Source organism: Alkanindiges illinoisensis (assembly GCF_004377485.1).
Lineage (GTDB): Bacteria > Pseudomonadota > Gammaproteobacteria > Pseudomonadales > Moraxellaceae > Alkanindiges > Alkanindiges illinoisensis_A.
Map to the genome: position 1 here is coordinate 1 of NZ_SNTY01000085.1, position 113265 is coordinate 113265.

General features: G+C 45.9%; 106 protein-coding genes, 6 tRNA genes and 4 pseudogenes. 81 read left to right on the top strand and 35 right to left on the bottom strand.

Translation table 11 applies throughout. The annotated features are described in order from the left end of the window. The 12 genes and pseudogenes from E2B99_RS14775 to E2B99_RS13480 form a co-directional block, all read left to right on the top strand. Positions 1-269, top strand: a pseudogene (locus E2B99_RS14775) (hypothetical protein); the annotation flags it as partial. Positions 270-301: 32 nt separating this feature from the next. Beyond that, the gene (locus E2B99_RS13430; RefSeq protein WP_134245704.1) at positions 302-1711 is read left to right on the top strand and encodes a phage tail protein; all 1410 of its coding nucleotides are present in this window, start codon (positions 302-304) and stop codon (positions 1709-1711) included. A 15-nt stretch (positions 1712-1726) separates the two neighbouring features. Further along, positions 1727-2011 carry a phage tail protein gene (locus E2B99_RS13435; RefSeq protein ID WP_134245706.1) on the top strand — a complete coding sequence of 95 codons (285 nt, stop codon included), beginning with the start codon at positions 1727-1729 and terminating at the stop codon, positions 2009-2011. Positions 2012-2115: 104 nt separating this feature from the next. After that, positions 2116-3288 (top strand): phage tail sheath protein, encoded by a 1173-nt coding sequence (locus E2B99_RS13440; RefSeq protein WP_134245708.1) that lies wholly within the window; start codon positions 2116-2118, stop codon positions 3286-3288. Between the two features lie 13 nt (positions 3289-3301). After that, positions 3302-3817, top strand: coding sequence for a phage major tail tube protein (locus E2B99_RS13445; RefSeq protein WP_134245710.1), 516 nt, complete (start codon positions 3302-3304; stop codon positions 3815-3817). 79 nt (positions 3818-3896) lie between these two features. Beyond that, entirely contained in the window at positions 3897-4196 is a 300-nt protein-coding gene (locus E2B99_RS13450) for a phage tail assembly protein (RefSeq protein WP_134245712.1), read from the top strand. A gap of 8 nt (positions 4197-4204) precedes the next feature. Beyond that, positions 4205-4309, top strand: coding sequence for a GpE family phage tail protein (locus E2B99_RS13455; RefSeq protein ID WP_276320946.1), 105 nt, complete (start codon positions 4205-4207; stop codon positions 4307-4309). 4 nt (positions 4310-4313) lie between these two features. Then, positions 4314-7181 carry a phage tail tape measure protein gene (locus E2B99_RS13460; RefSeq protein ID WP_166739054.1) on the top strand — a complete coding sequence of 956 codons (2868 nt, stop codon included), beginning with the start codon at positions 4314-4316 and terminating at the stop codon, positions 7179-7181. A 12-nt stretch (positions 7182-7193) separates the two neighbouring features. Beyond that, a complete protein-coding gene (locus tag E2B99_RS13465) occupies positions 7194-7661 on the top strand; it encodes a phage tail protein (protein ID WP_134245716.1) in 468 nt (155 codons plus the stop codon). Next, positions 7658-8917 (top strand): annotated as a pseudogene (locus E2B99_RS13470) (contractile injection system protein, VgrG/Pvc8 family); the annotation flags it as partial. The gene E2B99_RS13465 and the pseudogene E2B99_RS13470, both read left to right, overlap by 4 nt. 474 nt (positions 8918-9391) lie before the next feature. Beyond that, positions 9392-9655 carry an ogr/Delta-like zinc finger family protein gene (locus tag E2B99_RS13475; protein ID WP_134245720.1) on the top strand — a complete coding sequence of 88 codons (264 nt, stop codon included), beginning with the start codon at positions 9392-9394 and terminating at the stop codon, positions 9653-9655. 86 nt (positions 9656-9741) lie between these two features. Continuing rightward, a complete protein-coding gene (locus E2B99_RS13480) occupies positions 9742-10527 on the top strand; it encodes a hypothetical protein (RefSeq protein ID WP_134245722.1) in 786 nt (261 codons plus the stop codon). 17 nt (positions 10528-10544) lie between these two features. On the opposite strand, the gene E2B99_RS13485 is transcribed toward E2B99_RS13480, so the two are convergent. The 4 genes from E2B99_RS13485 to E2B99_RS14780 all read right to left on the bottom strand — a co-directional run bounded on the left by E2B99_RS13485 (position 10545) and on the right by E2B99_RS14780 (position 13625). Beyond that, entirely contained in the window at positions 10545-11282 is a 738-nt protein-coding gene (locus E2B99_RS13485; RefSeq protein ID WP_134245724.1) for a hypothetical protein, read from the bottom strand. Beyond that, entirely contained in the window at positions 11275-11712 is a 438-nt protein-coding gene (locus tag E2B99_RS13490) for a hypothetical protein (protein ID WP_134245726.1), read from the bottom strand. The genes E2B99_RS13485 and E2B99_RS13490 overlap by 8 nt, the downstream gene beginning before the upstream one ends. A 12-nt stretch (positions 11713-11724) precedes the next feature. After that, the gene (locus tag E2B99_RS13495) at positions 11725-12840 is read right to left on the bottom strand and encodes a hypothetical protein (protein ID WP_134245728.1); all 1116 of its coding nucleotides are present in this window, start codon (positions 12838-12840) and stop codon (positions 11725-11727) included. Between the two features lie 71 nt (positions 12841-12911). Beyond that, on the bottom strand, positions 12912-13625 hold the full coding sequence (locus E2B99_RS14780; protein WP_205669691.1) for an excalibur calcium-binding domain-containing protein: 714 nt from the start codon (positions 13623-13625) through the stop codon (positions 12912-12914). Between the two features lie 366 nt (positions 13626-13991). Here E2B99_RS14780 and E2B99_RS15015 point away from each other — a divergent pair, with 366 nt between their 5' ends. Genes E2B99_RS15015 through E2B99_RS13510 form a run of 3 tightly spaced genes read left to right on the top strand, consistent with a single transcriptional unit; the run spans position 13992 to position 15543 of the window. Then, a complete protein-coding gene (locus tag E2B99_RS15015) occupies positions 13992-14126 on the top strand; it encodes a hypothetical protein (protein ID WP_276320944.1) in 135 nt (44 codons plus the stop codon). Then, positions 14123-14950, top strand: coding sequence for a Rha family transcriptional regulator (locus E2B99_RS13505; RefSeq protein ID WP_134245730.1), 828 nt, complete (start codon positions 14123-14125; stop codon positions 14948-14950). The genes E2B99_RS15015 and E2B99_RS13505 overlap by 4 nt, the downstream gene beginning before the upstream one ends. Beyond that, positions 14947-15543 carry a hypothetical protein gene (locus tag E2B99_RS13510; protein WP_134245732.1) on the top strand — a complete coding sequence of 199 codons (597 nt, stop codon included), beginning with the start codon at positions 14947-14949 and terminating at the stop codon, positions 15541-15543. The genes E2B99_RS13505 and E2B99_RS13510 overlap by 4 nt, the downstream gene beginning before the upstream one ends. Positions 15544-15591: 48 nt before the next feature. On the opposite strand, the gene E2B99_RS14680 is transcribed toward E2B99_RS13510, so the two are convergent. Beyond that, positions 15592-15750 (bottom strand): hypothetical protein, encoded by a 159-nt coding sequence (locus tag E2B99_RS14680; RefSeq protein ID WP_166739055.1) that lies wholly within the window; start codon positions 15748-15750, stop codon positions 15592-15594. 240 nt (positions 15751-15990) lie between these two features. After that, positions 15991-16326: pseudogene (locus E2B99_RS13515) on the bottom strand (hypothetical protein); the annotation flags it as partial. Between the two features lie 93 nt (positions 16327-16419). Here E2B99_RS13515 and E2B99_RS13520 point away from each other — a divergent pair. The 8 genes from E2B99_RS13520 to E2B99_RS13555 all read left to right on the top strand — a co-directional run bounded on the left by E2B99_RS13520 (position 16420) and on the right by E2B99_RS13555 (position 23374). Next, positions 16420-16623 (top strand): hypothetical protein, encoded by a 204-nt coding sequence (locus tag E2B99_RS13520; protein WP_134245734.1) that lies wholly within the window; start codon positions 16420-16422, stop codon positions 16621-16623. Positions 16624-16632: 9 nt separating this feature from the next. Then, positions 16633-16896, top strand: coding sequence for a hypothetical protein (locus E2B99_RS13525; protein WP_134245736.1), 264 nt, complete (start codon positions 16633-16635; stop codon positions 16894-16896). Beyond that, entirely contained in the window at positions 16878-17060 is a 183-nt protein-coding gene (locus tag E2B99_RS13530; protein WP_134245738.1) for a hypothetical protein, read from the top strand. Before E2B99_RS13525 ends, E2B99_RS13530 begins: the two co-directional genes overlap by 19 nt. 20 nt (positions 17061-17080) lie before the next feature. After that, positions 17081-19774 carry a toprim domain-containing protein gene (locus E2B99_RS13535; protein WP_134245740.1) on the top strand — a complete coding sequence of 898 codons (2694 nt, stop codon included), beginning with the start codon at positions 17081-17083 and terminating at the stop codon, positions 19772-19774. 22 nt (positions 19775-19796) lie between these two features. Continuing rightward, positions 19797-20108 carry a hypothetical protein gene (locus E2B99_RS13540; protein WP_134245741.1) on the top strand — a complete coding sequence of 104 codons (312 nt, stop codon included), beginning with the start codon at positions 19797-19799 and terminating at the stop codon, positions 20106-20108. Between the two features lie 87 nt (positions 20109-20195). Then, a complete protein-coding gene (locus E2B99_RS13545) occupies positions 20196-20453 on the top strand; it encodes a hypothetical protein (RefSeq protein WP_134245742.1) in 258 nt (85 codons plus the stop codon). 87 nt (positions 20454-20540) lie between these two features. After that, positions 20541-21698 carry a tyrosine-type recombinase/integrase gene (locus E2B99_RS13550; protein WP_134245744.1) on the top strand — a complete coding sequence of 386 codons (1158 nt, stop codon included), beginning with the start codon at positions 20541-20543 and terminating at the stop codon, positions 21696-21698. A 461-nt stretch (positions 21699-22159) separates the two neighbouring features. Next, entirely contained in the window at positions 22160-23374 is a 1215-nt protein-coding gene (locus E2B99_RS13555) for a tyrosine-type recombinase/integrase (RefSeq protein WP_134245746.1), read from the top strand. Here the strand turns inward: E2B99_RS13555 and E2B99_RS13560 are convergent. The 8 genes from E2B99_RS13560 to E2B99_RS13595 form a co-directional block, all read right to left on the bottom strand. Then, positions 23366-23593: a helix-turn-helix transcriptional regulator gene (locus E2B99_RS13560; protein ID WP_134245748.1), complete on the bottom strand. Its 228-nt coding sequence runs from the start codon at positions 23591-23593 to the stop codon at positions 23366-23368. The two genes, E2B99_RS13555 and E2B99_RS13560, sit on opposite strands and share 9 nt — an antisense overlap. 64 nt (positions 23594-23657) lie before the next feature. Further along, the gene (locus E2B99_RS14785; protein WP_205669692.1) at positions 23658-24815 is read right to left on the bottom strand and encodes a hypothetical protein; all 1158 of its coding nucleotides are present in this window, start codon (positions 24813-24815) and stop codon (positions 23658-23660) included. Positions 24816-24828: 13 nt separating this feature from the next. Further along, positions 24829-25629 (bottom strand): RecB family exonuclease, encoded by an 801-nt coding sequence (locus E2B99_RS13570; protein WP_134245750.1) that lies wholly within the window; start codon positions 25627-25629, stop codon positions 24829-24831. Further along, the gene (locus E2B99_RS13575) at positions 25629-25946 is read right to left on the bottom strand and encodes a hypothetical protein (protein WP_134245752.1); all 318 of its coding nucleotides are present in this window, start codon (positions 25944-25946) and stop codon (positions 25629-25631) included. Before E2B99_RS13575 ends, E2B99_RS13570 begins: the two co-directional genes overlap by 1 nt. Further along, on the bottom strand, positions 25946-26167 hold the full coding sequence (locus E2B99_RS13580; protein ID WP_134245754.1) for a hypothetical protein: 222 nt from the start codon (positions 26165-26167) through the stop codon (positions 25946-25948). Before E2B99_RS13580 ends, E2B99_RS13575 begins: the two co-directional genes overlap by 1 nt. 239 nt (positions 26168-26406) lie before the next feature. Further along, a complete protein-coding gene (locus E2B99_RS13585) occupies positions 26407-27336 on the bottom strand; it encodes a hypothetical protein (protein ID WP_134245756.1) in 930 nt (309 codons plus the stop codon). Then, the gene (locus E2B99_RS13590) at positions 27326-27910 is read right to left on the bottom strand and encodes a DUF6932 family protein (RefSeq protein WP_166739056.1); all 585 of its coding nucleotides are present in this window, start codon (positions 27908-27910) and stop codon (positions 27326-27328) included. Before E2B99_RS13590 ends, E2B99_RS13585 begins: the two co-directional genes overlap by 11 nt. A 16-nt stretch (positions 27911-27926) precedes the next feature. Continuing rightward, positions 27927-28634: a LexA family protein gene (locus tag E2B99_RS13595; RefSeq protein ID WP_134245758.1), complete on the bottom strand. Its 708-nt coding sequence runs from the start codon at positions 28632-28634 to the stop codon at positions 27927-27929. Between the two features lie 77 nt (positions 28635-28711). Here E2B99_RS13595 and E2B99_RS13600 point away from each other — a divergent pair, with 77 nt between their 5' ends. The 9 genes from E2B99_RS13600 (at position 28712) to E2B99_RS13635 (ending at position 32792) form a co-directional block, all read left to right on the top strand. Continuing rightward, a complete protein-coding gene (locus E2B99_RS13600) occupies positions 28712-28894 on the top strand; it encodes a Cro/CI family transcriptional regulator (protein WP_134245760.1) in 183 nt (60 codons plus the stop codon). Between the two features lie 42 nt (positions 28895-28936). Further along, entirely contained in the window at positions 28937-29191 is a 255-nt protein-coding gene (locus tag E2B99_RS13605) for a hypothetical protein (protein ID WP_134245762.1), read from the top strand. A gap of 83 nt (positions 29192-29274) precedes the next feature. After that, the gene (locus tag E2B99_RS14685; protein WP_166739057.1) at positions 29275-29436 is read left to right on the top strand and encodes a hypothetical protein; all 162 of its coding nucleotides are present in this window, start codon (positions 29275-29277) and stop codon (positions 29434-29436) included. Beyond that, complete coding sequence (locus E2B99_RS13610) at positions 29433-29612, top strand: hypothetical protein (RefSeq protein ID WP_134245764.1); 180 nt, start codon at positions 29433-29435, stop codon at positions 29610-29612. Before E2B99_RS14685 ends, E2B99_RS13610 begins: the two co-directional genes overlap by 4 nt. Next, positions 29609-30118, top strand: coding sequence for a hypothetical protein (locus E2B99_RS13615; protein ID WP_134245766.1), 510 nt, complete (start codon positions 29609-29611; stop codon positions 30116-30118). The genes E2B99_RS13610 and E2B99_RS13615 overlap by 4 nt, the downstream gene beginning before the upstream one ends. 43 nt (positions 30119-30161) lie before the next feature. Beyond that, positions 30162-31058 (top strand): DUF1376 domain-containing protein, encoded by an 897-nt coding sequence (locus E2B99_RS13620; RefSeq protein WP_134245768.1) that lies wholly within the window; start codon positions 30162-30164, stop codon positions 31056-31058. Beyond that, a complete protein-coding gene (locus E2B99_RS13625) occupies positions 31055-31810 on the top strand; it encodes an ATP-binding protein (RefSeq protein WP_134245770.1) in 756 nt (251 codons plus the stop codon). Before E2B99_RS13620 ends, E2B99_RS13625 begins: the two co-directional genes overlap by 4 nt. Positions 31811-31821: 11 nt before the next feature. Beyond that, a complete protein-coding gene (locus tag E2B99_RS13630; protein WP_240687848.1) occupies positions 31822-32235 on the top strand; it encodes a DUF1064 domain-containing protein in 414 nt (137 codons plus the stop codon). A 65-nt stretch (positions 32236-32300) separates the two neighbouring features. Next, the gene (locus tag E2B99_RS13635) at positions 32301-32792 is read left to right on the top strand and encodes a type IV toxin-antitoxin system AbiEi family antitoxin domain-containing protein (protein ID WP_134245772.1); all 492 of its coding nucleotides are present in this window, start codon (positions 32301-32303) and stop codon (positions 32790-32792) included. Positions 32793-32910: 118 nt separating this feature from the next. Here E2B99_RS13635 and E2B99_RS13640 read toward each other — a convergent pair whose 3' ends face one another. Genes E2B99_RS13640 through E2B99_RS13650 form a run of 3 tightly spaced genes read right to left on the bottom strand, consistent with a single transcriptional unit; the run spans position 32911 to position 34380 of the window. After that, a complete protein-coding gene (locus E2B99_RS13640) occupies positions 32911-33555 on the bottom strand; it encodes a hypothetical protein (protein ID WP_205669693.1) in 645 nt (214 codons plus the stop codon). Positions 33556-33568: 13 nt separating this feature from the next. Further along, positions 33569-34069 (bottom strand): helix-turn-helix domain-containing protein, encoded by a 501-nt coding sequence (locus tag E2B99_RS13645; RefSeq protein ID WP_134245774.1) that lies wholly within the window; start codon positions 34067-34069, stop codon positions 33569-33571. 44 nt (positions 34070-34113) lie between these two features. Beyond that, positions 34114-34380, bottom strand: coding sequence for a hypothetical protein (locus tag E2B99_RS13650; RefSeq protein ID WP_134245775.1), 267 nt, complete (start codon positions 34378-34380; stop codon positions 34114-34116). Positions 34381-34630: 250 nt separating this feature from the next. Here E2B99_RS13650 and E2B99_RS13655 point away from each other — a divergent pair, with 250 nt between their 5' ends. The 27 genes from E2B99_RS13655 to E2B99_RS13785 all read left to right on the top strand — a co-directional run bounded on the left by E2B99_RS13655 (position 34631) and on the right by E2B99_RS13785 (position 64797). Continuing rightward, positions 34631-35329, top strand: coding sequence for a hypothetical protein (locus tag E2B99_RS13655; RefSeq protein ID WP_134245777.1), 699 nt, complete (start codon positions 34631-34633; stop codon positions 35327-35329). Continuing rightward, positions 35322-36872, top strand: a complete 1551-nt coding sequence (locus E2B99_RS13660) for a terminase family protein (RefSeq protein ID WP_134245779.1) — start codon at positions 35322-35324, stop codon at positions 36870-36872. The genes E2B99_RS13655 and E2B99_RS13660 overlap by 8 nt, the downstream gene beginning before the upstream one ends. A gap of 11 nt (positions 36873-36883) precedes the next feature. Then, on the top strand, positions 36884-39136 hold the full coding sequence (locus tag E2B99_RS13665) for a hypothetical protein (protein ID WP_134245781.1): 2253 nt from the start codon (positions 36884-36886) through the stop codon (positions 39134-39136). A 90-nt stretch (positions 39137-39226) separates the two neighbouring features. Beyond that, positions 39227-39643 (top strand): Gp49 family protein, encoded by a 417-nt coding sequence (locus tag E2B99_RS13670; protein WP_134245783.1) that lies wholly within the window; start codon positions 39227-39229, stop codon positions 39641-39643. A 10-nt stretch (positions 39644-39653) separates the two neighbouring features. Continuing rightward, the gene (locus E2B99_RS13675) at positions 39654-39836 is read left to right on the top strand and encodes a hypothetical protein (RefSeq protein ID WP_134245785.1); all 183 of its coding nucleotides are present in this window, start codon (positions 39654-39656) and stop codon (positions 39834-39836) included. Between the two features lie 16 nt (positions 39837-39852). After that, entirely contained in the window at positions 39853-40089 is a 237-nt protein-coding gene (locus tag E2B99_RS13680) for a HigA family addiction module antitoxin (RefSeq protein WP_134245787.1), read from the top strand. After that, the gene (locus tag E2B99_RS13685) at positions 40061-40363 is read left to right on the top strand and encodes a DUF968 domain-containing protein (RefSeq protein WP_134245789.1); all 303 of its coding nucleotides are present in this window, start codon (positions 40061-40063) and stop codon (positions 40361-40363) included. The genes E2B99_RS13680 and E2B99_RS13685 overlap by 29 nt, the downstream gene beginning before the upstream one ends. Next, positions 40344-40841 (top strand): recombination protein NinB, encoded by a 498-nt coding sequence (locus E2B99_RS13690; protein ID WP_134245791.1) that lies wholly within the window; start codon positions 40344-40346, stop codon positions 40839-40841. Before E2B99_RS13685 ends, E2B99_RS13690 begins: the two co-directional genes overlap by 20 nt. Positions 40842-40959: 118 nt before the next feature. Then, positions 40960-41370: a hypothetical protein gene (locus E2B99_RS13695; RefSeq protein WP_134245793.1), complete on the top strand. Its 411-nt coding sequence runs from the start codon at positions 40960-40962 to the stop codon at positions 41368-41370. A gap of 98 nt (positions 41371-41468) precedes the next feature. Beyond that, the gene (locus tag E2B99_RS13700) at positions 41469-41993 is read left to right on the top strand and encodes a helix-turn-helix domain-containing protein (RefSeq protein ID WP_134245795.1); all 525 of its coding nucleotides are present in this window, start codon (positions 41469-41471) and stop codon (positions 41991-41993) included. A gap of 90 nt (positions 41994-42083) precedes the next feature. Beyond that, positions 42084-42629 (top strand): hypothetical protein, encoded by a 546-nt coding sequence (locus E2B99_RS13705; protein ID WP_134245797.1) that lies wholly within the window; start codon positions 42084-42086, stop codon positions 42627-42629. 181 nt (positions 42630-42810) lie between these two features. Further along, positions 42811-43791 (top strand): hypothetical protein, encoded by a 981-nt coding sequence (locus tag E2B99_RS13710; RefSeq protein WP_134245799.1) that lies wholly within the window; start codon positions 42811-42813, stop codon positions 43789-43791. A gap of 27 nt (positions 43792-43818) precedes the next feature. Continuing rightward, positions 43819-45105 carry a DUF4043 family protein gene (locus E2B99_RS13715; protein WP_134245801.1) on the top strand — a complete coding sequence of 429 codons (1287 nt, stop codon included), beginning with the start codon at positions 43819-43821 and terminating at the stop codon, positions 45103-45105. A 62-nt stretch (positions 45106-45167) separates the two neighbouring features. Continuing rightward, positions 45168-45641 (top strand): hypothetical protein, encoded by a 474-nt coding sequence (locus E2B99_RS13720; RefSeq protein WP_134245803.1) that lies wholly within the window; start codon positions 45168-45170, stop codon positions 45639-45641. 73 nt (positions 45642-45714) lie between these two features. Beyond that, positions 45715-46590, top strand: coding sequence for a RyR domain-containing protein (locus tag E2B99_RS13725; RefSeq protein WP_134245805.1), 876 nt, complete (start codon positions 45715-45717; stop codon positions 46588-46590). Further along, entirely contained in the window at positions 46587-47255 is a 669-nt protein-coding gene (locus tag E2B99_RS13730; protein WP_134245807.1) for a DUF6682 family protein, read from the top strand. The genes E2B99_RS13725 and E2B99_RS13730 overlap by 4 nt, the downstream gene beginning before the upstream one ends. Before the next feature lie 118 nt (positions 47256-47373). Continuing rightward, complete coding sequence (locus E2B99_RS13735; protein WP_134245809.1) at positions 47374-47568, top strand: carbon storage regulator; 195 nt, start codon at positions 47374-47376, stop codon at positions 47566-47568. Continuing rightward, on the top strand, positions 47561-47968 hold the full coding sequence (locus E2B99_RS13740) for a hypothetical protein (RefSeq protein WP_134245811.1): 408 nt from the start codon (positions 47561-47563) through the stop codon (positions 47966-47968). Before E2B99_RS13735 ends, E2B99_RS13740 begins: the two co-directional genes overlap by 8 nt. A 78-nt stretch (positions 47969-48046) precedes the next feature. Beyond that, the gene (locus E2B99_RS13745) at positions 48047-48370 is read left to right on the top strand and encodes a hypothetical protein (RefSeq protein ID WP_134245813.1); all 324 of its coding nucleotides are present in this window, start codon (positions 48047-48049) and stop codon (positions 48368-48370) included. Positions 48371-48372: 2 nt separating this feature from the next. Further along, positions 48373-49023: a discoidin domain-containing protein gene (locus tag E2B99_RS13750; RefSeq protein ID WP_134245815.1), complete on the top strand. Its 651-nt coding sequence runs from the start codon at positions 48373-48375 to the stop codon at positions 49021-49023. Beyond that, entirely contained in the window at positions 49023-52949 is a 3927-nt protein-coding gene (locus tag E2B99_RS13755; protein WP_134245817.1) for a hypothetical protein, read from the top strand. The genes E2B99_RS13750 and E2B99_RS13755 overlap by 1 nt, the downstream gene beginning before the upstream one ends. Then, positions 52949-54175, top strand: coding sequence for a hypothetical protein (locus E2B99_RS13760; RefSeq protein WP_240687844.1), 1227 nt, complete (start codon positions 52949-52951; stop codon positions 54173-54175). The genes E2B99_RS13755 and E2B99_RS13760 overlap by 1 nt, the downstream gene beginning before the upstream one ends. Before the next feature lie 58 nt (positions 54176-54233). Further along, the gene (locus E2B99_RS13765; protein ID WP_134245819.1) at positions 54234-54815 is read left to right on the top strand and encodes a hypothetical protein; all 582 of its coding nucleotides are present in this window, start codon (positions 54234-54236) and stop codon (positions 54813-54815) included. Position 54816: 1 nt separating this feature from the next. Then, the gene (locus E2B99_RS13770) at positions 54817-57414 is read left to right on the top strand and encodes a hypothetical protein (protein WP_134245821.1); all 2598 of its coding nucleotides are present in this window, start codon (positions 54817-54819) and stop codon (positions 57412-57414) included. Further along, positions 57407-59092, top strand: coding sequence for a hypothetical protein (locus E2B99_RS13775; protein ID WP_134245823.1), 1686 nt, complete (start codon positions 57407-57409; stop codon positions 59090-59092). Before E2B99_RS13770 ends, E2B99_RS13775 begins: the two co-directional genes overlap by 8 nt. A gap of 2 nt (positions 59093-59094) precedes the next feature. Next, entirely contained in the window at positions 59095-62703 is a 3609-nt protein-coding gene (locus E2B99_RS13780) for a hypothetical protein (RefSeq protein WP_134245825.1), read from the top strand. Positions 62704-62778: 75 nt separating this feature from the next. Further along, the gene (locus tag E2B99_RS13785) at positions 62779-64797 is read left to right on the top strand and encodes a hypothetical protein (protein ID WP_134245826.1); all 2019 of its coding nucleotides are present in this window, start codon (positions 62779-62781) and stop codon (positions 64795-64797) included. 46 nt (positions 64798-64843) lie between these two features. Here the strand turns inward: E2B99_RS13785 and E2B99_RS13790 are convergent, their stop codons facing one another. Beyond that, positions 64844-65170 carry a hypothetical protein gene (locus tag E2B99_RS13790; protein ID WP_134245828.1) on the bottom strand — a complete coding sequence of 109 codons (327 nt, stop codon included), beginning with the start codon at positions 65168-65170 and terminating at the stop codon, positions 64844-64846. 79 nt (positions 65171-65249) lie between these two features. Here E2B99_RS13790 and E2B99_RS14690 point away from each other — a divergent pair, with 79 nt between their 5' ends. From E2B99_RS14690 to E2B99_RS13805, 3 genes are all read left to right on the top strand, one after another. Further along, complete coding sequence (locus E2B99_RS14690; RefSeq protein WP_166739058.1) at positions 65250-80189, top strand: PLxRFG domain-containing protein; 14940 nt, start codon at positions 65250-65252, stop codon at positions 80187-80189. 133 nt (positions 80190-80322) lie between these two features. Further along, positions 80323-80697, top strand: coding sequence for a hypothetical protein (locus E2B99_RS13800; RefSeq protein ID WP_134245830.1), 375 nt, complete (start codon positions 80323-80325; stop codon positions 80695-80697). A 6-nt stretch (positions 80698-80703) separates the two neighbouring features. Next, complete coding sequence (locus tag E2B99_RS13805; protein WP_134245832.1) at positions 80704-81402, top strand: N-acetylmuramidase domain-containing protein; 699 nt, start codon at positions 80704-80706, stop codon at positions 81400-81402. A 285-nt stretch (positions 81403-81687) separates the two neighbouring features. On the opposite strand, the gene E2B99_RS13815 is transcribed toward E2B99_RS13805, so the two are convergent. Continuing rightward, complete coding sequence (locus tag E2B99_RS13815) at positions 81688-81963, bottom strand: excalibur calcium-binding domain-containing protein (protein WP_166739059.1); 276 nt, start codon at positions 81961-81963, stop codon at positions 81688-81690. Between the two features lie 134 nt (positions 81964-82097). Here E2B99_RS13815 and E2B99_RS13820 point away from each other — a divergent pair, with 134 nt between their 5' ends. After that, entirely contained in the window at positions 82098-82286 is a 189-nt protein-coding gene (locus tag E2B99_RS13820; RefSeq protein WP_134245838.1) for a hypothetical protein, read from the top strand. A 992-nt stretch (positions 82287-83278) separates the two neighbouring features. Here the strand turns inward: E2B99_RS13820 and E2B99_RS13825 are convergent. Further along, complete coding sequence (locus E2B99_RS13825) at positions 83279-84997, bottom strand: proline--tRNA ligase (RefSeq protein ID WP_134245840.1); 1719 nt, start codon at positions 84995-84997, stop codon at positions 83279-83281. Positions 84998-85467: 470 nt separating this feature from the next. Between E2B99_RS13825 and E2B99_RS13830 the strand changes: the two genes are divergently transcribed. Both E2B99_RS13830 and E2B99_RS13835 read left to right on the top strand, forming a co-directional pair. Next, entirely contained in the window at positions 85468-85710 is a 243-nt protein-coding gene (locus E2B99_RS13830; protein ID WP_134245842.1) for a hypothetical protein, read from the top strand. An 8-nt stretch (positions 85711-85718) separates the two neighbouring features. After that, on the top strand, positions 85719-85910 hold the full coding sequence (locus E2B99_RS13835) for a hypothetical protein (RefSeq protein WP_134245844.1): 192 nt from the start codon (positions 85719-85721) through the stop codon (positions 85908-85910). Positions 85911-86266: 356 nt separating this feature from the next. On the opposite strand, the gene E2B99_RS13840 is transcribed toward E2B99_RS13835, so the two are convergent. Both E2B99_RS13840 and E2B99_RS13845 read right to left on the bottom strand, forming a co-directional pair. Continuing rightward, positions 86267-86339, bottom strand: a tRNA-Arg gene (locus E2B99_RS13840). A gap of 92 nt (positions 86340-86431) precedes the next feature. Then, positions 86432-87829 carry an amino acid permease gene (locus E2B99_RS13845; protein WP_240687845.1) on the bottom strand — a complete coding sequence of 466 codons (1398 nt, stop codon included), beginning with the start codon at positions 87827-87829 and terminating at the stop codon, positions 86432-86434. A 331-nt stretch (positions 87830-88160) separates the two neighbouring features. On the opposite strand from E2B99_RS13845, the gene E2B99_RS13850 reads away from it, so the two are divergent. From E2B99_RS13850 to E2B99_RS13860, 3 genes are all read left to right on the top strand, one after another. Further along, positions 88161-89360, top strand: coding sequence for an NADH:flavin oxidoreductase/NADH oxidase family protein (locus E2B99_RS13850; protein WP_240687849.1), 1200 nt, complete (start codon positions 88161-88163; stop codon positions 89358-89360). A 163-nt stretch (positions 89361-89523) separates the two neighbouring features. Further along, a complete protein-coding gene (locus tag E2B99_RS13855; protein ID WP_134245848.1) occupies positions 89524-90579 on the top strand; it encodes a DUF475 domain-containing protein in 1056 nt (351 codons plus the stop codon). Positions 90580-90970: 391 nt separating this feature from the next. After that, entirely contained in the window at positions 90971-91936 is a 966-nt protein-coding gene (locus E2B99_RS13860; RefSeq protein WP_134245850.1) for a TerC family protein, read from the top strand. Positions 91937-91992: 56 nt separating this feature from the next. On the opposite strand, the gene E2B99_RS13865 is transcribed toward E2B99_RS13860, so the two are convergent. The 6 genes from E2B99_RS13865 to pyrC all read right to left on the bottom strand — a co-directional run bounded on the left by E2B99_RS13865 (position 91993) and on the right by pyrC (position 97131). Next, positions 91993-92523: a YsnF/AvaK domain-containing protein gene (locus E2B99_RS13865; protein WP_134245852.1), complete on the bottom strand. Its 531-nt coding sequence runs from the start codon at positions 92521-92523 to the stop codon at positions 91993-91995. 162 nt (positions 92524-92685) lie between these two features. After that, on the bottom strand, positions 92686-93486 hold the full coding sequence (locus E2B99_RS13870; RefSeq protein WP_134245854.1) for a PRC and DUF2382 domain-containing protein: 801 nt from the start codon (positions 93484-93486) through the stop codon (positions 92686-92688). Between the two features lie 303 nt (positions 93487-93789). Beyond that, positions 93790-95013, bottom strand: coding sequence for an acyltransferase family protein (locus E2B99_RS13875; protein WP_166739060.1), 1224 nt, complete (start codon positions 95011-95013; stop codon positions 93790-93792). 242 nt (positions 95014-95255) lie between these two features. Further along, positions 95256-95331, bottom strand: a tRNA-Glu gene (locus E2B99_RS13880). A 115-nt stretch (positions 95332-95446) separates the two neighbouring features. After that, positions 95447-96100, bottom strand: a complete 654-nt coding sequence (gene rnt, locus E2B99_RS13885) for a ribonuclease T (protein WP_134245858.1) — start codon at positions 96098-96100, stop codon at positions 95447-95449. Continuing rightward, positions 96097-97131 carry a dihydroorotase gene (pyrC, locus tag E2B99_RS13890; RefSeq protein ID WP_134245860.1) on the bottom strand — a complete coding sequence of 345 codons (1035 nt, stop codon included), beginning with the start codon at positions 97129-97131 and terminating at the stop codon, positions 96097-96099. Before pyrC ends, rnt begins: the two co-directional genes overlap by 4 nt. A gap of 182 nt (positions 97132-97313) precedes the next feature. Between pyrC and E2B99_RS13895 the strand changes: the two genes are divergently transcribed. Then, a complete protein-coding gene (locus E2B99_RS13895; protein WP_134245861.1) occupies positions 97314-98570 on the top strand; it encodes a GGDEF domain-containing protein in 1257 nt (418 codons plus the stop codon). 69 nt (positions 98571-98639) lie between these two features. Here E2B99_RS13895 and argG read toward each other — a convergent pair whose 3' ends face one another. Further along, positions 98640-99980, bottom strand: a complete 1341-nt coding sequence (gene argG / locus E2B99_RS13900) for an argininosuccinate synthase (protein ID WP_134245863.1) — start codon at positions 99978-99980, stop codon at positions 98640-98642. Between the two features lie 355 nt (positions 99981-100335). On the opposite strand from argG, the gene E2B99_RS13905 reads away from it, so the two are divergent. From E2B99_RS13905 to E2B99_RS13935, 7 genes are all read left to right on the top strand, one after another. Beyond that, positions 100336-100773: a YbaN family protein gene (locus E2B99_RS13905; protein ID WP_134245865.1), complete on the top strand. Its 438-nt coding sequence runs from the start codon at positions 100336-100338 to the stop codon at positions 100771-100773. Between the two features lie 214 nt (positions 100774-100987). Continuing rightward, on the top strand, positions 100988-101530 hold the full coding sequence (locus tag E2B99_RS13910) for a L,D-transpeptidase (protein ID WP_134245867.1): 543 nt from the start codon (positions 100988-100990) through the stop codon (positions 101528-101530). Between the two features lie 155 nt (positions 101531-101685). Further along, positions 101686-101761: transfer RNA gene (locus E2B99_RS13915), tRNA-Val, on the top strand. A gap of 33 nt (positions 101762-101794) precedes the next feature. Further along, positions 101795-101871 (top strand) — tRNA-Asp (locus E2B99_RS13920). Between the two features lie 111 nt (positions 101872-101982). Further along, positions 101983-102059, top strand: a tRNA-Asp gene (locus tag E2B99_RS13925). 153 nt (positions 102060-102212) lie between these two features. After that, a tRNA-Val gene (locus E2B99_RS13930) sits at positions 102213-102288 on the top strand. A gap of 227 nt (positions 102289-102515) precedes the next feature. Then, complete coding sequence (locus E2B99_RS13935) at positions 102516-102944, top strand: DUF4124 domain-containing protein (RefSeq protein ID WP_134245869.1); 429 nt, start codon at positions 102516-102518, stop codon at positions 102942-102944. A 107-nt stretch (positions 102945-103051) separates the two neighbouring features. Here the strand turns inward: E2B99_RS13935 and E2B99_RS13940 are convergent, their stop codons facing one another. Together E2B99_RS13940 and E2B99_RS13945 are read right to left on the bottom strand one after the other, a co-directional pair. Further along, a complete protein-coding gene (locus E2B99_RS13940; RefSeq protein WP_134245871.1) occupies positions 103052-103231 on the bottom strand; it encodes a hypothetical protein in 180 nt (59 codons plus the stop codon). Between the two features lie 206 nt (positions 103232-103437). Further along, on the bottom strand, positions 103438-103755 hold the full coding sequence (locus tag E2B99_RS13945; RefSeq protein ID WP_134245873.1) for a DUF962 domain-containing protein: 318 nt from the start codon (positions 103753-103755) through the stop codon (positions 103438-103440). 114 nt (positions 103756-103869) lie between these two features. On the opposite strand from E2B99_RS13945, the gene E2B99_RS13950 reads away from it, so the two are divergent. Further along, entirely contained in the window at positions 103870-104604 is a 735-nt protein-coding gene (locus E2B99_RS13950) for a Crp/Fnr family transcriptional regulator (protein WP_240687846.1), read from the top strand. A 72-nt stretch (positions 104605-104676) separates the two neighbouring features. Here the strand turns inward: E2B99_RS13950 and E2B99_RS13955 are convergent, their stop codons facing one another. Continuing rightward, complete coding sequence (locus E2B99_RS13955) at positions 104677-107355, bottom strand: PepSY domain-containing protein (RefSeq protein WP_134245875.1); 2679 nt, start codon at positions 107353-107355, stop codon at positions 104677-104679. Between the two features lie 228 nt (positions 107356-107583). Then, positions 107584-108138 (bottom strand): SdpI family protein, encoded by a 555-nt coding sequence (locus E2B99_RS13960; RefSeq protein WP_134245897.1) that lies wholly within the window; start codon positions 108136-108138, stop codon positions 107584-107586. Positions 108139-108398: 260 nt separating this feature from the next. On the opposite strand from E2B99_RS13960, the gene E2B99_RS13965 reads away from it, so the two are divergent. From E2B99_RS13965 to gltS, 4 genes are all read left to right on the top strand, one after another. Beyond that, complete coding sequence (locus E2B99_RS13965) at positions 108399-108857, top strand: hypothetical protein (RefSeq protein WP_134245876.1); 459 nt, start codon at positions 108399-108401, stop codon at positions 108855-108857. 133 nt (positions 108858-108990) lie between these two features. Further along, positions 108991-109704 (top strand): type 1 glutamine amidotransferase, encoded by a 714-nt coding sequence (locus tag E2B99_RS13970; RefSeq protein ID WP_134245878.1) that lies wholly within the window; start codon positions 108991-108993, stop codon positions 109702-109704. Positions 109705-109907: 203 nt separating this feature from the next. Next, on the top strand, positions 109908-111143 hold the full coding sequence (locus E2B99_RS13975) for a multidrug effflux MFS transporter (protein ID WP_134245880.1): 1236 nt from the start codon (positions 109908-109910) through the stop codon (positions 111141-111143). 63 nt (positions 111144-111206) lie between these two features. Next, positions 111207-112430, top strand: coding sequence for a sodium/glutamate symporter (gene gltS / locus E2B99_RS13980; protein WP_134245882.1), 1224 nt, complete (start codon positions 111207-111209; stop codon positions 112428-112430). 97 nt (positions 112431-112527) lie between these two features. On the opposite strand, the gene E2B99_RS13985 is transcribed toward gltS, so the two are convergent. Together E2B99_RS13985 and E2B99_RS13990 are read right to left on the bottom strand one after the other, a co-directional pair. Next, entirely contained in the window at positions 112528-112926 is a 399-nt protein-coding gene (locus E2B99_RS13985; protein WP_166739061.1) for a HEPN domain-containing protein, read from the bottom strand. A 231-nt stretch (positions 112927-113157) separates the two neighbouring features. After that, a pseudogene (locus tag E2B99_RS13990) lies at positions 113158-113265 on the bottom strand (IS982 family transposase); the annotation flags it as partial.

Genomic DNA, 113265 nt, shown 5'->3' on the forward strand with positions numbered 1-113265 from the left:
TGGATAACTGTAATTTCTCAAACAATGAATTACGTGTGACTGGCACAGGTGGATTCCATGCTACGCATAAAGCTCCGATTACGATTCATGCTGACACAATGAAGTTAGTAAGAGTTGATGATAATACCATCGCAAATACTTCTTCATCGACAAAAGCTGTGGAGATCGTTGCAAGAAATAGCTCAGAGAAGGGTTCGATGCGAGGAAATATGGCTAATTACGGTACGTTTACGGCTCCTTCAACTTTTAGTGTCTCAGAAAATACTTAATCAACTATTAGTATAAATAGGATGTCAGGATAATGGCTTTTAAAACAATCTACACTTCTATCGGATTATCACTTGTTGCTCAGGCAGTAAGCCAAAATAAGACTATTGAAATCACCCACTTTGCAGTGGGTGATGGCGGTGGAAATTCAATTGAACCGAATGAGTCTATGACTCAATTGGTGCGTGAACGATACCGTGCAACCATCAACCGCATTTATCAAGACCCAGAAAACGAAAACAAATACACTGCTGAAATGATCATTCCAGTGACTGTTGAAGGCTTTGTTGTTCGTGAAATTGCTTTATTTGATCGTAATGGCAATATGGTATTGGTTGGTAATACACCTGAAGTTCACAAGCCGACACTGGCAGAAGGAGTCACACAAGATTCGGTTTATCGAATTCCATTTGTGATTTCAAACCCTGAAGTACTTGAATTAAATTTTGACCCGAATGTGATTATCGCAACACATCAATGGATCCTGAATACACTGACCCCTGCTAATATGTTTCCAGGCGGTACCATTGGCCAAGTACTCAAGAAAAAAACCAATGCCGATGGTGATACTGAATGGGCAGATGCCGGATCTGCAGAAGTGTTTGTCAACACGATTGAAGAAGAACAGTCTTTAGTGGCCGACCAGACCATTGTTGATTTGACCACAGTCAGCACACATGGCGCGGCAGTCTATATCAATGGTGTACGCATTACCAATAAGGCCGGTGCAGATGGCTGGATCGCAACATCAGCCACACGTATTACTTTAGGCAAAGCCTATCCTGGTACAAAAATTCTAATTGTTCAAAATGAATCGCTTGGTGCCGCGCCTTATCCCTTAGCTCAAAAAAATAATTTATCCGATGTAGCAAATAAACCATTGGCGCGCCAAAACTTAGGCGTCATGAGTGCCGACGAAGCCAAATACAGTGACTGTCCACCAGGCACAGTGATTATGCTGGCCACACCCAGTATACCTACAGGCTATCGCTTGCTTAAATGTAATGGTGCAGTTGTATCACGTACTGCATACCCTGAACTGTTTGCAGCGATCGGCACTTACTTTGGCGCTGGTGATGGTGTGAATACTTTTAAACTTCCTGATCTTCGTGGTGAATTCTTACGCGGGTGGGATGATGGCCGCGGTGTGGATTTTGGGCGAACTTTTGGAAGTCAGCAACTTAGTGCTATGCAAGACCACTATCATGGAACTGGTGATTTTTTATCTGATGGTAATGACGATTGGTATCCAATCTTGCGTGATAATTGGAGTGGAACATTTCCTGCACGATGGGTGCCAGGTGAAAGTCAGTATTATTCAGGTCAAACCATTCAAGGTGGTTCTGGTGGACGTAGATATACAGGGACATCAAATCAACAGGTCGTATCAGGCACTGAAACGAGACCTCGAAATTATGCCATGTTGACTTGTATTCGCTACTAACAAAGGATATTTAAAGTGCCAAATAAAATCGTTTATCAATTAAATATTACTGGTTTATTTGTTGGTGAAACACTGGCTGATGAATCACCAATGGAACCTGGTATTTTTCTTATTCCCGCCGGTTGTGTCGAACTGGCACCACCGGAAAGCTGGCCAGAAGATCAGTGGCCACGCTGGAATGGATTTGAATGGGAGCTGATCCAAAAGCCACGGGTTCCAGAAGCTGTTTCAGCTGAAGCAAAACTGGCAGAGTTTTTGTCACAAAATCCTGATGTACTGCAGCTGATCCAAAAAAATTAAGTGTGTTGTACTGCACTTTTAAACAACTGCCACCGCTACCCATCAAACCCATGATTTGTAAGCCTGTCATCTGAATATAACACCAGATCACAGGCTTAATTTTTATGGCTCAAGATTCATACCATCATGGCGTTCGCGTCATTGAAATCAATGAGGGCACGCGGCCTATCCGCACCGTGTCCACTTCCGTCATCGGCATCGTGGCCACAGCAAGTGATGCCGATGCCACCATCTTCCCTGAAGACACCGCAGTCTTAATTACCGACGTTCAGGCAGCTGTGAGTAAGGCAGGCGTGCAGGGCACACTGGCTCGCACACTGCAGGCCATTAGCGATCAGACCAATGCGCTAACTGTTGTGGTACGTGTACCAACCAAACAAACACCAGCAGAGCAGAAAACCGCTGTTATCGGTGGTGTAGTGAACGGCAAATATACCGGCATGAAGGCCTTGCTGGTGGCTGAAGCCCAGCTCAAGGTCAAACCACGTATTTTAGGTGCACCAGGACTGGATTCAGCAGAGGTCGCGCAAGCCCTGGTATCCATTGCTGACAAACTACGTGGCTTTGCCTATGTATCTGCATCAGGCTGTCAAAGCAAGGAAGAAGCCACTGCATACCGTGATACTTTCGGTGCACGTGAACTGATGGTCATCTGGCCAGATTTCCTGGGCTGGAATACCACCACAAATACCACCACCACATTTGAAGCCACCGCACGTGCTTTAGGCCTGCGTGCCAAGATCGATAATGAAATCGGCTGGCATAAAACCTTGTCAAACGTGGCAGTCAATGGTGTTACCGGTATTAGCAAGGACGTGTTCTGGCAGCTGCAAAGCTCTGATACTGATGCAGGCTACCTCAATGCCAATGAAGTCACCACGCTGATCCAGCGCGACGGTTTCCGTTTCTGGGGTTCACGCACCACTTCAGCTGATCCGCTATTCCAGTTTGAAAACTATACCCGTACTGCACAAATCCTGGCTGACACCATGGCTGAAGGACATATGTGGGCCGTGGATAAACCAATGCACCCATCCCTGGCTCGAGACGTCGTGGAAGGCATTAATGCAAAATTCCGTGACTTAAAAAGTGCTGGTTACATCATTGATGGCCAATGCTGGTTTGATCCTGCGGCCAATCTTAAAGAGACCCTGAAGAATGGGATTTTACGCCTGGATTATGACTACACCCCAGTACCACCACTGGAAGATCTCACCTTGCGTCAGCGCATCACAGACAGCTACCTGTCTGACTTTGCTGCCCGCATGAGCCTATAAGGAATTACAAAATATGGCACTCCCTAAAAAACTCAAATTGATGAACCTGTTTAACGAAGGTAATTCCTACCTTGGTGAAACAGGTGAAGTCACCCTGCCAAAGCTTGGCCGCAAGTTTGAAAAATGGCGTGGTGGCGGTATGAACGGCGCTGTCGATGTCGATTTTGGACTGGACGATGCAATTACTGAAATGTCCTGGAAGCTGGGCGGTATCGATCCACTAGTCATCCGCCAGTTTGGGGTTACATCAGTATCCGGTATTGGCTTGCGCTTTGCCGGTTCTTACCAGCGCGATGACACTGGCGAAACCTCGGCAGTTGAAGTTGTTGTGCGTGGTCGGCATCAGGAAATCGATTTTGGCAATGCCAAATCTGGTGATGATACCGAGATGACCATTAAAACCATCTGGAGCTATTACAAGCTCACCATTGATGGAAATGTGGAAGTTGAAATTGACATTCCTAACCTGGTTGAAAAGGTCAATGGCGAGGATCTGCTTAAGGCCCATCGCAAAAACATTGGTTTATAAGTTTCCTCCCCCTTGTGTGGCCATGTGCTGCACAAGGTTTTTTTAAATAACGCTGTTTTAATTCTTTAAGGATATTTTTATGTCAAACGCAAACACTCAACCAGTTCAGCTGGATCATGGCTTTCCTCGTGCTGGCGAACAGGTTAAGGAAATTAACCTGGTTAAACCTAATACCGGACATTGCCGTGGCCTAAGCTTAAAAGACGTATTGAGCTTTGAGGTAAATGCCCTGACGGTACTGCTACCGCGTATCACTGTACCTGCCATGACTGCACAGGATGTACTAGCTCTTGAGTTAATGGACACGCTCAAAATTGCAGAGGCTATTACCAATTTTTTAGCACCTACCGAACCATCCCAAGCAGCGTTGACGAAGTAATTGCAAACATTGCTATAGCATTCGGCTGGACTCCAGCCGATTGTGCCGATTTTGATTTTGATGAGTTAATGGCATGGGAAGAGCGTGCCATTGCTCGCACACAACAAGAGTAATAGCGTGAGTAAGCTAGATTTAAGTATTATTATTAAATTTGTTGATCGGGCGACACAACCTATTCGCCAGTTCCAGCAGAATGTCCAAAATACCAATCAATCCATTGATCGACTTACTCATGCTGTTGATCGTCTGGAGCAGGGTTTAAACGGTACTTCATTAAGCCGTTATAGCCGTCAGCTTAATACGGGTTCTAGTAATATTAATAGGCAGAGTAATGCACTGCATGAGTTGCATCAAGGATATGACAAGGTAGCTCAAGCAATTGATAAGGTTCGTTTAAAATCAAAATCATTATCTGAATCGCTTGCTAATAGTCGCGTAAAATTGCGTCAAGAGGCAAAAGGTTTAGGCGTTGGCTTATTAGGCGCAGGATTTGCTGCTTCTATTCCAATCAAGGCTTTTGCCGATGCAGAAGATGCCAGTACAAAATTAAAAATTTCTATGATGGATAGCTCTGGAAAAGTTGCATCAGAGTATGAGGCCATCAATAAACTTGCCACCAGATTAGGCACTCAGTTACCCGGCACCAATGCAGATTTTCAGCTCATGATGACCAATCTGGTTCAGCAGGGCATATCCTTTAAATCTATTTTAGGTGGCACTGGCGAAGCAGCAGGCAATCTGGCTGTTCTCTTAAAAATGCCATTTGACCAAGCAGCTGAATTTGCCGCAAAAATGCAGGATGCTACAGGTACTGCTGAAAAAGATATGTTGAGCCTGATGGATACCATCCAGCGCACCTCATATTTAGGCGTTGATTCAACCAATATGCTTGGTGGCTTTGCCAAACTGGGTGCAGGTATGCGTCTAATCAAGCAAATGGGGTTAGAGGGTTCTAAAGCAATGGCACCGCTATTGGTTATGGCGGATCAGAGTGGCATGACAGATTTATCCAGTGCTGGTAATGCTTACAGTAAGGTATTTAAAGCCATGCTGGATCAGGGCGAAATTAATAAAACCCTGAAAAAACAAAAATCATCATTTGCGCTGGATTTCAGTAATGGAAAAGGGGAGTTTGGTGGGCTGGACAAGATGTTCAAAGAGCTAACCAAACTTAAAAACCTGAATACCCAGCAGCGCATGAAAGTGATTGAAGGCATTTTCGGTAACGATGCTGAAACCATGCAGGTACTTAACTTATTAATTGATAAGGGTAAGCAGGGTTATGAAGATACGATTGCTAAAATGCAGCGTCAGGCTGATTTGCAAACCCGTATCAAGGCATCGTTAAGCACCCTGACTAATTTGTGGGATCAGGCCAAAGGCTCAATGACTAATGCCCTTGTTGATATTGTTTCTACTATCAGTCCTGAATTAAAAGAGTTTGTAAACCGTATTAGCAGTGTCGCTGAAAAAATTAGTATATGGGCTAAAGCTAACCCAGAGTTGATCCGTACTATTGCAAACATTGCCTTAAAACTGCTGATGTTCAAAGTTGCCATGCTCGGCGTGCGTTATACGGGTAATTTATTGTTTGGCACGATTTTTAGCATGATTGCAGGTATTACCAAGCTGTCCCTCATGTTTTGGCTCTTAAGCAAAGCGGCTGATAAGTTTGGCATTAATCTACCTAACAGATTTACCCTGATTACTCGGGGTCTGCGTTTGTTAATACAAAATTTTGGCTTTCTGGCACGAAATGCACTACCTCTGGTATTAGCTGGCTTACGCATGTTGGCTGTAGGTTTATTAACTAATCCATTAACCCTGATTATTACGGGAATCGCAGTTGCAGCCTTACTTATTTATAAATATTGGGCACCTATCAAGGCCTTTTTCACTGGCTTCTGGGAAGGCTTAACCTCTGGTTTTTCAGCCACTAGATTAATCATTAGTGATTTTTTCGACAGTATTGCACCAGCAGTAGAGCCGATTAAACCAGTATGGAATTGGCTGGTTGATAAATTCACGATATTTAAAGGTGTGCTTGGTGAAATCTTTACACCATTTGCCGCAACCAATGACCAACTCCAGACTGCTAATCAGGCAGGACAAACATTTGGGACATGGGTAGCCATTGTCACAAGCGCACTATTGGCCATGAAAGTAGCTCTGATTGCTGTGTCAGCTATTCAAGGTTTGGTTGCTTTCTTTAGTACCTTAACAGTTGGCTTATCTGGTGCAGCAGTGGCGGCATGGTCATTTATGGCACCTTTCTTACCAATTATTGCTTTAGTCGCCTTATTAGCAGGATTGGTTTATCTGGTTATCAAGAACTGGGAACCTATCGAAGAATTTTTTAGCGATTTAGGGACATCGATTACAGAAAAATTCACCTCTGTAAAACAATCTATCACTGACAAATTTGCGCCGATCGGCAGCTGGTTTGGGGCACGTATGACAGAAGCAAAAACGGCTTTTGGTGGTGGCATTGGTGGCATGAGTAAGCTCATCACCAATTGGTCGCCGCTAGGCCTGTTTTATTCTGCCTTTGCCAAGGTATTAAGCTGGTTTGGTATTGATCTGCCTGCCAAGTTTACTGATTTTGGCAGCCTGATCATTAATGGCTTAATTAATGGGCTAACTTCTGGTTTTGAAAAATTAAAAGGGGTATGGGCCAATATCAAGGCGTCCATGTCTTCCTTCAGTTTTAGTACACCAGCTTATTCTGGTGCACCAGCCAACCCAGCCCTGGCAAAAATACCTATCGTCACACCACCCATGGTCAGCAAGATTAAGCCAGTCCAGCTGCAGACACGCCCAGCTGCTGCACCGGTACATGTTCAGGGCGACACCATTCATATGAATATTCACCCAACACCTGGCATGTCACCACAGCAGATCGCACAGCAGGTCAGAACCGAAATGGATCGGCGTGACCAGCAAAAGCAGGCGCGTGCACGTGCCAGCTATAATGACAATCGCTAGGAGCCAGTAGCTATGATGATGATTCTAGGCATGTTTGTATTTATGTTGCCGACTGCCACCTACCAGCAGCTGCAGCGCACTAACACCTGGCGGCATGCCAGTAATTCGCGGGTAGGCGATGCACCGGCGTACCAGTTTGTAGGGCGTGGGGAAGACACTATCACACTGGATGGTAGCATCATGCCAGGCTTTAAAGGTTCTGCCTTGTCACTCACTGCATTACGGGTTATGGCAGATACGGGTAAAGCATGGCCACTTATTGGTGGCACTGGAGCTATTTATGGTTTATGGATCATTGAAAGCCTGTCTGAAACCCAAACCTATTTTTTCAAGGATGGGAAAGCCCAGAAAATTGAGTTTACCCTGACATTAAAGAAAACTCAGGCTACTGGTGCACTCATTAACAATGTTCTAGGCTCACTAGGCGCCACAGGCGTTCTGGGCACAGTGGGTTCCATTGCCGAGAAGTTTTTAAAATGAGCATTATCTCATCTGCCATATCAGTTGTATCTGGTATAAAAAACAAATTGGATAGTAGCTATCCTACTGCTATTTATAAACTGGTGGTGAATGGCAAGGATATTGGCGCAATGCTAGCACCACGCTTAATGCGCATGACCATTACTGATAATCGTGGTCTGGAATCCGATACCATAGAAGTTGAGCTGTCCGATCATGACGGTCAGCTTGAACTGCCGCCCAAAGGGGCAGAAATTGAAGTATCGATTGGATGGAGTGACACCGGACTGGTCTATAAAGGCAACTACACCATTGACGAACGCGAGCATAGCGGCGCACCTGATGTCCTCACCTTGCGCGGCTCATCAGCCGACCTAAAAGCCATCTTTAAACAAAAACGTGAGCGTAGTTTTGACGGCAAAACCATAGCCGATATCGTCACCATCATTGCTGAAGAACAGGGACTAATTCCCCAGATCAGTGACGAGCTGGCTGATATTGAACTGGCACACATCGATCAAAATGAATCTGATGCCAACCTCATTACCCGCATTGCCGATGAATATGACGCCATTGTTACGGTTAAAAATGGCAGCATGCTATTTATGCCTAAAGGTGACGGAAAAAGCCTGACCGGTTTTGAATTTGCCATCCAGCCAATCTATCGCAACATGGGCGACAGCCACCGTTATTCTGATTCCAGCGGCAACGATGATGTTACTGGGGTGACCTGTTATTACTACGACAATGACAAAGCAGAAAAGCAGAAAGTCACGGTAGGACAGTCCAATGAAAACACCAAAGAACTACGTCACATCGAGCGCGATAAAAACAGTGCCACGCACAAAGCACAGGCTGAATTTAACCGTATTCAAAGTCGCGCCATGAGCTTCAGCTACAACTTGGCCAAAGGCATGCCTCAGCTATTTCCTGAAATACCCATGCAATTTTTTGGATTAAAGCCGGAAATTGACGACATTATCTGGCTGGGTACCCGCATCGTTCACACACTGGATGCCGACAATGGCTATACCACCGCGCTTGAGTTAGAAATCAACTTGCCAGATTCTGACGTCATCAGCCAAATCATTGATGATGCAGACGAACAGGAGTTCACTGGCGTTGTTGCATTTTATAAAATTGGTAAGGGGCAAACTGGCAAAGTCACCAAAGGCGATCAGACCAAACCAAAACGACTCGCTCGCCTTTTTATCAATGCCTTAACGGCTACCCATGCCGCCGAACGGGAATACAATATCATCAAGGGTATTGATGAATCAGAAATTAAATATACAGGCGTTATTGCAAGTTACGAAGAAAGGGGAATCTTAAAAACAGTGACAATAGGCAATCCAGCCACACCTAAAAAGCTCACCTATCCCTATAAGACCCGCGAAACTGCCTTGCGTGGTGCCCAGCGTGAATGGGATGAAATTAGGGGAATTAAGCCCACCAAAACCACAAAATCGACCTCTAGCAGCAAAATCCAGTTGTCTACCAGCTATACAGGCATTAATGCTAATTATGAAAGCGGCAAAGACAAACTGACCGTCAAACGGGGAGATCAGAGCCGGCCTTATACATTGCCAAAACTGTATAAAACCCAGCGTACTGCTGTAACAGCCGTTAACCGAGAATATCAACGGCTACTGGCGTTAAAAAAAGCTAAAAAATAGTTACTTAAAGCACAAATATTTAACCGAATTTGCTATGATGGACATAAAATAATCAATGGAAGTTTACAGAAAATTATGGCTCAACGTAGCAAATTCCAATGTCCACACTGCAAAGAATCAATGACGATTCGTTCAAGCCGGGAAGCGCATCCACTCTTGCGCCAGCTTTGGTTTCAGTGCAGTAATTATTTATGTGGGTTTACCTGTGGCGGTAATCTGGAAATCACCCACCAGATTTCACCAAGCGCCTGTCCACGTCCTGGCATCCAGCTTAAAACCCATGATGAGATCACGGCCCAGCGGAAGGCCGCGAATGATGAATTGGCCAACTATACTTGAATTTACTGTAGACCAACTATTAGTTACTAAATTTTAGGGGCAATTAGCTGTTAAAATAATTCTTTAAATTAAAAAGATAATATCGAATGTCTAAAAGATATCTTGTACTTGATAAAAGTTATTTAAGAAGTGTTAGTAAAGCAAAGGTTGAAGAATTAGAGGAAAAATTTATATTTTTACTACCTTTAGCTGCTGTATATGAAATTATTAAAGATGAAAAGTATAGAGCGCAGCTTTTAGCCAAATTTACAGATGAAAATTCTTATGAGATTTTACCTTCACCTAAAAAATTAATTGATTTTGAAGCAGAATTTTTAAAACCTGTAATTAAACCTTCTAAACTTATCCAACTTACAGATAAATCCAATCATAAATCTTTTATCAATAAAGAGTTTAAGCTAACCTCTAAGCAACAAAAAGCCATAGAGGAAGAGATGGATTTTTATCAGGATCTTACTACCCAGTTTATTGAAAATGAGCTAAAAGCCGGTTTCGATCTTAAAGAAAATAGACCTGATTTCTTTGCAAAGATCCAAGAGATACCAGATTGGAATAGAGTATTGATAGATAGTATTAAAGAAGGAAAAAAAATTCCTTTTAAAAATATACCCGAAAGAATTGATGAAAATTGGTATATGTATAGATTTCATCAACTGAACCATCATCTGCGAATGGATATCTTAAATCGATATGAAAATATAGATACAATTTTAGAAAGTAAAAAAACAATAATGAAAATCAATCATGATTTAATAGATTTACTTTATTTAGTAGAGGGTATACTCGAAGGTGCATTTGCGACAAAAGAAAAAAGACTCATTAATTTTTGGGAGAAATTTGCTCCTGAAAATGGAATTCTGATTAAAGACTAAAACACTTACTTGTATAGTTAATCACGCCGCTCATGTCTTAGATCTAAGGTAAAATGCCTCATATGATAAGGAAGTCCTGAACTGGGATGTTTATGGGAGCTATTAAAACGATTTCTTCTCAAACTTTTTTGATCAGAATACTTTTTTCTAGCCCAATCAGTAACATCACATATTGCACACGACACTGATAAGTCATCAATTGAATTAGAAACTTTTGGTGTCTTAATTTCTAAAAGCATTTCTGCCCAACTGCTTAAAATATCATTTGTTGCAAGCTGAGTATCTACGACATAAATAATGATACCACCACAGCATTCATCATCATCCCCTGTAGAGTAAGCATTATTTAATTGTTTAAACCCACCATCAATATCACTGGCACCACCCCAAATTTTAGATTCACCAAACCAGATATAAGGATAGCCTTCTAACTCTACATATATATCGACATGACCATTGCTGAATTTATCATGCGAGGCTTCATACTCCTTACTTTCTAATGATCTGACAATCTGCATGTTGATATCATCTTCAAATATTTTAAATAAATCATTTTTATTCTTATCAACTGATTTGCTTGCATCAAAAGTAGCTTGATATTTTCGCAAATGAGCAGCACGATCTTTAGCAAGCCTTTTTAAAATGTCTTCAATGTCCTCATACAGGGTTTCAATAAACATATCATAAGACGTAGGATGTAAACGACTCATTAATCTTAATAATTTAGGATTATTATAATTAGGATTACTAAGCATTTACAGCTCTTATAAATGATGTAGAAGGACTAAAATAGGGAAGTACTTGCTCGGAAAATTCTTCTAATGTAAGTGACTGGCCAGTAAAGGGATTAAAAAAATCTCTTTCACTAATAGCTTCAATAATTTCCTGTTCATCAGGTACACGCTCATAGCGTCCTAATTTAGGATTTAAAGCCTCATGCTTTTGTTCTAAAATCTGTAAACGCCGTATTAAGAAAAAAACTGCTTCATAGAAATCATCTTCATCAACACTCTCACGATTACTTACGGTTTGATATAAATCTTGAAAAGTTAAATGACTCTTTGATTCAGGAACTTTAGAAATATAAATAGTAATATCTACACAAATATGAGCCATATCAGGGTTGATATCGCTCAATTGTGTTTTGATATTATCTAAAAGTGCCTCAATATATTTATGAGCCAATTGATTTCACCATTAGGTTAGTAATCTCTGAAGTGAAAAATTTAAATCATCATAAGAGCGCGTACCATAAAGATAAGCTTCATATAGATGCGCTCCATTCCTACTATTAATTGCAACATAAGAACTTTGCAGAGAAATTTCTATATGATTATCTCCATAAAATCTTTTACTAATTTTATAGAGTGTAATGTTTGCGTCTAGTTCAATGCCTTTAACGGTTTTAAGGCGTAATCCTCTAACACCAGCATCATGATAAGTGGTTCGACATAAATCTTTTGCTTCACCTCTTAGCTTTTCATGGTGTGCAGTACCATCTGGCGTTGTAAAGTTAAATTCAGTCACTCCACTAGTACAAGAATCAGGCTGGATTTTATTTAAAGCAACTTGCTCGTCATAAAACTTCTGTATGCAGGGAAATAAATCTAAAGGTTGAGAGAAGAAATCGTATTGAGTAATTATACCACTACCCAAAGTTTTCTTAATGAACTGATTGAAGTTATTCTGGATTAAATTTAACTCATTGCGACGAATTACGACGGCCAAATCAATCATAAAGATAAGCATATTTTTAGTTAAATCAATAATTACACTATCATAACAAGTTAAATTAACCTTTTTTATTCCATAAAGTTCTTGATAATCAGTTGTGATATCTTCTTTTAAATCATCTAAATTTAATGTTTCTCGTATGCGTAATTCTCTTACTTGAGCAAATTGATACATTACGATATTATTATCATCCAAATTGATAATTTTAGATGGCTGATAAGTTTTATCAATATCGATAGTATTATTAAGATTAGCAGTAAAATATGATTGAAGTGATAAATTAATATCATTGATATTAGAAACATCTTTATAAATTGTTATTAATTTATCATCGAATAAAATATGCGAAGTCACTAAAGCTTCAATTTTATCTTTTAATTCTTGTACTTTACTTATATCGTATATACCGTTTAACTTTGCTTTAAGGCCATCCCAGTTTCTTGCTGACCAGCCGCGATTCATTGAACGATATACATACTGTACTTCTGCAAAGCTCATTTCACGTTCATTAGCGATATCAACTAATTCGGAAATTTCTTGTCTTAAAGTGGTGAGGGGATCTATAGGAAGTTGAGTCATTTTGGAGTGTTTCTTGAAATATCTTATTCAGATATTGACATAGCAGCACACTATGACACAAGCAGGATTTATCAGTCCCCGCAAATACTCTCACACGGTATTCCATCACCATCCCGATCTAATCGATCATTCCCACATTTCAATGCCTGCCTTGCCTGTTGGCAACTGGTCATTGCACCGCAAGTTCTAGGATAAGACCTACACTTAATTTCTGATGTTTTTGGCACCAGAGTTTTACCCGAAGTAGATTTTGCAGAAAGTGTAGACGAATGTTTAGCTATCGCATTTGAAACCATAGAGGCTTCTTTGTAACTTGAAGTAGGGAATTTATCTTCCTTATCGGAGAAAGGATTATCTACAGCGTTTAATATTTCTTGGCTATCATTAGGGACTACACGCTCAAATTCTCGTTTATACTGGTCAGCTTGCTTTGCCGTTAAATCTTTATCCAAAACCATTAGAAACAAGCCCTGCTTATAAAGATAAAAGCTTGGCTTGCCTAAAAGGAGTAGATTATTGTTGAGTGAATTAAACCGTGCCTCTAAGTCAGGTTTATTTCTGAATCCTTCAATAGTTCCACCTTTTAAAGCGGTTGGATCATATAGCGTTTTTGGATCTGAATAATCTTTTAAATCAATTCTGGCATCTTGCCAAACGACTTTTGATATGTACTGATTAGGACGACCAAATAAGTTATAAGGATCATAGTCAGCAGTAAAAATATGAATTGAACCGTGACTTTCAGTATCTAACTTCATATTCACAAGTACATCAGATGCTTCCATTGCATAGCTAATAGCATTAATTAACAAACTAAAAATTAAAAGGAAATATTTCATTTATTGGAATATATAAAAAATACCTTATTCAAATCTTGACATAACGGCACACTATGACACAAGATATATTTGCACTGAAAAGCACAGTGCCAGGCGTAGGAACCTGTTTTTTATACAAAGGCGCACAAAAAGTCGCTCATGCGGCTATTTTTTTGCGTAAAATCTGGCGTTGCCTTGTTATGGCAGGCTGGATAGGGCAGTCGTAAGACTGGCCGCGTCCTTTGTAGCGGTATTCCTACCCCTGTTCAGTCTGCCACCCTTGCCGTAGGAAGCGAAGGTGTCAGGTTCTAAACTTGATACAAAGGAAATGCCATGAATAACCGTCAGGCTCAAGCACGCCCAAATTTCGATACTCTCTGCTATAACCGCCTCACCTCTCCAAATTTTGCCCAGCCGCAAAACCGCCTTGTCAAACTGATTGCAAAAATCAAGGCAGGTGCCAAATGAATACTCCTATTGAACTAAACCAAGCTGTATTTATTGATAAGCAGGAAATCAAAACCGATAGCCTTAAAGTGGCTGAAGCATTTGGTAAGCTGCATAAAAATGTCATTCGTGATATTGAAAGCCTGAATTGTTCATCAGAATTTAACCAGCTCAATTTTGAGCGCGTTGATTATGTAGACGGCAAAGGCGAAAAGCGCCCCATGTACGAAATGACCAAGGATGGTTTTATATTTCTGGTCATGGGCTTTACCGGTGCCAAGGCCGCCCAGATCAAGGAAGCCTATATCAAGGTATTCAACCAAATGGCAGAACGGCTGCAACAGCAGCTAACCGTTACGCCATTTATTCAGGTGGGTTCACTGGTTCAACTGCGTTCCGGTAGCCCGGATTTTACCGTACAGCACATTGATGGGCAGCTGGCAACCGTCATATGGTTTGGCCGGGGCAAACTGCAAAAGGAAATCCTGCCATTAAGCTGTCTGGTACTGTCGGAAGCCGGGTTTGCGGGTTTAACCCATAACCAGCAGCTTGAAACCTTCTGGACAGCGGTCATGGCCTATGGCATTCATCACCTGAATCACTCCAACCGCGCCGATCAGATTGCCCTCAATATCACACAGGTAACAGACACCCTGCCACAGACAGGCAAGCATCAGGACTTGCTCCAGCTTTTGCCGCATAGCAAACCACCATATCCACAGTATCTGGAGCGTAATATCGTGGTGGCCAGTCGCTTAGAGCGTAAATCCTGCCGTTGCTGGATATTCAGAAGCACCACACCGTTGCTGGATGTTAGCGGTCAACATAAGGTAGTCGCGCCATGAACGATATAATCCAGTATATCCCCATTGCCGATCGTGTCATGGCTACCCGCAAGAAAAGCCGCAAAGTGCTTAAACAACTGTTTGCTGCTATAGATTACCTGGTGCAGCATGGCCACCAAATTAACCACACGAACCAGCATGGTTTTTTGGTAATTTCCTATGAACAGGTTAGGGCCTTATTACAGCAGGCAGGGCAAAAACCATTGCCGCCAGTGGATCAAATTACCGCGTCACTATTTGACGCAAAATATCCGGTTTTTCATGCCACAGGCATTATAAAAAGCTCAATATGGCATAATGAAGCTGTGGCAGGCTGGCGCTTTCAGCTAAACCGAATTGCAGACAGTGCTGCCAAAAACCAAACAATATCAACTGACAACAGGAGAACTATGCAAATCGATCAAGAGCGTGCGCAAGCACAAGACACGGACGTTTTATTGGATATGGCACTGGGTAACATCCGCATCTGGCGTAGCTCGTTAGAGAGCGCAACCAGTAACCCACAGGTCACTTATAACTTAAATGACCTGGTGTACAAGCTGCTGGACATCGAGCAAAAATTAGAAAAGGTTCAGCGCACACTGGATAGTTGAACTTAAGTAATATTCTTACCAGCAACTGATTTTCAGTTGCTGGTTTTTTTATTTGATAACCCAGATTAAAAGACCAATTGAACTAACCAATCCTGCCAATGCAAAAATAATTAGAGCAATTGCTTGTAATAAACCAACACGATTTGCACCTTGTGGGGTCATTTTGCCGTCTACCCTTAATTGTGAATTTGAGGTATGATTTCTCAAGGTTTGCTCCTACGTCCATAGGTGTAAACAAGAAACCTCAAAGATTCGCCGTCTTTGGGGTTTTGTTTTTGGGAAAATAAAAAAAGCTGACATAAGCCAGCTCTTTTAACTCCACAAATTATTCAAACCTATCGATCAGATATAAAGTTACCTTTATTGTTATTCACCATTAAACAATTCACCGTTATCCATATCCTGCATAAATGATGAATCCATAGTCATAGTTTGCACCATACGCGGCTCTATATCTTTTGCATAAGCCTTGGCCAAACCCAGTAACGCTTCCTGTCCTTCAGGACTAATCTGCCGATAGGCTTTTAATAACAGGCTTTCTTCACTGGTCAGGCCTGCAAAATCAGGGTCAATGCCCAGCAGCACATAACGAATATCAATGCCTTTTTCATGCAGCCTGGCTAAATATACCCACTGATCCGGCACCTTGCCCCGGACATAATTGCCTAGCGTATTTTCGTGCGCGCCAATATCACGCGACAAACTTTTAGCCTTGAATTGTTTTTGTTCCAGTTCCTGCCGAAACCGATCAGATATTTCTAAAGTCATATCCGTTTCAGGCATACCTAAAGACATAAATTTCACCTATTCCCATTGAAAGGCCAAATATTTGTGCTATAGTGGGCTATAGCATATCACTATAGCCGAGTTTACCCCATGAGCACATCAAAATCACCTAAATCAACACGCGCCCGCAAAACCCCCGGCGGCCGTGAGCGTTGCGCCCTGTATCTGCCAACAGAAGAACTTAAATTCCTGGACGAAATTGCAGCCCAGACAGATTCCAGCCGTTCCAGCGTTCTGGCCAAGTTTTACTATGCTGGCAAACTCGCCAGCCAAAATAACCAAAGTCAGAACTAGGAGCGGGTCATGTCATTGCGTATCAGAAAACAAAAGCGTGACAACCGCTTCAATATCAATCTGACCGATGATGAAGCACAGATATTTGAAAGCGCAGCCAACATTACTGGCATCCAGGCTGGTGTCATCATGCGCCAAATGCTGCTTAAGCAGGCGTTGGCTATCCTGCTGGCTGATGACATCGAGCCGGACTTTAGCCTTGATAATTTTTTAAACAAAGGCGCAACTGCTCACCTTTCGCGGAGCGACGAAGTATGCCAGCAAAACCAATAGAACTAAGCGATCAGGAATTAGAGGTTGTACAGGAAGTACAACTGTTTTTGGGACTTGCCAGTGTGGAACAAACCATTGAATTTTTGCTCAGGCAGCGGCTGCAGGAAAAACTGCTGCAGCTGGCAGGACGTGAAATTCAAACCAACCCCCGGCATTCGTTGTAACTTTTTAATTGAAGTGGTTTATGTACTCAGAAACATTAAATGATGCACTCGTGCGGCTGGATCGTGACTTCCAGTTTAAAAGGAAAAGTGCCACTCATTTACGTGGTGGCATTTGCCCCAGCTGTCATAAAAAAGAATTATGGACCCATGCCCAGGCGCCGTGGGTGCTGTTCTGCCCACGGACTAACCATTGTGGTGAACAGTTTTACCTACGTGATTTATATCCCGATCTGTTTGAGAATTGGGAAAAACGCTTTAAGCCATCTCAGGAAAATCCGACCGCAACGGTTGATGCTTACCTGTGCGAAGGTAGGGGATTTCCCCTTGATAAGCTAAAAGGCTTATATACCCAGGAATACTATAAAAACTCTGAACTAAACGTCGGTTCAGTCACTATCCGCTTTCCGATTACAGATGAAGCTGGCAATGAAGGCTGGTGGCAGCGCATTCTGGACGATAAAGGTGTACTGCAGAAAACCACATTCAAATGGCAGTGGTCATCTAGTGGCCACGCCTGGCTAACACCCAACACCAATTATTTAGACAGCAAGGAAATCTGGATCACCGAAGGGATTTTTGACACCATCGCCCTATGGCTGTCCGGCATTACCAGCTTTTCTGCACTATCCAGTAATAATTATCCCTCTATTTTCCTGGAACAGATTGTCACCAAATGCCGGGCAGCCAATAAGACCCTACCGACACTGGTATGGGCATTTGACGCAGATCCATCTGGCAAAGCCGGTATTGAAAAAAACATCAGGAAGGCCACTGAAGCTGGTTTTACCTGCGTGGCAGCCCAGCCCCCAGCTGGCCGGACTAAAACAGATTGGAATGATCTATACAAAGCCGGAAAACTTGGCTTCCACGATCTGGAAAACTACCGTTATTACGGTGATTTACTCACTGCCCAAAAGCCGGTTGAAAAAGCCCTGCTGATCTATAAACGGCATGGCAATAACAGTTTTCCCTTTGATTTTATGAACCAGCTTTACTGGTTCAAGCTGGACATGGATAAGTACAACGATGCTTTAAAACTGGCAGATCTGGACAATGAAGACTGGCTGGAAGCCGAGAAGGAAGAAGCAGAGCTGGAAGCGCGCGACAATGCGTTAAAAAATAGCAATACCGTGACCAAGATTGTCAACTGTAAGCCTACAGCCCTGTATTACCAGTACAGCGACGAAACCGACGAAGCATGGTATTTCTTTAATATTGATTTTCCACGTAATGCACCAGCTGTACAAAACACCTTTACCGGTTCCCAGCTGGCGGCCGCATCAGAGTTTAAAAAACGCCTGTTGGCCATCGCTCCTGGCGTGGTGTACACCGGGTCAGGTGGCCAGCTGGATAAATTGCTGGAACACTGGATTACCGATATTAAGCGCGTTCAGCTCATTAATTATGTGGGCTATCACAATGAGCTAAAAACCTATGTGCTGGGTGATATTGCATACCAGAATGGAAAACAGTTCAAAATCAATAATGAGCAATATTTTGAATTACCGCGCAAGATCAATTTAAAAAGCCGTGCACCATTCCAGTTAAGTATTAACACCCAGCTGGCAGATTATAAAAAAGCCTGGGTAAATGACTTTATTGGCGCATTCCAGGTAAAAGGCCTACTGGCATTGACTGCATTTTTTGGCAGCCTGTATGCCCAGCAGATCCGCCATATGCACAAGTCTTTTCCATTCGTTGAAATTGTCGGTGAACCTGGTACGGGTAAAACCACATTGATCCAGTTCCTATGGAAACTGTTTGGCCGGGCCAACTATGAAGGCCTGGATCCTAACAAAACCAGTAAGGCCGGTTTAACACGTACCTTTCGGCAAGTATCCAATTTGCCAGTGTTACTAATTGAATCTGATCGCCAGGGCGAGAACGCTTCACGCCAGTTCAACTGGGACACCATTAAAACCCTCTATGACGGTGGTTCGCTTGGTGCACAGGGCGTAAAAAATGGCGGCAATGAAACCTATGAGCCACCCTTCATGGGCACAGTCATTATCAGCCAGAATGCTGAAGTATTGGCATCTGAAGCGGTGATGGGCCGTATCGTTCATGTTGGGTTTAAGAAGGATCAACTAACCAAGGAAACCCTGGTTGCTTCACGTCGCTTATCAAAATACGAGCTGGAAGATGTGAGCCAGTTTATTCTGGAATGTCTGCAAAAAGAAAAGGAAGTGCTGCATACCTACAGCCTGCAGCTAAACCATTATGACAGCCAGCTGCACCAGGAAAGCTTAAATATTCAGTCTAGCCGGGTAGTGCATAACCATGCCCAGCTGATGGCCCTGTTTGATGCCATGTGCCAGCACCTTATCACTGTGCCTGCAGAGATCCAGGATCAGGTTAGGGGCGAGCTGGTGAATATGGCCATTAGCCGTGACAAGGTGCTTAAGTCCGATTCCGTCATTGTTCAAAACTTCTGGGACACCTTCGAGCAAATCGAAGGGCATAAGTCACTTACTGAAGAATCAGTGGTGAATCATCATTCCAAATCCACCCTGATCGCCATCAACTTTCCCCAGTTGTACAAGGTCGCTTCAGATCTGCACTACCAGCTGCCGCCAATGCAGGAATTACAGGATGCCCTGCGGCACAGCCAGCATTACCGCTTTATTGAAACTAACCGGATGGTGTCAAGTCGCATCACTCGCAAATCAACCCGCTGCTGGATTTTTGAAAAGCCAGTGGCCAACAGGGATTAATTCCCATTTTTAGGAGGGATAAATGACTGAAATGAATTTGGATGATAGTCCTTACTTTACTCAGTTAAAGGCTGAAAAAGCCTTATTTACTATTCCAAAACTGGAAGGCAATCAGCTGTTCTATTGCACCCAGTGTGGCAATTGCACGCAAGCCCATTTCTATAAGCACGTGTATTCACAGAGCATCAATATGGAAACAGGCGAGGGTTCAGAGCTATTTGAGCATTTTTATGTGTCCCAGTGCTGCCTTGCAGATCTGGCCATCATGGATAACGACACATTTAAAGATATTGAAATTGATCCGATTCACTACTTACCAGTGAAAGACCGTTAAACCAGGCACACAGACAGAAGCGGCCACTTCTGCCTGTGTCACATTCACGTTGGAGACGCAAATGCAAAACGATTCTACAGGTGTACCATGATTGAAGCTAGCACAGTTGAACTTCAGGCATACGCTAAAGCCATGCTGTATGAACTGGAAATGTCCGAGCAACAGCGACTGAAGCAAAAAGTCATACCACCCTGGATCAGCGTTAAGCGGCTATATGCCCGAATTGAACAGGGTTTGCAATGTAATAGGGACGAAGTAGCAAGCCTGCTTCTACCCTACTGGAATCAGGGATGTATTGAACGGCGGCCAACCAATCGATATATCCGGCTAATCCGGTATCCCTAGTAAAACACCCAAACACACCTTTTATGCGCCTCTAAGATGAGGCGTGTTTTTTTAAAATTAAGCAAATTAAACACATTCAGGAATATTATGTCAGCAGGTTTAGAAGTTCGTGGTAATAGCATCCGTATCTGGATGAAGCCCGAAGGTTCCGAGCAAATTAAAGAAACCCTGGACTGGACGGCCACGCCAGAGAATATTGATAAGGCCCGGAAATTATCAGAACTCATTAAACTGGAAATTGAGCTTGGCCAATTCAGCCTGGCCAAGCATTTTCCCAACTCCAAGCATATCCAGAAAAACCAGATCAGCTATTTTGCAAAAATCTGGCAGGAAGCCATCATCAAGGAAGTTTCACCCAGTACCTTTGATGCCTATAAAAGCCAGTTGCACACGCACGTTATACCGCGTTGGGGTAAAATTCACCCCAAAGATATTGACACCAATAGTGTTAAAAAATGGGTTTTTGAATTAAAACAGACCCTTAATGCCAAAACAGTACGTGAGGTTGTTACACGCCTGGCATCAATTCATAGTATCTGGCGTAATGAACAAAAAATTGCCTATAACCCTTTTGAAACCATCACTATCCAGCAGCTGGACACACCGGAGCCAGATCCGTTTACCAAGGCAGAAATTAATACAATCCTGGATACACAGACGGATCTGGATATTGAAAACCTGTTGCCTTGCTTATTCTGGACAGGCCTATCGATCTCTGAACAAATTCCCATTGCCTGGGAAGATATTGACCTGGATAAAGGTACTATCCAGATCAGCCGGTCATATGTCAAAGGAATTTTTCGTGTCACCAAAAACCGTCGCCGGAACCGTGAAATTAAGTTGCTGCAGCCAGCACTGGAAGCCTTAAAAAAACAGTACCAATTGACCGGCAACCGTAAAGGCCATACTGTCCGCATACTGCAGCGTGACAACCAGACCTATAAAACAGAAAGAATCCGGTTTGTCTGGCTCAACTTTGAACAGGCTACCAATTTTGAATATCACGAATTACGCTACCGCTGGAATAAGCACTTACGCAAGGCAAAAGTAAGAATGCGGGGAATTAACCAAGGCAGGCATACATTTGCCAGCCAACTGCTCACCAGTGGCCGTGTACCGCCAGAATGGATTGCTGACCAGCTTGGCCATAGCGATACCAGCATGATCTATAAGCACTATGGCAAACTCATTGCTGAAGATGCACCAGACTACCTAAGCCAGATCAATAGCTATATCAGCACGTAAAATTTTAGTTCTTACTCGCAGCGGATTAAATGCCTGATTTATTCAGGCATTTTTTTGCTTATTTACTTTCTATCTGATTATGGCCATGCAGCCAATTTTATAAAAAACCATATCTGGCCACTTTATTCCGGTGCACAAATTTATCACCGGCCGCTTAAGCATCAACAATATCAAGTAAATTCCCATATTAAGGCAATAGCCTACATGCACATTACTTAAATCATTAAATCATATGTGGTTTTGGTCTTTGTTATCATGGGTTCGAGTCCCATTAGCCACCCCATTTTATATTCCGTAATAGTCCGCCAAAGTCCGTAAAAGCCTTGAAAATAAAGGCGTTCATAAAATTAATCTTCCGTTATCTTCCGTCGAAGTCCGCTGGCTTCCATTGGTTTTTGTAGTACCTGTTGTAGCATTTTATTCACCAAAATTTTGGTGCTAAATAAAAGGTGCTACATAAAATGCCAAAGATCGTTAAACCCTTATCTGACGCGGAAATCAGGCGAGCCAAGCCTAAGGATAAAGACTATAAACTACCTGATGGCATGGGCTTATCTGTGCTGGTGGATACCAAGGGTAATAAATACTGGCGCTTTAACTATCCTAAACCTTATACCAAGAAACGCAGCACGTTAGGCTGGGGCAGCTATCCAGATGTCACTTTAGCCGATGCACGCGAAAAGCGCGAAATTGCCCTGAAGCTATTAGAGCAAAATATTGATCCGGTGGACTATAAAAAAACTGAAGCTGATAGTAATTCAGAGCTGGCCAAAAATACATTTAAACATATTGCCCTGGAGTGGCTGGATCGGCAGGATAATTATGCAGATGCTACCCGTGCCAAAAGTATATATCTTCTTGAATGTGCTTTTGCGCTGATCGGTGATAAGCCTATAGCCAAAATTACGCCTTTAGAAGTTCTAAGCGTATGCCGGGTTGAAGAACAAAAGGGCCTGCTAGAAAAAGCTTCAAAAATTAAATCAAAGTGCGCCCAGGTATTCCGGTATGCCGTGGCCACTGGCCGTTGTGAGCGAGATCCAACGGTAGACCTACGTGGTGCACTGAAAACACCTAAAACCAAGCATCACGCTGCTGTGATTGAGCCGGAACGGGTAGGTGAGCTGCTGAAGGATATTGACCAGTACAAAGGCCACATGATCACTCAGGCCGCCCTAAAAATCGCTCCATTAACATTTGTTCGCCCTGGTGAGCTTCGGTCAGCCAAATGGAGTGACATCGACCTTGATAAGAAACTGTGGACCTATACACCACGTAAAACGCAAAATTCCACCGCAGTAGATCACATTGTACCTTTGTCCACTCAGGCCGTGGCAGTGCTGTCTGATCTCAAAACACTAACTGGCCAAAGTGAGTATGTTTTCCCGTCCACCTTTTCCTTTCAAAAGTGTATGTCAGAGAACACAGTAAATCTGGCATTGCGCCGTATGGGTTGGTCTGGTGAGGAAATGTGTGGTCATGGATTCCGTGCAATGGCCCGGACAATACTGGAAGAAGTTTTGGAATACCCGATTGAAATTATTGAGCAGCAGCTGGCGCACCGGGTAAAGGATGTGCATGGCCGGGCATATAACCGAACCAAGCACTTGGCCAAACGTACAGAAATGTTGCAGCGGTGGGCAGATTATTTAGATGAATTAAAGCAGAAATCAATTTGATTTCTGCTTGATGTCAGGTTCTGGGTGTTCAGCATTTTTAATCTGCTTTTCCTGCCATGCAGTAATATCGGATTCTAGCCAGCCTACTGCACGGCCACCCAGCTGGTAATTTTTTGGAAAATCGCCAGTTTCCATATCATCATAAATTTTTGATTTCTTGATGCCACAGCGTTCAATGACATCAGGCAACCTCAGGTATTTAAGCGCTACCGCTCCCATATTATTTACCTCCTAATCACATCCTATTTTGGCAAAGGATGCCCCGCCGTAGCAGGGCGGGTTATTAAGCATTTAATTCATTCAGGCGCTTGTCGTAAACATCCCACATAGCCTGCTGGATGGCCGGGTCTAAAAACTCAATTTCAGTAGATAGTTCGCCCAGCACATCAGAGTCGTTACAAGCTTCCATACGAGCCTTTAACGATAGTTTTTCAGTAGTGGTAGGTTGTGCAGCAGCGTTCATCAGTTCGCTGGTGCGCTTTTCCCGTGCGCTCACGATAGTTTCAATGTCACTATCATTTAGTCCATTCGTGTAACGCTGTATCATTCTGACATCAGCCGCACTATTTGCCCTGGCGATTGATTCCAGCAGTTTTGCTACGCGCTCAGGATCACCCGCCGCTTGCGCCTGTTCTGGTTCATCGTCAAACATTCCAGCAGGCTCTGGCTTGGGTTCTGGTGTGGCCTTGGCGGTTTTGGCAGGCTTAGTTTTTTCAGGTGCTGGTTCTGCAGCAGATTCCACAACAACGGTTTCAGGCTTTGCGGTACGTGCTGGGCGTGAGTTGCGGATGTTATCAACAGTTTTTTCTACTTTTTCCACAAGCTGCTCGGACTGTGGTGTCACATCAACCAGATGTGTGTCCTGCACTTCCTCGGCAGTATGCAAGCCCATAGCCAACTCAGGCGCATAGGCACGCACCAGCCAGCTTGCAGCGCGATACATCAGCATTTGCTGTGGCATAGTTTTCCACTTGCTACCGCCTTTGCCATACCAGCCTTCAGCCTTGGCTAATGCAATAGTAATGTCACTGCCTGTAATTTTCTCACCCGTTGCAATCTCAGTAGCGTAGGCACGGCAGCCCCAAGTGTCGGTACCCTGTTCACCAAAAAATTCATAACGCAGGGCAGAGAAGCGGCCGCAGGCGTTAAAGGTGGCAATTAAGAACTGGCTGGACCAGGTAGGGCGATTATGCACAATCACAAGGTTTTGCATCACCATCAGCGGATCGGCGCCGATGCGGCAGGCCATGTTTAAAGCGACTACGCAATTGGCAACATTGCCCTGGTATTCTTTTGGCACCAGACCAGAGCTAGCCAGCAGTTTTCCGGCACGCTGGGCCAGATCAAAGCTGTCACTGTTGGTCATACCAACTTGAGTATTACGTGGAGCAACAGCACGATTGGCGCGGATTTCTTCGGTTGTCATTACTTGTGCGGTCATGATTTCTTATTCCTTATTTGCGAAATGGGCAAGTTTGATGCGCAGGGCAAAACTTTGCACTGCACAGGGTTGATTTTGGGTTGCCGTAGAACAGGCCATTTTTGAGGATCTGGCCAGCGTGATGCAGTAGACCATGACGGTCATCAGAGCCTAGGAGCGCGTCCATCGGGTCGGGAATTTCACCCACACCTGCATGTTGTCCTTTGGCAGTTTTGCCTGTGGTTAGGCCATAGATACGGGCAGGGGCAAGCAATTGCTCATTTAAGGCATGTTCGGCGAGCAAGGTATAAACACCCATTTGTACGCCATGGCCAGCCGTTTTAACCGTACCATCAGCAGAGCAAGCTGTTTTGCCTGTCTTAATGTCGCCAATACCCAGTTGCCCGTTGTCGTGCTGATAAATGCGGTCAATAGTTCCAGTTAAGGTAATACCAATATCAGCCAGCGTTAGCGCCTCGGCCCTCACCTCAACACCGATATAGTGCTGAGTGCCTGCAATATCGCTGATGTACTTGCGGATCAGGGCGCGGCCTGTGGTTTCTGCGGTTTGCTGGTCGGTGTCCGTCCAGTCCACATCCTCATTCGGGTTCCAGATGGCATCTACCAGCACGGTGTCACAGTCGTCCAGTGAAACTGTGGTTTCATTCATTACTGCATAGTCATGCAGCGTAGTGGCTTCGTGAATTGCAGTGCCCATACGGCCAGCACCACCAATGGGCAAACGGCGGCCCAGTACGTTTTTGGTTTCCCAGCGTGCCGGGCAGTCAAATAGCTCACTAAGGGAACTTGCGCGGATAGAAAATGGTGCGTTCATCAGTGTTCATCCTCCCACTGAAGAAATTCAGCCTCGCTAACTTCTTCACCATTAACGAAAAACTTGTCTGCTAGATGCGCGCCCTCGTTACTGCTTTCTAACGCATCAACCTCAGTAGCTGCCTCATCAGATAGTCGCTCAGTAACGTCAACCATCTGTTGCAGAGAGATAGTTTGAGGTTCTGGCTCATCTTTATCTGGTGATTGAAATTGCACTTTGATATCAGAAATATCAATGCCATTGCCTTCAAGGACTTTCGCTAGACTGCCAATGGTCATTTGTGAAAATGACAAATATGCTTTGATCTTTTCCATCATCACACCCCACTGGCCGAAGCAATCAGATATTGGAAAAAGCTGACGATGATAAAAACCAACATCAGCAGACCGACAAAGCTTAAAGCCCAATCCGCAAATTTTTCACGGTGAGTTGAGTTGCCAAGCTGCGGTGTCATTTTGTCCAGCTCATTGAGGCTAGGCACTGGTGTCACAGCGGGCGCTTGCTCGCTCTTGGTGACAAATTCTTGCATTGCTGACATAATGTTTTTACTCCAGCTGGTTGGGGTCTGGCCTCCGGTAGTTGCTGCTACGCGGGGGCTTCTTTTTGCCTTTATATTGGCTTGTTGAACTAATGTAAGATAACTTATTTTTACTGTCAAGAATATTTATAAGTTTTCTTATTTTTCTGCTATATTAAAAAAAGAAACCCAGCGCGTGGCTGGGTATAGGCAATAAAAAACCCGCACGGGGCGGGCTGGGGATGGCTTTGAGATCGCAACTAACCAATGGGCGTTTCGTAAATGTCTTCTAAAGATATCAAGGTAAATTTGGGTCGACTATTACCCACGCGTGTTATAGTTAATTGAATAGTGACTGGCTTTAATAACCATTCTTTATTAATTATTTCTGGATTTAAAATATCTCCGTCAATTTTACCTTTAATTAACTCGTTATCTATTGAAGTTCGAAATTCAAAAGTGCGACTTACGGGTAAGACGCCTTCAAATTTCCCAGTGAAAGGTACTCGTTCTTCATGGATATTATCGTCCTTTAAGCGGAAGACTGCCTTTTCCAGTTGTTGACGATCAGAAAATCTAAAAAAATGATTATTAAACTCAAGACCACACCAAGAATCCTGGTCATTAAGAAAACCAAGAAAATCGTGAACTTTTTTTATAGCTCTAGGGTTTACTTCATCTACGATATCGCTTAACTGGTCATCTGTGCCCGTAGCTGCTACCTCAAAGAGCTTTTGCGCTTCCTCAATAGCTTTCTCAACAATTGATGGGTTAGGACATAAGTCTGTCTCATCGGCCTTAGGAAGCTCGAATTCGAAACCGAAAGAACCTATAGCTGTATTGGTAATCATGAGCTGGTTGAATTGACTATCAGGTATCGGCCCCATGGAGTGCAGAACATTTTCAAAACTAGCAGATAGGGTGCTGATAGCTTCAGAGAATAGATAGGTGGCCTTGGCAGCAAAACGTGCAGAAATAGCTTCGCTTCCATGTACTGGGCTACCTCGGAAAGTTAATTTGGCCTTTTTGTTGATGTGATAGGGATTAACTGCATTAAGTTCTTCTTGAACTTTTCCCAATCTGTATTCCAGGCCAATCCGATCAATGACGTTTTCTTCAGGTATCTGACTTAAAAGCGTTTTTAGAGCATCTACTTCGGAAAATAGGCGGGTGTATTGATTAGCATTCATTTACATCTCCTCCTATATCTGTAAGTAATTTTGAAGCTACGGCATCGTCACCAGGTGACAGTGGAACATGAAAAAACCCTTTCCACATATTATCACTTTTGCGATGAGACCACATGCTATACCAGTAGGAAATAGTATTAACAGAGTACGCTGTCAAACCTTGGCCCAATACCATTTGATATCCATCTACACTATATTTCTTCTTGGCTTCATGAGGTAAGAATAAATCGCCTGCTTTTGGCATGAAACTTCTTTGAGTCTCACCGGGCGGCAATTCGAAGAATGTGACAGCATCAATGTCGTTAGGCGGCCTAGACTCTAAGGTTTCAATATCGGTCACGAAGCTTCCGTTAAGCCACTGAAAGCCTTCGATTACACCGGCTTTATAAAGCTCTTGCCTATAGTTTAGTAATCCCTTCAAGATATTGATGCGTGCATGCGTAGCCGCGAAAATATCTATAAAGGCTGGCATTGTGCAAACGTAAGGAGAACGTTGGAGACTAGATCCAGACTCTCCTGGAGCTATAGGGGGAATAACGCCCGCCATATCAAACAATTGAATTTTTTTAATCATTTCTTACTACGCTTCTTCAAAAAATCGTATACCGCCCCACGACCTTACCCACCAGCCTGCAGTTATGATCCACTGGCATGATCTTTTCATGCCAGTTCGGATTTAACGCCCGTAAGTAATAACGACCACTTTCCACCACCAGTTCTTTAAACGTTGCCTCACAGTCACCGTCGCAGGCCATCACCACCAGATCCCCAGTATTTAGCTCATCAATCTGGAAGGTAGGATTAACGTATATCCGATCATCAGGTTTAAACATCGGCTCCATGGACACGCCTTTAACGATCAAGCCAAAGCCGTTTTTACCGGCCCTAGGGTCATAAGGCAGCCATTCGATGATGTTGGATAAATCAGAGGCCATTACTGGTGTCCAGTCCCCAGCCTGCACCCATGAGATTACCGGCATAGATGCGGGTGGCATATCAATAAGCTCGGTGCCAGTTGGTGGCAAAAAAGCTTTGCTGTTCCACTGATCTGGCGATTGTCCGGATTGAAATTGTTGTTGTGATTTAGGGCGAATTCCACCATAAAGAATATAATCAGTCGTAACACCAAAATGATCTGCTATTGCTTTTAAAGGTGCAGCTTTTGGTAAATAGCCATCCTTCTCCCATTCCGTTACGGCTGGAGCACTTACATCTGCAATTTTAGCTAACTGGGCTTGAGTTAGCTTTTTCTCTTTTCTTAGCGCACGGATGCGCTGCCCCACAGTTTGATTTTCCATATAAGTTATCTTACATGTTGCAAAAATAAGTTTTCTTTGATTTAATTAATAAGAAATCTTATTTTTGAGTTATAGTTATGACCAAGCAAGAAGCATTTGACTTACTTAGCTGCAATGGAAAGGAGCTGGCTGCAAAGCTCGGTATTGAACCATCCGCTGTTTATCAATGGCCAGAAACCCAAATCCCTTTAGCGCGTGAATATCAAATTCGTGATTTGGCAGCCGGAAAGCAGCCAATTACAAAACCAGCCACCAACTAACCAACCACCCAAAGGACTGGCCCAGATACCGGAATCACCACTATGAGCCTTGAAAAGAAATCTACACATGTTCGCTTGTCCCCTGAAATTCATGAGCGTGCAAAAGTTTTAGCCAACATCAAGGGTAAGGACCTTGCCCAGTACCTTGCCTTTTTGCTTGAAAAAGAAATCGTGGGTGAGTGGCATGTTTTAAATTTACAGGCAAAGTCTTTTGAGCGCTTGGGAATAGGAGCTTTGGTGCGGGACTTGTCAACCGAGGTATGGGATGGCGAGGGATTGGCAGGGAATGAGCAATAAAAAAACCCGATTGCGCAAACAATCGGGTTTTAGGTGTTCGTAATGAATTACGAACTTAAATCAAGAAATAGGATTTAAACATCATGATTAAAAATAGTCAACCGCCAAAAATTACTTATTCAAACAGTGATTTGGTTTTGCTTGAAGAAAATGAGCGCTTAAAAAGCTCACGTGACTTTTGGCGCTTTATGTTCTTTGCCGCCGTTTTTTGCTATGGCTTGGTTTTGTGGGGGCTGGGTGGATGAGCATAAACACGCATAGATGCCAAGGCCATCACCACAGCGCCAAGTTCGACAATATCCCTTTTGTCTGCTGCCAGCGCTGCAAGCACTACAGCACGGGTAAAGATGCACAACGGGCGCCGAGCTTGCTTAAAGAGTGGGTGGGTGGCATTTGTCCGAATGAGGAGCGCAAGTCATGAAAACCTACTACATGACATGGGACATTATTGACATTACCGACAAAGTTTTGGCTGGCGAAATTGCCAATAGTTTTGAATTTTTCAAAGACAACTTTGGCGGTAATTGCTTAGAGCTGTTTTATGACCGCAATGGCAAAAAGAAGCCTGCCAAGCGTCGCGGCTGGTCAGCGACAATCACAGTTGTCGCGGTTGGTGAAGGCGGCATAAAGCATGAGCTGGTTTTGGATTACACCCCAGACCGCAAAATGTTTTTAAAAGAGTTTATGGATGGCATTACGGGCTACTGGCTTGCCGAATGCGATGCAACCTTGCCTGATACCGACTGCGAAAGTGCTACAGCTTATGCGAGCTGCAAAGCCCCAGATGCATCACCAAAAACCAAGATCAAAAAACACAAGCAACCGATGCGCAAGGTTAAGCGGCAGTCCGAAGATACGGCATTTAATGCCGTTGCTGATGCATCCGCCAATCAGCCGCGCATTCGTGTGTCGCTGGAGGATTTGTAGCCATGATCCACTATCAGTCACACACCAATTATGCGAGGGCGAAATGAATAGCGATGTAGGCATATGGATGCCTTTATATATTGGTGACATGCTCGCAAAAGTTACCCGCTTGACCACCGAGCAGGTAGGGGCTGCCAACCTATTGATGTGGGACTATTGGAGGAATGGCAGTATTCCGGATGATAACCAGACCGTTGCCAATATCACGCGGCTATCAGTTGCAAAGGTAAAGGGGTTAAAGCAGGTGCTGGTTAATGCAGGCCTGTTTGTTATTGCAGACGGAATGATCACCTCAACTTATTTGGACGATTTAAAAACTCAGGCAACCGATAATAAAGCTTCTAAGTCAGATAAAGCCAAGAAAGCTGCTGAAGTACGCTGGGAAAATGAGCGTAAAGCAAAGGAATTAGCAGAGCAACAAGCATTGCATGAGCATCATTCTAGCAATGCTAATGCAATGCCTGAGCATATGCAGAATGAATGCTTGGGCATTGCTCAGGACATGCTTGGCGGATGCCCGTCACCTTCACCTTCATCTAATAATAATAACCCCCCCCAAGGCGCAAGCGCGGACACACGCGAAAAGATCCTTGTCGATACGTTTGCACCCAATCTGGCTGATGTGAATGTTCGATTAAAGAGTTCGGGGCATAAAGAAATTGATGCAACGCTGATGCTCAAAGAGTTAGCCAGATTCAAGGATGAATATTCTAAAAACTCAATTGCTTACCCTGAAAACTGGTATCTGGGCAGGTTTAGCAGCTGGATCATGACAAACCATCCCTCACGACAGCCTAGTAGTAAACCCTCAAGAGCCATTCAGGCCAAAACCAGTGGTGCAGTAAATCAGAACTGGCCAGGTCACGATACCCCACAGCCAATACAGGACTTTGACGAAGAAGCCTGGCAAGCAGGATTTGCGGAGGATGGATTGCTATGAACACCATGATTGATTTAACAGAGCTTACCCAAAAGCAAACCCGCCCAATCAATTGCCATGAACACGGTCAGCAGCTTGAAACTGGTTACATGGGTAGATGGTTTGGTTGTCCCGTATGTGCAGACATTGCATCAAAAAAACAGCAGGAGGCTGAAAAACTGGAACAACAGCGTGAATTTTTTGCTGCCATGAATTTGCCAGAGTTATTTAAAAATTCAGGGCTTGCTGGCTACAAAATCACGGATGCCCGACAGCAGCCTGTAATTGCCCGGTTGCGTGAGTATGTCGAAGAAATCAAAACAGGTAGTAGCAAAAACCTGATTCTGGCTGGTGCAACTGGTACCGGTAAAACGCATTTGGCTTGTGCGATTTTGCGCAACATTGCGCATTTTAATATTCGTTGCCGCTATGTGTTTAGTGCGGATTTTTCAGCGCAGATCCGTGCAAGTTGGGATGCTAAGACCCGCACTAAATTTGAATCAGAAGTGATTGATTATTTCGGTAGTGTGCCTGTGCTGCTGATTGATGATTTTGGTGTGAATGATCTTCTGAAGTCTGATATTTGGTCGGCATTGTTTGATCAGCGTTACCGCGAGAATAAACCAACGATTATCACCACCAATCTGGATGAAGTAGAGCTGGTCAAAATGATTGGTGATCGTGCTGCTGATCGGGTGTTGCCAAAATCGTTATGGGCTAACTGTGTATGGGGTAGTTATCGCCGTGTGTCATCCAGCATGGAGCGAATCTAATCATGCGAATGATGAGCGAAGCACAGGCCATGGTCCTACTGGGTAAGCACTACAAGAAACCACGGGATACCAAGCCTAAGGCATCCAAGTATAAAAATACTAAGGTGAAGCTGGATGGTAAGACGTTCGACAGTCAGAAAGAGGCCAGCCGGTACCAGGCTTTAAAACTCAAAATGCAGTCTGGCCAGATCACGGATCTAAAACATCATGTGTCTTTTGAATTGCAGCCCGCGGTGAAATTTGAGAACGAAAAGCGCAAGAAGCCAGCCCTGCGATACATCGCTGATTTTGTCTATGTGGACGTTAAAACAGGCTTGCAGGTCGTTGAGGATGTTAAGAGTGCTATGACGCGGAAGCTGGCCGCATATCGCCAGAAAAAGCATTTGATGATGTCAGTGCATGGCATCGAAATTCAGGAGGTTTAAGAAATTCAGGGAAATACAACAAATCGGGATGTCAAACAGAGCAGTCAGCAAATAGGGTGGTTAGTATGAAAAAATCTCATGTAGAAATTGTGCTTGAAGCCATCGAGGATTTACATGCACAAGAACAGATTGTCACACGGGAAACATTGGCTGAGCTTACTCAGTTGAAATTAACAGTTATTGATGATCGTTTGGCGTATCTGGTGGATTCTGGACAGATTCATCGGGTGCAGCGCGGTGTATTTGTGCCGGCACCAGTGCATAAGCCAGCCCGTATCATCAGCAAGATTGTTTTGCCAGGTGGCATTGTTAAGCTGGAAATCGGTGATGACTATGTGCTGACACTCACACCACGTGAGGCACGCACACTGGGTAACCTGATGATGGCTGATAGTTTGCAATATGCCAATATTGAGTTGGGCCATCATACTGCAGTGATGTCGAGTGAGTTTGGTGCGCAATTACGGGAAGTACAACGTACACTGGCCAAGCTAAATGGCGACTTTAAGAAATCCCAGCAGATTGAAAACGCTGAGGCTGCTACAGAACATCTGTAATCCTAATAAATCATGCAGGATTGTGTTGGAAAGTGGGAGGCGCTGATTGATGAAACAATCGGCACTGAATTCTTAAGGCTCACTACAGTGGGCTTTTTGTTGCAGTAAAAAGCCTGAATTAATCAGGCTGATTGTAGTTACTTGTTGATGGCTTTAATGTCCATCGCTTCCATGCTTTTGCTTTGCCTGCCTTGACATTAAGCAACCCGGCTGTAGCGTTGCAGTATTCTCCGCCCGTACCGCGCTTGCCGCCTGTGCGCTTAAATACGGTGTCAGCAGGGGCAAATAAATGTGGGTTTTGGCGTACAAACTCATATAGATTTTTAAACTTGTACTCGGTGCCATCTGGTGAGATAAGCCACCAGTCTACTGCCTGCACATTAGACGCAAACTTGCCAGCAAGTGGACTAAGTTTAGCGGCCTCAGTTGCCATAATCTGGCCTGCATTGCTGTGTGGTGCACACTGCGGCTTTTTGGTGCCGATGTCCTTGCGTTTTGCCTTGCTGGCTGCTGCTGGTGCGCCAAGCTCCCAGCGTTTTTTGGCTACTGTGTCGTAAGCCAGTCCAAGATCACGGGCCAGCTCAGTATTGTTTTTTGACCAGTCTGCCTGTGACCAATCCACTTTGCGCGGCTTTGGTTTAACTGTCTTGCCAAGCTTGGCGCGGTAGGTGTAGATCGTATGCAGCTTAACGCCCATCTTTGCTGCTATTACATCGTTGGGCTGGCTCCAGTCAATCGCCAGCCAGTCAGATTTACTTGCCATAAATACCGTCAACTTAAATGTTTTTTAGTGCATAGCGCGGATGCTGACCACAGGACAATAAAAACATGCCCCAGGTGGTCGGGTGTGGTCGTTGCTCCCCCTTTTCCCAGCGCTGCCAGTTTGAGATATTAACGCCTGCTAACTTGGCGCATTTAGCCTGAGTGCCGACTTGTTTGCGCAAGTCTTTTATTTGCTCGGGTGTGGGTGGCTCAACGGGCACGTTATCCCATATTTGCACAGGCTGGTTGTACTCAGCTGCGACTGCATTAAACATGCGCTCGGCGGCCATATCTTTGTCACCACCATTGGTCAGGTGCGCTTGATACCATGTAGCGATTAACGCGCCCACATTGTCGGGGTTGGCAAAAATAGCGCGGTCAAGCTGGTTGTGGTCTGCCAGCTCATGGATTGCTGACCAGTTAAATTGCACGTGGCCGGTGTCCTGATCGTGCCATAAGCCTAAATCAGCAAAATCCAGATTGTCCGGCACGCTAATTTGTTTTTGTTGTTGCATAGGTTGCTCCAAAAGATAAGCCCCATTGCTGGGGCCTTGTTGGTTTATAGGACTTCGATTGATTCAGGGTTGTCCCAGTCCAGGTTGTCGTCTTCCAGGCGGCCATCTTTGTAATTTTTAAATAACCAGGTTACGCGGTATTCATTGCCATCTTTGTCGGTTGCTAGGGCGCTAAACTCATCCCAGTACATTTCACATTCTTCACCGTCTACTTCTTCAGTCCAGCTATCGTTAAACCAGCCTGCAAATACGCGGTTGGTGCGCTCAGCTTGGTCGGTAAAGGTTAGGTCATTGATAGTAATTGCGTTCATTTTGATTCTCCGCCCGTGTAATGCGCTGGGCTTGCGCCGACTGCGTTATCGCTGTCTATGTAGCTATATTACCGCGAATTGCGGTAAGCGTCAACACCTATATTTAATTATTTACTACCGTTCGTCGGATTTGATCTGATGGGCTTTTTTGTCGCACTTGCATGAGTGTGTGGATTGGAAGAACACCCCTGTAAGGTTCGACACCTCCATTCCTATTGCCTGATTATTACCTTGTACAGAGGTAGTATCTATGGCAGACGACAAAACCACAGACTGGAAAAAGATTGAGCTGGATTATCGCGCTGGCGTTAAAAGCTTGCGTCAGATTGCCAGTGAAAATGGTATTTCGGATACCGCCATTCGGAAGCGAGCCAAAAAGGATGAATGGACTCGTGATTTATCAGCACGTATTCAAGCTAAAGCAGATGATCTGGTTCGCAAGGATCAAGTTCGCGCTGAGGTTCGCACAAGAACCACTGTTTCAGAGCGTGAGATTGTTGAATCAAATGCTCAGGCTATTGCTACTATCCAGCTTAACCACAGGAAAGACATTCAACGTTCCAGAAACATAGCCATGAATCTTATGGCTGAACTTGAGCAGCAATCTGGCCTTGATAACGCTGATTTGCTTGAGCAGCTTGGCGACTTGATGCGCAATGAGGATGACAAAGGGCAGGATAAATTAAACGATTTGTACTGCAAGATTATTTCTCTACCTGGTCGCGCTAAAACCATGAAGGATCTGGGCGAATCATTACGGGTTCTGATTGGCCTTGAGCGCCAGGCATTTAATATGGATTCTGCCAATATCAATGATTCAGTTGCTGGTGGTACTGGCAAGCAAATGTCAGATGCTGAAAGGGCTGTTCGCCTATCACGCTTACTTCAATCCAATCCGGATGCATACCAAGCATTATTGGCGTTAAGAAATGGTGGCAGTAATGGCTAATGAAATAGAGCTAACGACTGCTTCATTGATGGAACTGCTTCAACATTTTGATCCTAAGGCACGCCAAGAACTCGACCAGCTATTACTTGCTGGTGATGCGCCATTATGGGTACCACAAGAAGGCCCACAACAAACGGCTTATGACTCACAGGCCGATATTGTGTTTTATGGTGGTGCTGCTGGTGGTGGTAAGACTGATTTACTGCTGGGACTGGCTTTAACATCTCAACAGCATTCTATTATTTTCCGGCGTGAAGCAGTGCAGTTGGTTGGTATTGAAGAACGCATGACGTCGATTCTTGGTACACGTAAAGGCTATAACAGTCAGTCTGGTGTTTGGCGCTTGCCCGGTAACCGGGTAATGGAATTGGGCAGCGTAAAAGAGCCGGGTGACTGGATTAAATATCAAGGCCGCGCCCATGACGCCAAGCTATTTGATGAGATATGCCACTTTGCCGAATTGCAATTTAGAACATTGATTGGCTGGTTGCGTACCGATCAACCCGATATACGGCAGCGTGTCGTTTGTGCAGGCAATCCACCCACCACTGCAGAAGGTGAGTGGGTAAAGCGTTTCTGGGCTGCATGGCTAGATCCACAACATCCAAACCCGGCAAAGCCTGGTGAATTGCGTTGGTATGTCACCAATGAGAAAGGCGAGGACGAAGAAGTCCCCGGGCCTGACATGGTGAAAGTTGGCGACGACATGATGAAGCCAAAAAGCCGGACATTTATTCCATCTTCAGTCAATGACAACCTATTTTTACTTTCCACTGGCTATAAGGCTACCTTGCAAGCCCTGCCTGAGCCACTGCGTTCACAAATGCTACGTGGTGATTTTAATGCTGGTGCAGCAGACCCGGCATGGCAGGTTATTCCCACAGAATGGGTGAAAGCTGCCCAGGCACGCTGGAAACCACGTGAAGTAAAAGGCCCTATGACAGCTTTGGGTTTTGATCCGGCGCGTGGCGGTATTGATAAGTCATCACTGGCCAGACGCCATGACAACTGGTTCGATGAAATGATTTCTGCACCTGGTGCAGTCACGAAAGATGGCCCTACTGCTGCTGCATTTGTTGTGCCTTACATTCGTGATGGTGCATGTGTTTGTGTCGATAGCATTGGGATTGGTTCAAGTGCACTGGATTTCCTCGTAGGCCTTAATCTCAATGTGCTGGCTGTGGTTGGTAGTGAAGCTTCGCATGTTCAAACCAAGGCTGGAAACATCCGCATGCGCAATAAACGGGCTGAAATGTACTGGCGTTTGCGTGAGGCATTAGATCCTACAGCACCTGAACCAATCGCGCTCCCACCAGATTCCGAGTTACTGGCTGATCTTACTGCTGTCCGTTACAAGGTGGTCACTATGGGCAAAGTGGCTGCCATTCAAATGCGCGATAAAGATGAGATTCGTGAAATGTTAGGCCGTAGCCCGGATAAAGGTGACGCTGTGGCAATGACTTTTGTGGAAGGCATACCAGATTCCAATTCAACACGTGACACTTATGAGGAAGCAGAAGCCACAGACTGGCGCTATGCCTAGGAGAAAATAACATGCAGACCGTCGAAGAAAGCACTGCACCCGTAATGCCGCAGTCAGATGATGTGCTAAGCCAGTATGAATATGCTGAAATCATTGGTGAGATTGAAGAACAGCCAGCCTGGCGCCGTGTGGCTGATAAGGAAATGGATTATGCCGATGGTAACCAGCTCAATGGTGAACTGCTGAGCCGCATGGCTGAATTGGGCATTCCGCCTGCGGTTGAGGATCTGATTGGTCCGGCACTGTTATCAATTCAGGGTTATGAATCCAAAACCCGGACAGACTGGCGTGTGACCCCTAACAATGGAAGCGACGGTCAGGACGTCGCAGACGCTTTAAACTTTAAGCTCAATCAGGCTGAGCGTGAATCTAAAGCAGATATGGCCTGTGGCAAAGCATTTAGGCCACAGATTGGTTGTGGCGTTGGCTTTGTAGAAGTATCAAAGGATTCTGACCCGTTTAAGTTTCCATACCGCTGTATGGCTGTGCATCGCAACGAGATCCACTGGGATATGAAAGCGATTGAGCCAGATTTATCTGATGCGCGCTGGTTGCGTCGTCGTCGCTGGTTGCATCCAAATCGGGTGAAGCTGGTATTCCCACAGCATGCTGAGCTGATTGATAACTGTGGTAAGCATGGCGGTTCATGGTGGAGTGATGAAACCATCAATGAAGGTGGTGTCAGTACTGGCTTGCAGAACGCATGGAATGAAGCACGTGCATGGACACAGCAGGAAGATTACTGGTACAACCCGGCTACCAAGGAAGTCTGCTTATCTGAACTCTGGTACCGTCGGTGGGTTCAGGTGCACGTCTTAAAAACATCAGATGGCCGTGTGGTTGAATATGATGAGGATAATGTGGCGCATAATCTGGCCATTGCCAGTGGTAAGGCCGAAGTACAGCTGGCGACTGTGACCCGTGTGCGTCGTGCTTACTGGCTTGGCGGTCATTGCCTGTTTGATGGTCCAAGCCCATACACGCACCGGCATTTTCCCTATGTGCCGTTTTGGGGATTCCGTGAGGATAATACCGGCGTGCCATATGGCTATGTGCGCGGCATGAAATATGCGCAAGATAGTTTGAACAGCAGTATCAGTAAGTTGCGCTGGGGCATGAGTGTGACCCGGATTGAGCGCACCAAGGGCGCAGTTGATATGACTGACGCCCAGTTGCGTCGTCAGGTTGCAAGGCCTGATGCAGATATTGTACTGAACGCCAGCAAGATGGCTGAGCCTGGTGCACGCTTTGACGTCAAGCGCGACTACAACCTCACCGACCAGCATTACCAGATGCTCAATGACAACCGCAGTACCATTCAGCGCGTGAGCGCAGTCACCAGCGGCTTTATGGGTAAGGAAGGCACTGCACGCTCAGGATTGCAGGAACAAACGCAGGTTGAACAGTCGAATCAGTCACTGGCCAGCGTCATGGACAATTTCCGCTTTGGCCGTAGCCTGGTGGGTGAATTACTGCTGGCCATGATCATTGCAGACATGGGCAATAAAACACAAAGTATCGTAATTACTGGTGATGCGATCCGGCCAGAACGCACCGTAGTGATCAATAAGCCGGAAGTTGATGAGCAGGGTTATCCATATCTATCCAATGACCTGCAGCGTACACGCCTGAAAGTTGCCCTTGAAGATGTACCAAGCACCAACAGCTATCGTGGCCAGCAGCTTAATGCCATGTCCGAAGCGGTTAAATCCATGCCGCCACAATACCAGGCTGCTGTTCTGCCATTCCTTGTATCACTTATGGACGTTCCATTTAAACAGGAAGTGGTTGAAGCAATTCGTGCCGTGGATCAACAACAGACACCAGAAGCCTTCAATGAAGCGGTACAAAAAGGCATTGAGGAAGCGATGGTTAAGGCTGCCCATGATCTTAAACTGCGTGAGCTTGAGCTTAAAGAGCGTGTGGCGGAAAGCGAAATTAAAGGTTTGGATGCCAAGGCAGTACAGATTGGTGTGCAGGCTGCGTTCTCTGCCATGCAAGGCGGTGCTCAGGTTGCGCAGATGCCGATGATTGCACCGATTGCTGATGAGATTATGAAAGGTGCAGGCTATAAAAAGCCTAACCCAATGGGTGATGATCCGAGTTTCCCAATGCCGCAGAATGTACCTGTGCCTACTGGCCAGCCCGCATTAACTGATGTGCATAAAAATACCAGCCCTACCTTTCCACCAGTGCCAAGTGATGGTGTATCATCTATGAGTGGGATTGAAACAGCCAGTGCCGCTGATAATTTACCAGCCTAATGCAGTTACCCCTGTAAGGCATGATTAATAAATACCACTTCTCAATAATTAAGGTAAGCACTAACGCTTGCCTTTTTTATTGAGTGAAACATGAGCCAGTCTGAACAACAGATCGAGCAGGAAATCCAAGCCAAAGGCTTAAATGCACCACGTTTAACGCCTGCTGATATTGACCGCGTGATTATTGGTGAACACTACTTCACTGCGGCACAAGGCACCGCAAAAGCCATGGAAGATGCTGCTTTTGTTAATGGGTCACTAAATGGCGCAGCAATTTTACCAATACCTGCCACTTTGAATCTGCTCACATTCTGCGTACTAACTCTTGAAAACGGCTTTACCGTTACTGGTGAATCGGCATGTGCCAGTCCTGAAAACTTCAATGAAGAAATTGGCAAAAAGATTGCCTATGACAATGCCCGCGAAAAAATCTGGGTATTGGAAGGCTATTTGCTGAAACAGCGACTTTATGATCAGGAACTTTGGCCTGCTTCATATCAGTATTGAGTAATACATAATGGCCTGCCGTCCTGAGTGTTGCGCATGTCTGGAAGGGCTGACCCAAGACGGGTTGGCCCTGACCAATGCTGACTATGACAAGGCTATGGCCATTATTGAACAGCGCACGGATCTCACTGAAACCCAGCGGGAACAAATGCGCATTTATGTCTGGCATTTATTTGATGCCCATAATATTTAAATGAGAGTACGGTTATATGTTTAATCCACCTCATGTTGGTGAAGTGCTGCGGGAATATATTGATCAAACGCCGATTGAGATTGTTGCCAAAGAATCTGGCTTATCTATAGCGCGTCTTTCTGATGTACTGGCTGGAAATACTGCTATTACGCCAGATGATGCTAATGGGCTGGCAAAAGCACTTAATACATCGTCACAGTTCTGGTTAGACCTGCAAGCACAATATGAAAGCAAGCAAAGTGCAGATCTGTAGATCAGCCAAGCGATTGCAGGCCATTCGTACTTTACCTTGCGTACGTTGTGGCAATCCGGATAGTCAGGCAGCCCATAGTAATTTTGCGGAGCATGGTAAGGGCAAAGGTATAAAAGCCAGCGATGAGTTCACCATTCCCTTATGTATTACCTGTCACCAATGGTTTGACCAGTATCAGGGCATGACTGTGGATCAGAGCAGGACATGGTTTGTGGAAATGCTGGATAAGACCAATCGTATGTTGAGTGTTGGCGATGGCCACGAAGTATTCTAAAAAAACATTTATTGTCAGGTCAGAGCAGCACTTAACCAGTGCTGTTGGCCATTTGCTGCAAAACTATCAGGCTGCTATTAATGATGATAAGCCGTTGCATGTGCATGTGACCACCAAGCAGGACAGTCGCAGTGTGGCACAGAACCGCTTGTACTGGATGTGGCTTGGCCAGATTGAAAAGGAAACCGGCAATGATAAAGATGATTTGCACTTTGAGTTTAAAAAGAAATTTCTGATTGCCATTTATGAGCGAGATGACCAGCAGTATGCAGAGATGTGCCACGCCATCAAGGCACTCAGGCAAAGTCATTCAGAACAATATGCGGCGGTGGCAGCTGGTGTAATCCGGGAAACATCAACAACCCGGATGACGCCCAAGCAGTTCACAGAATATTTAAATTCCATCCATGACTATACGCTGGTGAGGTTAGGTATTCTGCTGGCCATACCGGATGAGTTACGGTTTGCTTTTGAATAAAATATTTAAAATTCATATGATTGTATATACAGCAAGGCTTTGAAAGCACTGCTGGTGGCTGTAGAATTATTGATGCAACATATGATTTGATAAATAATTAAACAGGAATCTAATAATCATGCCACCAGAATCAATCCTCATAACAGTCGCTCCAGAAAATGACACCAAAATTTTTAAATGGGAAATTACAGTATCGGAACTTGAGCATAAGTACGAGATTGCTCTATTTGGATTTTTCCCCAACACCCCATTACAGCCAGATCCAATCAACCTTAATAAATTTATTACCTCAAGAATTGAGCATGACTATAAGGAGGCTAGTTATCCAGAGTACAGAGGTACTATTCATGAGTGTCACACAATTATCTGCCGGAAAAATGCCAAGCTTTTACACCAGTTGGTTCTTGAAATTGTTGATTATATTCACTCAAAAGTTGGTGACTTCAAATCCATAGCTTATCAAGGCACTAATCATTACTTGAATTTTGATACGCTCAAGGTCAAGTTTCCTGATATTGAACGCAAATAATCGGCGGCCTTCGGGCTGCTTTTTTATTACCCCTGTAGGGTTTTACTATAAATGACGAATGACTAATTATCAGCTTTTATCAATTTAGGTATAAAGCTATGGTGGACAGTCTGGTTGCAATGAAATCGTGTGCCTCATGCAAGACACAGAAGCCATTAAGCGACTTTAGAGTGGTATCAAGTGACTATAAGCATAAATCAGGTGAAGTTGCATACTATAAAAATGCATACTCTTATTGCTCGGTATGCCACAGAGCGATAGCAAACAAGCTATACAGTGAGGCTGCTGAGCGTCTTATACAATACAGAGGTATTGACCGTTTTTTAGTGGATATGCAGCAGGCATTAAAGTCCAGAAACATGAGCCTGTATAAGTTTACCGAAATAATGGGCTTCAATAAAAAAGTAATTTATGCATGGGTTAGGGGTGAAAAAACACCATCAAAGCCATTGCAGCGCAAAGTCTGCGATTATCTTGACCTATCATATAATGCATTGGCTTTATCCCCTAACGATGATGGTGTATACCCACGTGGCATCCGAGTTTGCAAAGCTTGCAATAATGAGTTTGCGGTATTCAAGAATCAAAATGAATGCAAAAGCTTCTGCAATGATTGCACTTAATTCTATCGCTCCCCCTGTAGGGTTTCTCCAGAGTTGAATTGCCCGACAAACTCGCTTCACTTTAAACCTTCCATTTATCTGGAGCGAGTGATGTCCGTTATTAAACCAACCGTTGGCCGTGTAGTCCTACTTACGATTTCAGCAGGGTATGCAATTAAAAACCATCTTGCCTGTTCTGACCCCAGTCAGCCATTAGCAGCGCAAATTGCCTATGTTCATAATGACCGCTTGGTTAATTTGACCGCATGGGATCACAATGGTAAGCAGTTTGGTGTTACCAGTGTTCGTTTACTGCAAGATGATGAGGTTGCTCCAGAATTGACTGGTTCCTCATTTTATTGTGAGTGGATGCCATACCAGAAAGGGCAGGCTGCCAAGACTGAAGCCGCTGAAGAACTATTGAAAACTAATCAAGCTGCAACAGTGACTCCCGATCCATCTGTTCGTCTGGTATTGCCTTATGGCACGCCTATAAAAATTAATGGCATTCCACTAGCGCTTGATCATGAGGTGATGGTTACGACCCATCCAGCTAATGTGCCGTTAATTTTTCAAAAGGGTGATGAGCCAGTAGTTGGCAGTAGCGACTTGGTCGGTGCTTCAAGTGCAAGCGCAGAATCCTACTACACCAAATAAAAGATCATGCCTTGTTCTCAAAAGCCTGCCATTCGGTGGGCTTTTTTGTACCCAAAATTCCTATACCCCCTGTAGGGCATGACTCACCTTGCACATCCTTGACAAACTCAGCAGCACATGGCGCGGAGTAATCCGCATTGCAAACCCTATGGCGGCTACGGCGATATGTAGCAAGGTAAGCATGACTATCACAGATCAACAATCCGAGTTTATCCAGTCGCACGATGGCGATTTAACACCTGAACAGGCAGCCGCATTATTAGATATGGCTGACGGCGATACCGCAACTGCGGAAACTGGTAGCACGCCGGACGCTACCCCTGAACCAGACGTTACGCCACAACCCAAGCCAGCAGAACAAGTAGCTGAGCCTGATCCAGACAACTCGGTCATTTTGGCAAAGGATGGCAAACACACCATTCCTTTTGAAAAATTGACGGAAGCGCGAAATGCTGAAAAGCACTGGAAGCAGCAGTATGAAGCCATGCAACAACAAATGGCCGACTTACAAGCGCAGGCACAGTTACGTGCTGATGCAGGTATTGCTCCAACGGTTACGGATAACCAGGTGGCAGCAGCAGAAGCGGCGATTGCAAACGGCGTAGATCCACAAATCTTTGGTGATTTTTCCGAAGAAGCGCTGGCCAAAGGCATTCAGCAGTTGATTGATCAGCAAGTCAAGGCACAGGTGGAAGCGCATTTAAGCAGTGCGTTAAAGCCCATACAGGACAAGCAGGCCCTTGATGCAGTGCAGGCACACTATCAGGCAATTTATGAAAAGCATCCCGATGCTGATTCAATTGCTGAATCTAGTGAGCTGGACAACTGGATTAAATCCCAGCCGTCCTTTGTGCAAGCTGCAACGGTGGATGTACTGCAAAACGGTTCAGCTCAGCAGATCGTTGAGTTATTTGACCGATTCAAGCAGGACACTGGAAAAACTCAGGTTGCTGATAGTGATATTAAAGCCAAAGCACAAGCGGCCATTGCAAATACTGCCCCACAGCCACCTGCCAGCCTGTCCGACTTTCCGGCAGGTCGCCCCGGTGCTGCCGCAACCCAGCAGGAAGCAATGGCCGCAATGGATTCTCAATCCCTACTGGATCACATGCAAGGCATGAGTCCAGAACAGATTGAGCAGTTTTTGAATCGGCGCATCTAATAACGCCATAAGGATTTGAGGTTTACCATGACAACCAAAACCAATTCCTCTTACGGGGATAAAACCAATATGACGCAACAGGCAGTTGGCCTGTTTGCAACTCACATGCAACGCAACAGCACCATGAACCGTCTGGTCGGCAAGATGCCCAAAGGCGAAGCTGGCGCTGAAGCAACCCTGCGCAAGCAAACCACCCAGCACATGCCAATTGTGCGCTGTCAGGATCTGGGCAAGAAAATGGGCGATGAGGTGACGTTTCACCTGCTAAACCCTGTGAACGCCAAACCCATCATGGGCAGCCACAATGCTGAAGGCCGTGGCGTTGGCATGAACCTGTCCGAAGACCGTCTGCGTGTAGATCAGGCGCGTTTCCCGGTTGACCTCGGCAATGCCATGACTGACGTGCGTTCGCCCGTGGATTTCCGCCGTCTGGGTCGCCCGGTTGCGCAAAATCTGATGGACCGCTATTGCGACCAGTCCATGCTGGTGCATATGTGCGGTGCACGTGGCTTCCAGAACAATATTGAATGGGTCGTGCCAACCGAAAATGATGCTGATTTCTCAGAAATCATGGTCAACCCGGTTAAGGCGCCAACCAAGAACCGTCACTATCTGGCCGATGGCACAGGTGTCCAGTTGTTTAAGGAAAATGCGGGTGAAGTGGATATTACCTCTACTGACCTGTTCAAGATGGACACCGTGGATTCCATGCGCTCCGTGCTTGACCAGATTGCATTGCCACCACCAGTGATCAAGCTGGAAGGCGATGCGGCAGCTGACGATGATCCGCTGCGGGTCTGGATGGTATCACCAGCCCAGTACAACAAGTTTGCTGCCGATCCGTCTTTCCGTACCTTGCAGGCCTCTGCACTGGCACGTGCCAATCAGGCGAAAGGACATCCATTATTCTTAGGTAGCGTAGGCCTGTGGAATGGCTTCCTGATTATGAAGATGCCACGCCCAATCCGCTTTTATGCTGGCAATACCATGAAGTACTGCGCTTCATACAGCAGCGAAGCTGAATCATCCGTGCTGGTTCCAGCAAGCTTTGGCACTCAGTTTGCCATTGACCGCTCAGTGATTCTGGGTGGACAGGCACTGGCCGAAGCCTTCGCGTCAGCACGTCAGTCCGGCATTCCATTCTTCTGGTCTGAAAAAGAGCTGGATCATGGTGATAAAGCCGAGCTGCTGATCGGTGCTATTCGCGGTGTTTCCAAAATCCGCTTTGAAGTGGATGGCGGCAATGGCAAGGAATTCACCGATTATGGCGTGACAGTGGTTGATACCGTGGTTGATAACCTGGCTGGAACTTAATTGTTCGTTCGGGCTGCTAACCCCGGCCCGTTCCATTCATTTGTAATTAAGGAGGCCATGAGATGGCTACAGTAACTAAAAACCAGTTTCGCGCCCATCAATATGGTGCGACTCCCTACGGCAATATGTCCTCACTGGCATATTCATTAAAAACCGATGCCACTGGCAAGCCACTTGAAAGTGATGCCACTGCGGCATTAGCAGTTGGTGATGTGGTGGATTTGGGTCTACTGCAAGAAGGCTGGCGCCTGGAAGATGCCAGTATTTTCATTACCACGGCAATGACTGCCTCGGTGACCGGTTCACTGGGCTTTAAGTATGAAGATGGCGTGGATGATACCAAGGTTCCTCAGGATGCTGCCTATTTCATTTCAGGTGGAAGTCTGGCTGCCGCTGGGCGCTTGCGTGCCAATACCGGCAAGCTGGTAACCCTGCCTAAGCCTGCGCGCCTGATCCTGACCATTGCTGGTGCCACAAATGCCAAAGCCAGTGACATCAAGGTGGTGGTACAGGGCGAGATGAAAGGGCCGCGCTAATTTGGTTTGTGCGTTCGGGCAGGCGGGCTATCTCGGCCTGCCCATTTTTTTAAGTATTTGGAGAACAGAACAAATGAAACGCGGATTAATTGCAGCAGTTGCCTATGGGATTTTAGGGGCTTACAGCTTCTCTGTAAGTGCAGTAACAGAACCAGCGTGGGATAGTTTAACGGATCAGGAAAAACAGCCCACTCTAGCGCGGGTCGATATGCTGCTGGCCAATCCGGATAGCACACCCGAGCAACTGCATACCTCATGGCTGGAGAAAAAGCTGGCGGATGGCTGGACTACAGGCAGCCCGTTTGATGCTCAAAAAAAGCAGCATCCATTGTGTGTGCCTTATAGTGATTTACCTCAGGAAGAAAAAACCAAGGATTACTTGCTCTACGCTGTGGTGCAATCCTTAAAAGATTTGCCGGATGCGGAAGAAGCTGCGCTGGAAGCCGTCACCACTTATCAAAAACAGCTTGCAAGTGTGGCACAGGAAAAGGGCGCAGGTGCCAAGCAAGATCCTGCGATGGCCAGTGCCATTGCGGTTAAATATATTGGCCGCCGCCCGGACTGGCGCGACTCCCTGTATAACACTGGCCTGTATTTCACCAGCGGTCAAACCCGTCAACTTCCAGCGGCCATTGCCCGCAAGTTGCTCAAGCATGCTGACCTGTTTACTGAAGGTGAGCAGGACGAAGGCATTGTGATTGCTGATACCACAACGAGCACGGATGATACCGGCAAGCTGCTCGATGAGGCGGCCAAACAGTTGCAGGAAAAAACCCGCCAGCAAGAACAGATACAGGACGTGATTGACCGGCTGGGCCAAATGGATAAGGACCAGCTGGCTGATTATGCCTATGTCAACTATCAGCAAAAAGTACCCAAAACCTTGAGTGTTGAAAACATGAAAGAACGGGTCATTCAACTTGTGAATCAGTTTGGTATCGTCCCATGAACCTTAAAGATTTAATCAGCAGTTTCCGCGTGGATGCGGACGACAAAGTAGAGCCCTACTTTTGGACGGATGAGGATGTCACGCGCTGGTTAAATGAGGCCGTGGCAGAGGCGGCCATTCGTGGTCGCCTGATCCATGAAAGCAGCAATGCCGTTATGTGCTGCATTGCTGTTATCGCTGGCCAGTCGGTTTATCCGATCCATAGCGCCATGATTGAGCTGGACTATGTGGCATTTATGCCAACTGGTGTAAACCATGGCAATCCGATTTACCTGACCTCTCAGGAAAACCTGAACGAGGTGATGCCACGCTGGCGCACCGAAACTGGTGATCCCCGCTTTGCCATCCAGTCTGATAAAACCTTGCGTCTGGCGCCAACACCGGTACGCACTGGGGTAATAGCACTGGAAGGTTATCGCTTGCCGAAATCTGATATGGCAGACCCGGAAGATTCACCGGAAATTAACGCAGCGCATCATCGCCATCTGGTGCAATGGGCATTGGCTCGCGCATTCAAGGTGCCAGATACCGAGGTCTTTGATCCCAATCGGGCAGCAATCGCTGAGTCTGAATTTACTAAATATTTTGGTGAGCGCCCAGACGCAGATTTAAGGCGGCAAACACGGGAAGATTTTCCCCACCACGTACTACCGTTTTGGCCATAGGTGAATCATGCCTGCAAAAATTAAATTGAATATAGCTATTGTGCTCCCCCTGTAGGGTATGACTCTGCAATCCCATAGCCAGCATAATTTTTCAATCAATTGCTTTATAGACTGCAACATGAGCAAGTCAATTCACGACCTTAAACTTGGGCAGGTACTCACCATTGGTGATGTTACTGTTCGGCTTGAGAAAAAATCAGGACAACTGGCAAGGTTGGCTATAGAAGCGCCATCAACCACACCAGTCAAACTATCCAAAGAAACCAATGCGCATGAGTGCATTCCGATAAAAGAGGAATTAACTCATGGCTAATACGCTTTTCGACTTTGCCCGTCAACGCTTCCTAGAGGCACAGATCAATTGGCAAACCGATACGATCAAGGTAATTTTGGTTGATACTGGTGCGTATACGCCACAAACAGGCGTGCATCAGTATTTATCTGATATTTCAGCATCAGCACGTATTGCAGGACCAGTAACCTTGACCGCCAAGGCAACTACTGGCGGCGCGGCAGATGCGGCAGACGTTACTTTTGCTGCGGTAAGTGGTGCGAGTATTGAGGCTATCGTAATCTATAAAGATACTGGTAGTGAAGCGACCAGCCCATTGATTGCTTTTATTGATACTGCTACTGGATTACCAATTACTCCTAATGGTGGTGATATTATTGTGACGTGGGATAACGGCACTAACAAAATCTTCAAGGTTTGAGTATATAAATCAATAACTTGTGGATAGTGAAAATCCATTATCCCAAGTAACAATGGTCTTACGCATGAGTGCAAAACTATGAATAAACCAAAGAAACCGCCCACACAAGGTATCGGCGTACAAGGCTTTAAAGCTGATCTGTATGCCTCCGATATTCCACGCATTGACTGGCACAGACTAACCAATATTCCTAAGTTTCAAATGTATGCCACAGAGCATGCAGGCAAAACCTATGGCGATGTGTCTAACGTCATGGAGTGGATAGTAGGTTACGTGCAAGACCAGATTCATGCTGGCAATGAGCAACAGTTATTTGATGCTTATAGCAAATGGCATGATGAAAAGGGTTATTGGAAACAAGAAGATTATTACGGTGTATTGCTAGAGAGTCGAGGACAATAAAAATGGAAATACTACCTTATAAATATTACAGGCTTTACATAACCAAATCTGCTGCAGGTGGTAATGGCTATTTTTCCATGAATACTTTCAGCATGTTTGAAACAAATGAAAGCACCACTGATCTTTGTATAGGTGCAACAGCAACAGCAAGTTCAAACTATAATGCTTCTACTGATGCACCAAAGGCAATTGACAATAATGCATCGACGTACTGGGAAACAGCATCAACTTCGGGTGATAAATGGTTCAAAGTTGAGCTACCTACTGCGAGAAAAGTCCGGAAATTAATAATAACTGCAACCAATTATCAAGATGAGATGCCAAGTGCTTTCATTTTTCAGGGATCGAATGACAATATTAATTGGACTAATCTTAAAACAGTTAACAGGGGAACTTTTAATTCACCTACTTCTTACACCGAGTTATTAAGCACAGTTGTAGGTGGTAAAAGTGTGTTGGATAGTGGTGATCCAAGTTTAAAAGTGATTCTTTTCAATTGGCAGACCATGCAATACATCATTCATACAACACCTAATGCATCGGGTGACTGGTTTATATATTTGAATGATACAAGTGATGTATTAATTACACACATAGGGCCAGCTGGATATCAGCCAATAAGTGATGGACCTATAACTCCTATGGTGTATTAATGCCATTTTATGCACCACCGTTATATCGTAACGTAAATGTCCGTTTAGAGGGAGGTTATATACCTCCGAACGCTGTTGGTGGGGTAAAAAATCTTTCCTCCGCAGGGAGATATGACTATAAGCCTTCACATTATAATAATGTTAATGCTCGTTTATTATCAGGATATATTTTACCCAATCCAGTTGAACAGTCTAAAATACTGACTCGCACAGAGTACAGTGGTGCATTACCTCAAACAATTTCTGTAAGTGGTGAAGATTATTTAGAAATTGGTAACAGTCGTGCGGATCTAAAAATATTATATCTTGTGCCAATTGGAGTGGAATACCCTTCAATTGGTAGTGCGCATATTAGAAATAGATCAGAAAAAGTATATGTAAATCATAATTACGCTCCCCCAACATCTACCCAGGTAACGCTTTCTGCTAACCACCAAACAAGCACGTCGGCCTATTTAACTCGCCCTGGCAATTATAATGTTTTCGGCTTTTTATCAATTAGTAATAAAAATAGGGTGGTTGCAACTGAGGGTAAAGACTTATCGGATTTTGGTTCACCCAAGCTCATTCTAGCTGAAAGAAAAATCGTTGCATCGGGATTTGTAGCATCAGGGATTGGTACACCTTTTGTTCAAGATACAGCGGTTAAACCATCGGGTATAGATTCTTTAATATTCAGCAAACCCACTATTTATAATTTACGCCAATATGTAAAAAATAGAGGGATACCACCCTTTGAGCTTGGCATAGCTTATTTACAAGGTGGCGTTAAATACATTACAGCTAGTGGCTTTAGCTCTAATGTATTTGGCGCTACGACTGTTATCAACACTAGAGCAGACCAATACTTACAGCTAAGTGGCGAAGGCATCACGCCGCCATTACTAGCAAGCCCTAATGTATCACCACGGATATTGTATCCATCAGGCATTAAAGCGGATGCTTACGGCCAGCCGCTAGTGCAGCGCAACCCCAGCCCCTTGGGATTTGTAGATACCAGTTATGGTGATGCTTGGGTTTCACATAGTCCACGTTATCTATTAGCAGGCATTGGCGATAGCTTTGTTAGTGGCTATCCACAAGTATTCGACCCAACGCGCACGATTTACTTAGCAGACAAGGGTATCGAGGGCGGTATCTTTGGCGATACTGCTGCCAAGAATACACGTAGAATAATAACGGTAGATGGATTCCAAGACAGTCAGTTTAGTAGTTTTGCCACAATCTACAGCACACGCAGATACATTAATACCATTGGGTTTGATGCGCAAAATTTTGGCAATAGTGAGATTTACAATAAAACGCCATCACTTGCGCCTAATGGCTTTGATTCGCTGCAAGGACTTAACCCTAGTATTGGTTATGCCATACGCCATATTTACCCGTCAGGCTTTGATTTACTAAAAACTGGTAATGCAGTAGTCATAAAGACACCAGAAATTAAGCCTGGTGGCTTTAATGCTCAGGCGTTTGGTGCGCTATTCATATCCAACTACACCAGATTGATTGAAGTTGCGGGTAAGTATTCGCAAGAGTTTGGCGAACCAGCAGCGTGGCATCGGCTACGCAAACTGCAACACGAAGGATTCACAACAGATTCTTATGGCAAGCCGCGCATTGAGCATGGTCGCAGAACGCTACTTGCATTAGGTAGTAATCATTCACTGTATGGCCAACCATGGCTATCTTATGCGATACGCAGCATAGCCGTTAGATCAATCTATACTGAGTTTGCCAGTAACCACAATGTTGGTGGTTTGCAGTTTATTGATGCACAAGGTTTTATTGCTACTGAGTTCGGCACGCGAATCATTCCAGAAGTCCAGTCACTAGCGCCATTTGGGTTTAGCAATAGCTATGGCCTTGCTACCATTGACTTAAAGACCAAGTACATCGCACCACAAGGCTTTAAAACCAGTATTCAGGAATCCTTGCGCTTTGGTACGCCGAAGTTTTACAACCTCGTTCAATACATCACACAAAATTATGACGCTGGTAGTGGCTTGGTTCCACCACAATGGCCGCAGTGGACTGCCATTGAAAATAGAAACAAGATCATTGGTGCGATTGGCAGTAACTTTACCAAGGTCGGAGAGCCAAACCTTTATAATAATGCGCGACTGATTGAGCCAAGCGGCATTGACAGCTTCAAGCATAGTGGCTTGCTGATAGCGGATCGTATTCGCTACTTGCGCCTAGAGGGTATGGAACCACCGTATATTAGTGGTTGGTCAAACGTCCATAATGATGCGCGAGTAATACAGGTTGGTGGATTTAGTACGCAAGTATTTGGCAGTGCAACTATAGAGAATACAAGGCGCTACTACCCAAGAGTGGGTAATTGGGAAAGCCTAGAATTTGGCACACCGATGGTTGCAGATGCAATCCGAACCATTGATATTGAATCGCGCTATGGCATTAACCCGCCGTACATACCAGTGCCAGATATTCAACTACGGCGCAGATACCTTGATGAAGTTGGCAAGGATGATCATTTACGCATGGGTGAGCCGTCACTAATCATTCACTTTAATATCATTGCGCCACGATGGTCACAGGTTGACCGCTTTGGTGAGCCGCGCCTAGTAAATGTCACGCCAGAAGTGCATACCTACGGCCATAACAGCGAACTATTTGGCAATGCCAGTGCGCGCACTTCATTTAGAGTGGTTGAGCCAGACGGCAGCCTAATGGAATTGTTTGGCTTGACTGGTATTGCTGATCGGAATCGCGCAGTTATCGTAAGTAGTTTTAATGCTGGCGCGATTGGCAGTGCTATAAAAGTTATTAAGACTGGACAGCCGCCTTATACGCCGCAATACATTTGGCTTGATGAGGCTGAGATTGATGGGGTTTCTAGTGGTGGGTATGGCATTGACGTGCCAAAGACACAGGTTTCCAATCCTTTCGTGCGTAGTAATGTAATTAGTCCTGAAGGCTTTGTTGCTACAAGATCGGGCAGTCATCACTTGCAGTCAAACGGAATTATTGTGGATATTGGTGTTCCGTCAGCGCCATTCGGCAGCGCAAACGTAGGATTAAAAAACAGGCCATTTTCTATAGGAACAATAGGCGATTCAATGTTATTTGGTTTCCCATCGCTATCTCCGCACACAATATACGCAACAAAGGATGTTACACAGCAGGCAATCACAAACCACCCTTTAAGTAGTATATTTTACGATGTTGGCTCAAGCCCAGGTATTTCGCCAGCAGGAGAGAGGTTTGGAAATATCACTCTTACGCTTCAGCACCGCACTATTTTAAGGTGTGGCGCAGGCAGTCAATTAAGTATTGGCAGTGCTAACATTAGACTAACAAAGCGATTAATTGACCTAAATAACAATGGCTTTAGGTCGTACCGAACTGGATTCCATTCAGTTGGACCATTTGAGCTAACTTTAATCCAATACGACTCTATAGATTCGGCAGCGTTTGGCGCGACAAGCATTATTCAGCCGACAGCCACGAAAACAGTAAGAGCAATTGGCGGCTATTCTCAGCTATTTGGGATATGTTCGCTTCAGTCAACAAGGATGGAATTGAAGCCACAAGGATTTGATGCGCAAGGCTTTGGTAAAAATGCACCACCTAATAATCCGTTTATGTGGCAAGGCATGCGCATTGGCGAGCGCGTACTAGGCAACTATGGCGGATTTGATGCGCTCGGTATTGGCGATATATTTATTTCAAACAGAGTGCGTGGCATAGACCCAGCAGGGTTTGATGCGTTCATTTGTGACTATGACTACACTAACTTCAACAAGCGCATGCGTGTAACAAAATCAGTGATTGAAAAGCCAAAACAATACGTCAGTGCTGTAGGGTTTGTGACTGATGATATGGGAGTGCCTAATATCAGGCCAGCAGCGCATTACATCAGACCGGATGGTAATGCTGATCAATATCGCAAGGGGGCATGGTGATGGCAACACGCTTATTTCCATTGGCAGGCATAAATAATGTGGTGCATGACGATCAGTTGCAGCAGGGCGGCGATAATCCAAAGCTGTTTGTGCGTGATGCAGTCAATGTCGATATCAGCGTAACCGGACGGCCATCCCTGCGCAAAAGTGGCGAGCAGGTGACTACCCTTAATTATAAAAACCTATGGCAAAGCTCACTGCATCGGGACGTATTTGCTAGCCTCAATAATCAGGTTGTGAAAGTGAATCCCGATACATGGGATTATGAGGTGATCCTGGACAATGTAGATACAGTCATTGTCTGTTTTGAGCTGGTCAATAATGCAGTATTTATCTCAACATCAGATGGTATTTTTATTTATACCGGTGGTGAGAAGGCTCAAGCTTTAGTAATTGATACGCCAGCTCAGCCACAAGCTGGGTTCACAACAGGTGGAATGCTCTACGGCGGCACCTACGTGATTGCAATTTCATGGCTGCGTGGTCAGATAGAATCAGGGCTGTCAGAAAGCACAAAAGTTATGATTGCAAACGCAATTGGAAGTGACCAATTTGATGGTAGCTATGCTGCTATCCATGTGAACTTGCCCTATTGCCTTGATGGCACAGTAACAGGTGTCCGGGTATACATCACTACAAGAAACGGTGCTGCGTTGCTCCATTTTGCTGACTATCCCATTACAGATACCACTATTGTGATTAATGATGTAGACCAGCTTGGCATGACTGCCAAGTTCGAATATTTGTCACCCATGCCGTCAGGGAAAATAATGCGCTATTGGCAGGGTCGTTTACTGTGTGCTGATAAAAATATAATCCGCTTTTCCCAGCCAATGGCTTATCACCTGCATGATGAGCGTCATGATTTTGTGATGATGCCGCAACGTATTACTTTTTTAGTGCCGGTTGATGGGGGCTTATGGGTTGGCCAAGTGGATCATGTTGTATTTTTAAGTGGCAGTCAGCCAAGCGACATGCGTTTTGTTAAAAAAACCAGTCGGCCGCCAGTACCCAATAGCGCAATTTCCCTTGATGCCCAGCAGGTGGGTAGTGAGATTTCGCAAGGTGGCGGAAAAACGGCATTATGGCTGGCCGAAAATGGCTATGTACTGGGAACGTCAAGCGGGCAAGTCATTGAGTTGCACGCTGGCATCATGAAGGGAATTAGCGCAAAATCTGGCACCTCTGTAGTGCTTGATCGGCGCATACAAACTGCCGTAATTTAAATTTTTATTTCGTAACACGGTGCGCATGAGTGCGCCATAGGATTAAGAGGATATTCCTATGTCTGCACAATTGCGTAAAGAGCTGGCGCAAGCCTTAAATAAAGACCAATATGACATGACCGGGCAGGGACTTTATTTCCCGCGTCAGGGCATTATGGCGATGGGTCAATATTTTGACCGAATCAATGGCGGGGAATGGCAGGAAACCCCAAATCTGGTGGTCACTGAAGGGTTGGCGCACATCCTGAACGTGGCTCTCGGTAGCAAAGTTAAATCAAGCGGCTATTATCTGGCGCTGTTTAGTGGTGCAACTGCCCCTGCTGCTAACTGGACAGCAGCAAACTTTGCATCAGTGGCATCAGAAGTGATTAGCTTAACCGAAGGTTATTCAGGTGCGACCCGTCCGCAATGGAATCCAGTAGATACCGCAACGAACTCCATTGACAACATGACTGCCACCGCATCAGTCACCATTGCAACATCGTCTACCTTGAATGTGACAGGTGCGGCGTTACTCACCAACAGCACGCGCGGCGGCACGACTGGCACGTTGATTTCAGCGACCAAGTACGCAGCAGCACGCACGTTCCAAAATGGTGACGTATACGATATTGGTTATCGCTTAAGCCTCACGGTTTAAGATGTACGCACCGCGCCCATACGGACTGTTTGTAGATGGTGGCGAACTCACTGAGCGAGATAAAACCTTTATCTCGCATCAGATGCGCAAGCTCACCAATACCATTCAGACTGAGGAAGTAACCAGTTACCGCCACGAGTACGAGTTGCCCGATGGCGGTTACGTTATTGTTCAGGATATGGGCGGCATTTTTAAGGCCATTGCCCGCAAAAAAGAGAAGTTTGAGAGTTTTGAGCCTGATGGGTTTGCAAGGTTGTACGTGCCAATGCTGTTTAGTGGCGTGATAACTAATGCCAGGCCGCGAAAGCCAGATCAGGAGAAGTATGGGCAGGGCGTTGGCTTTAAAATCACTGAGCAATGCCGCAACAGATTAAGAAACTACAATCCAAAAATCGAAAGACCAGCAAAACAATTAGAGTTGCAGCGATTTATCATTAAGCCAAACCAGATCACGGTGCCTGAGTTTGAGCCAAAAGATGATAATAGCAATTTCATCACTACGCAATACGTGCAGCAGCGACCTACATGGTATAGCGGCGCAATGGTTGAGGTGATGCAGATTGTTGGTGGGTATGGCAGGCAAGATTTTAATGAGCTACCCAATAATGATATAGAGCGCGTGCGGTTTTTAATTCCAGATAAATATATCGTTGATATAGCCGACAAACTAAAAGGCTATCGCTTGCCTGCTTACACGGGTATCCCGCCGATTGACGGCAAGTATCAGTATGACTATAAATTTAATAGCACCAATAGTATTAGCTTTGATTCAAGTGGTAAGCCGTGGTTGTTACGCATTAGACCAACAGGCATTTATGCCATGCCGCTACCCATTGTACCAGCGACCACAACGCCTGAGTTCAAGCAGTACGTGGAAGAAATTGGCGATGATGAATTGCTTAAGATACTAGAGCGATTTGGTGGTATGCCAAGTGGTGAAGGCATGCCAGTAGGGAATGATTTTGAAGCATGGCGCAGAGCTGGTGTAATTATTAAAGTATGTGATACTTCTGATTTTTATAGTGGCATTGCGTATACCAGTGCTTGTGGATGGAGCTTCAACCTAAATGGTAGTGAGGGTTTTAATACATGCTACACATTTGATAATGACGGCATTATTGTGGGTAATGCTTACGCAGCAAAACTGGAGCTTGCAGCCGCAGCCAACCATGGCTGGTTAAAAACAGAGTGGGTATTTAAGAATCAAACAGAAACAACAATAGTAAATAATTATCTGCAATCCTTATTTGGCCTAATGGATGTGCCAAGACAAAGGGAACTTGCTATACGGTATAAGATTGGCAGGCAGAATACAGAGCAGATACTAAATCGCGCATTAGCAAATCCCACAATGGACAGAAAAGAGATTTTATACTGGGATAATCTGGAGTTAGAGCCTATTGCTGCGCACAAAGGCTCAGTTAAAAAAGTAAGTAGTGGGTTTTTATACCATCACGGCAATCCAAAATTTCACCCACAAATTAAGTTCCCATCGGTTGAGGCATCAGCCTGTATATCTTTTGATTTTTCCCCGCAAGGGCTTTACTTGTCCTCAAGTTACATCATTAGATGCGATACTATTATGTACGGATATTATGCGGGAAATACACTTAAGGTTGTAAAATACTTCCTCGATACAAGATGGCACTATGCCGAGGTTGATAGCAATTTCGAGGAGATGATGACGGTTGGGCAGTGGCAGGAGGTGCGGCAGTCAGGACAATCGTCATTGTGGGGGAATTTTTATACAACTGATTTAGACTTTAGGGATTCGTTTGCCCCAACCATCACAACAACAACAATTAAAGGCGAAGATAAGGGGTTCGATAGCAAGCCAAGATTTGCACAGGATTTTATTTTTTTCAGAGCGGGGACGGTATTTAGATATAGGTACTACACACATCAAACCAGCATAACCAAAACAGAAGGAAGGAACCTATCAATAACGGCATGTATTCCATATATGATGCGTGACGCATTGATACTAGGTGAGGCAAGAGGTACATCGGGAACAGAAAAAACAGAAGGTATCGCCTTGCGTGCTATGCGCGACCCAACATCATACCGCTATTGGACAAATGATTTTCTTTTTGCTTTTATAGGAGGTTTGGAGAAAATGACTGGATTGCCAACGCCAAAAAATGGCGATCCTGTTTGGGTTGAAATTGAGAATTATGAGCCATCTGAATATTCTGATTTTGCAGACCAAGGATCGTGGTTGCCTGATCTTCCTTATGATATTACGTGGCTAATTCACCCCGTAAGGAATGAATGGCTTGGCGGTGGTGGTGCCCCAAAAATACAGGAATACTCACATACAACAAAGACTGATGGTGAAAAATATGGTTCTCTCTACTTTAGTGTGAGCGAAAACCCATACAAGATAAACTCCAAGCCTCCCGATAATGCGTATTTTCTATCGTCACCCTCGCAGTACGGCGACCTGTTTTATCGGGATGGCTGTAGGGTTGGTTTTGGTGACTCTGAGTATGTCAATATTTCAGAATCGGGAAATAATAACTTGCGCAAGTCATGGGGCTATAGCGCATTAGTGGACCATAAATCAGCGCATCATTTTATTGGGGTAATCAATGAGTAGTTATCGGGACGATACCCAAGAAACAGCAACAGCCAGCGATGATACTTATGGTCGCATGCGAACCATTGCAGAAGAAGTCGTAACAGCCACCACCGCGCTACTGTTTGGTTTAACGGTGCTTACTACTGATACTGCTATTGCATCAGATAGCGTGACCGATAGCCGCTATCAGCTTATCCATGAATCCGCGCAGATCAGCGATAGCCTACTTGGTGGCAATAGTACACAAGCAACAATCAATGAATCAGCGCGTATTCGTGATACAGCCATTGCCAAACTACATGCGCGAACTGATGTGGTTGAGCAGGCGGCGGCTAGTGATATTGTCTTTGATAAGCAGATTCTATTTATATCTGATGCCGCCACGATTAGTGATAGCGTAGTTGCAAATAATCGCACTACAAATAATATTGTAGAAAAAATTAAGCTAAAAGATAGTTTATTTGGCTTTGCTAGAAAGCTAACCAGCATCACTGATACCGCAGCAGTTAGCGACTATCTAAGTGGTCGCATCACGATCACATCACAAGATAACGCTACTGCGGCTGATTTTACAAGCAGCATTAATCACGCATCAGTATTAATCAGGGAATCAGCAAAAGCAGCAGATGTAGTAATTGGCGGCACGCATAAAAGAACATTGGTGGAAGACAGCTTATCTATCAGTGATACTACTACCTATGCACTAACCACACTAACAAATGAAAGTGTGGCTATATCAGACTACCAAACTTCAAAATTAAGCGCATCGGTATTAATCAAGGAATCCGCAAAAGCAGTAGATAGTACGACTGGCACCATACACAAAGTATCGAACATTGATGAATCTTTTACGATTGGTGAAACCTTAACGCATCGCTTGCGTGGGCTAATAATTGATACTGCCGTTGCATCGGACGCATGGACTAACCAACGGACTAGCACTGTACTCATTACTGAGCAAGCGCGTATTCGTGACCGCCTTGTCGGTGTAGCCAGTGAATTAATCCAAGACAGCTTAAGCATTAGTGATGGCACCACAGGCAAACTACGCGCCACAACTAAAATTATTGATAGCCTTGTCATTAGTGACTTACTACAACAACAAGTCACATACAGGCAGACATTAAGCGACAGCCTGGTTATTAGCGATACCGTTACAGACCATCTATTTGCTAAGACCTTATTCAGTGATTTGTTATTCATTGAAGATAGCGTGATTGATAATGCTGCCACTGGTTTTGCATGGACAGCCAATAGTGATACCTGGGCAATGAGCCGCTACCAGGATTATCAGTATGACCAAATTAGTGTGATTAATGGTGTCCTGTATGGCGTTAACGATAAAGGGGTTTATCGCATCGATAGTCAAAAGCCTGTAGCTGGGCATATCAAAACTGGCAAGCTGGATCTAGGGCAGGGCAATTTAACCCATCCATTGGCAGCTTACCTTGAATACGAATTTTCTGGGGAAAGTAAATCCATGCAGATTGGAGTTACTACCACACAAACCGGAAGCAGGCAGACTTTTTATTACCCCCTATCCGTTAAGTCAAATGGTGAGACTGTCAATGGCCGAGTGCTATTTGGGCGCGGCTTGCGCGGACGGCACTTTGCTTTTGAAGTGAACATGACTGCGGCCTATTGCTATATAAATGATTTAAGTATTGAGCTGGCGGCCAGCAAGCGGAGAGTATGAACATGACATTGTTTATTCCAAACATGAAAGCCATGGATGAGTCGATTGATCAAGTTAACGACAAAATGAAATATTTTGAGGGGAAGGCAAATAGCTTTTCGGCCGCCCTTGCCAAAGAACTAAGTAATATTTCAAATATCCAGTTTGATGAGATTGGCGATGCACCTTCGCTCACTCCAAATAATGGCCTTGATTCCCTGAGTCCAGTGGTTCTCCCGGAGCTTTCTGCGCCCGACATTGCACCCCCTGTGCTTGACCGACAGGATGTGGTTGCATTATCAACACCCGCGCCGCTTGATATTGCGCCACTAAATCTAACTATTGAGCAGCCCGTATTGCCCAATCTGGATAATACATTTAATCCGGTAAGTTACACGCCGATTGATGACATTAATCGGATTCAGGCACCTGAAATAATTGGCGACATCAAAGCTCCAGTAATGGAGTTGCCAGACTTAAAATCCCCACAAGCACCCGCTCTTGTCAATAAGCCAACTATTAATCTAGATATCGCTGCACCCGTATTGCCCAATCTGGATAATGCATTTAATCCTGTTGGCTACACAGCCATTAGTGATATCGCTGGCCTGGAAGCGCCAAGAATTGACACGGAAATTAAGGGAAGTCATCTAGAGTTGCCGGAATTCAAGACGACACAAGCACCTGCACCACTACAAAGACCAAATGTTAATCTGGATATTGATATCCCAGTGTTACCTGATCTTCCTAGTCAATTTGCAGAAGTAGCTGAGGATTTTAGCTATGATGCACCATCCATTGAATTTGACACTATTCCTGCCCCACTTAATGACGATGTGAATTTTACCAGTAAGTTGCCCACACTGGATATTTCAAATTTGATGGGTGCACTGGATTTTACCCTGCCTGACATGCCGGACGTGCCAGTTGGTTTTGATATTGCGATGCCAGCTGTGCCAGATATTAATACAGGATCTGCGCCTTTAGCTCCGGCCATTGATACAACCATTAATCTGCCCAGCGCACCTGAACTCAACCTACCTGAAATGGAGGCACTTGAGGCAATTGAGTTACCCTCTTTTGAGTTTGAGGGAGTGCCTGAGTTTGATGAGGAAGCACCTGTCTTTGAGATTGATGCATCTGTATTTAGTGATATTGACCAGGCGCTGACTGATGCGGTTGAGGTACTATCCAAAGACTACTTTGAGCACAATAAAGATTCAGTCATTAGTCCGTTGATGACTGAGATTAAAAATTGGCTTGAAGGTGGTCACCCGGGAACAGGATTGCCTGCATCTGTGGAATCCGCATTATTCAACCGGGCTGTTGACCGCGAAAGCCAGCAAACCAGACGTGCAGTAAGTGAAGCTGTTAATGAGTGGGCAGCACGTGGTTTCTCTATGCCGCAGGGAATGTTGCAAAAGCAGATTAGCGCTATCCGTGATGACGCCAGATTAAAATCGGCTGACTTAAACCGTGAAATTATGGTGCAGTCGTTTGACAAGCAGCTTGAACATATTCGCTTCTTAACCACCCAAGGTATGGCGCTGGAAAAAATGCGTATTGATTTGTGGACTGCCTACACAGCCAACATGATGCAAGTGGTGCAGCTTCAAGTAGAAAGCAAGATAAATATGTTAAATGCACAAATCAGTTTATTCAATGCTCAAGCCAGTGCATTTGAAACACTGGTGACGATATATAAAACCAAAATCGAAGGAGCAATTGCCAAAATTACAGCGTATAAAGCGCAGGTTGATGCACAAATGGCAATTGGGCAAATCAACCAGCAAAAAATAGAGATATTCAAAGGCAAAATCGAAGTGGTATTGGCCAATGTGGACGTTTACAAAGCTTTGATCCAGGGTGAAAGCGCTCGGTCTGATGCGATTAGGAATCAGATTGATGTTTATAAAACTGAAGTATCTGCATATGCCGAGGAGATGTCCGCCCAAAAGGCCAGAATTGATATTTTTAATGCTCAGGTCAATGCAGAAACTGCCAGAGTGGGCATGTTTGAATCAATATCAAGAAACTATGCCACAACTATCCAGGGAATTGGTGTGCAAGCTGATGTCAAGAATAAGCAGCAGGGGCTAATTATGGAGGAGGCGCGGCTAAAATTACAGGAATTTAGCGCACTCATGGATCTTGAAAAGTCGGAAATATCAACCCGACTGGCGATTGCCCAGAACAATACCAATAATTTTGTCAGGCAGGTCGAGTGGGTTAAGGCGGTTAGCGATCAAAAGTCAAGGAAGGCCGATCTTGAAATGAAGTCACTGGATGCCAAGCAGCGTACAGTCATTGCCAATGCTGATTTACGCGGCAAGTACGCGGATATCAATTCTAGAATTATTCTTGCCAATGCAGACATGCAGGGCAAGTACATGGATATTAAGTCGCGTTCTGCAATGGCCAAGCTTGATAGTGAAATGAAGTACGTCGATATCCAGTCACGTATTGATCTGAGTAACGCTGAAATTGAGGCGAAATATGCAGGCATGGATGTACAGGTCAAGACAGCCAAGCTGGATGCAGACAGTAAAGCACTGGATGCACAAATCAGGGTGGCTACGGCTAATGCTGATTTACAATCTCGTCACTTGGATAATCTGACTAAAGTTGGGATTGCCAATGCCGATGCAAACATCAAAGTCAGTATGGCCAACGCAGAAATGCAGGGTAAATATGCAGATATCAATTCCAGAATGGTGATTTCAGGGGCAGAGTTGCAGGGCAGGTTTGCCGAGATTCAATCAAGAGTAGCAATGGCCAAGCTTGATAGTGAAATGAAGTACGTCGATATCCAGTCACGTATTGATCTGAGTAACGCCGAGATTGCAGCCAAGTATGCCGATATGGATATCAAGGCTAAAACTGCCAAGCTGGATGCTGATGGCAAGGTATTGGAGGCCAATGTACGCATTGCAACTGCCAATGCTGATGTGCAGGCACGCCATCTGGACAATATCACCAAGGTAGGCATTGCTAATGCCGATGCAGCAGTGAAGGTTGGGGTTGCCAATACTGAGTTGCAGGGCAAATACGCTGATATTAATGCAAAAATGGCAATGGCTAATATGGACGCACAAAGCCGGTTTGCTGACACCCAATTACGTGCTGCCACAGCACAACTTGATGCTGATGTTAAATATGCCGATATGGTTAGTCGCGCCAATATTAGTAACGTAGAGGTATCGGCACGGGTGGCAGAAGCCAATTCACGGATTAGTATTGCCCATACTGATGTGCAGGCTCGTTTTGCTGACATGAAAGCACGTACGAATATTGCTCAGGCTGATACACAGGCCCGGTATGCCGATATGACGACTCGTACCGCTATTGCCAATGCAGATATGCAGGCACGTCATAGCGAGGCTAACGCACGTATTAATATTGCCAATGCCGAGATGGCGCTTAAGCAGTGGGATATCAAGTCACAGCGTTCATTCCAGAAAACCCAGTTGGCTATTGAAGCAGCCAAGGCCATGGGGCAGTATACGGCACAGCTTGCCGCAGGTGCTATGTCTGCTATGCATGTATCAGCCAGCATTAGTAGTAGTGCCTCACAATCACAAAGCTTAAGCAGCAGCTCATCCGAAAGCGAAAGCCATAACTATAATTACTAACCCCTGTAAGGCTGGTCACGGATCAGCCTTCTGCGCAAGCATACGGCATTGTAATTATCAACAGAGTCGTATGCCATGCGTGGATTTCAGCCTAAAAACAAGCGCAATCAGGAAGCGGAGCAACCACAACCCGGGCTGGGTATGATCCGTGGTAAAGGTACGGGTACTTCCGATAGTATTAAAGCGCAGGTACCAACAGGCAGCTATATTATGCCTGCCGATTCCACGGAACAGATTGGTGGTGAGAATCTGGCAGGCCTCGGATTTAAGCCACGTAATGTGCCGGTCAATGTCAGTAATGGTGAGTTTGGCCTATCGCCTGAGCAGGTACATGCGGTAGGTGTGCAGGCACTGGATCAAATGAAAGATGCCACGCACACGCCAGTTGCTAAAGGGTTCAGCCCACAACGGGAAGATGCGTTATTTTTTGCTGATGGTGGGTTGGTTGATCCGAATGACCCAAGATATAAGCAACAAATGACGTTGCGAAATAATCAGCAAATGACGTTGCGAAATAATCAGCAAATGGCGTTGCGAAATAATCAGCAAATGGCGACACGACAAGCACTCGCAACAACCAACCCTGTCCAGCCAAATACCATGCGAACTGTGACACCACTTCCCAATCCGCCAACCCCCAGCTTACCGCCACCTCAGGCGCAAGTAGCGGCACAAACTGCAACCCAAGGTTCAAATGCGGCCACAGCAAGTGGTGGATTTGGAACCAGAACACTAGGACGCATTGCAAGTGGTGCAAAAGGCCTAGGCGCCTTTCATTTAGCAGCATCCGGACTGGGTGGGGCGATTGCAGGCTTTGATACCCCAACTTCACAATATGCTGAGCGTATGGGGCTAGATCCCAATAAAGACTATGGCACAGCGGCAGAGCTTGGAATCCGGGCTGCAGGCGTGATGTCAGATGTGGGCAATGCAGCATCTTTTGGCATATTGGGACGCAGGTTCCCTGATAAACAGCGCATTGAAGCCCAGAATGAAGGCTTGGCACAGCAACAACGCTATGCTGCATGGAACGCCGCCAAAACCAATGCAGGTGGATCAGATAAAACCACTTCAAATCCTTTTGATCAGCCAGCTACAGGGCAGCCAGCAACCCAGTCCGTTCAAGCGCCTACTGGTACACCACAGGCGCGCGACAATAATGTCACGAAAGTGGGTAATAGCTATTCTGGCAATAATATTAGCAATGGCTTTACGGTGAATGGCCAGGTATTTGATCCTGCTAAGGGTAGTTTAAATCCACAAGCCAACAGTCCGCAAAATCAGCAGGCCGTAAAAAACCTGTTGGACAGAACGCCAGAATTTGGTGGCGGGTTTAGCACTGAATCTTATCAGCAATCCCTGCGGAATGCCGCAGCGCAGGCCAGTCAAATTAATGCAGCCCAGCAACTACAGGCGCGACAGTACGATGAGCGCCAGCGCATTGAAAACGACCTGCGTATGGCGCAGGCCAAGGCGGGATTTTACTCACAAGGCAGAGGACCTACAAAAGCTGAACGTGATGAAATTGCTGGGCTTCGCGGGCAACTCGCTGGTGTGGCTGCTCAGGGTTACGATCAGTTCAAGAACGAGGCCAACAACAACGCGGCATTGCAGCGTCAACAATCGCAGGATCAGGCAGCACTGGAAAGAGTTAATGCACAGGAGCAAGGCGCCAATTATCGTAACGATACCAGCAACATGACCGAACGCGAGAAATTCTTGGCGAATAATGATCTGGAAAACCGCAAGTTTGCCAGTGATGAGCAAGCGCGGGCGGGGCAGGTTGCGCAGCAACAGCGAATGGCTAGGTTGTATCAGCAATATGACGCTGCAAAAACCCCTGAGGAAAAGAGCGCCGCCCTCAAAGAGTTGCAGGCCATAACCGGACAAGGCAGTTCCAAGGATCGCTACATGACGGTGGCAGGTGGCCAAACTGCTGACATCAATGGCGTTACCAGAAATCCGGATATATTGTTTGATACACAGACTGGCCAGCCGGTACAAATGCAGCAGCAGGGCTTGCCTGTAGGAACCGTTTCAACAGTAGGGAATAAGAAGGCTATTTGGGATGGGTCAAAGTGGATTCCACAATAACCAGATACCTATTATGTGGATTGATTATAGCTACCACTCAAAGTGGCTATAATCCCCATTTTTCCCATGCTTTATTTGAAATCAAACCGTGATCAAGAATTTTAATGGAGCTGGTCTTTTTCATTTCTTCCAAATTTTTTCTATATAAACTCATATATTTAAAATATTCAAGCACCTGCCTATCACCATCAATATAATCTATGTAGTAATCACCGTGTCCTTTAATTGTTAAATGAGGGTGAGTGATTCTCTGTAAGTGATTTCTAACTAAATGGAAATCGCGTGGTGTATTTCTACGGTCAAACCAGAAAATAATATAAAACGCTGTGGCTGTCAGGCTAATTAGCCCCAGATTATATAAAAGTTCATGCATGTCAGACCTCTATCCCCTGTAGGGTTAGACCTCCATGTGTTGGTAATAGCAATATATGACATATCTTTAGGAGTATGTCATGTCTGATTCTAAAATTGACTGGAGCAAGGGCACTTTAACTCAACCAGCAAACCCCGAAAATAATAATGAAGCCATTGATTGGAATAACGGCACTTTAACCCATCCTGATGAGATCCCAGTAAAAAAGAATAAGGGTATAGTTGGTCATCTTCAAGATACTGCCGCTTCCCTTGCTTCGGGTCTGGCATCAGTGCCAGATATGGCTGTTGGCGTTGCCGATATGTACACCGAAGGGCGTGCAGGCAAGGCAATAGATGATACTGGCGTTTATAAAATGGGTGAAGCCAGTAAATACTGGCAGGACAAAAAAACCGATATTGCCAAAGAACAGGATATAACCCGCCAAAGCACCGAGGGGATCTGGAACAAAACCAAATATGTTTTGGAAAACCCCTCACAAATTACCAATGCAGTAGTGGAGTCAGCACCTTCAATTCTGGCAGGTGGGGTTGCCGGGCGCATATCCAAAATTGCCAATCCGTTGGTGGCTGGTGCAGTTGGCGAAGGGATAGTGGGCGCCGGTGCACAGGCCGAAAATATCCGGCAACAAACCAATGACGGCTTGCTGGATAATGGCCAGCAAGCCGCTGCTGCGGGAACTGGCGCTTTAACGTCCCTGTTTAGCATGGCTGGCGGTAAGCTGGCGCAAAAAATGGGGATTGGTGATGTTGATACTTTGCTAACCCGAGGTCATGCCACACCAGCACAAGTTGCAGGTGAAATCGCATCCATGCCTGCAAAGAGTTTACCGCGTAAAGTGATTGAAGGTGCAATCTCAGAAGGCTTTTTGGAAGAATTGCCGCAGTCAGTATCTGAGCAGATCATTCAAAATCTGGCACTAGATAAGCCATGGCATGAAGGGGTTGAAGATGCTGCCGTCATGGGAACACTGGCAGGCATGGCAATGGGTGGCGGTATCGCACCTTTCCATGGCAACCCACCCACCAGCCCATCTGGACAGGACAATAGTCTGCCACCTGAAAACCCTAATAATCCATTAGCACCATTACCAGCACCAGCAGGAAATGATCTTGGCAGCACCCCCATGGAAGGTGAATATATTCCCAGGCCCAATAGCCAAGATCCAGCACAGGCGGGGCGCACACCAGAAACGGTAGACGGAACAGCAACAGAATGGTTTGACCGTGAGCGCCTGCAAAATGCACCAGCCAATACCTCACCTGATTTACTGACTGGTATTGAAAACCAGCCTGAGGCATTTGATGCACCAGCAAATCCAGCCTTGCCAGCCCCATCAATTGAGCCAGCCAAACCCTCAGAACAATTAGGCCTTGACCCCAATGCAGGTTCACTATCCGCTGCTGCTGCTTTGGCCGTAGATAGTGGCGCTTCACCACATATTACTAACCCAGATACAGCAATCAATCAGGTGGATGAGTCGGCACAGGCAGCGGGTGATCTCACAAAACCACGCACCACTGCTGATGACATCAAGAATGGCTTTAACGCTTTGGCTGGTGGCGCTGTTGATGCCATGGTGGAACGCACCAGTGATTTATTGCAAGCGGGGCAAGATGTAACCTTTTACAAGCCTGATTCCATTGCCAGCGCCCTGCAAAATCCCAACTATCATGTACAGCAAAATGAGGACGGTTCAGCAACAGTGCTAGGCGCACTTGATCCACGCACGAATGAATGGATAGGTCAGGCACCAGCCCAGCCAGATACATCACAACAAATTACCCCAGCGGATAATGGTCAGGACATTAATACTTCTCGACAGCGCAGCAATACGAACCGAACTAACGAGCAGGTAATGGATGATGCATTGGCTGCGGTGCAACGAACCAAAGATAAATTAAATGATCCTTCTCGCTATCCTGAACTGCATACCGAGCAAGCAATCAATGAGCGCAAGGACTATGAACTGCCCGGTGGCTATGTACGCTCGCTTGCAGATCAGCTATCTAGTGGTGAGGCAGTTGAGGCGAATAATAGCCGCCGCGCCAATATATTTTTAAATAATCCAAATTTTAATGCTGCCAAGAATGAAGATGGCGTAGTAGCTGTTCTAGGGATTAAGCATCCTGATACCGGTGAATGGGTAGGTCGGGCACCCGAGCAGACCACCACAAGCAATCCGGCTGCTGCAGCGCAATCACCAGCAGCACAGGAGCAATCCCCGCAAGCACCAACACTCACCAGCGAATACGCCCCCGGTTCTGTACCGCATGCGCGTGATATTGCCACACAAGCATTAGAGCAATACAGCGGCGATACCACAGGTTTAACTGACAAAGGCCAGTCATTAACCAGCCATAGCCCTGCTGCTGATCTTATTTACTACAAAAATTCCCCATCCTTTAGCAATGTAGAAGTGCAGGATGCTGGTGATAAGGCAGTCGTGCAACTAACCAATGCCAAAACCGGTGCAGTTGAAACCCGTGACTATCCGCAAAGTCTGGTTGGCTTTAATCAGTTTTTAGATGGCGGTCAGGCTGAAACTACCCCCGCACAGGCAAGCAGTGCAACTACTGCACAGCCAACAGAAAGCAATCAGGTTGAGCAGCTAGAACAGCAGCTTGCTGATACTAAAAACGTGGCGCAAAAGGCACAGCTACGCAAACAGATTAATGAATTAAAGGTACAGCAGGGTGAGCAGGCTGCACCGGTACTTGGTGCTGATGGCAATAATAAATGGTTTGGAAGCCAGCAAAAGGCACAAGGCTTTATTGATAAAAATAAACTTGATGATACTCACCAGGTTGTACAGACTGAAAAGAACCGTTTTGAGATTCAGCCTAAACAGCCTGCTACGCAGAACGTACAAGATGCGCCGCAGAGTGTAGAGCCAGCAGTACAACAGCAAAATGCAGAAGTACCAAACCCGTATAAAGAGAATCAATTACGGGCCAATGTGCGAAACATTAACACCCAGGTAAGCAGCAATGCGAAAGATGCTACTACAAGACCACAAGCCTTTAACCAGGAAGTGCAGAAGCAATACCCAGGTCTATATGCACGCGCAGAAGCATTAGCTAAAACAGCAAAGACCACGCCAGCAGGCCGCCGTGGTAATACTCAATTTTCAAGTCTAAGTTTTGATGGTGATAAAACATATCAATCTGGCGACCCGTACCCAAAAAAGCCAACAAAAGACGAAGTTTTACAGCAAGCAATCTGGCATCTGTCACAAGATGATAAAAACAATGAATCTCATGCTTGGGATAATTTAGATGAACAGCAAAAAACCGAAGTTTTAAAGCGTGCTGGTTGGAAAACTAACGCAGGCGGCCTAAATGTTATCGGTAAGAAATTACTGAAACAAAATTCTACTGCTGTTAATACTGAAACAATGAAAATCATTGAACGCAATATGCCTGGGAACCAGGGAGTACAGCAGCAGTCAGTCAAGCCAGCATCTACCGATGCCAAGTCGATGACAGAAGCCGAATTTGATCAGGCTATGAACAGCGAGGCTGGTGCAAGGTCATTAGTCGATAAGGGTATCAGTGCCGGGTTATTCACCCAGCAGGATATAGATACCGTTACCAATGGAAACTTTGCAGCAGGCTGGACACAGCTAGACCAAAACGACAGTCTTAAGTCCCTGTTTAAATCCAAAGGGCTGATTCAAGGGCAGGCACAGCAACCCGCCCAACAAGGTACAGCTAAACCCAAGACCGTCACCACCTCATCTGGCAAACAGATTGAGGTGCGCTTCAAGGTGGTGGAGGCATCAGAGCTTGGCACGTCACACACTGGCAATGGTGCAATCAATCCGGCATACCCACAGGAATTACAGCCGCGTGACCGTTCACGTTCAGCATCCATCAACCAGATTAATGACATTGCCGCCAACCTAAACCCGCACATGCTTGGCGATAGCCCCACGGTGACTGATGGCGCCCCAATTGTATCGAGTGACAATATCGTAGAAAGCGGCAACGGACGCACCCTGGCAATTACCAAAGCCTACCAGACTGGACGCGGCGAAGCATACAGACAGCATTTGCGTGATGCGGGTTATGACGTTAACGGTATGCAGCAGCCGGTGCTGGTGCGCGAGCGCGTCACTCCCATGACCATGCAGGAGCGTATTGAGTACACCGGCGAAGCCAATCAGCGCAACACATTGGGGTTAAGCGTATCTGAGCAAGCCGAACAGGATGCCAAGAAGTTAAGCAGCCGTGTGACCAGCCTGTATCGCGGCGGGGATATTAATTCACCCACCAATACGCCATTCATTAAGGCGCTGATGAATGAAGTGGTACCGCAGTCCGAGCATGGCAACATGCAACAAAAGGACGGACAGCTATCACAAGATGGTAGGCGTCGGATTCAAGCGGCGCTACTGCAAAAAGCCTACGGCGATTCTGCCTTAGTGACCGAAGTATTTGAAAGCACTGATACCGAGATTGCTTCCATTGGTAAAGCCTTGCTGGATGTGGCCGGCGAATGGGCATTGATGCGTGATGGCGTGCAAAATGGCGAGCTGCTACAGGACGTTGATGTTACCGCTAACCTGATGGAGGCAGTGCGTATTGTGCAAAAAGCGCGAGCCGAGCGCCGTTCAATTGCCGAAGTAGCAAGACAGGATGATATATTTAGTGGCACTATTGACCCGGTAACAGAGGGCTGGTTGTCGGTATTTTATCGGGGCGATCATTTCAACAGAGCCAGAAGCCGCGAGAAGGTATCAGGTGCTCTGTCTTATTATGTAGGTCAGGCCAGCCTATCAACCAAGGGTGAGAATCTGCTGGGTGAAACCGCCCCCGGTGGACGTGAAATTTTAGGAGCGACCAATGAGCGAACCAGAAAGCAAGAACAAGACACGCAACAAGACATCTTCAGCAGCCCGCGAGCTAATGAATCGAACCCTGCTGAATCTGGCAGAGCAGGACAAGGACGTACCACTGAAAAACAGAATGAAGAAGCAGCTAAGCCAGAAGTAGGGCGGGAAAAATCTGATGTTCAGGTAATGTCAGAAAATAAAGGGGATATTGCAGAGGATATTGCCAGAGAAATCCAGCGCGTCAATCGGCTAAAGCAGTCGATAAGAAAGCAAGGCAAGCAAACATCATTACAAGCAGACAGAAGTAAAGTAGCTAAAAAGTGGGGGTTAAATCCTGTAGGTTGGGGTAAGTTCGATATTGTTTTTGGTGCAGCAGTATTAGCTGACGTGGCTGCTGGCTTTGATTCAAATGCGAGTTTTGAGCAGTTAAAGGCTGCTGCAATCAAAAAAATTGATGAGCTTGTTGAAGCTAAAGCAAAAGAGGGAGTCGCCGTTAAAGCGCCCGATACACATGCAGGCGTTAGTCCTGCCTCATTTAAGGCACTGCAAGACTTGCGACTGGCACCGCACCCTAAAACCCTCGAGGGACTGCTGGAACAGTATGAACAAACTCGTGATGCTGCCAATCAGATAGCCGCCGAAGCCACTGATCCGGCAGTAAGCAAGGCGTATAGACAGCAAGCCGATATGTATGAGGCAGAAGCTCGAATCGTAAGGAGTGAGCTGGGCACAAAAAAACAGGAACAAACTGAAAACAGTAAGCCAGACCTGGTAGAAGAAATCCAGTCGATGAGCCTGGATGATATTTCTGCCTTGTTTGATGAAGTGGCGCAGGAAAATAACGCGGTTGAAACCAGTAAGCCAAAAGCTAAACGTAGCACTAAAGGCAAAACTGCTACAGGCAAACCACGGCCAAAGCCAAAGGAAGCCCAAGCTGAAAAGATTGATCCTGAAAACAAAGAGGACACCAAGCGTACCGCAAGCGCGATTGCAAAAGACATTGGTGCAAACCTAAGTGACGCTGGTTTAAATGCGCTGGATGGCTTAGCCAAGCTGTTTGGTGGCAATGGCAAGATGAATAGCGGCCTATCATTTGATGAGGACACCTACGCCAAAGCCAAGCCGCATTTTGTGCAATCAGCCAAAAGCACCATTGAGGCAGGCAAGAACCTAAAAGACTTAATCCGCGCCCTGATTAATGCGTTTGGTGATGGCATTAAACCCTATGTGATGCGCTTTGCGTCCGAGGTGCAAAACGGTGAGATTAATCTAAAAGATGATGATGCTGTTAAGCAGCAGGACAGCACCACAGAATCACGCCGACCTAAGTTCGGTGATGAGGATTATACACTTGCGCATGCTAAGGCAGATTTAAAAGAGCTTCGTGATAAAGCGGCAGGATTAAGAATAGGTGACGCAGACCTTGATCGCCGCGTTAAACTGTTTGAAGATATTGTTGAATCAATGCAGGAGCAAGGCAATGACACCACACCGCAACTGGGTACGGATGGCAAAGGAACACTGGAAGGAGTTTCGACCCAGGATGTATCAGGATTATCTGAGGCGGGGGATACTGGACCAAAAGGCCGAGGAAGCAGCGGAACTAACGTACAAGGAAGTGGACGCACTGGAACAGCAGGGATTCCAGCCCCACGAGGCATGGGAGATGGTGCGGGAGAAGTACATCATCCTGCCGGAGAGCAAGGACTAATCAAGGCCAATGGCGGCATCAAGCCTGAACAGGCCGTAGTCGCTACCAACACCCCCGACAGCGCCTTTAATATCACCGCAGAGGATAACATTGGCGCTGGCGGTAAAAAAACCAAGTACCGCAACAACGTAGAGGCCATACGCCTGCTAAAGCAGCTTGAGCAGGAAGGACGTCAGGCCACAGCAGCAGAACAAAAAGTCTTAGCCAAGTTTGTTGGCTGGGGCGGATTAGCCGAAGCCTTTAAACGCGACAATGGCGCAGTCACCAAAGGCTGGGAAAAAGAAGTTGCCGAACTTGAGCAACTACTTGCCGCTGATGAAATGAAAGCAGCGGTTGATTCATCCAACGCGGCCCACTACACCAGCCCTGAGATTGTCACCGCCCTATGGGATGCCATTAAGCAGTTTGGTTTTGTGCAAGGTCGTGTGCTTGAGCCGTCTGTAGGTGTGGGTAACTTCTTTGGTTTAATGCCAAAAGGCATGCGCAGCAAGAGCGCATTGCATGCCGTAGAGCTTGATACCATTACCGGCGGCATTGCCAAGCAGTTATACCCTGCTGCCAACATCAAGGCGCCAATGGGCTTTCAGGACTATCAGACCATTGATGGTTATTTTGATGTGGCGATTGGCAACCCGCCATTTGGCCGCCTGCAAATTACCGATGCGGTGCGCCGTGAAATCAGCGGCATGAGCATTCACAACTACTTCTTTGCCAAGTCCATTGACAGCTTAAAGCCTAATGGCGTACTGGCAATGGTGGTCACTAACCGTATGCTTGACACCCCTAACGACAAGGCGCGGCAATACATGGCCGAGCGTACCGAGTTTCTAGGGGCAATTCGTCTGCCTAATGATGCGTTTTTAGCAAATGCCGGCACCCAAGTCACCACCGACCTGATCTTTTTGCGTAGGCTGGGCGAGGATGAGCAGCCCACTGGCCATAGCTGGACACAGGTTAAGGATTACCGCGACAAGAACGGCAATGTTGTTCCGCTAAACGAATACTTTGTGAAAAACCCGCAAAACATGCTGGGTGATTTTGGCATGTATGGCAGCATGTATAGTGCTGAGGATAGTGCCTTGGTCAAGCGTGACGGCCAGGATACCAATGCCCTGTTAAAAGAAGCCATTGGCAACCTGCCTAAAGATGTGTTCAGGGCCGAGCCATCAAAAGCTGAAGAAACCAATGCTGCATTAACCCGCGACATTAGCGAAGTCAAAGTCGGCGCCATGTTTGTTGACGGTGATCGCATCATGGAGCGCACGCCTGATGTGATGGGCGAGCAGCAAGCGGCACCGGTTGAACTGGCAAACAACAAGGCGGTTGAGCGCGTCACTGGCATGATTGGCGTGCAGCAGGCGCTTGCCGATGTGCGCACCTTGCAGTTAAGCCATACCGCAACTGAGGCGCAGATTGAAAAGGCACGTAAGGCATTAAATCAATCCTACGATGCCTTTGTTAAAGAAAACGGTTTTATTAATAGTGACGCCAACAAGCGGCTAATGCGGGATGACCCCAACTGGCCGCAGTTATCCGCCCTTGAAGATCGTTACGATGCTGGCGTATCGGTTGCTGTATCGAAAAGAACCGGCGAGCCTACCCGCAAGCCAAGCGCACACAAGGCAGCGATTTTCAGCACCCGCACCCAGTCACCTGTGACCGTAGTCACCAAAGTCAATAGCGCCAAAGACGCGCTGGTTGAATCCATGAACCGGCATGGCGCGGTACAGATGGACACCATGACCAAACTGTACGGGAAAAGCGAACAGGAGATTATCAGTGAGCTTGGTGATCTGGTCTTTAATGATCCTGAGCATGGGCTGGTGACTAAAGATGCTTACCTGTCCGGTAACGTCAAAAAGAAACTGGCACAAGCCAAAGAGGAAGCCAGCAAAGATCCTGCCTTTGAGCGCAACGTGGTGGCACTGGAACGGGTAATTCCTGCTGACATTGAAGCCATTGATATTGAGGTGCGACCTGGTGCGCACTGGATTCCTGCGAGTGATGTGGCTGATTTTATCAACCATGTGCTAAGCACAACCGGTAGCAAGGCAAACTATAGCGGCTATGATTCTGCCTGGTCTGTTGCAGCAGGTATGCCCAGTGCATCAGCCAACGCCCAGTATTCAACTGAAAGGGTTAAGGCATCAGCCATTGTTGCTCATGCGCTAAATGGCAGCAAGCCTGTAGTGCGCGATAAGGTAGATGAGCATACTACGGTTATTAACCAGGAGGAAACCGCCCATGCTGGCAAGAAAGTTGATGATGTTAAGCGGGCATGGAAAGACTGGATCTGGGAGAGTGACGAGCGCCGTACCCGCCTAAGCCGCCTGTATAACGACACATTCAATACGGATGTGACCCGCACCTATGACGGTTCACACTTAAAGCTGGAAGGCAAGGTAGACGATAGCGTCATCCGCCTGCGTCCGCACCAGCTTAATGCGGCATGGCGCATCATTCAAAACCCATCCACTCTGGCGGACCATACGGTAGGTGCTGGCAAAACCTTTACCTTAATTGCTGCCACAATGGAATTGCGCCGCATGGGGATTGCCAAAAAACCGATGCTGGTAGTACCAAACCATCTGGTGGGGCAATGGGCGGCTGACTTTACCAAGCTATATCCCAATGCCAATATTTTAGCGGCAACCAAGCGCGACTTTGAAAAAGGCAACCGCAAGCGCTTCTTTGCCCGCATTGCCAATGGTGATTATGACGCGGTGATTGTGGCGCATTCATCGTTTGGCAGATTAGCCGTTGATCCTAATGCTGAGTCAACTTTCATTCAAAATGAAATTGATAAGCTGATGGCATTTGAAGCCGAGGCCCGCGAGGGAGAGGGCAAGGATTCGCGCAATGCCAAAAAGATTGCGGATCGCCGCCTGGCGCTGCAAGAAAAACAGAAAAAGCTATCTGCCGAGCAAAATAAGGACACTGACAACATTTACTGGCATGAGCTTGGCGTAGATACCATCATGGTTGACGAAGCGCACGAGTTTAAAAATCTGTACTTTGCCAGCAAAATGCAAAACGTGGCCGGCCTGGGCAATGGCAAGGGTTCGCAAAAAGCCAGTGACCTGTACATGAAAACTAACATGCTGCAGAAGAATAACCCCAACGCCAAAGTAGTGTTCGCAACCGGTACGCCGATCAGCAACACAATGGCCGAAATGTTTACCATGCAGCGCTACCTGGATGGGCAACGACTGGCAGAACAGGGCGTTGAGCATTTTGACGCATGGGCAAAAATGTTTGGTGAAGTGGTGAGTGACTGGGAACTGTCGCCATCAGGCAAGTACAAGCTGACCAACCGGTTTGCCAAGTTTAGCAATATGCCTGAGCTGATGCAGCGCTACCTGTCCTTTGCTGATGTGATTAACCGCGATGACATTAACCGGCAACTGGCCGAGCGCGGCGAAACCCTGGGCACGCCCAAGATTAAAACCGGCAAGCCCATTAATACCGTAGTTGAGCGCAGTGATGTGCAAGCGGAATATATTGGCGTGCCATCGGTTGATGAGCATGGTGTTGAGCATTACCCGGAAGGATCGCTGGTACATCGCTCTGAAAACCTGCCGACCAAGCCAGAAAAAGGCGCAGACAACATGCTTAAGATTATGTCTGACGCGCGTAAGGCGGCACTGGACATGCGCCTGATTGACCCAGCAGCAGCCGATTATGAAGGCTCTAAAGTCAACGTAGCAGCAGACAACATCATGGCCGACTATCACAAGTGGGCCGATAAAAAAGGCACGCAACTGGTATTTTGTGACCTGTCCACGCCAAAAGGCGCAGTCGCCAAAGAGCGGGCACGGATTGATGATTTAATGCAGCGTGCCGATCAGGGCGATGAGGACGCGCAAACTGAACTCGACAAAATCAGCCCTGATGATTTAGAGGCATTGACCAGCAGCTTTAGTGTGTACGATGACCTAAAAGCCAAGCTGATCGCCAAAGGCATTCCTGAAAATGAAATCGCTTTTATCCATGATGCTAATACCGACCTGCAAAAACAGGAGCTTTTTGGCAAGGTTCGTTCCGGCCAGATTCGCGTACTGATTGGCTCAACCTCCAAGATGGGCGCGGGCATGAACGTGCAGGATCGCCTGGTTGCCTTGCACCATCTGGATGCACCGTGGCGGCCGTCGGACCTTGAGCAGCGCGAAGGGCGTATCATCCGGCAGGGCAATATGCACTACAAGGCTGATCCTGATGGCTTTGAAGTGGGTATTTACCGCTATGCCACCAAGCAAACCCTTGATAGCCGCATGTGGCAAACCCTTGAAACCAAGGCGCGCTTTATTGAGCAGATTCGCAAGGGTGATTCCAAAGCGCGTGTGGTTGAGGATGTGGGTAGTGAAGCCGCCAATGCTGCAGAAATGAAGGCAGCATCAAGTGGTGATCCGCGTATCCTGCGTGAAATGGAATTGAAAAAACAGCTCCGCGACATGCAGGAAGAACACGATTCATTCCGCCGCGATAAATTCCGCGCCGCCGACATGCTCAAGCGTTTAAATCAGGATATTGAAACCCTGCCTGAATTGATTGCCAATATTGAGCAGGACCTACAGATTAAGCAGCCAGAAAAATACCGCTATCAAAGCGCCAGCGGTCAGGTGATTCAGCAGGGCGATGAAAAAGCCCGCGAAGTGATTGGCAACAAGCTGGCTTCACTGGCACATAAGGTAGCTGGTGATAAAAAAGCGGCGTCTGCTGGTGAGATTAATGGCTTTGCGATTGAGATTAAGCCGGTAGAAAATCAAAGCAATATTGTTGAATTTGAGCTAACCGGCAAGTCAGGCGAGCCATACAGCACAACCTTTAGCCTTGAACAAGATTCCACTGACTATCTGGTACAGCGCCTAACCAACCTAGTTAAGAAGCTGCCGGATACGCTACGCCAGGCAAAATCCAGTCTGGACTACGCCAAAACCGAAGCACCCAAGCTGCAGAAAAAAGCCGAAGCCAAATGGGATAGGCAGGCTGAAATGGGCCGTTTGCAGCAAGAGCATGAAGCCTTGATTGATGAGCTTAAGCCCAAGAAAAAGGACGACAGCAACGATGCTGGCAAGCCACTACACAGCCGCCAGCAGGAACAGCAGCGCACCAATACCACGACCAAGCAGGTACGTGACAAGCTGGTCGAGAAGTTTGGCGAGGATGTTATCCAGTCACTTGAGCAGCAAGGCTTGCTTGAGATCGTGGATACTCATTCTGAAGCAGGTGTTGAGGGCTTTTATCACAACGGCAAGGTCACATTAGTCGCTGATGGCTTAACCGCTGATACCATCATTCCCACATTCCTGCATGAGCTGGGCGGGCATGGCGGAATGCAGGGCTTGATGAAGCCATCCACCTACAATGAGCTCATGCGCGGTTTTGAGGCTATGGTGAAGTCTGGCAACCCACTGGCACTGGAAGCTAAACGCCGCGCAGAGGTGGAAACAGATCCAGCAGTACAACAGCAGGAATACTTGCCTTACCTGATTTCGGTAGCCAGTGAAGCTCAGGCGGCAGGTGAGAAAAGTGGGGCATTACAGGCAATACAGCGCTTCATTCAGCGTGTGATCAGTGCAATCAAGGCTTGGGCAGTTGATAAACTTGGCGTACCGCTAAACCTTAATCCTGATGACGTGGTGGCATTGGCTGAACGGATGGTGCAGCGTGTTGCCAGAGATAAAAGTCAGTCTGCAAATGCTACGCTTCCCCACTCCCCAGGACAGTCAAAGACTGGCCATGGGGGAGTAGTAGGCAATAGAACCTCTGAACAAAATACACTCAAACCTGAGGATATTGTCAAGAAGATGGGGGATAAGCCCTTATTCAGCCGTCGTGCACCTGGTGCGTTTGCGCAAGGCATCAAGGCAGCTACAGTGCAAAATATCAAAGACCAGACCAGCTATAAGTTTAAGGACTGGCTGGGAGTGGGCTTGCAGGTACTGGGACGCCGCCAGTTAGTTGATATTTACCATAAACTGCTGCCACAGCTCACCCAGTACAATAATCTGGCTGCACAAATGGACGCCGACAAGAATGACGCCGGCGCCAAGGCGGATGAACTGGCGCAGCGCTGGGCGAAGGTCAAAGACCATGAGGCACTGGCCAACCTGATGCATGATGCCACATTGTCCGGTTTTGATCCGGCATTGCCATATAGTCAGGGCGATCGCTTCAAATATCAGCAATTACGCAGAGCATATGATGCTCTAACCCCTGAAGCCAAAGCCTTATATGCCGATGTGCGTGATGCCTATACCGACCATCAAAAGGCAGTAATGTACGCCATCAAGCAACGCATCATGCGCAGTGAACTTAGTAACCAGAAAAAGGCCGAGCTGCTTAAAAACATGGACAGCAACTTTTTCCATAAACGAAAAGGCGTGTATTTTCCGCTGGCTCGTTTTGGCAAATATGTGGTGGTGGTTCGCAACAATGCAGGCGTGGTTGAAAGCGTCAGCCGGGCAGAAACCATGGGCGAGGCGCAGGCCATGCGTAAAGAGCTGCTGGATCAGTTCCCGCAAAATCAGGGCTTTGCCATTAGTGAAGTGAGTAAGGACAAGGCGTTTGTGGCATCACGCGATATGGTAGGCCGTGGCTTTATGACCGAGCTGTATGCTGAACTGGACAAGCAAAACATTCCAGCCAGCCAAAAGGCCGAACTGGAAGATACCTTGGGTCAGTTGTATTTATCCTCCTTACCAGATTTGTCTTGGGCAAAGCATGGTATTCATCGTAAAGGCACTGCCGGGTTTAGCCAGGATGCACGCCGGGCTTTTGCACAGCACATGTTCCATGGTGCAAGCTATCTGGCAAAGCTGCGTTATGCTGACCTACTTGCCAGTGAGCTGGATGCCATGCAGAAGTACAGCGACCAGCAAAAAAACAATCCGGATTTTGACCAGCCCACTGCCCAGAGCGTGATTGATGAAATGAACGTGCGGCATGAATCCCTAATGAATCCTAAAGGGCATCCGTTATCCAGTGCCTTAACCAGCCTTGGCTTTATTTATCACTTAGGCTTATCGCCAGCATCAGCCATTGTGAATTTACTGCAAACCCCGTTGGTGGCTTATCCCATTCTAGGAGCCAAGTGGGGCTTTGATAAGGCAGCTACGGCACTCACCCGCGCATCTGCTGAAGCCATGAAACACAAGAATGAGCTGGACAAGGGGTTACAAGGTGATGAATTACGTGCCTACAAGGAAGCCGTTCGCCGTGGCGTGATTGATGTCACCCAGGCACATGACCTTGCTGGGATTGCGCAAGGCGAAGACAGTGCGGTGATGTGGAAAATGCGCCCAGTCATGCGCTGGGCCAGCGTTCTGTTCCACCATGCCGAGCGCTTTAACCGGGGCGCAACCTTTTTGGCAGCGTACCGGTTGGCGCGTGCAGCCAATACCAATCATGCCGATGCCTTTGATCAGGCAGTAGAAGCAACCTATGCTGGCCACTTTGACTATTCTGCGGGTAACCGGGCTAGAATCATGCAGGGCAATACTGCCAAGGTCATATTACTGTTCAAGCAATTTAGCCAGAACATGATTTACACCATGGCTCGTAATGCCCAGCAGGCCATCATGGCCACTGATCCAGCCAAGCAAAAGGAAGCGCGCCGGATAATTCGTGGAATGCTGATTACACATAGCCTTGCCGCGGGAATCTACGGGCTGCCAATGGTGACCGTACTTCTGGCCGCTGCGTCCATGCTAGGCAGTGATGATGACGAGCCATGGGATGCGGAAACGGCATTTAGAAACTATCTGGCTGATACATTTGGCGCAACCGCAGCCAATGTCATGACACGTGGTGTGTCCCGTGCAACCCCATTTGATATTTCAGGCCGTGTGGGGCTGGATCACATGATCTTTCCGGATACGCAAGAAGGGCTGGAAGGCCAGCGCTGGGCAGAATCTTTTGCGTCAGGTGCATTGGGGCCAGTCGCTGGTATTGGCATGAATCTGGCCAAAGGGGCAAGCCAGATTGCCGATGGTGACTGGGCGCATGGTTTAGAGAGTATGGCGCCGGCTGCACTACGTGGACCATTAAAGGCATTGCGCTATGAGCAGGAAGGTGCAATTGATAAGTCTGGCGTCTCCATTCTGGATGAAGTTAGTCTACCTAGTATTGTGGGGCAGGCCGCAGGTTTCTCACCGTCCAGCGTACGCACGGCAACTGAAGGCAAGTCAGCCATTTTGAGCATGGAACGTAAAGTAGCATCGCGCCGCAGTGACCTACTGAATGATTTCTCACAGGCCGCCATTAAGGGTGATACCGAAAAAATGAATGAGATCCGTGCAGAAATTGCCACGTTTAATCAGGCACAGCCTACACATCGCATTCAAGCCAACCACTTAATGCAAAGTGTCCGGCAAAAGCGCAAACGCATTAATCAGGCTGAGCACGGGGTATATCTACCGCGTGGCAAGCGTGAATTGCTGGATGAGGGCCGCTTTGCCTTTGATCAATAGTCCGCACCCCCTGTAGGGCTGGTCACATATCAGCCTTCTGCAAGAAACTCTGTCCATTGGCCGACCCCAAGGACGGAGTTTAAGAAGCTCTGAACTTTATAAGTCAGGGCTTTCTTATTTGTGGAGATGAACAGTGAACGATCCAATCAGCAGCTCGGCCTTGCCGTGGTTTTTAAAAGTTTTTGTGGCCGTAGTCGGAGCAATCTTTGCCCTAGTGCTTTCGGGTGATATTGACCAGAACGGTAATTTTAAAGTCAGTATCAAGCTGATTGCAAACCTTGCCTTTAGCGTGTGCTTTAGCCTGTCAGGTGGTAGTGCCTTTATTGAGTACTATGATCTTGGTCATAAAAGCCTGATGACCCATGGTTTTATCATGCTGATGTGCGCGGTGTTTGGCATGCTGGTGGTCGGTATCTTGTATCAGGCGGTTGCACTGTATAAGGGTAGATCCTTGGGTGAGATTGTGACCGAAGTGAAACGCGCTTTTGCGGCCATAGTAGGGAAGTGAAGCATCATGGACGTTAAACAGTTACAACAATGGCTTAATGATCATGGTGCCAGCCCTAAGCTGGTTATCGATGGGCAGGGTGGTGCACTAACCCGTGCAGCCATTATCAATGTATTCGTCAACAAGCAGGCGACTCCCATCACACCCGCTGAAGTACTGGCCATTGCAACCCGGCTGGGCGATACCAATGACCGCCGTATCCGGGCCGTTGCCAGTGTTGAAGCCAAAGGCTCAGGCTGGTTCACCAGTGGCTTGCCTAAAATCCTGTATGAGCGTCATTACTTTTATCGTTTAACCCGCGGGAAGTTCGGTATTACCTGGTATAGCAATTCTAAAGCCGGTGATTATACGCAGGACAAAAACGATAATGATGTGATTGATAGTTGGGAAAAGCTGGCTTATGCAGCATGCAAGGATCCTGATGCCGCTTTCCAGTCCATTAGTATCGGTAAGTTTCAAGTCATGGGCGTGCATTACAAGATGCTTGGCTATAGTCACCCAATTGAAATGCTTTGGGCGGCGCGTAACAGTGAATTAACACACTATGAAATGCTGGCAGGTTATATCAAGTCATTTGGACTGCAAATGGCATTCTTGAAGCTATCCAGCACTCCTAAGGACTGTATCCCCTTTGCTTCAGGTTACAATGGCCCTAAATATGCCGATTATGATTATCACATTGAATTGGCCAAAGCGCTGAAATAACCTGGTAAAAAGAGCGGCAACTTTAAAGCTTGCTACTCTTTTTTAATTAAAAATGGGGCAGAATGGCAGCGCGTTAAGCATGGATTGCTGACAGACATTTCTCAAAATAAAATACATGAAAATCCCTGCAATTAATAAAAAGGGAATCAAAATTTTCAGGGTAAGTGACCAGTTTACCAGTTCCTGATTGCCGCATCTACAATACCAAAAATAGTGTTTTACGGGTCGGCCACAAGCTGGGCAGCGTGAATGGTTGATTGTGTATTTACTCATTATTAATCCTTCTTACTGACAATCTTTGTCACAGGCCACGCCATCGTTATCCCGATCCAGCCGTGTTATGCCACAGCGTAGGGCACGTTGGGCATCGGCACAGTCGGCAATATCAGCACACCGGGTCGGCAGGTTAGAGCAGCTCTCTGTCTTTTTAGCCTTTTGGCTTTTAGTCGTTTTGGCCACTGATTTTTTAGAAGTCTGGTCGGTGGTGCCAAACGGATTGGATGTTTCGGCATAAGCGGGACTAGCAAAGAGGCTTAAGATCATTAATAACCGAATAAGCATAGTATTCCTCGGCATTTATTATTTACCGTTTGGCTATTTATACACGGACCGTTAAAATCAGCAAGCACTAGATGACAATCAGTAGATTAAAAATGCGCATTACAACACTTATTTTATTTATTCTTGGCTTTTTCTTGGCAACACTTGTCCCGATGCTTATTGTTGACTATTTACCCTGGGAAGCGGGCTATAAGCAGGGTACAGGGGAGTATTCTGGCCATTCCAGTGCCCGATTTATGAAGTCAGCCAGGGAATGTACGCTTGATCCGGACGTGGCCAATGATGAGGCTTTTCAGCGAGGATGCAGGGCTTTTTTTGACTAAAGATTATTCGTCATCATGCGCTGGCATTTCAACTTTGCCATCTAAAAAATCAGCATACCATTGAAGCATATCACTTCTTTTTTTAACCAAGGGCGGAATAAAAAAGCACCCTAGATAGGGTGCTAATTTAGGGGGAAAGGTCAGCTTCAGCACAACCCCCTAAGACTATGTTTTAATTTATGTAGCACCTGTTTTAACATTACGGTCTGGATTGTTTGATTAAAAGTATAAATAACAATTACTTATCTTTATTGTTCGAGTCCCATTAGCCACCCCATTTCCTTTTCTAAATTTCAAACAATAAAAAAACGATTATTTTTGCTATCTATTTAATCGCTTTCTCCGGTCAATTCTGTTCTTTACTTTTTAGTTAACACTTCTACCACTAACCGCACTTTTATTCGCTTTTGCACCTCATTTATCTTTCAGATACAATTTAATCAACATTTCATGATGGCTGAAATCCCTAGCAATGATGCCAACCTTTCGCCAACAGCTTGTATAGCGGCGTACCTTACTGGGTGCAGTCACTTTATTGTGTTTGCTATGGCACATCTTGCTACCTACTTTAGTGTATGTAGGGATGGTGCTAGCATTATTTGCTTTTCCAAGCCATTGTCAGCCAGCTGTGTTTAGCAATGGGTATTCTGTTATCGATGCAAATAATGCTCTGGAACAATCTATAGTATGGGACCATTCCAGAACAGATGGCCTTATGCAGCATCAGATGCCAATGCCTGCTTCCACACAGCAATTCATGACTGCATCAGCCAGTGATACTTTTCATACGCAGCATGCCCATGAAGTATTTACCCTGGCTTCTAAAATTATGAAGCACTGTCCCCTGTGTCGATATTGAGCTAACTACTATAAAAATAAAATGCCTGTTTTCTATTCATTATAGAAAACAGGCATGAGTCGCTTTGTAATCAATCATCCTGCTTTTAATTCTGGTTCAACGCAGGATTAAGCTGGTAACAATCCGGCAGATATTAACCCTTTAACACCGCCAGTAATTCATCCTTGCTGAGTTCGCGGGCATCGCTATCACGGCGGCCTTTATATTCAAACGTGCCAGCATCCAGACCACGTTCAGACACCACGATACGATGCGGAATACCAACCAGCTCAAGGTCAGAAAACTTCACACCCGGACGTTCATTGCGATCATCCAGCAGCACATCAAACCCGGCACCCAGCAATTCGTTATACAACTCCTCGGCAGCGGCAACCGCACGTGGCGATTTGGCCTGATTCATAGGCACAATCGCTACTGAAAATGGTGCAATGCTTTGTGGCCAGATAATACCCTTGTCATCAAAATTTTGCTCAATGGCAGCGGCTACCACACGTGTCACGCCAATGCCATAACAGCCCATGGTCACCACAAATGGCTTGCCATCTTCACCCAGCACCTTGCAATTTAAGGCTTCGGAGTATTTCTGACCCAACTGGAAAATATGGCCCACTTCAATACCGCGCTTAATGTTAATCACCCCTTTTCCATCAGGCGAAGGATCACCATTCACCACGTTGCGGATGTCCGCCACTAGCGTAATTTGTGCATCACGCTCCCAGTTCAGGCCAGTCCCATGCTTGCCTGCCTGATTAGCGCCTGCGACAAAATCAGCCAGCACTGATGCTGCACGATCCACAATCACCGGAATGTTTAAGCCTTGTGGGCCAATGGAACCCAATTCCAGACCCAGCGCTTTCACTTCATCCTCACTGGCAAAGGTGAGCGGTGCGGCTACTTGGGGCAGTTTTTCAGCCTTAATGTCGTTTAGCTCATGGTCACCACGTAGCACCAGTGCCACCAGACTATATTTGCCCTTGCTGTTGGGATCAGAATCATCCGCCACACCACGCACTATTAAGGTTTTGACTGTCTGGCTTGGACTTACATTTAAGAAATTGCTCACTTCGTCAATGGTTTTTGCATTAGGAGTATCGACAACCTGCATGGCCTGCGCTGGGGCAGGGCGTGTACCTGTAACCACGGCTTCGGCCATTTCAACATTCGCTGCAAAGTCAGATTCTGTTGAAAATGCAATGTCATCTTCACCGCTGTCAGCCAGTACATGAAACTCATGCGAGCCATTACCACCAATCGAACCCGTATCGGCCTGCACGGCACGGAAATTCAGTCCCAGCCGGTTAAAAATGGCATGATAAGTGTCATACATGCCCTGATAGGTTTCTTCCAGAGATGCCTGATTGGCATGGAAAGAATAGGCATCTTTCATGATAAATTCGCGCGAACGCATCACCCCAAAACGTGGACGGATTTCATCACGGAACTTGGTTTGCACCTGATAAAAATTCACTGGCAATTGCTTGTAGCTTTTTAGCTCCTGACGGGCCAGGTCAGTAATGACTTCTTCATGCGTTGGGCCAAGCACAAACGGGCGGTCATGGCGATCACGGAAGCGCAGCAGTTCCGGGCCATAGGCCTGTGCACGGCCAGATTCTTCCCATAGCTCAATCGGCTGGGTGACCGGCATCAGCACTTCCATGGCACTTTTATTCATTTCTTCACGAATAATGGCCGTTACTTTATTTAGCACTCGCACACCCAGCGGCAGCCACGTGTACAGACCGGTAGCCAGTTTACGAATCATGCCCGCACGGAGCATGAGCTGGTGCGAAATCACCTCGGCATCACCGGGGGTTTCGCGTAAAGTAGCAAACATTAAGCGGCTGGCGCGCATGGATATATGTCCTAAAGCAAAAATCTAAACTGAAAAAATCATCAATATTGAAAGAAACCAACAATTGCCGATGGCATGTCTGGTTACATCGCAGAATGTCGGATCGTTAACTGACGATGTATATGGCGATATTCTAGCGTTTTTTAGGGATGGCTCACCATAAAAATTATAGGCTTTTTAACGAAGCACTGATTAATAATTTTCCTTATAACTCCAAGAATTATTACTGCATAATTTATTAAATTAAGCTATTAATTTTTAATATTTTATGAATGGATGAAATTAAATTAAAGGAGAAGTATAACGGGTGCTTTTATCTAGAGATGGTAATGCTAAAAGCCCCATTGAAAGTCTAGCAAACTGATAAATCAATGTAGCAAATAATGATCTGGTGAACCCATGGGTAAAATGATGATTGATAGTGTCTCTAATAAAGATCAATTAGAAAATAAATCGCCTAACGCGACATCATGTTTTGTGAAGGGCACATTATTTCAGAAGTACATGGTCTTCTAAATGGCGCAGTAGAAGAGCTGGATTATAGAATATTTTTAGATGACGTTAAGAGTTTCGGAAACACAGAGGGCGTTTATATTTATGATTACACTAAGTTAAATCCACCAGAAATTAATCGCTTGATGAATCTTGGAGAAGGGTCTACAACGATTGGCGAATTTTGTAATAGTGGTGCCTGCTTAGCCCCATTTAAATAGGGAATCTCATGATGAAATCAGAACGAACTTATTGTGTAAAAGTGTGGAATCCCATCACAGAAGAAGAAAGACAGAAATTAACCAAACAGGAAATTAGAAAGCTAGACTATCATAGACGCAATTATGAGTTTATTTACGAAGAATTTTTAGCATATGATCTTTTTGATGCTACAGATAAAGTAATTAAAATATGGAAATAATAAATCTTATAGTTTATGGAATGAGGAGGATGCGAATAAGCCTCGGTAAGCCTGAAAGTGTAATCAAAATTTTTTAATAAACAAAGGCTGAGCAAAGTACTCAGCCTTTGTTTATTGCCTCTTTCTATCGGCTGCTTCATAAACTCAGCAGTGCGACCATACCTAAGATGAGTAATGCACCAATGGCTTTAATCACGGATGGGAACATCACAACAGGCCAAATAGTGCTCAGAGATTCTAGTAAATATCAAATGAAAAACTAAAGGTGCTAATGGGTGCATCGATAAGTGCATAATGACTTTAGTCATTTATAGTATCAGCACTAGCGTAAAAGCATCATAATCGCATTATTAATGTGCGCTCTGCGGGACTCGAACCCACGTCGGTCGCTTAGGAGGCAACTGCTCTATCCAGTTAAGCTAAGAGCGCATCAGACGGCGCAGTCTGATTCAAACTGCGCGGCGAAATTAAACCATAAAATTCAGCTTTTTTCAGCCACTTTGCCGTATTTAAGCCAGATTTTAATATGGGGCGCTGCTATCCTGATCCGCACCCTGATTCAAATTTTGATTTAAGCCCAGCGTTCTAAACAGCACATACATTAAGCCGATCCACACCGGAATCATAATTACCGATTCCTGAAACTGCTTTTGCCACATGATATACAATACCAGTAGCACAAAGCCCAGACACAGCCAGTTACTTAACGGGGCAAACAGGGCCGGATAGCTGGTGGCAATATTGTTGCGCTGCACGAATTTCCTGAAGTTCAGGTGCGTCAAGCTAATCATGGCCCAGTTGAGCACCAGTGCACCAATCACAATGTACATCAGGTGACTTAAGGCTTTTTCCGGTACAAAGTAATTGAGCAGCACACAGCCAAAAATCAGTACAGCCGACAGCAGAGCCGCAGTGACTGGCACACCCTGGCGGTTCACTTTCAAAAACATTTTAGGCGCATTGCCCTGTTTTGCCAGACCATACAACATGCGGCTATTGGCGTACATGCCGCTATTATAGACTGAAAGCGCTGCGGTTAAGATAATAAAATTCAGCAGATTGGCCGCCCAGCCAATGCCAAGCTGGCTAAAAATCATCACAAAGGGACTTTTGTCCAGACTGCCAATTTCCAGCTGGTTCCACGGCACGAGTGATAGCAGTACGGTGAGCGAACCAATATAAAAAATCAGTACCCGGTACACCACCTGATTAATAGCCTTGGGAATGGTTTTTTGCGGATCATCCGCTTCGGCAGCCGCCATGCCAATCAGTTCAATGCCGCCAAAGGCAAACATAATAAATGCCAGCATGTAAAACAGGCCATCAAAGCCATTGGGAAAAAACCCGCCATGTGACCACAGGTTGCTAATATGTGAAATTGAATTAGCAGGCGCGGTGAGCAGCAAATAGCACCCAAATACAATCATGGCAATCACAGCTGCGACTTTAATAATGGCCAGCCAGAATTCCGATTCGCCGTAAAATTTCACGTTGGTTAAATTAATGGCCGTGATAATCAGGTAAAAAAACAAAATGGACAGCCATGACGGAATTTGTGGCCACCAGTAATTAATGTATTTCCCCACAGCAGTCAGCTCGGCCATTGCCACCAGAATATACAGCATCCAGTAATTCCAGCCGGCCAGAAAACCCGGAAACTTGCCCCAGTATTGATAGGCAAAATGGCTAAATGACCCGGCCACTGGTTCATGGACAATCATCTCGCCCAGCTGACGCATGATTAAAAAAGCAATAAGGCCACCAATGGCATAACCCAGAATCACCGATGGCCCAGCCGAGGCGATCACATCGGCTGAACCCAGAAACAGGCCTGTACCAATCGCACCGCCCATGGCAATTAGCTGGATATGACGATTTTTTAAACCACGTTTTAACTGTGGTGCAGGGGAGTTGCTCACATGAATTCCTGAGGTGTACAAAAAGGCAGGTCATTAACCGGTTATGATAAACGGATTGACAGCGCTTAAACAGTACACTTTTGCACGATGGGTATTTGAAAAGGTAATATCGGCATGACGCTAAATTTTTGACATGAAGTATTGTCAAAAATAAAAAACGCTCTACAATCAAAACCGGCCAACCAACTTACGAATAAACTTGAACCGGACCTGATAGCCGGGCAATTAACACAATAGCGAGATCATGATGAGTACCAGCACCAACAATGCTAACAATAGCACCACCATTGCAAGCACCTATAACCTGCAAGGCTTTAATTTCAAGAATCGCATGATTAAGGGTGCCATGAGTGAAGGCCTAGCCAATAAAGCTGGTGAAGTCAATGACAAGCATTTGAAACTGTATGAAACCTGGGCGCAGGGTGGTCTAGGTTGCTCCATTACTGGCAATGTGATGGTCGATATCAACGCCAAGAATGAACCCGGTGTCGTGGCGATTGAAGATGAGCATGACCTGCCAGCCCTGACCCAGTGGGCCAATATTGGCAAGCAATATAATATGATCCAGCTGGTGCAACTGTCACATCCGGGACGCCAGTGTCCAAAAGGCCTGAACAAGGAAACCGTAGCACCTTCGGCCATTCCGTTTAGCCCGGCACTGTCTACATTTTTTGGTACGCCACGCGCATTAACCGAAGCCGAAATTCTGGATATTATCAGGCGCTTTGGTAATGCTGCACGCATTTGCAAAAAAGCGGGTTTTGAAGGCGTGCAATTGCATGGCGCGCATGGGTATCTGATTAGCCAGTTTTTATCGCCCTTAACCAACCAGCGCATGGATCAATGGGGTGGCAGTATTGAAAACCGTATGCGCTTTTTGCTGGAGGTGTACCGTGAGGTGCGCAAGCAAACTGGCGACAACTTTATTGTGAGCGTCAAGCTCAACTCGGCGGATTTCCAGCGCGGTGGTTTTAGCGAAGAAGATGCCATTGCGGTGTTCCGTGCCATTGATGCTGAAGGCATCGACTTCATTGAAATTTCCGGTGGTACTTATGAAGCACCTGCCATGGCCGGAGCCAAGCGCAAGAAGCGTGGTGAAGCAGTGAAACAAAGCACTGTAGAGCGTGAAGCTTATTTCCTTGAGTTTGCTGAAAAAATCCGTCAGGAAGTAAAAACCGCCCTGATGGTCACTGGTGGTTTTAGAACCCGTCAGGGGATGGATGGTGCGCTGCAAAGTGGTGCCTGTGACTTCATTGGCATTGCCCGTCCGCTTGCTGTAGAAACCGATGCACCGGATCATTTGCTGGCCGGAAATGCTAGTGTACGCTACGCGGTTAAACCAATTAAAACGGGCGTGCCAATGCTGGACAAAATGGCAGTGATGGAAGTGATCTGGTATGCAGCGCAATTCAAGGCCATTGGTCAAGGCAAAAAGCCCAAGCCCAACCTAAGCCCGCTGTTGGTATTGGCCAATTATGCGCGTGGTAATATCAAGGCGGTTTTGCAGCGCCGTACCCGTTTGCGTGCCTGATATTTTGCTATAGCCCAAACTTAATTTAATCTTAAGTCAATGAAAACGGTACTTTTGAAGTGCCGTTTTTGTTTTTATAACTTCATTTTGCAAAAGGCTTCGGCTATTCTGCGTGCAATCTTTAGTTGCCATTTAACGCTTAAAGCTTTGTCTGGAATTTTGCATGCAACATTTTCGTTTTTCATTTATTTTTTCATTTGTCTGTCTGGGACTCGCGTTCTGGTGGGGGCTGTCACACGGATCAATGTCCACGGCATTCTCAGCACTGGCTATTGTAGGCATTCTGGCGGTGATGGAAGTGTCGCTGTCTTTTGATAATGCTGTGGTCAATGCTTCCATTTTGAAACATTGGGACCAGTTCTGGAAAACCCTGTTTCTAACGGTGGGGATGATTATCGCTGTGTTCGGCATGCGGCTGGTGTTCCCGCTGGTCATTGTGGCGGTGACTGCCGACATGGGTATGGTTGAAGTGGCCCAGTTGGCACTAAATGACCCCAAGACTTACTCTGCCAAACTAATGGAACATCATTCTGAGATTGCAGCGTTTGGTGGCATGTTCCTGTTGCTGGTGTTTTTAAATTTCCTGTTTGATGCCGATAAGGAAGTGCACTGGTATCACTGGCTGGAAACCAAGCTGAGCATTCTGGGCCGCTCTGGCACGGCTGCCACGCTGGTCGCCTTGCTTGCCCTTATTGCTGCACTGCGTATTGTGCCGGAAAATATGCAGTTTGCCGTGTTTATGGCCGGGATCTGGGGCATTGTGGTGTATCAGGCGGTTGATTTGCTCAGCAGTATTCTGGAAGGTGAAAGTCATGACGCCGAAGATGGGGTTGATATTGGCAAGGCCGTACAGCGTGGTGGCATTGCCGGATTTATCTATCTGGAAGTACTGGATGCATCCTTTAGTTTTGATGGCGTGATTGGCGCATTTGCCATTACCAGTGATGTGGTGATTATCATGCTGGGCCTTGCCATTGGTGCCATGTTTGTGCGTTCCATGACCATTTATCTGGTAGAAAAAGGCACACTGGATGAGTTTATTTATCTGGAACATGGCGCGCATTATGCCATTGGAGCGCTGGCCATTATTATGCTGATGTCCATGCATTTCCATATTCCAGAGCTGGTTACTGGCCTGATTGGTGTGGCATTTATTGGCTGGTCATTGTGGGCTTCCATTGTGCACCGTCGTAAGGCTAGTCATGACCCTGTAAACTAAAGTCCTGCAAGTTAAGGCCCGGCAAATTAATGAATAATTGATTTAATTAACTGTTTTAAAGACTGGCTTAAGCTAGCGGATGACATTAAGTTGCGGGCTTTAGGCGATTGTGCCAAAATGCCTTTAAAGATTATTGCAGCACAGTGTGAATGAACGCACTGGCTGCACAAGGGGAGTAGCCTCACCCACGCCAGCTATCGTCAATACGCTTTATCGGTTGTACACAGCCATAAAGTCGGTAGATGGATATTGCCACTGGAGCAAAAGCGCTCCGGTTTGACAGTATAGGCAAGACCTTGACTCATGTTGTTTGACTTAATTGATCAGGCGACAGGTCAGGGTTTTTTTATTCCTAAAAAGCAGGGCCTGTTGTCTAAACTGGAGGATTATTGTGGAATCCATTGGCAATTTTTGGCTTTATGCCATTTTCTTTGCAATTGTGGCAGTCATGCTACTGGTTGACTTTTTGGGCTTTAAGCAAAAAGACCATGAACCCGTACCTATCCGGCAGGCGGCGCTGTGGAGTGCCGCATGGGTGGGGGTATCCGGCCTGTTTGCCGGTGGCTTGTGGTGGTATTTGAATGGTGAGGTTGGTACTGCCATTGCCAACCAGAAAACGCTTGAATTTGTGACCGGTTATCTACTGGAAAAATCGCTGGCGATTGATAACGTGTTTGTCTGGCTAATGATTTTTGCTGCCTTTGCCGTGCCGCCTGCATTGCAGCGCCGCGTCCTGCTGTATGGGGTGCTGGGTGCAATTATCCTGCGTACGATTTTTATCTTTGCCGGAGCCTGGCTGATTCAGGAATTTTCGTGGATTTTGTATATATTTGGCGCGTTCCTGGTATATACCGGTATTAAGTTTTTAAAAGGTGGGCACGACGAGCCAGTTGATATTGAAAACATGAAGCTGCTGAAGTGGCTACGCGGTCACATGCGCATTACACCAACCCTGCGCGAGGGCAAGTTTTTTGTACGGGAAAATGGGCTGCTCTGGGCAACACCACTTTTTGTGGTGCTGATTCTGGTTGAATTTTCCGATGTGATTTTTGCAGTGGATTCAATCCCGGCCATTTTTGCGGTAACAACCGATCCATTTATTGTGTTAAGCGCCAATTTACTGGCCATTCTAGGCCTGCGTGCCATGTTCTTTTTGCTGGCTGGTGCAGCAGCCAAGATGTATTACCTACCGTATGGCCTTGGCGTGATCATGACGTTTATTGGTATTAAAATGCTATTGCTGGACGTGTACCATGTGCCGATTGCAGCATCTTTAGGCTTTATTGGTGTGGTGCTGACCATTACGGCATGGCTGTCATGGCAACATGCCAAGCATTTAACACCCGGCGAAAAATAATCTAACCCACCATAGCATGTGGGCACAGTGTTGACGCAAAACGCCACTGTGCCTTTTTAGTTTTTGGGGTCAGACGGCTCAACATTTGCAGGCTGGTTATGCTGTTCTTCAATGTCCAGTTCTTCATGCCGTAGTTCCACGCTGTGAGTAACGGTGCGCTGCCGGGTTATCTTGCCAATATCCACCTGTTCAGTGATCACTACTTTTTTATGAATGACGGCTTCTTCGCGATAAACAGGCACTTCAATACTCTGGTTATGATTTAGTGTAAGGGTTTCGCCATTTAACAGGATGGAGGCCGTATGCCCGGGGTAGAGGGTTGAATCGGTATGCACCGTGTTTTCCTGATACTCAATGACTAGTACTTCTTCAGTCAAGACAACAGGAATTTGCACAGTCTGTTCACGCACGACTTTTCTGAGCAGTAACCGACCCGTGGCCTGTTTTTCAATGTGTATGTCTGCTTTTTCTGCCAGCAATTCCATGCGGTCTATACTATGAGGCTGTTCTGAAGTACGTTTTTCTGTGGTTTGAGTGACTGCGCCGGGAGGAAATGCCGTGTTATTTGATTCTTGAGAGGAAGACATAGGATTTACCAGTGCTTGTGCTTGATTAAGATAGAGGTATTGACCACTCACTTACGGTGTTTCACAGCAAAATCAGAGCCGCTATCGTGAAGGGTTTATTCACGATAGCGGCTTTTTGCCATAAGCCTGATGACTGACTATCAAGGCAATGAACTTTTCAAGTTAACGGGGATTTTTAGCATCATCCACTGGATGAACATCGCCAGTTTTCTGGATATCCAGTTCTTCACGTTTTACGGTATCAGTCACTGTTTGCTGGTGCTGATGCGCGGTTTTACCAATTTCCACTTCTTCTACCACATAGGCTTTTTTATCAACATTGGCGCGCTCTGCTTCCAGCTCTACCGAAATGGTACGGCTATCTGCTCCAATTTCACGATCAGTAGGGCGATTGTCTACAGGATGACGGTTGATAAACGCTTCTTCTTCTTCCAGATTAACATTGACCGACTGCTCATTGCTCACGACACGTTTGCCAACTGCAAGCGTACCCGCCACATAACGATCCTTGCCAACAATCAGGCGTTCTTCCAGCAATTCCAGTTTGGTTGGGGAATCATAATATTTGCTGTGATTATCGACATTGGTATCAGCAAATGCATTGCCGAAAACACGCTGATCCTGCGCCTTGACATCATCATACTGATAACCACGATTTTCATCATAGCTTTCCAGGTTTTCAGCATAATCACGGGTAAGGCTGTTGATATAGACTTCATCATCACCACGAAATTCTGCAAAACCTGCTGGAATCAAAACCTGCTTGCTACTAAACCAGCCACCCACATCAACGATAAAATAACGGATTTTGCCAGTGCCTTCTTCTACCAGTGCACCATCAATTTTGCCAATTTTTTCATTATTAGCGCCATATACCGTGCGGCCATGTGGGTCATAATAATCATTACCCAGTTCTGAGTGGTAATTGGTTTGAATGTCTTTTAAGCGAACTAACTGATTCATGGGGTTGTTCCTTCTATACTAATGCATTCAAGGGGAATACCATCTTTAAAAATGGTCGTATATTCGCACTGAACCAAGACCAGCGGACATGATGACGAGATACCAGTGTGTGCTGTTTAAGGTCTTGCTGGCTTGATCAGAAGCTTTAAATTAGAAGAATTTGACTAAAAGAGTAGTAAGCCTTTAGGACGCTTTTGTTAACTAGTACTCATTCACGTTATTTTGAGTATCGAAAAGCCAGCTATAGGAAAGTCCAAGAGCAACAACGTATAGCAATAATTAACACCACATTTTTATGAGCACTTATTGTCGGCCAGTTCTATAAAAGCGGGTTCGTTTACTGATTGTTATTTTGAAATATAAATGAGCCAGTGCATTGGCTAACTGGATGGATTTTTGATCCACTAGACGGTAATACAGTTCAGAAAGAATAATGGTTGCTGCAATGACCACTGCACAAGTGAGCAGGGCATTGGCGGCATAGCTCAAATGGCTAGCGTGATGCAAATAATTAAACAAGGGCAAGCCAAGCACATAGATCAGCAATAAGTGGTTGAGATAAGCTGCAAAGGAAATTTTCCCCAAATAAACCGGAATCCGTTTGGAAAACAGGCTGGCCAGTTTTTCATTCATGAGTATGGCTGCAACGACCAGCGGCCCAGCCATGAAGTTAAGCAGATTGTAGGTACGGTGATCCAGCCACGGGTTTAGCCACGCATAGAACGGACTGTTATCATGCACACCGGCGCAGTACAGGCCAAATGTCAGCAGGCCAAACGCCGTAAAATTGCCAAGCCTGCGAAACCTGAAAAAGCACAGCATACCCAGCAAAAAGCACAGCATTTCCAGATTATTTTCTAAAATATCCAGCCAGGAGGCCTGTAGCAAATCATTCATATGAAAAGGCATCATGCGTAGCATGAGATAACTGGCAATTAGGGTTAGCGGCAGTATGATATACCATGTAATTTTTTTGCAGCGTGCGTAGAGCAGTGCAAACACCAGCAGTGACCCCACCAGTTCAAACTTCATGGTCCAGAGTACCCAGTTATACTGGCTCCAGCCATACCAGAAGGTACGCACCACGCCATCAAAAAAGGCATTGCTTAATGGCCCTGGATTTTCTTCACCCAGCACATCAATCCATTCGGAAACATACTGACCCGAAGGCTGCAGATAATGAAACGCCAGCCATAACAGTAAGCATGATCCAAGTGCAGGGAGCATCAGGCGCGGAAAGCGCTTGATGGTCATGGACTGGATTTTTTGCAGTGGATTCCGACTATTCATGATGGCATAGCTCAGCACATAGCCACTAAGCACAAAGAAGATGTAAACCGCTGCTGTCCCAGAATAAAAAAATGCAAACGGTGAGTGGTGAATTGCCAGTTCTAGCGGGTAGGCTGTCAGGTGGTACTGGTCAAAGGAATGCAGGTAAGGGAAAAATGACAATGATAAATGAGAAAACACCACCATAAAGCAGGCGATACCCCGGATTCCTTCTGCGGCGGCGACTTTATGCTGCATGTAAAACTCAACACTGATTTTTGGCTGAGCGCATTGTAGGGATTCAGGCTGCATGGCGCATTATAGTTTTGTTACAAAGCTGCCAATGATCCAGATAAAGCAGGTTAATCAATTATTCAAATGAATCAGCTGATTAGAATAGCAATAAAAGTTGAAATTCAAAGCGCTGAAATGAAAAAAGCCCAATCATATTTGACTGGGCTTTTGTGATTTGCCATCTAAAAAGATAGCGGAATCGAATATGGCGTCCCTACGGGGATTCGAACCCCGGTTACCGCCGTGAAAGGGCGATGTCCTAGGCCTCTAGACGATAGGGACGAGGCCGACCTGATATTAAATGTTTATTTAACATTTATTCAGATAGCATAGCTATCTGTTTTGTGACGCTGCCATGTTTCAAATTTCTTACAGCGTCTTCAGGCGTGCGCACATATTAGGGATTCTGCTCTGTAGTGTCAAGCAGCATCTGCGGCCAACTGTTCAAAATATGACAAAACAGTTCAGCCGTTTTTTGCGTGTCATATAGCGCAGAGTGAGCTTCCTTGCCATCAAACTCAATGTTGGCAGCACGGCAGGCACGCGCCAGAACAGTTTGCCCATAGGCAACAGCACCCAAAGTCACGGTATCCAGCACTGAAAAACTATGAAACGGTGTCTGGTTCTTGGTGCCTGTACGTGCCACTGCTGCTTGCAAAAAGCCCAGATCAAAGTGCGCATTGTGGCCTACCAGAATACAATGGGTGCAACCTTGCTCACGGCGAATTTCGGTTAGGCGTTTAAAGATGCGCTTTAGGGCCATTTTTTCATCTTCGGCAATGGCCATGCGCATCGGATTAAACGGGTCAATGCCGGTAAAATCCAGTGAACGACGATCCAGCTTTGCGCCTTCAAACGGATGTAAGTGTGCATGCAGGGCTTCTCCCGGCATAAACCGGCCTGCTTCATCATAAATAATGGGAATGCAGGCAATTTCCAGCAAGGCATCGGTTTGTGCATTAAAGCCAGCAGTTTCAACGTCGACCACTACCGGCAAAAAGCCGCGAAAGCGCTGGCCAATGATTGGCTGGCCATCCGGCGGCGTGGTCATTGAATACTCCACGGCAGGGTTTCACCGGCACGTAAAGGCACCAGCGCCTGATTATCCATGTATGGATAGGAAGCCGGCACCTGATAATCCTGTTTAATCAGGGTAATGTTTTCAGTGTTACGCGGCAGGCCGTAGAAGTCTGCCCCAAAATGGCTGGCAAAACCTTCCAGCTTGTCCAGACGGCCAGCCTGTTCAAAGGCTTCAGCATACAGTTGCAGGGCAATTGGCGCCGTGTAACAACCGGCACAGCCACAGGCATTTTCCTTTTTATCCTGTGCATGCGGTGCACTGTCAGTACCCAGGAAAAACTTGGGGTTGCCGCTGGTGGCTACTTCCAGCAGGACTGTTTGGTGTTTTTGGCGTTTTAGGATCGGCAGACAATAAAAATGCGGACGTATCCCACCAACCAGCATGTGATTGCGGTTAAACAAAAGATGTTGCGGCGTAATGGTTGCAGCCACGTTGCGGCCCTGTTCCAGTACAAAATGTGCAGCTTCACTGGTGGTAATATGCTCTAGTACCAGCTTGAGCTTGGGAAACTGGCGCAGCATGGGCGCGAGTACTTCATCCAGAAAACGTTTTTCACGGTCAAAAATATCCACGTGATTATGGGTGACTTCGCCGTGCAGCAATAACGGGAACTGGTGCTCCTCAAGCTGCTCAATCACCGAATATACTTTGCGAATATCACTCACGCCATTTTGTGAGTTGGTGGTAGCACCTGCCGGATACAGCTTGATAGCCTGCATGAAATCAGTAGCTTTGGCTTTGGCAATTTCAGAAGCTGGTGTTGCATCAGTAAAATACAGCACCATGCGCGGATCAAAAGCACTGCCTTGTGGTGCATGGGCCATAATCCGGTCACGGTAGGCAGCTGCTTCCTCAACGCTGCGAACTGGCGGCACCAGATTTGGCATGCAAATCAGTCGATTAAAATGCTGGGCAGCGGCTGGCACCGTATGCGCAAGTGCAGCACCGTCACGCAGATGAATATGCCAATCATCAGGACGGGTGATGGTAAGAGTATTCAAAGTTCAACATCTTTGCTTAAAAACCCAATGATAATTCAATTATCGAAATGACGGAATGACTTGCAGGAAGATATCTAGTCTTGATAGTGTGAACCTATATTTGAATAAATGCTCAAATATAAAATTCACATAGGGAACATTTGATGGCTAAAGTATTAACGTGTATGACAACGAGAGCTTAAGTGATTAAACCTGCTACTGCTGCCTTGCCCGAGGACATGCTTCAAGAGGATCAGTTTATCCGCAAGCTGCTGGCAGACCGCCGGCGGATTAGCCGTCCTTTTCCGGAAAGTTTAGAGGCCCTGTTCTGGCAATCACTGGCCCAGCGCTCGCTGCAAATGATCCGCAATATTGCGACGCTGGGTGTACTCATTTATTTTGTGGTTGGATTAATCACTTTTCCCAGTATTTATTTAATTGCTGATGAGTCGCACCGCCTGCATGACATCCTGATCTGGTTTCTCATGTATTTAAACGGCGCAGTGTGTCTGGCAACCCTGCCAGTCATTGCCAGCATTCCCGGTTTAACCCCCTATTTTCAGCGTTTTATTATTGGGGTCAGCTTTATTGGGATTTTCTTTAGCAGTTTTCTAACCGTGCAATATGAAGAACCACGCCTAACCCAGCAGGGTGGTTATATTGTCGTGTTTGTCTATATGCTGATTTATTTTTTAACTGGAACCCGACCCTTGATCCTGTGGTTTACCTGCCTGATTGCAGGGTTGTTGCCACTACCCATCCTGTGCTTAATGGGAGAGAAATTTGATCCGATGCTGTATTTTTATTCGGTCATCTTCAGTAATTTTATTGGATTTTTTGTCAGCCAGAGCATTATTGGCAAGGAGCGTATCAGTTTTCTGCAAGCCCGCCTGTTAGAACTGGATAAGCTGCACTCCAAACTGATGAGCAATGAGCTGATCCGTCTGTCCAATGAAGACCCGCTGACCAGTTTGTATAATCGTCGCTATTTTAATGAAGCCATCCATACGGAGTGGGATAGGGCAGAGCGTTCCGGTGAGCCATTGTCACTGGTGTTTGTCGATATTGATTGCTTTAAAAACTACAACGATACCTATGGTCATCTTAAAGGAGATGATGCACTGGTTAAAGTGGCACAGGTACTTAAAAACCATATGCGGCGCAGCTCGGATATGGCAGCGCGGTATGGCGGCGAGGAATTTATCCTGCTACTGCCAAATACTCCGTCCAGTGGAGCGCAGGTGGTAGCCAATAATATTATGAAAGCCGTCGATGATTTAAAAGTTGAACACAGTGCTTCACTGATTGGTAAATATTTGACCTTGAGTATTGGTGTAGCCACCTGGTCTGGTGAAGCTGATATGACCGAAACGCAATTGATTGCACAGGCTGATTCAGCAGTGTATCAGGCAAAATCAGATGGTCGTCATCTGGTACGGGTCTTTGGTGCAACCCTATAAATAATAAACCCGCTTAAAGCTGAACACTAAGGCCAGCTTTAAGCGGGTGATTACCACAATAAAAACAACTTATTGCTTGTTTTTAAGCTGCGGAATAGCAGAACCCTGACCAATCGACAGTAAGCCAGCCTGCGTATAAACACCCAGCTTGGCCCGTGTATCCGTAATGTCCAGATTGCGCATGGTGAGCTGGCCAATACGATCCATCGGCGTGAACTTGGAATCACCTTTTTCCATGGTGAGGCGTTCAGCTTCATAGGTCAGGTTAGGCGATTCGGTGTTCATGATGGTGTAATCATTACCTCGGCGCAACTCAAGCGTTACTTCACCAGTAATGGCCTTGGCTACCCAGCGCTGGGCAGTTTCACGTAACATTAGCGCTTGCGAATCAAACCAGCGACCCTGATACAGCAAACGTCCCAGACGCAGGCCGTTAATACGGTATTGCTCAATGGTATCTTCGTTATGGATACCAGTCACCAGACGCTCATAGGCAATGTGCAGTAGCGCCATACCCGGTGCTTCATAAATCCCGCGCGACTTGGCTTCAATAATGCGGTTTTCAATCTGGTCAGACATGCCCAGACCATGACGGCCACCAATACGGTTGGCTTCTAAAATCAATTCAACCGGATTGCTGAAGGTCTGGCCGTTTAGGGCAACTGGCATGCCCTCGGAAAAACGCACCGTCACTTGTTCTGGCTTGATCACAACGTCATCTTTCCAGAACGCCACGCCCATGATTGGCTCAACAATCTTGATGCCTGCATTCAGGTACTCAAGGTCTTTGGCTTCGTGGGTGGCACCCAGCATATTGGAATCAGTGGAGTAGGCTTTTTCTTTTGACATCTTGTAGTCAAAGCCGTTGTCGATCAAAAACTGCGACATCTCGGCCCGGCCACCCAGCTCATCAATAAAGGTCTGATCAAGCCACGGTTTATAGATTTTCAGGTTAGGATTGGTCAGCAGGCCATAGCGGTAAAAACGCTCAATGTCATTGCCTTTGTAGGTTGAGCCATCGCCCCAGATGTTAACATCATCTTCTTTCATGGCAGTCACAAGCATGGTGCCAGTGACTGCGCGGCCCAGTGGCGTGGTATTAAAATAAGGTACACCACCGGTGCTGATGTGGAAAGCGCCACACTGAATTGCAGCAATGCCTTCAAGTGCCAGTTGCAAGCGGCAATCAATCAGGTGTGCTTTAACTGCACCATAGCTGGTTGCTTTTCTGGGAATGGCATCATAGTCATCTTCATCAGGCTGACCCAGATTTGCGGTATAGGCATACGGCTCTGCGCCTTTTTGCTTCATCCACAATAAAGCTGCCGAAGTATCCAGACCACCAGAGAAAGCAATACCAACTTTTTTGCCTATTGGTACATTCTGCAAGATTGTTGCATTATCAGACATTGCGAATCCTAACGTCATAAAAAAAAGACACCCGTTGGGGTAGTCTTGGTGAGTTTGTATTGGCCATTGGCCGCATTATATCACTTTTCATTCAACTGTTTTTACGAAAAATAATCTTAAACACCAGACCATCTGACAAAGTGCTTTTAGGCCAATATCAATAAAAAGTGCTAAATGTGCATATTAAGTGTAGTTAACCAAGTCATAAAATGAATCAACACAGTTAAAATGATGCGCAGTTTTTTGCCAGTTCTGGTGACAAAAATAACTTATGCTGAAATTAGACTATACTTGAGCGTACAAAATCAGTGTTTTAGTTTGACATTAATTCCTTGGGTTTCAATAGCAGTAAAAAATGCGTACTTCGTTTTGGCACACTCTATTCTGGCGTAGTCTGGTCATTATTTTTCTGATCCTGGCATTTATTGGTGCATTGCTGCCGGGCTTGCCCACCACTGTTTTTTTAATTCTGGCGGCATGGGCAGCGTCCAAAGGCTGGCCGGCACTGGATCACTGGCTTACCAGTCACCCTAAATATGGGCATCTGATCCGTGAATGGCGTGCGCATAAAACCATTCCACGCAAGGCCAAGGTGATTGCAACACTCATGATGCTGACCAGTGGCAGCCTGATGTGGCTTACCAACGCGCCGTTCTGGGTGAAGGTTTTTACCGATACTGTGATGCTAATGGTGGCCGTGTGGATGTGGACGCGCCCTGAACCCAAGCATGAACTCATGGTGCTTACTCCAGCCAACCCCAATACAGACACGCCACCAGCACCAAAACTTTAGACTTTACTGACTAAATGAATAGCTTAAGAAAATGTATTAAAGGGAAAAGAATCATAGTCAACGAGCATAAAGATGATGTGTTGAACGCCCATCCAGTAAAAAAACAGTAAACCGTTAGCAAAATTTAAACTCAAAACTTTAATCTCCAAATCAGCCTCTCTGCATGCTAGGCTGTAGCAGTTTATACCGTTAGTCAGGTTTACAGTTGAGCGCCATGTCCAAGCCCTATATTCAGGTGGATATCTCTACCCAGCAACTACATTTTTTTGGTGAAATTCAGCGTAGTTATAGCATTTCAACGGCACTCAATGGAGTGGGTGAGCAGGAAGGCAGCGGCTGCACACCGCGCGGCCAGCACATCATTAGTGACAAGATTGGCGCAGGACAGCCCATCAATAGTGTGTTTGTCGGGCGTGTGCCAACAGGTGAAATTTATACAGATGAACTGTCGGCAAAAAATCCGCAGCGTGACTGGATTCTAAGCCGGATTTTATGGCTGTATGGTATTGAACCACAGTTTAACCAGGGTGCAGGTTGCGATAGCCATAGCCGCTATATTTATATTCACGGCACGCCAGACACAGAGCCTATGGGCATTGCGCGTTCTCACGGTTGCATCCGGATGCGTAATAGCGATGTCATTGAATTATTTGATCTGGTAGACGTGGGAACACGAGTGGATATTTTCGAGCAACTTGATGATTCATTGCATAATTTGGTTTTTAACCAAAACATATCAGGCAAAAATTGCTTGTAAATTGGATATATAACGCTTTAAAAAGATTAAATATTCACCAACTTAAGCTGGATGAGCCAATTTTTGGACAATCAGCTGCAAAATTTCAAAAAAAGCGGAAAAGCGTTTGACAGCTTATCCAGATTCTCTATAATGCACCCCACAACGTAAGACATGGGCGTTTAGCTCAGTTGGTAGAGCAGCTGCCTTACAAGCAGCGGGTCGGCGGTTCGAGTCCGTCAACGCCCACCATGTTGAAGTTGTTGTTATGTAAAATAACGCGATGCAGCGGTAGTTCAGTCGGTTAGAATACCGGCCTGTCACGCCGGGGGTCGCGGGTTCGAGTCCCGTCCGCTGCGCCATTTCCTCTGAAATAGAGGGCGTTATCCCAAGTGACAATGCTTTTAACAAGCACTTGACTGAATGCAAGTAAACATTCAGACGCACCAGTTTACCCCATTGGTCGCGATAACGCAGCGGTAGTTCAGTCGGTTAGAATACCGGCCTGTCACGCCGGGGGTCGCGGGTTCGAGTCCCGTCCGCTGCGCCATTTATTTTAGTTTTCTGATATATGTAAGCCTGCGCATTTGCTTCGCGCGTTTGTCTTAAGTTGTAAAAAAGCATTGCTTTAAAAGTTTTAAAACAAATCCTATATTTGTTTCTTGCGCTCGGGCAAAACGCTGTTTTGCTTTGTCCTCGCTCAGGGCGTTTAGCTCAGTTGGTAGAGCAGCTGCCTTACAAGCAGCGGGTCGGCGGTTCGAGTCCGTCAACGCCCACCATATTTTTGATGGAAATAAATGTAACCGCACTTTTAGTGCGGTTTTTGTTTTTTATGGGTAAATCAAATTTAAATGTTTAAAAATAAATCGATCTATTCAAGCGATTAAAGCAAATCTTAAAATTCTTTTTAAGAAGGCCTTATCATAAAGTTCAAGATTAAGGCCAGTATGCTATGGTTGTGTTATTCAATTTGTTTAAATGACTAAATAAAGAAATGGAACTTCATATGAAGACAAATATTTTAGGGGCTATTACAATATTATTGCTGGCTCAGTCTGCCGAAGCCAGTAGTGTGTATAAATGCACTACCAGTAAAGGCACGACTTATCAGGGAGCGCCTTGTGCGGTGGTTGAAGCTACAGCAAAAAGTAAAACCGGTACAGGGGTTACGAAAGCGCCAACACAGAAGGTAATGAGTTCATCTGGTCTGACCAATGAAACCATGTTCATGGAATATGACCGTTGTCTGGCGTTTCAGGGCATTATGAAAAGTATGTTTGTCAGAAAAGGCTATAAGGTATTGTCTGATACCCAAACAGCAAATATGTCGGTACTCAAGTATTGTCTGGATGATGGTACGGCCATTGTGACCTGCAATAAAGACACGCGAACCATGGTAGAAACGCAGACGCATAATATGAATGGCTGTAAATAATATTGCTAAAGTTAAAGCTGACATACACAGGTTGATATTAGCAGGCATCAGCAAGTGTTGAGATAATAAAAAGCGCCTGTCACTGAGGCGCTTTTTTAGAAGAGAAATTAACAGCGGCCTTTTTTAGCCTGTCCGGGTGGGCAAAAGGTGCCATCATGCGGATGCTTGCTGTAAGTACGGTCAGGGTCGAGCACAACACTACCTCCCGGTGTATGTACTGCACAGCCTGTTGCCAATAAGGCAGTAGCAATAGCCGCACTAATTACTTTTAATATGTTGGTTAGCATTATTTTCTCCAATAAGTGTTTTCTATAGCATAAAAGGAACGCTTTATTAATCATGCATAATTTTGTATTAGGTCTAGGATTGGTAAGTAAAAAATTAGTTTTGCTATGAATGTTCGATCTTATTTTTTAATCAATAGGAGACTTATTAACACGCTAAGTCTCCTGATTTATAACTATGTATTGCGTTAAATATAGCAATGATTTGCTTAACCCTCAGCCGTGGTTTGCACATCAACTAAACCGGATTTTTGCCCCCACCACACCAGTCCTACCAGCAATTGGCGCTTGTCATCCACAAAAGCCGGTTTTTTGCCTTCAAAAAGATGTCCTGCAAACTGAAAGCCCCAGCCTACGGTAAACATCGGCACAGCAAGGGGCAGTCCAATAATCGTGGCGCCGATGGGTAGTGATGCTGCAATTAGGGGAATACCAATTTTATGACAAAATTGGTTGCGGGGATTCTGGTGATCAGCCTTGTAGCTTTTGAGCAGGCGGGTCCATTCTGCATTGAGGGTAATTTTCATGCTTGATGCTCCATCAGGATTATTTGTTCAATAGCTTATAGCTTGCCATCTACTTGACACTATCAACTAGGCGACAATCTTTTACTGGCTAGCAATCTTTCGTATGATTAAAGTATGGGTTTAATCTGGCAAGACAATGATATGACCGTAGCGCCTGATATCAGTGCATATGAGATGCAGCAGCTTCAGCAAGGCCAGTGGTTTCATTCGCTGCCAGCGCATGTTCAGCAGCAGTTACTAAGCCATGCCAAAATTAAACATCTCACCGCCCAGCAATATTTGTTTTATCGTAATGATGCCTTTGATGGCCTGTATTGTGTGCTGGAAGGGGCCTTGCGGATTAATAGCCATAATGAGCAAGGCAAGGAAGCATTGCTGGCAGTGATTGAACCCTGTAACTGGTTTGGCGAAATTGCCTTGATTGATGGTTTGCCACGTACCCATGATGCGGTGGCCGAAAAACCCAGCAAGCTGCTATGGATACCGCCTGCTGCGCTGGAGCAGATGTTGCAGGATAATCCGCTCTGCTGGCGTTATATGGCGCAATTAAGTACCCAGAAAATCCGGTTTACCTTTGCTAGCCTTGAGGAAAATGCCTTATTTCCGGCCTTTAAACGATTGGTAAGCCGGTTGATTGTCATTGCTGAAGGCTATGGCGAGTTAAGCCAGAACAGCCGCCGGGTATTAAACTTACCGCAGGAGCAGTTGGCCAGCATGCTGGCAATCTCACGCCAGACCACCAACCAGATTTTAAAGCAGCTGGAAATGCAGCAACTCATCCGGGTGGACTATCGGGAAGTGGAAATTCTGGATTTAGCAGGCTTAAAACAGCTCAACCAGAAAATATAAAAGCCCGTCACTGGGACAGGCTTTCAGGGATATAAGCTTGCTAGAGTTTGCTAATACAAGTGAACAGTCATCTTAATAAACATCACGGCGATAACGACCAGCTAAAGTGAGTTGTTCCAGCGTTGCTTCGCCCAGAATCTGGATCAGAGCTTCATCTACCGCTGGGGCCATGCCATCAATACTGCCACACACATAAATGGATGCGCCCTGTTCTACCCATTGCTGCACCTGTTCTTTTTGCGCCAGCAGGCAGTGCTGCACATAGCGGCGTTCGGGCTGGTCACGCGAGAAGACCAGATCCAAAATATGCAGATGCTGGTTAATGTGCCATTGCTCCAGTTGCTGGGCAAAGAAATAGTCGCGCTCACGCTGGCGTTCACCAAAGATTAGCCAGTTACGGTTAAAGCCATGCAGGGCACGATATTTTAAAATACCCATCAGGCCAGCAATACCGGTGCCATTGCCAATCAAAATCACCGGACGGTTGTCATCGGGCGCATGGAAGCTTTCATTACTACGGATACGCAATAAAATATTCTGGCCTACCGCGGCATGGGCAGTGAGCCAGCCAGAACCCAAGCCCAAATTCAAGCTCAGGTCAGGGCCATTACCAGTTTTGTTCTGTCGTACGACCAGACTTAAATAGCCGTCCTGAGGCACGGACGCAATGGAATATTCACGCCAGGGAAGAGGTTGAAGTTGTTCAAGCCATTCCTGTACTCCAAATTTTTGCGGTATGCTGGCTGTTACATTGGAACTTAGGTTTAAGTAACGCAGCGCTTTAAATAGAGGCATCTGCTTGTCATGAAGTTGCACCTGACTTTCTGCATGCAGTTCATGCTTTGCCAAAAAGGCGGTAATAATGTCATCACTATTACCGGGCTGGATTTCTGCAATATCACCAGCATTCCATAAGGCATCGTGCTGGGCAACCAGACGGATTTCAAACGCTGGTTCACCCAGACTTCCAGAATTAAGCAACTCACGACTTTGGAGTTGCCATTCATCAAATACCTTGGTAATCACCATGCTATCAAGGCGGGTGTGCGTGACAAGGCTTAAAGCATCATGCCAGCGATTGAGGTCAGTATTGCTGCCATAGTTTACTTCAATACACTCAAAAAGCCGGTTGGCACTGCCATCCTCCAGCCATTGATCCAGTTGCTTGCCAAAGGCGCAGTAAGTAGCCTGATATTCCTTGTCGCCCAGTGCCAGCACTGCATAGCTAAGCTGGCTTAGATCAACAGGTTGCTGAAGATATTTTTTGGCAAAGGCCCGGGCATGATCCGGTGGCTCGCCTTGTCCATACGTACTTACTACAAACAGGGCAGTGGTGGCAGTTTTTAACTGGTCAATCCCAAGCTGATCCATACTGATCACCTGAGCAGGAATATTGGCCTGTTGCAGGCTTTGAGCTGTACGCCATGCCACTTGTTCGGCAAAGCCAGTCTGGCTGGCATAAATCACCAGCCACGGCGATTGGTCACTACCCGCAAGCGGTGACAATTGCTGGGCGGCAAGGGTAAGTTTCTTTTGATTGCGGCGCTTGAGATACAGCATCCATCCTGTAATAAAAAATAGCGGCATACTCAGGGCAGCCAGCATGGTCAGGAACTGCCAGACCGGCCCAAAGAAACTTCCCCGATGCACTGGCAAAATGCTGCTCATGATTTTTTCATTCAGGGCTTTGTCTTTATAAAAACTAAGCTCCTCAATTTTTCGCTGGGTCAGATTATATTTTAACGTATTACGCGCACGCTCATGCTGTGGCACGGTATCTACAAAAGACACTTCCAGCGTACTGCCTTTTTCTGGCAGGCGGAAGGTGGCTGTAGAGTAGCTTTTCACAGTCTGGCTAAACACCTGCCAGCCCTGATTTAATGCCTGATCAGGATTAACCTTAGACTTGCCGCGTGCATTGCTGTCTTGGCTACCACGGCCGCTTGCTGGTACACCATCCTGTTGCGCACGCATTGGGCGTTCGCCATTAGGTTTGCGTTGTTCGCCAGCTCCGGGTTCTCTTGGGCCGCCCGGTTGTCCGCCTTGTTGCCTGCTTTGTTGCTGACTTGATGGTTGCGGCGGTTCCACACCCATCACGTTATAAGCAGCAGTGCGATACCAATTATAAGACCAGGTTAAACCCGTCAATGCCAGCAGCAGGTAAAACACCAGTACCCACGTGCCAACAACAGCATGCAGATTCCATAAAAAACTGCGGCCTTTTAAATTCTTTTTAACCACCAGCCATTCACGGGCAGAGCTTTTTTTAGGCCAGCGTAAATATAGGCCACTAAAAATAAAATAAATCAGGATGATGGTACTAATGCCAGTAAGTTGCTTGCCAAATTCCCCCATGGTCAGGCGGCGGTGCAGGTCTTCAATAAAATGAAAAAATGCTTCGCTACTGGCTTCGGGCAGGCGCTCGGCGGTATAGGGATTGACATTATAAGTCTTGCCCCGGCGGCTACCCGGCGCGGCCACATTCACACTCGCAGCTTCGGTTTTTGAAGCCGCTACGGTCACGGCATTGATGGCCTGGTCAGGATACTGACGCTGATAGGCCGCGTAAAGCTGGGCAGGGCTGAGCATTGTACCCGGTTGGGCCTGTACCACAAAGCTGTCAGGATTGAGGATTTTTGTGATGGGTTCTTCATAGGAATAAATGGCACCGGTTACGCCCATAATGGCCAGAATCAGGCCTGCACTAATTCCAAAAAACCAGTGCAGCTGGAATAGAATTTTTTTTAGCATAACTTTTTAAACCTAATCATCGACAAATTCAGCAACCTAAAAATTAGGCAAATTATAGCGGAGTCAGTGAAAAATTTAACTGAGAATGATTAAAGTTTTCATTTATTTTTAAAAAATATTAAATATCAACGTAGAAGTTTAAAATCTTTAGAAAATGCATAAACAAAAGCCGACATAACAGTCGGCTTAAGTGCAATAACAAAAGGTTAGAGCAAACCAGATTCAGACTTACTTGGCTGGGCCAACAGTTTCGGTTAAATGCTTGCGAATAGTGTCAAACGAGAAGTTTTGTGAGTTCATGCGCTTGGGTAACACATGCGCACCCTGCTGGCCTTTCACCTTAAATGTTAAAAACAAAAAGTCCGGATGATCCTGCCATTCAGTCACATCTTTCCAGCTAATCATGCCACGACCTTCCTGTGCGCCCATGCGCTGAATCATGGTTAGGCCCTGTGGCTGAACGCCCATTTTAATGCCTTTAATGTCTTCAACCAGTTCTTCATTCAGTTTGCGTTTGACATACCATTCCAAGCCAAAACGCCGAATCAGCAGATATAGCACTACACCCACCAGCATCAACCAGAAAAGAATGGTTGAGTAATTCTTCACAAAAACCAGTCCAACAATGGCCAGCGCGACAATAACCCCCAGAATGATCCAGGTTTTTTGGCTAATGGTATTGGTACGACGCCAGATCGCCAGTTGGGCACTGCGCTGTTCAGCTTCAGACAGCTCAAACGGAACCGGCTGTAGCGTATAGGGATAGAGGCTTTTGGACATAATCAATAAAAATCTTTGTTTTGCAGAATATAGCTATAGTAGCCCAAAAGTGGTTTGATCTAAAGTCGGCAGTCACACGAATTCAATCTATAAAAAACGGAATTTCCCGCAAAAAATAGGGTTAAAAACAGTTTTAAAACTAACCAGAAAGTGCTATTAAATAATCTATCAGGATGAAAATGAAAATTGTGCCACTCACAAAAGCCAGTTGGTAAAAACAAGAGTTTTAGTGGCATCAGGGATGGGTCAGGGGAGTAAACATAATGTATCAATTCATTCGTATGGTGAGGATGGGTGCTGTTGTTCCATTGGCAGGCTTGAGCCTGTTTATTTATAAAGTGGCTCTACAGCCAGCGATTCACCAGTTTTATAAGCTGGAACCAGACATGCTGATGGTATATGGACTGGTGCTGGTGGCTGCGCTGGTACATGCAGTGCTGCTCAGCAGTGTGATGTTAAAATTTTATCAGGCATCGCTTGGCGTAGTTTGCAGCGTGATGAGTCTGGCAGTGCTGGCCTATTGCATCCAGATGGCATGGTTAAGTCCATTTGAGCATACGGTATTCTGGCTGGTGACATTTTGTGCGTATGGGGTGATCTGGACAGGAGTGCTGTGGTTTAGTCAACGGCTGGTGCAACGTGAGCAAGCGTTTGAAATGCATGCACATGCTACCGAGAGTACGGATAATTTCGGATTATCCGCCAAAAACAGGCCAAGCTAATTAATAGCGCTGCTGAATATGAGTCACTGTTTTTACTGAACAGCCTGCCCAGCCTAAGCCCTGATCAATAATCAACATTGGGTATTCACTGATAACTGCCTGCTTGCAGTTATCCTATTGTGGAGGGTTAGGAGTGCGTGTTCACGTTTTGCAGCATGTGGCATTTGAAGGCTTAGGCTGTATTGAGGACTGGATTGATTCCAGACAGGCGACTTTAAGTTTTACCCGATTTTTTTCGGCTCATGAAAACAGTCTGCCTGCCATTGAGGCATTTAACCTGCTGATTGTACTGGGCGGACCAATGAGCGTGAATGACCAGACCGAATATCCATGGCTGGCACAGGAAAAAATATTGATTCAGCACGCGATTGCTGCTCGCAAGCCAGTACTGGGCATTTGTCTGGGGGCACAATTAATTGCCTATAGCTTGGGTGCAACGGTTTATCGCAATAGCGTTAAGGAAATTGGCTGGTTTCCAGTTGAAGCTATTCCTGATTTACCTGAGCAGGCATTTAAATTTCCAGCACAGGCCACAGTATTTCACTGGCATGGTGAAACCTTTGACTTGCCTGACGGTACCATCCATTTGGCGAAAAGTGCAGGTTGCCTGCATCAGGCTTTTCAGTATCAGGATTATGTGATTGGTTTGCAATTCCATTTGGAAACCACAACAGATATAGCCGGGCAGATTGTGTTGCATTGCGCTGATGAGCTGGCCGAAGAGCTTTCAAAAGATCAGCTTTATATTCAGGATGAGACCCAAATTCTGACGCTGACCCCGCAATACAGCAAGGCAGTAAACGGCTTAATGATGAAAATTCTGGATTTTCTGGCACAAGATATTTGAAAGCTGGATGGCTTGTTTTTGCCTAAGCTTGGAAATTTACAACACGGATCACTACAAAATGCTGATTTTATAGCCGTGTTGTGCTGCAACTTTAGTCTTAATTTGATCAATAACACAACGCTATTAACAAGAATAAAGCTTAATTATTGATTTGGCCCACTAAAATAGAGTGCTTCCATCACGATTTGAGATGTACGCCCACTATGCTCAACAGGCCAGCTAACTCACGTCCTTATTCCATGCGCTGGATTGTGATTCTGGGTTTGCTTACGGCACTGGGGCCGCTGTCCATTGATATGTATTTACCGGCCTTGCCAGCGATGGCTAAAGACTTATCAGTGGATACGGCACAGGTGGCCAATAGCCTACCAGCCTATTTCTTTGGACTGGCATTAGGTCAGCTAATTTACGGTCCGGTGAGTGACCGCATTGGCCGCAAGTTTCCCCTATATTTTGGCTTAAGCCTGTTTGCACTGGCGAGTCTGGTTTGCATGATAGCCAGCAGTATTGATGTGCTGCTGATTGCACGTTTTTTTCAGGCACTGGGTGGCTGTGTGGGCGTAGTGATGGCGCGGGCAGCCATTCGTGATCGCCTGAGCATGGCAGAGTCAGCGCAAGCCTATTCCATGCTGATGCTGGTGATGGGCGCTGCACCCATTCTGGCGCCGATGCTAGGCAGTGCCTTGCTCATCTGGACCGGCTGGCATGGAATTTTTACTTTGCTGCTGCTTTGTGACCTAGCTTGTCTGTTGCTGATTCATTTTTATTTTGATGAAACCCTGCCTGTTGAATCACGGCGCAAGCTGAGTATTGGACAGGTGTTAAGCACTTATGCCGAGCTGCTAAAAGATCATCGTTTTCGAACACCCGCGCTGGCAGGCGGCCTGCTCGGTGCTACCATGTTTGCTTATATTAGTGCGTCATCTGAATTGTTTATTGATCACTTTGGGGTATCTGCCCAGCATTTTGCATGGATTTTTGGATTCAATGCCTTTGGCCTGATTGTACTGTCGCAACTCAATGCGCGGCTGGTCAAGCGGCTGGGTGTGTTACGCCTGTTGCACATTGGCGCCAGCATGCAAAGTTTCGGGGCGATATTCCTGTTGTGCCTAGCGTTGTCTGGCCATAGCACACTTACCACCAGCATGTTTGGCCTGTTTTTTGTCGTCTCTGGTGTTGGCTTAACCGGTGCTAATGCCACGGCCATTGCACTGGCTGAACAGGGTCAACGTGCAGGCATGGCCAGTGCCTTGATGGGTGCCTTGCAGTTTGGCTTTGGCCTATTGGCTGGCTTGGCACTATATATGCTGCCTTATGCCTTATCACTATCGATGAGCATTGTGATGGTGGTGTTAATTGTTACGGGCCTGACAGCCGTCTATGTGTTGCGCTGGCGTGAGCGCCGGGCCATGCCACCAACACCTCCCACAGGCGCCTGAACCCACTTGAAACCTTAAGAGATGCTCTATGGCGCATCAACCAGAATTTAACGGAACAATAAAATGGACTTTACTTTAAACGCCTATTACACCCTGATTTGTGCTGTAATTATTTTATTAATTGGTCAATATCTGGTGAAAAAAATCCGCTTTTTGCAGGATTTTAATATTCCCGAACCCGTTGCTGGCGGTCTGGTGGCTGCCATTATCCTGTTTGCGATTCATGCGCTGACTGGTTACCAGTTTAGTTTTCATAAAGACCTGCAAACCGCATTCATGCTGATTTTCTTTGCTTCGATTGGCTTGAGCGCCAACTTTGCCAAGTTAAAGGCTGGTGGCAAGGGCCTTATAATCTTTCTGGTCATTATTGCCGTGTTTATTTTAGTGCAGGACGTGGTGGGAATTGGTTTGGCAACGGCACTGGGGCTTGATCCACTCATTGGTCTGATCGCTGGTTCCATTACTCTGGTGGGTGGTCATGGCACAGCAGGGGCATGGGGGCAGGTGCTGGAGCAGGAATATGGCGTACAGGGTGCAGTGACACTGGGCATTGCTTGTGCCACCTTCGGCCTAGTGATTGGTGGACTGATAGGTGGCCCACTTGCACGGGCGCTTATTGCGCGTCATCATCTACATTTACCTGCACCACAGGCCACTAATAATTTACCGGTAACTGAAAACAGTGATGTGCTGAATTTTGAGCAACCGCAAAAGGAGCGCCTGATCACTGCCACCAACGCAGTTGAAACACTGGCACTGTTTGCTGCCTGTTTGGCCTTTGCTGACTATATGACCATTATTGCCAAGGGTACAGCGTTTGAGTTGCCAACCTTTGTCTGGGCACTGGGCGGCGGGGTTATTATTCGCAATGGGCTGGAATATATTTTCCGGGTCGATATGTTTGACCGTGCCATTGATGTGTTTGGCAGTGCGTCACTGTCGCTATTTTTGGCCATGGCCTTGCTGTCATTAAAACTGTGGGAGCTGGCTGGTTTGGCGGCACCCCTTATGATAATTCTGGCAGCGCAAACTGTGGTGATGGCGTTATATGCTTACTTCGTGACATTTTATGGCATGGGTCGTGATTATGATGCAGCCGTGCTGGCGGCTGGGCATTGTGGCTTTGGCATGGGGGCAACACCAACTGCCGTTGCCAATATGCAGGCCATTACCAATAAATACGGCCCATCCCACAAGGCTTTTTTGATTGTGCCTATGGTGGGTGCTTTTTTTATTGATTTGATTAATGCCGGGGTGATTCAGGTGTTTATCAAGTTTTTTGGATAGCTGGAAAGTTAGTATTAGATTTAAGCTAGACCAAGCGGTTAGTGAGAAAAGCTAAATGCTTGGTTTGGCAACATGTAGTGTTTTTAATAAATAAAAATTAACTGAATTTTTGATCTTCAAAAAAATCAATTAAATCTTTTACAGTATTAAGCTCATCTTTCTGAATTTTAATAATTATAGTGATAATACATACTGAAAGGTAATACCTAATTTGATTGAGATCTTTAATTTCAATATTTATGTTTCCTCCGTGAGCAATGCCACTTCTGTGGGAGTATAGACGCACTATCTGTGAGTAAATAAATTTTCGGCTTTCTATATCTTTGTCAGCAATTAAAAATGCAGTGTTCTCTGCTAAAGATTTAGTAATAGATTCTCTACCTGTGGTTAGTAATGCTTCAAGGCCTATTGCACAAAATAGAAAGCTTTCTCTGTTGTTTTGCGATCTTAGAGATGAGGACTGCCAGTTAATTGCTATTTTTAACTTGGCTAACAAATCATTTTCATTCAATTTTGAGTATAATGGAAAATTAAGTTCTTTAAACTTATTTCCAATATTGTTTCCATCAGATAAGTTCTTTTCAAGATTGAGATTTATAGTATAAATTATATCTTGAGATGGCGAGCTAATTTTATTAATATTGTAATTTACTATTAATGGTAAAGTATTCTCTTGATTTGGTATATTTAATTTAATATCAAATTTATTATTTAACCCGAATCGTGCTTAAGCCGATGATTCCTTAATTTGAATTGTTGGCTTATTTTGATGAGTGAGTTGATATGCACATAGTGAGGCGTAAATTCCACTCAGAAATCCATGAAGACTACGTGC

Excerpts from the sequence above, each read along its gene's own strand:
- E2B99_RS13430 (WP_134245704.1), top strand. The coding sequence starts at position 302 with ATGGCTTTTAAAACAATCTACACTTCTATCGGATTATCACTTGTTGCT.
- E2B99_RS13440 (WP_134245708.1), top strand. The coding sequence starts at position 2,116 with ATGGCTCAAGATTCATACCATCATGGCGTTCGCGTCATTGAAATCAAT.
- E2B99_RS13445 (WP_134245710.1), top strand. The coding sequence starts at position 3,302 with ATGGCACTCCCTAAAAAACTCAAATTGATGAACCTGTTTAACGAAGGT.
- E2B99_RS13450 (WP_134245712.1), top strand. The coding sequence starts at position 3,897 with ATGTCAAACGCAAACACTCAACCAGTTCAGCTGGATCATGGCTTTCCT.
- E2B99_RS13465 (WP_134245716.1), top strand. The coding sequence starts at position 7,194 with ATGATGATGATTCTAGGCATGTTTGTATTTATGTTGCCGACTGCCACC.
- E2B99_RS13475 (WP_134245720.1), top strand. The coding sequence starts at position 9,392 with ATGGCTCAACGTAGCAAATTCCAATGTCCACACTGCAAAGAATCAATG.
- E2B99_RS13480 (WP_134245722.1), top strand. The coding sequence starts at position 9,742 with ATGTCTAAAAGATATCTTGTACTTGATAAAAGTTATTTAAGAAGTGTT.
- E2B99_RS13485 (WP_134245724.1), bottom strand. The coding sequence starts at position 11,282 with ATGCTTAGTAATCCTAATTATAATAATCCTAAATTATTAAGATTAATG.
- E2B99_RS13495 (WP_134245728.1), bottom strand. The coding sequence starts at position 12,840 with ATGACTCAACTTCCTATAGATCCCCTCACCACTTTAAGACAAGAAATT.
- E2B99_RS14780 (WP_205669691.1), bottom strand. The coding sequence starts at position 13,625 with ATGGAAGCATCTGATGTACTTGTGAATATGAAGTTAGATACTGAAAGT.
- E2B99_RS15015 (WP_276320944.1), top strand. The coding sequence starts at position 13,992 with ATGAATAACCGTCAGGCTCAAGCACGCCCAAATTTCGATACTCTCTGC.
- E2B99_RS13505 (WP_134245730.1), top strand. The coding sequence starts at position 14,123 with ATGAATACTCCTATTGAACTAAACCAAGCTGTATTTATTGATAAGCAG.
- E2B99_RS13510 (WP_134245732.1), top strand. The coding sequence starts at position 14,947 with ATGAACGATATAATCCAGTATATCCCCATTGCCGATCGTGTCATGGCT.
- E2B99_RS13520 (WP_134245734.1), top strand. The coding sequence starts at position 16,420 with ATGAGCACATCAAAATCACCTAAATCAACACGCGCCCGCAAAACCCCC.
- E2B99_RS13525 (WP_134245736.1), top strand. The coding sequence starts at position 16,633 with ATGTCATTGCGTATCAGAAAACAAAAGCGTGACAACCGCTTCAATATC.
- E2B99_RS13530 (WP_134245738.1), top strand. The coding sequence starts at position 16,878 with ATGCCAGCAAAACCAATAGAACTAAGCGATCAGGAATTAGAGGTTGTA.
- E2B99_RS13535 (WP_134245740.1), top strand. The coding sequence starts at position 17,081 with ATGTACTCAGAAACATTAAATGATGCACTCGTGCGGCTGGATCGTGAC.
- E2B99_RS13540 (WP_134245741.1), top strand. The coding sequence starts at position 19,797 with ATGACTGAAATGAATTTGGATGATAGTCCTTACTTTACTCAGTTAAAG.
- E2B99_RS13545 (WP_134245742.1), top strand. The coding sequence starts at position 20,196 with ATGATTGAAGCTAGCACAGTTGAACTTCAGGCATACGCTAAAGCCATG.
- E2B99_RS13550 (WP_134245744.1), top strand. The coding sequence starts at position 20,541 with ATGTCAGCAGGTTTAGAAGTTCGTGGTAATAGCATCCGTATCTGGATG.
- E2B99_RS13555 (WP_134245746.1), top strand. The coding sequence starts at position 22,160 with ATGCCAAAGATCGTTAAACCCTTATCTGACGCGGAAATCAGGCGAGCC.
- E2B99_RS13560 (WP_134245748.1), bottom strand. The coding sequence starts at position 23,593 with ATGGGAGCGGTAGCGCTTAAATACCTGAGGTTGCCTGATGTCATTGAA.
- E2B99_RS14785 (WP_205669692.1), bottom strand. The coding sequence starts at position 24,815 with ATGACCGCACAAGTAATGACAACCGAAGAAATCCGCGCCAATCGTGCT.
- E2B99_RS13570 (WP_134245750.1), bottom strand. The coding sequence starts at position 25,629 with ATGAACGCACCATTTTCTATCCGCGCAAGTTCCCTTAGTGAGCTATTT.
- E2B99_RS13575 (WP_134245752.1), bottom strand. The coding sequence starts at position 25,946 with ATGATGGAAAAGATCAAAGCATATTTGTCATTTTCACAAATGACCATT.
- E2B99_RS13580 (WP_134245754.1), bottom strand. The coding sequence starts at position 26,167 with ATGTCAGCAATGCAAGAATTTGTCACCAAGAGCGAGCAAGCGCCCGCT.
- E2B99_RS13585 (WP_134245756.1), bottom strand. The coding sequence starts at position 27,336 with ATGAATGCTAATCAATACACCCGCCTATTTTCCGAAGTAGATGCTCTA.
- E2B99_RS13590 (WP_166739056.1), bottom strand. The coding sequence starts at position 27,910 with ATGATTAAAAAAATTCAATTGTTTGATATGGCGGGCGTTATTCCCCCT.
- E2B99_RS13595 (WP_134245758.1), bottom strand. The coding sequence starts at position 28,634 with ATGGAAAATCAAACTGTGGGGCAGCGCATCCGTGCGCTAAGAAAAGAG.
- E2B99_RS13600 (WP_134245760.1), top strand. The coding sequence starts at position 28,712 with ATGACCAAGCAAGAAGCATTTGACTTACTTAGCTGCAATGGAAAGGAG.
- E2B99_RS13605 (WP_134245762.1), top strand. The coding sequence starts at position 28,937 with ATGAGCCTTGAAAAGAAATCTACACATGTTCGCTTGTCCCCTGAAATT.
- E2B99_RS14685 (WP_166739057.1), top strand. The coding sequence starts at position 29,275 with ATGATTAAAAATAGTCAACCGCCAAAAATTACTTATTCAAACAGTGAT.
- E2B99_RS13610 (WP_134245764.1), top strand. The coding sequence starts at position 29,433 with ATGAGCATAAACACGCATAGATGCCAAGGCCATCACCACAGCGCCAAG.
- E2B99_RS13615 (WP_134245766.1), top strand. The coding sequence starts at position 29,609 with ATGAAAACCTACTACATGACATGGGACATTATTGACATTACCGACAAA.
- E2B99_RS13620 (WP_134245768.1), top strand. The coding sequence starts at position 30,162 with ATGAATAGCGATGTAGGCATATGGATGCCTTTATATATTGGTGACATG.
- E2B99_RS13625 (WP_134245770.1), top strand. The coding sequence starts at position 31,055 with ATGAACACCATGATTGATTTAACAGAGCTTACCCAAAAGCAAACCCGC.
- E2B99_RS13630 (WP_240687848.1), top strand. The coding sequence starts at position 31,822 with ATGAGCGAAGCACAGGCCATGGTCCTACTGGGTAAGCACTACAAGAAA.
- E2B99_RS13635 (WP_134245772.1), top strand. The coding sequence starts at position 32,301 with ATGAAAAAATCTCATGTAGAAATTGTGCTTGAAGCCATCGAGGATTTA.
- E2B99_RS13640 (WP_205669693.1), bottom strand. The coding sequence starts at position 33,555 with ATGGCAAGTAAATCTGACTGGCTGGCGATTGACTGGAGCCAGCCCAAC.
- E2B99_RS13645 (WP_134245774.1), bottom strand. The coding sequence starts at position 34,069 with ATGCAACAACAAAAACAAATTAGCGTGCCGGACAATCTGGATTTTGCT.
- E2B99_RS13650 (WP_134245775.1), bottom strand. The coding sequence starts at position 34,380 with ATGAACGCAATTACTATCAATGACCTAACCTTTACCGACCAAGCTGAG.
- E2B99_RS13655 (WP_134245777.1), top strand. The coding sequence starts at position 34,631 with ATGGCAGACGACAAAACCACAGACTGGAAAAAGATTGAGCTGGATTAT.
- E2B99_RS13660 (WP_134245779.1), top strand. The coding sequence starts at position 35,322 with ATGGCTAATGAAATAGAGCTAACGACTGCTTCATTGATGGAACTGCTT.
- E2B99_RS13665 (WP_134245781.1), top strand. The coding sequence starts at position 36,884 with ATGCAGACCGTCGAAGAAAGCACTGCACCCGTAATGCCGCAGTCAGAT.
- E2B99_RS13670 (WP_134245783.1), top strand. The coding sequence starts at position 39,227 with ATGAGCCAGTCTGAACAACAGATCGAGCAGGAAATCCAAGCCAAAGGC.
- E2B99_RS13675 (WP_134245785.1), top strand. The coding sequence starts at position 39,654 with ATGGCCTGCCGTCCTGAGTGTTGCGCATGTCTGGAAGGGCTGACCCAA.
- E2B99_RS13680 (WP_134245787.1), top strand. The coding sequence starts at position 39,853 with ATGTTTAATCCACCTCATGTTGGTGAAGTGCTGCGGGAATATATTGAT.
- E2B99_RS13685 (WP_134245789.1), top strand. The coding sequence starts at position 40,061 with ATGAAAGCAAGCAAAGTGCAGATCTGTAGATCAGCCAAGCGATTGCAG.
- E2B99_RS13690 (WP_134245791.1), top strand. The coding sequence starts at position 40,344 with ATGGCCACGAAGTATTCTAAAAAAACATTTATTGTCAGGTCAGAGCAG.
- E2B99_RS13695 (WP_134245793.1), top strand. The coding sequence starts at position 40,960 with ATGCCACCAGAATCAATCCTCATAACAGTCGCTCCAGAAAATGACACC.
- E2B99_RS13700 (WP_134245795.1), top strand. The coding sequence starts at position 41,469 with ATGGTGGACAGTCTGGTTGCAATGAAATCGTGTGCCTCATGCAAGACA.
- E2B99_RS13705 (WP_134245797.1), top strand. The coding sequence starts at position 42,084 with ATGTCCGTTATTAAACCAACCGTTGGCCGTGTAGTCCTACTTACGATT.
- E2B99_RS13710 (WP_134245799.1), top strand. The coding sequence starts at position 42,811 with ATGACTATCACAGATCAACAATCCGAGTTTATCCAGTCGCACGATGGC.
- E2B99_RS13715 (WP_134245801.1), top strand. The coding sequence starts at position 43,819 with ATGACAACCAAAACCAATTCCTCTTACGGGGATAAAACCAATATGACG.
- E2B99_RS13720 (WP_134245803.1), top strand. The coding sequence starts at position 45,168 with ATGGCTACAGTAACTAAAAACCAGTTTCGCGCCCATCAATATGGTGCG.
- E2B99_RS13725 (WP_134245805.1), top strand. The coding sequence starts at position 45,715 with ATGAAACGCGGATTAATTGCAGCAGTTGCCTATGGGATTTTAGGGGCT.
- E2B99_RS13730 (WP_134245807.1), top strand. The coding sequence starts at position 46,587 with ATGAACCTTAAAGATTTAATCAGCAGTTTCCGCGTGGATGCGGACGAC.
- E2B99_RS13735 (WP_134245809.1), top strand. The coding sequence starts at position 47,374 with ATGAGCAAGTCAATTCACGACCTTAAACTTGGGCAGGTACTCACCATT.
- E2B99_RS13740 (WP_134245811.1), top strand. The coding sequence starts at position 47,561 with ATGGCTAATACGCTTTTCGACTTTGCCCGTCAACGCTTCCTAGAGGCA.
- E2B99_RS13745 (WP_134245813.1), top strand. The coding sequence starts at position 48,047 with ATGAATAAACCAAAGAAACCGCCCACACAAGGTATCGGCGTACAAGGC.
- E2B99_RS13750 (WP_134245815.1), top strand. The coding sequence starts at position 48,373 with ATGGAAATACTACCTTATAAATATTACAGGCTTTACATAACCAAATCT.
- E2B99_RS13755 (WP_134245817.1), top strand. The coding sequence starts at position 49,023 with ATGCCATTTTATGCACCACCGTTATATCGTAACGTAAATGTCCGTTTA.
- E2B99_RS13760 (WP_240687844.1), top strand. The coding sequence starts at position 52,949 with ATGGCAACACGCTTATTTCCATTGGCAGGCATAAATAATGTGGTGCAT.
- E2B99_RS13765 (WP_134245819.1), top strand. The coding sequence starts at position 54,234 with ATGTCTGCACAATTGCGTAAAGAGCTGGCGCAAGCCTTAAATAAAGAC.
- E2B99_RS13770 (WP_134245821.1), top strand. The coding sequence starts at position 54,817 with ATGTACGCACCGCGCCCATACGGACTGTTTGTAGATGGTGGCGAACTC.
- E2B99_RS13775 (WP_134245823.1), top strand. The coding sequence starts at position 57,407 with ATGAGTAGTTATCGGGACGATACCCAAGAAACAGCAACAGCCAGCGAT.
- E2B99_RS13780 (WP_134245825.1), top strand. The coding sequence starts at position 59,095 with ATGACATTGTTTATTCCAAACATGAAAGCCATGGATGAGTCGATTGAT.
- E2B99_RS13785 (WP_134245826.1), top strand. The coding sequence starts at position 62,779 with ATGCGTGGATTTCAGCCTAAAAACAAGCGCAATCAGGAAGCGGAGCAA.
- E2B99_RS13790 (WP_134245828.1), bottom strand. The coding sequence starts at position 65,170 with ATGCATGAACTTTTATATAATCTGGGGCTAATTAGCCTGACAGCCACA.
- E2B99_RS14690 (WP_166739058.1), top strand. The coding sequence starts at position 65,250 with ATGTCTGATTCTAAAATTGACTGGAGCAAGGGCACTTTAACTCAACCA.
- E2B99_RS13805 (WP_134245832.1), top strand. The coding sequence starts at position 80,704 with ATGGACGTTAAACAGTTACAACAATGGCTTAATGATCATGGTGCCAGC.
- E2B99_RS13815 (WP_166739059.1), bottom strand. The coding sequence starts at position 81,963 with ATGCTTATTCGGTTATTAATGATCTTAAGCCTCTTTGCTAGTCCCGCT.
- E2B99_RS13825 (WP_134245840.1), bottom strand. The coding sequence starts at position 84,997 with ATGCGCGCCAGCCGCTTAATGTTTGCTACTTTACGCGAAACCCCCGGT.
- E2B99_RS13830 (WP_134245842.1), top strand. The coding sequence starts at position 85,468 with ATGTTTTGTGAAGGGCACATTATTTCAGAAGTACATGGTCTTCTAAAT.
- E2B99_RS13835 (WP_134245844.1), top strand. The coding sequence starts at position 85,719 with ATGATGAAATCAGAACGAACTTATTGTGTAAAAGTGTGGAATCCCATC.
- E2B99_RS13850 (WP_240687849.1), top strand. The coding sequence starts at position 88,161 with ATGATTAAGGGTGCCATGAGTGAAGGCCTAGCCAATAAAGCTGGTGAA.
- E2B99_RS13855 (WP_134245848.1), top strand. The coding sequence starts at position 89,524 with ATGCAACATTTTCGTTTTTCATTTATTTTTTCATTTGTCTGTCTGGGA.
- E2B99_RS13865 (WP_134245852.1), bottom strand. The coding sequence starts at position 92,523 with ATGTCTTCCTCTCAAGAATCAAATAACACGGCATTTCCTCCCGGCGCA.
- E2B99_RS13870 (WP_134245854.1), bottom strand. The coding sequence starts at position 93,486 with ATGAATCAGTTAGTTCGCTTAAAAGACATTCAAACCAATTACCACTCA.
- E2B99_RS13875 (WP_166739060.1), bottom strand. The coding sequence starts at position 95,013 with ATGCAGCATAAAGTCGCCGCCGCAGAAGGAATCCGGGGTATCGCCTGC.
- rnt (WP_134245858.1), bottom strand. The coding sequence starts at position 96,100 with ATGACCACGCCGCCGGATGGCCAGCCAATCATTGGCCAGCGCTTTCGC.
- argG (WP_134245863.1), bottom strand. The coding sequence starts at position 99,980 with ATGTCTGATAATGCAACAATCTTGCAGAATGTACCAATAGGCAAAAAA.
- E2B99_RS13905 (WP_134245865.1), top strand. The coding sequence starts at position 100,336 with ATGCGTACTTCGTTTTGGCACACTCTATTCTGGCGTAGTCTGGTCATT.
- E2B99_RS13910 (WP_134245867.1), top strand. The coding sequence starts at position 100,988 with ATGTCCAAGCCCTATATTCAGGTGGATATCTCTACCCAGCAACTACAT.
- E2B99_RS13935 (WP_134245869.1), top strand. The coding sequence starts at position 102,516 with ATGAAGACAAATATTTTAGGGGCTATTACAATATTATTGCTGGCTCAG.
- E2B99_RS13940 (WP_134245871.1), bottom strand. The coding sequence starts at position 103,231 with ATGCTAACCAACATATTAAAAGTAATTAGTGCGGCTATTGCTACTGCC.
- E2B99_RS13945 (WP_134245873.1), bottom strand. The coding sequence starts at position 103,755 with ATGAAAATTACCCTCAATGCAGAATGGACCCGCCTGCTCAAAAGCTAC.
- E2B99_RS13950 (WP_240687846.1), top strand. The coding sequence starts at position 103,870 with ATGGGTTTAATCTGGCAAGACAATGATATGACCGTAGCGCCTGATATC.
- E2B99_RS13955 (WP_134245875.1), bottom strand. The coding sequence starts at position 107,355 with ATGCTAAAAAAAATTCTATTCCAGCTGCACTGGTTTTTTGGAATTAGT.
- E2B99_RS13965 (WP_134245876.1), top strand. The coding sequence starts at position 108,399 with ATGTATCAATTCATTCGTATGGTGAGGATGGGTGCTGTTGTTCCATTG.
- E2B99_RS13975 (WP_134245880.1), top strand. The coding sequence starts at position 109,908 with ATGCTCAACAGGCCAGCTAACTCACGTCCTTATTCCATGCGCTGGATT.
- gltS (WP_134245882.1), top strand. The coding sequence starts at position 111,207 with ATGGACTTTACTTTAAACGCCTATTACACCCTGATTTGTGCTGTAATT.